Annotated in this window: 113 protein-coding genes and 3 pseudogenes (2 of these 116 only partly in view); 69 read left to right on the forward strand and 47 right to left on the reverse strand. The window is 71.7% G+C overall.

What is annotated here, in order from left to right; translation table 11 throughout:
• Nucleotides 1-4,567, forward strand: the 3' portion of a protein-coding gene (locus HC251_RS04700; RefSeq protein WP_219944152.1) for a DEAD/DEAH box helicase family protein. The gene continues 224 nt to the left of window position 1, outside the view; the window shows 4,567 of its 4,791 coding nt (coding positions 225-4,791); its start codon lies beyond the left edge, outside the window; the stop codon is at nucleotides 4,565-4,567.
• Nucleotides 4,568-4,821: 254 nt separating this feature from the next.
• Entirely contained in the window at nucleotides 4,822-5,295 is a 474-nt protein-coding gene (locus HC251_RS04705) for a hypothetical protein (RefSeq protein ID WP_219944153.1), read from the forward strand.
• Here HC251_RS04705 and HC251_RS04710 read toward each other — a convergent pair.
• Entirely contained in the window at nucleotides 5,253-5,600 is a 348-nt protein-coding gene (locus tag HC251_RS04710; RefSeq protein ID WP_219944154.1) for a hypothetical protein, read from the reverse strand. The genes HC251_RS04705 and HC251_RS04710 overlap by 43 nt on opposite strands.
• 174 nt (nucleotides 5,601-5,774) lie before the next feature.
• On the opposite strand from HC251_RS04710, the gene HC251_RS04715 reads away from it, so the two are divergent.
• The 8 genes from HC251_RS04715 (at nucleotide 5,775) to HC251_RS04750 (ending at nucleotide 21,238) form a co-directional block, all read left to right on the forward strand.
• Nucleotides 5,775-5,975 carry a hypothetical protein gene (locus HC251_RS04715; RefSeq protein WP_219944155.1) on the forward strand — a complete coding sequence of 67 codons (201 nt, stop codon included), beginning with the start codon at nucleotides 5,775-5,777 and terminating at the stop codon, nucleotides 5,973-5,975.
• Nucleotides 5,976-6,268: 293 nt separating this feature from the next.
• On the forward strand, nucleotides 6,269-9,715 hold the full coding sequence (locus HC251_RS04720; RefSeq protein ID WP_219944156.1) for a helicase-related protein: 3,447 nt from the start codon (nucleotides 6,269-6,271) through the stop codon (nucleotides 9,713-9,715).
• A gap of 5 nt (nucleotides 9,716-9,720) precedes the next feature.
• Nucleotides 9,721-12,387 carry a DUF1156 domain-containing protein gene (locus HC251_RS04725; RefSeq protein ID WP_219944157.1) on the forward strand — a complete coding sequence of 889 codons (2,667 nt, stop codon included), beginning with the start codon at nucleotides 9,721-9,723 and terminating at the stop codon, nucleotides 12,385-12,387.
• Nucleotides 12,384-15,161: a DUF1156 domain-containing protein gene (locus tag HC251_RS04730; RefSeq protein WP_255566597.1), complete on the forward strand. Its 2,778-nt coding sequence runs from the start codon at nucleotides 12,384-12,386 to the stop codon at nucleotides 15,159-15,161. The genes HC251_RS04725 and HC251_RS04730 overlap by 4 nt, the downstream gene beginning before the upstream one ends.
• Nucleotides 15,158-15,898, forward strand: coding sequence for a hypothetical protein (locus HC251_RS04735; protein ID WP_219944159.1), 741 nt, complete (start codon nucleotides 15,158-15,160; stop codon nucleotides 15,896-15,898). The genes HC251_RS04730 and HC251_RS04735 overlap by 4 nt, the downstream gene beginning before the upstream one ends.
• A gap of 9 nt (nucleotides 15,899-15,907) precedes the next feature.
• Complete coding sequence (locus HC251_RS04740) at nucleotides 15,908-19,198, forward strand: Swt1 family HEPN domain-containing protein (RefSeq protein WP_219944160.1); 3,291 nt, start codon at nucleotides 15,908-15,910, stop codon at nucleotides 19,196-19,198.
• Nucleotides 19,199-19,214: 16 nt separating this feature from the next.
• Nucleotides 19,215-19,826: a hypothetical protein gene (locus tag HC251_RS04745; protein WP_219944161.1), complete on the forward strand. Its 612-nt coding sequence runs from the start codon at nucleotides 19,215-19,217 to the stop codon at nucleotides 19,824-19,826.
• On the forward strand, nucleotides 19,823-21,238 hold the full coding sequence (locus HC251_RS04750; protein WP_219944162.1) for a hypothetical protein: 1,416 nt from the start codon (nucleotides 19,823-19,825) through the stop codon (nucleotides 21,236-21,238). The genes HC251_RS04745 and HC251_RS04750 overlap by 4 nt, the downstream gene beginning before the upstream one ends.
• Nucleotides 21,239-21,556: 318 nt before the next feature.
• Here HC251_RS04750 and HC251_RS04755 read toward each other — a convergent pair whose 3' ends face one another.
• The gene (locus tag HC251_RS04755) at nucleotides 21,557-22,696 is read right to left on the reverse strand and encodes a site-specific integrase (protein ID WP_219944163.1); all 1,140 of its coding nucleotides are present in this window, start codon (nucleotides 22,694-22,696) and stop codon (nucleotides 21,557-21,559) included.
• 175 nt (nucleotides 22,697-22,871) lie between these two features.
• The gene (locus HC251_RS04760) at nucleotides 22,872-23,285 is read right to left on the reverse strand and encodes a hypothetical protein (protein WP_219944164.1); all 414 of its coding nucleotides are present in this window, start codon (nucleotides 23,283-23,285) and stop codon (nucleotides 22,872-22,874) included.
• 123 nt (nucleotides 23,286-23,408) lie between these two features.
• Here HC251_RS04760 and HC251_RS04765 point away from each other — a divergent pair, with 123 nt between their 5' ends.
• The 5 genes from HC251_RS04765 (at nucleotide 23,409) to HC251_RS04785 (ending at nucleotide 25,714) form a co-directional block, all read left to right on the forward strand.
• Entirely contained in the window at nucleotides 23,409-23,789 is a 381-nt protein-coding gene (locus HC251_RS04765) for a heavy metal-responsive transcriptional regulator (RefSeq protein WP_219944165.1), read from the forward strand.
• Between the two features lie 78 nt (nucleotides 23,790-23,867).
• Nucleotides 23,868-24,188 carry a hypothetical protein gene (locus tag HC251_RS04770; protein ID WP_219944166.1) on the forward strand — a complete coding sequence of 107 codons (321 nt, stop codon included), beginning with the start codon at nucleotides 23,868-23,870 and terminating at the stop codon, nucleotides 24,186-24,188.
• A 56-nt stretch (nucleotides 24,189-24,244) separates the two neighbouring features.
• Complete coding sequence (locus tag HC251_RS04775) at nucleotides 24,245-24,997, forward strand: MerR family transcriptional regulator (RefSeq protein ID WP_219944167.1); 753 nt, start codon at nucleotides 24,245-24,247, stop codon at nucleotides 24,995-24,997.
• Nucleotides 24,994-25,266 (forward strand): hypothetical protein, encoded by a 273-nt coding sequence (locus HC251_RS04780; protein WP_219944168.1) that lies wholly within the window; start codon nucleotides 24,994-24,996, stop codon nucleotides 25,264-25,266. The genes HC251_RS04775 and HC251_RS04780 overlap by 4 nt, the downstream gene beginning before the upstream one ends.
• A gap of 109 nt (nucleotides 25,267-25,375) precedes the next feature.
• Entirely contained in the window at nucleotides 25,376-25,714 is a 339-nt protein-coding gene (locus HC251_RS04785; protein WP_219944169.1) for a YnfA family protein, read from the forward strand.
• A 199-nt stretch (nucleotides 25,715-25,913) separates the two neighbouring features.
• Here the strand turns inward: HC251_RS04785 and HC251_RS04790 are convergent, their stop codons facing one another.
• Together HC251_RS04790 and merB are read right to left on the reverse strand one after the other, a co-directional pair.
• Complete coding sequence (locus tag HC251_RS04790) at nucleotides 25,914-27,227, reverse strand: NAD(P)/FAD-dependent oxidoreductase (RefSeq protein ID WP_219945616.1); 1,314 nt, start codon at nucleotides 27,225-27,227, stop codon at nucleotides 25,914-25,916.
• 345 nt (nucleotides 27,228-27,572) lie between these two features.
• Nucleotides 27,573-28,178, reverse strand: a complete 606-nt coding sequence (gene merB / locus HC251_RS04795; protein ID WP_219944170.1) for an organomercurial lyase — start codon at nucleotides 28,176-28,178, stop codon at nucleotides 27,573-27,575.
• Nucleotides 28,179-28,285: 107 nt separating this feature from the next.
• On the opposite strand from merB, the gene HC251_RS04800 reads away from it, so the two are divergent.
• Nucleotides 28,286-29,626, forward strand: a complete 1,341-nt coding sequence (locus HC251_RS04800; RefSeq protein ID WP_219941247.1) for an IS256 family transposase — start codon at nucleotides 28,286-28,288, stop codon at nucleotides 29,624-29,626.
• A gap of 245 nt (nucleotides 29,627-29,871) precedes the next feature.
• Here the strand turns inward: HC251_RS04800 and HC251_RS04805 are convergent, their stop codons facing one another.
• On the reverse strand, nucleotides 29,872-30,168 hold the full coding sequence (locus HC251_RS04805) for a thioredoxin family protein (protein WP_219944171.1): 297 nt from the start codon (nucleotides 30,166-30,168) through the stop codon (nucleotides 29,872-29,874).
• Between the two features lie 56 nt (nucleotides 30,169-30,224).
• Between HC251_RS04805 and HC251_RS04810 the strand changes: the two genes are divergently transcribed.
• On the forward strand, nucleotides 30,225-30,623 hold the full coding sequence (locus HC251_RS04810) for a heavy metal-responsive transcriptional regulator (RefSeq protein ID WP_219944172.1): 399 nt from the start codon (nucleotides 30,225-30,227) through the stop codon (nucleotides 30,621-30,623).
• Between the two features lie 244 nt (nucleotides 30,624-30,867).
• Complete coding sequence (locus tag HC251_RS04815) at nucleotides 30,868-31,341, forward strand: YdeI/OmpD-associated family protein (RefSeq protein ID WP_219944173.1); 474 nt, start codon at nucleotides 30,868-30,870, stop codon at nucleotides 31,339-31,341.
• 336 nt (nucleotides 31,342-31,677) lie between these two features.
• On the opposite strand, the gene HC251_RS04820 is transcribed toward HC251_RS04815, so the two are convergent.
• The 3 genes from HC251_RS04820 to HC251_RS04830 form a co-directional block, all read right to left on the reverse strand.
• Nucleotides 31,678-32,817, reverse strand: coding sequence for a site-specific integrase (locus HC251_RS04820; protein WP_219944174.1), 1,140 nt, complete (start codon nucleotides 32,815-32,817; stop codon nucleotides 31,678-31,680).
• A gap of 112 nt (nucleotides 32,818-32,929) precedes the next feature.
• A complete protein-coding gene (locus HC251_RS04825) occupies nucleotides 32,930-33,829 on the reverse strand; it encodes a sterol desaturase family protein (RefSeq protein WP_219944175.1) in 900 nt (299 codons plus the stop codon).
• A gap of 41 nt (nucleotides 33,830-33,870) precedes the next feature.
• A complete protein-coding gene (locus HC251_RS04830; RefSeq protein WP_219944176.1) occupies nucleotides 33,871-34,608 on the reverse strand; it encodes a helix-turn-helix domain-containing protein in 738 nt (245 codons plus the stop codon).
• Between the two features lie 106 nt (nucleotides 34,609-34,714).
• Between HC251_RS04830 and HC251_RS04835 the strand changes: the two genes are divergently transcribed.
• The 13 genes from HC251_RS04835 to HC251_RS04895 all read left to right on the forward strand — a co-directional run bounded on the left by HC251_RS04835 (nucleotide 34,715) and on the right by HC251_RS04895 (nucleotide 45,371).
• The gene (locus HC251_RS04835; RefSeq protein ID WP_255566599.1) at nucleotides 34,715-35,101 is read left to right on the forward strand and encodes a helix-turn-helix transcriptional regulator; all 387 of its coding nucleotides are present in this window, start codon (nucleotides 34,715-34,717) and stop codon (nucleotides 35,099-35,101) included.
• Entirely contained in the window at nucleotides 35,098-37,041 is a 1,944-nt protein-coding gene (locus HC251_RS04840; protein WP_219944177.1) for a cation-translocating P-type ATPase, read from the forward strand. The genes HC251_RS04835 and HC251_RS04840 overlap by 4 nt, the downstream gene beginning before the upstream one ends.
• Nucleotides 37,038-37,520, forward strand: a complete 483-nt coding sequence (locus HC251_RS04845; RefSeq protein WP_219944178.1) for a signal peptidase II — start codon at nucleotides 37,038-37,040, stop codon at nucleotides 37,518-37,520. The genes HC251_RS04840 and HC251_RS04845 overlap by 4 nt, the downstream gene beginning before the upstream one ends.
• On the forward strand, nucleotides 37,517-38,176 hold the full coding sequence (locus tag HC251_RS04850; RefSeq protein ID WP_219944179.1) for an adenylate/guanylate cyclase domain-containing protein: 660 nt from the start codon (nucleotides 37,517-37,519) through the stop codon (nucleotides 38,174-38,176). Before HC251_RS04845 ends, HC251_RS04850 begins: the two co-directional genes overlap by 4 nt.
• 196 nt (nucleotides 38,177-38,372) lie before the next feature.
• Nucleotides 38,373-38,528 carry a hypothetical protein gene (locus HC251_RS04855; protein ID WP_219944180.1) on the forward strand — a complete coding sequence of 52 codons (156 nt, stop codon included), beginning with the start codon at nucleotides 38,373-38,375 and terminating at the stop codon, nucleotides 38,526-38,528.
• 84 nt (nucleotides 38,529-38,612) lie between these two features.
• A complete protein-coding gene (locus tag HC251_RS04860; protein WP_219942972.1) occupies nucleotides 38,613-39,845 on the forward strand; it encodes an IS256 family transposase in 1,233 nt (410 codons plus the stop codon).
• A 133-nt stretch (nucleotides 39,846-39,978) separates the two neighbouring features.
• Nucleotides 39,979-40,308 (forward strand): hypothetical protein, encoded by a 330-nt coding sequence (locus tag HC251_RS04865; protein WP_219944181.1) that lies wholly within the window; start codon nucleotides 39,979-39,981, stop codon nucleotides 40,306-40,308.
• Nucleotides 40,309-40,617: 309 nt separating this feature from the next.
• The gene (locus tag HC251_RS04870; protein ID WP_219944182.1) at nucleotides 40,618-40,956 is read left to right on the forward strand and encodes a YnfA family protein; all 339 of its coding nucleotides are present in this window, start codon (nucleotides 40,618-40,620) and stop codon (nucleotides 40,954-40,956) included.
• Nucleotides 40,957-41,175: 219 nt separating this feature from the next.
• Nucleotides 41,176-41,589 (forward strand): hypothetical protein, encoded by a 414-nt coding sequence (locus HC251_RS04875; protein WP_219944183.1) that lies wholly within the window; start codon nucleotides 41,176-41,178, stop codon nucleotides 41,587-41,589.
• Between the two features lie 74 nt (nucleotides 41,590-41,663).
• Nucleotides 41,664-42,116, forward strand: a complete 453-nt coding sequence (locus HC251_RS04880; protein ID WP_219944184.1) for a cupredoxin domain-containing protein — start codon at nucleotides 41,664-41,666, stop codon at nucleotides 42,114-42,116.
• Complete coding sequence (gene lgt / locus HC251_RS04885) at nucleotides 42,113-42,967, forward strand: prolipoprotein diacylglyceryl transferase (protein WP_219944185.1); 855 nt, start codon at nucleotides 42,113-42,115, stop codon at nucleotides 42,965-42,967. Before HC251_RS04880 ends, lgt begins: the two co-directional genes overlap by 4 nt.
• Before the next feature lie 23 nt (nucleotides 42,968-42,990).
• Nucleotides 42,991-45,138 (forward strand): copper-translocating P-type ATPase, encoded by a 2,148-nt coding sequence (locus HC251_RS04890; protein WP_255566601.1) that lies wholly within the window; start codon nucleotides 42,991-42,993, stop codon nucleotides 45,136-45,138.
• Nucleotides 45,135-45,371, forward strand: coding sequence for a hypothetical protein (locus tag HC251_RS04895; RefSeq protein WP_219944186.1), 237 nt, complete (start codon nucleotides 45,135-45,137; stop codon nucleotides 45,369-45,371). Before HC251_RS04890 ends, HC251_RS04895 begins: the two co-directional genes overlap by 4 nt.
• Here HC251_RS04895 and HC251_RS04900 read toward each other — a convergent pair.
• Both HC251_RS04900 and HC251_RS04905 read right to left on the reverse strand, forming a co-directional pair.
• Nucleotides 45,356-45,760 (reverse strand): cytochrome c, encoded by a 405-nt coding sequence (locus tag HC251_RS04900; protein WP_219944187.1) that lies wholly within the window; start codon nucleotides 45,758-45,760, stop codon nucleotides 45,356-45,358. The two genes, HC251_RS04895 and HC251_RS04900, sit on opposite strands and share 16 nt — an antisense overlap.
• Nucleotides 45,761-45,776: 16 nt before the next feature.
• Complete coding sequence (locus HC251_RS04905; protein ID WP_370651333.1) at nucleotides 45,777-46,283, reverse strand: DUF305 domain-containing protein; 507 nt, start codon at nucleotides 46,281-46,283, stop codon at nucleotides 45,777-45,779.
• Between the two features lie 344 nt (nucleotides 46,284-46,627).
• Here HC251_RS04905 and HC251_RS26170 point away from each other — a divergent pair.
• A pseudogene (locus HC251_RS26170) lies at nucleotides 46,628-46,867 on the forward strand (DUF1905 domain-containing protein); the annotation flags it as partial.
• An 11-nt stretch (nucleotides 46,868-46,878) separates the two neighbouring features.
• On the opposite strand, the gene HC251_RS04910 reads toward HC251_RS26170, so the two are convergent.
• On the reverse strand, nucleotides 46,879-47,490 hold the full coding sequence (locus HC251_RS04910; RefSeq protein WP_219944188.1) for a hypothetical protein: 612 nt from the start codon (nucleotides 47,488-47,490) through the stop codon (nucleotides 46,879-46,881).
• A gap of 562 nt (nucleotides 47,491-48,052) precedes the next feature.
• Nucleotides 48,053-48,754, reverse strand: coding sequence for a site-specific integrase (locus HC251_RS04915; protein WP_219944189.1), 702 nt, complete (start codon nucleotides 48,752-48,754; stop codon nucleotides 48,053-48,055).
• A 137-nt stretch (nucleotides 48,755-48,891) separates the two neighbouring features.
• Between HC251_RS04915 and HC251_RS04920 the strand changes: the two genes are divergently transcribed.
• From HC251_RS04920 to HC251_RS26180, 5 genes and pseudogenes are all read left to right on the forward strand, one after another.
• Nucleotides 48,892-49,173: a DUF1778 domain-containing protein gene (locus HC251_RS04920; protein WP_219944190.1), complete on the forward strand. Its 282-nt coding sequence runs from the start codon at nucleotides 48,892-48,894 to the stop codon at nucleotides 49,171-49,173.
• A 167-nt stretch (nucleotides 49,174-49,340) separates the two neighbouring features.
• Entirely contained in the window at nucleotides 49,341-49,685 is a 345-nt protein-coding gene (locus HC251_RS04925) for a GNAT family N-acetyltransferase (RefSeq protein ID WP_219944191.1), read from the forward strand.
• A 228-nt stretch (nucleotides 49,686-49,913) separates the two neighbouring features.
• A pseudogene (locus tag HC251_RS26175) lies at nucleotides 49,914-50,665 on the forward strand (VIT1/CCC1 transporter family protein).
• 101 nt (nucleotides 50,666-50,766) lie between these two features.
• Nucleotides 50,767-51,144 carry a patatin-like phospholipase family protein gene (locus HC251_RS04935; protein WP_219944193.1) on the forward strand — a complete coding sequence of 126 codons (378 nt, stop codon included), beginning with the start codon at nucleotides 50,767-50,769 and terminating at the stop codon, nucleotides 51,142-51,144.
• Nucleotides 51,141-51,344, forward strand: coding sequence for a hypothetical protein (locus tag HC251_RS26180; protein WP_370651274.1), 204 nt, complete (start codon nucleotides 51,141-51,143; stop codon nucleotides 51,342-51,344). The genes HC251_RS04935 and HC251_RS26180 overlap by 4 nt, the downstream gene beginning before the upstream one ends.
• Nucleotides 51,345-51,494: 150 nt before the next feature.
• On the opposite strand, the pseudogene HC251_RS04940 reads toward HC251_RS26180, so the two are convergent.
• A pseudogene (locus tag HC251_RS04940) lies at nucleotides 51,495-52,324 on the reverse strand (LLM class flavin-dependent oxidoreductase).
• A gap of 165 nt (nucleotides 52,325-52,489) precedes the next feature.
• Entirely contained in the window at nucleotides 52,490-52,864 is a 375-nt protein-coding gene (gene trxA, locus HC251_RS04945) for a thioredoxin (RefSeq protein ID WP_219944195.1), read from the reverse strand.
• Between the two features lie 219 nt (nucleotides 52,865-53,083).
• Here trxA and HC251_RS04950 point away from each other — a divergent pair, with 219 nt between their 5' ends.
• Together HC251_RS04950 and HC251_RS04955 are read left to right on the forward strand one after the other, a co-directional pair.
• Complete coding sequence (locus HC251_RS04950) at nucleotides 53,084-53,788, forward strand: DUF899 family protein (protein ID WP_219944196.1); 705 nt, start codon at nucleotides 53,084-53,086, stop codon at nucleotides 53,786-53,788.
• Between the two features lie 60 nt (nucleotides 53,789-53,848).
• Complete coding sequence (locus HC251_RS04955; protein ID WP_370651334.1) at nucleotides 53,849-54,430, forward strand: class I SAM-dependent methyltransferase; 582 nt, start codon at nucleotides 53,849-53,851, stop codon at nucleotides 54,428-54,430.
• Nucleotides 54,431-54,491: 61 nt separating this feature from the next.
• Here the strand turns inward: HC251_RS04955 and HC251_RS04960 are convergent, their stop codons facing one another.
• Entirely contained in the window at nucleotides 54,492-55,139 is a 648-nt protein-coding gene (locus HC251_RS04960; RefSeq protein ID WP_219944198.1) for a TetR/AcrR family transcriptional regulator, read from the reverse strand.
• Between the two features lie 87 nt (nucleotides 55,140-55,226).
• Here HC251_RS04960 and HC251_RS04965 point away from each other — a divergent pair, with 87 nt between their 5' ends.
• Both HC251_RS04965 and HC251_RS04970 read left to right on the forward strand, forming a co-directional pair.
• On the forward strand, nucleotides 55,227-55,475 hold the full coding sequence (locus tag HC251_RS04965; protein WP_219944199.1) for a hypothetical protein: 249 nt from the start codon (nucleotides 55,227-55,229) through the stop codon (nucleotides 55,473-55,475).
• Nucleotides 55,475-55,888: a DUF1801 domain-containing protein gene (locus tag HC251_RS04970; protein WP_219944200.1), complete on the forward strand. Its 414-nt coding sequence runs from the start codon at nucleotides 55,475-55,477 to the stop codon at nucleotides 55,886-55,888. The genes HC251_RS04965 and HC251_RS04970 overlap by 1 nt, the downstream gene beginning before the upstream one ends.
• 106 nt (nucleotides 55,889-55,994) lie before the next feature.
• Here the strand turns inward: HC251_RS04970 and HC251_RS04975 are convergent, their stop codons facing one another.
• From HC251_RS04975 to HC251_RS05000, 6 genes are all read right to left on the reverse strand, one after another.
• Entirely contained in the window at nucleotides 55,995-57,554 is a 1,560-nt protein-coding gene (locus tag HC251_RS04975; RefSeq protein WP_219944201.1) for an aspartate:alanine exchanger family transporter, read from the reverse strand.
• A gap of 51 nt (nucleotides 57,555-57,605) precedes the next feature.
• Nucleotides 57,606-58,751, reverse strand: a complete 1,146-nt coding sequence (locus tag HC251_RS04980) for a cytochrome P450 (protein WP_219944202.1) — start codon at nucleotides 58,749-58,751, stop codon at nucleotides 57,606-57,608.
• A gap of 160 nt (nucleotides 58,752-58,911) precedes the next feature.
• Nucleotides 58,912-59,340, reverse strand: a complete 429-nt coding sequence (locus tag HC251_RS04985; RefSeq protein ID WP_219944203.1) for a DUF1801 domain-containing protein — start codon at nucleotides 59,338-59,340, stop codon at nucleotides 58,912-58,914.
• 41 nt (nucleotides 59,341-59,381) lie between these two features.
• A complete protein-coding gene (locus HC251_RS04990; protein ID WP_219944204.1) occupies nucleotides 59,382-59,873 on the reverse strand; it encodes an SRPBCC domain-containing protein in 492 nt (163 codons plus the stop codon).
• Nucleotides 59,870-60,196 carry a helix-turn-helix transcriptional regulator gene (locus HC251_RS04995; RefSeq protein WP_219944205.1) on the reverse strand — a complete coding sequence of 109 codons (327 nt, stop codon included), beginning with the start codon at nucleotides 60,194-60,196 and terminating at the stop codon, nucleotides 59,870-59,872. The genes HC251_RS04990 and HC251_RS04995 overlap by 4 nt, the downstream gene beginning before the upstream one ends.
• 53 nt (nucleotides 60,197-60,249) lie before the next feature.
• Complete coding sequence (locus tag HC251_RS05000) at nucleotides 60,250-60,615, reverse strand: cytochrome c (protein WP_219944206.1); 366 nt, start codon at nucleotides 60,613-60,615, stop codon at nucleotides 60,250-60,252.
• Nucleotides 60,616-60,778: 163 nt separating this feature from the next.
• Between HC251_RS05000 and HC251_RS05010 the strand changes: the two genes are divergently transcribed.
• Both HC251_RS05010 and HC251_RS05015 read left to right on the forward strand, forming a co-directional pair.
• Nucleotides 60,779-61,432: a hypothetical protein gene (locus HC251_RS05010; RefSeq protein WP_219944208.1), complete on the forward strand. Its 654-nt coding sequence runs from the start codon at nucleotides 60,779-60,781 to the stop codon at nucleotides 61,430-61,432.
• Between the two features lie 106 nt (nucleotides 61,433-61,538).
• The gene (locus tag HC251_RS05015) at nucleotides 61,539-62,234 is read left to right on the forward strand and encodes a dihydrofolate reductase family protein (RefSeq protein WP_219944209.1); all 696 of its coding nucleotides are present in this window, start codon (nucleotides 61,539-61,541) and stop codon (nucleotides 62,232-62,234) included.
• A 23-nt stretch (nucleotides 62,235-62,257) separates the two neighbouring features.
• Here the strand turns inward: HC251_RS05015 and HC251_RS05020 are convergent, their stop codons facing one another.
• The 8 genes from HC251_RS05020 to HC251_RS05055 all read right to left on the reverse strand — a co-directional run bounded on the left by HC251_RS05020 (nucleotide 62,258) and on the right by HC251_RS05055 (nucleotide 78,067).
• Entirely contained in the window at nucleotides 62,258-64,864 is a 2,607-nt protein-coding gene (locus tag HC251_RS05020) for a bifunctional diguanylate cyclase/phosphodiesterase (RefSeq protein WP_219944210.1), read from the reverse strand.
• Between the two features lie 71 nt (nucleotides 64,865-64,935).
• Nucleotides 64,936-67,596 carry a bifunctional diguanylate cyclase/phosphodiesterase gene (locus HC251_RS05025; protein WP_219944211.1) on the reverse strand — a complete coding sequence of 887 codons (2,661 nt, stop codon included), beginning with the start codon at nucleotides 67,594-67,596 and terminating at the stop codon, nucleotides 64,936-64,938.
• A gap of 219 nt (nucleotides 67,597-67,815) precedes the next feature.
• Nucleotides 67,816-68,679 carry an alpha/beta fold hydrolase gene (locus HC251_RS05030; RefSeq protein WP_219944212.1) on the reverse strand — a complete coding sequence of 288 codons (864 nt, stop codon included), beginning with the start codon at nucleotides 68,677-68,679 and terminating at the stop codon, nucleotides 67,816-67,818.
• 255 nt (nucleotides 68,680-68,934) lie between these two features.
• Nucleotides 68,935-69,930 carry a GlxA family transcriptional regulator gene (locus tag HC251_RS05035; RefSeq protein ID WP_219944213.1) on the reverse strand — a complete coding sequence of 332 codons (996 nt, stop codon included), beginning with the start codon at nucleotides 69,928-69,930 and terminating at the stop codon, nucleotides 68,935-68,937.
• Nucleotides 69,931-70,034: 104 nt separating this feature from the next.
• On the reverse strand, nucleotides 70,035-70,412 hold the full coding sequence (locus tag HC251_RS05040) for a hypothetical protein (protein WP_219944214.1): 378 nt from the start codon (nucleotides 70,410-70,412) through the stop codon (nucleotides 70,035-70,037).
• 98 nt (nucleotides 70,413-70,510) lie between these two features.
• Nucleotides 70,511-71,044 (reverse strand): phosphoglycerate mutase family protein, encoded by a 534-nt coding sequence (locus HC251_RS05045; protein ID WP_219944215.1) that lies wholly within the window; start codon nucleotides 71,042-71,044, stop codon nucleotides 70,511-70,513.
• Between the two features lie 52 nt (nucleotides 71,045-71,096).
• A complete protein-coding gene (locus tag HC251_RS25920) occupies nucleotides 71,097-77,075 on the reverse strand; it encodes a PKD domain-containing protein (RefSeq protein ID WP_219944216.1) in 5,979 nt (1,992 codons plus the stop codon).
• A 113-nt stretch (nucleotides 77,076-77,188) separates the two neighbouring features.
• Nucleotides 77,189-78,067: a GNAT family N-acetyltransferase gene (locus HC251_RS05055; protein WP_219944217.1), complete on the reverse strand. Its 879-nt coding sequence runs from the start codon at nucleotides 78,065-78,067 to the stop codon at nucleotides 77,189-77,191.
• A gap of 24 nt (nucleotides 78,068-78,091) precedes the next feature.
• Here HC251_RS05055 and HC251_RS05060 point away from each other — a divergent pair, with 24 nt between their 5' ends.
• The 8 genes from HC251_RS05060 to HC251_RS05095 all read left to right on the forward strand — a co-directional run bounded on the left by HC251_RS05060 (nucleotide 78,092) and on the right by HC251_RS05095 (nucleotide 84,243).
• Entirely contained in the window at nucleotides 78,092-78,292 is a 201-nt protein-coding gene (locus HC251_RS05060; protein WP_219944218.1) for a Nif11-like leader peptide family natural product precursor, read from the forward strand.
• Nucleotides 78,292-79,302 (forward strand): hypothetical protein, encoded by a 1,011-nt coding sequence (locus HC251_RS05065; RefSeq protein ID WP_219944219.1) that lies wholly within the window; start codon nucleotides 78,292-78,294, stop codon nucleotides 79,300-79,302. Before HC251_RS05060 ends, HC251_RS05065 begins: the two co-directional genes overlap by 1 nt.
• Complete coding sequence (locus tag HC251_RS05070; protein ID WP_219944220.1) at nucleotides 79,299-79,868, forward strand: aspartyl/asparaginyl beta-hydroxylase domain-containing protein; 570 nt, start codon at nucleotides 79,299-79,301, stop codon at nucleotides 79,866-79,868. Before HC251_RS05065 ends, HC251_RS05070 begins: the two co-directional genes overlap by 4 nt.
• A gap of 51 nt (nucleotides 79,869-79,919) precedes the next feature.
• Nucleotides 79,920-80,363 carry a hypothetical protein gene (locus tag HC251_RS05075; protein WP_219944221.1) on the forward strand — a complete coding sequence of 148 codons (444 nt, stop codon included), beginning with the start codon at nucleotides 79,920-79,922 and terminating at the stop codon, nucleotides 80,361-80,363.
• A 31-nt stretch (nucleotides 80,364-80,394) separates the two neighbouring features.
• The gene (locus HC251_RS05080) at nucleotides 80,395-80,910 is read left to right on the forward strand and encodes a phage tail protein (RefSeq protein WP_219944222.1); all 516 of its coding nucleotides are present in this window, start codon (nucleotides 80,395-80,397) and stop codon (nucleotides 80,908-80,910) included.
• Nucleotides 80,911-81,026: 116 nt separating this feature from the next.
• Nucleotides 81,027-81,965 carry an RNA polymerase subunit sigma-70 gene (locus tag HC251_RS05085; protein ID WP_219944223.1) on the forward strand — a complete coding sequence of 313 codons (939 nt, stop codon included), beginning with the start codon at nucleotides 81,027-81,029 and terminating at the stop codon, nucleotides 81,963-81,965.
• A gap of 456 nt (nucleotides 81,966-82,421) precedes the next feature.
• Complete coding sequence (locus HC251_RS05090) at nucleotides 82,422-83,318, forward strand: sigma-70 family RNA polymerase sigma factor (RefSeq protein ID WP_219944224.1); 897 nt, start codon at nucleotides 82,422-82,424, stop codon at nucleotides 83,316-83,318.
• Between the two features lie 61 nt (nucleotides 83,319-83,379).
• Complete coding sequence (locus HC251_RS05095; RefSeq protein ID WP_219944225.1) at nucleotides 83,380-84,243, forward strand: SDR family oxidoreductase; 864 nt, start codon at nucleotides 83,380-83,382, stop codon at nucleotides 84,241-84,243.
• 16 nt (nucleotides 84,244-84,259) lie between these two features.
• On the opposite strand, the gene HC251_RS05100 is transcribed toward HC251_RS05095, so the two are convergent.
• On the reverse strand, nucleotides 84,260-84,748 hold the full coding sequence (locus tag HC251_RS05100) for a CinA family protein (protein ID WP_219944226.1): 489 nt from the start codon (nucleotides 84,746-84,748) through the stop codon (nucleotides 84,260-84,262).
• A 152-nt stretch (nucleotides 84,749-84,900) separates the two neighbouring features.
• Between HC251_RS05100 and HC251_RS05105 the strand changes: the two genes are divergently transcribed.
• On the forward strand, nucleotides 84,901-85,884 hold the full coding sequence (locus HC251_RS05105) for a TIGR04086 family membrane protein (RefSeq protein WP_219944227.1): 984 nt from the start codon (nucleotides 84,901-84,903) through the stop codon (nucleotides 85,882-85,884).
• A 196-nt stretch (nucleotides 85,885-86,080) separates the two neighbouring features.
• Complete coding sequence (locus HC251_RS05110) at nucleotides 86,081-86,329, forward strand: hypothetical protein (protein ID WP_219944228.1); 249 nt, start codon at nucleotides 86,081-86,083, stop codon at nucleotides 86,327-86,329.
• A 104-nt stretch (nucleotides 86,330-86,433) separates the two neighbouring features.
• Here the strand turns inward: HC251_RS05110 and HC251_RS05115 are convergent, their stop codons facing one another.
• The 3 genes from HC251_RS05115 to HC251_RS05125 form a co-directional block, all read right to left on the reverse strand.
• Nucleotides 86,434-86,766: a hypothetical protein gene (locus tag HC251_RS05115; protein WP_219944229.1), complete on the reverse strand. Its 333-nt coding sequence runs from the start codon at nucleotides 86,764-86,766 to the stop codon at nucleotides 86,434-86,436.
• Nucleotides 86,763-87,194: an Hsp20/alpha crystallin family protein gene (locus tag HC251_RS05120; protein ID WP_219944230.1), complete on the reverse strand. Its 432-nt coding sequence runs from the start codon at nucleotides 87,192-87,194 to the stop codon at nucleotides 86,763-86,765. Before HC251_RS05120 ends, HC251_RS05115 begins: the two co-directional genes overlap by 4 nt.
• A gap of 78 nt (nucleotides 87,195-87,272) precedes the next feature.
• Nucleotides 87,273-87,974, reverse strand: a complete 702-nt coding sequence (locus HC251_RS05125; protein ID WP_219944231.1) for a hypothetical protein — start codon at nucleotides 87,972-87,974, stop codon at nucleotides 87,273-87,275.
• Between the two features lie 85 nt (nucleotides 87,975-88,059).
• On the opposite strand from HC251_RS05125, the gene HC251_RS05130 reads away from it, so the two are divergent.
• Genes HC251_RS05130 through HC251_RS05150 form a run of 5 tightly spaced genes read left to right on the forward strand, consistent with a single transcriptional unit; the run spans nucleotide 88,060 to nucleotide 91,947 of the window.
• Nucleotides 88,060-88,761 carry a GAF and ANTAR domain-containing protein gene (locus HC251_RS05130; RefSeq protein ID WP_219944232.1) on the forward strand — a complete coding sequence of 234 codons (702 nt, stop codon included), beginning with the start codon at nucleotides 88,060-88,062 and terminating at the stop codon, nucleotides 88,759-88,761.
• A gap of 49 nt (nucleotides 88,762-88,810) precedes the next feature.
• A complete protein-coding gene (locus HC251_RS05135) occupies nucleotides 88,811-89,263 on the forward strand; it encodes an SRPBCC family protein (RefSeq protein WP_219944233.1) in 453 nt (150 codons plus the stop codon).
• Nucleotides 89,250-89,855 carry a phosphatase PAP2 family protein gene (locus HC251_RS05140; RefSeq protein ID WP_219944234.1) on the forward strand — a complete coding sequence of 202 codons (606 nt, stop codon included), beginning with the start codon at nucleotides 89,250-89,252 and terminating at the stop codon, nucleotides 89,853-89,855. Before HC251_RS05135 ends, HC251_RS05140 begins: the two co-directional genes overlap by 14 nt.
• Nucleotides 89,852-91,450, forward strand: coding sequence for an NAD(P)/FAD-dependent oxidoreductase (locus HC251_RS05145; RefSeq protein ID WP_219944235.1), 1,599 nt, complete (start codon nucleotides 89,852-89,854; stop codon nucleotides 91,448-91,450). Before HC251_RS05140 ends, HC251_RS05145 begins: the two co-directional genes overlap by 4 nt.
• A gap of 38 nt (nucleotides 91,451-91,488) precedes the next feature.
• On the forward strand, nucleotides 91,489-91,947 hold the full coding sequence (locus HC251_RS05150; protein ID WP_219944236.1) for a pyridoxamine 5'-phosphate oxidase family protein: 459 nt from the start codon (nucleotides 91,489-91,491) through the stop codon (nucleotides 91,945-91,947).
• Nucleotides 91,948-92,007: 60 nt separating this feature from the next.
• Here HC251_RS05150 and HC251_RS05155 read toward each other — a convergent pair whose 3' ends face one another.
• The 6 genes from HC251_RS05155 to HC251_RS05180 all read right to left on the reverse strand — a co-directional run bounded on the left by HC251_RS05155 (nucleotide 92,008) and on the right by HC251_RS05180 (nucleotide 96,790).
• Nucleotides 92,008-93,195: a zinc-dependent alcohol dehydrogenase gene (locus HC251_RS05155; protein WP_219944237.1), complete on the reverse strand. Its 1,188-nt coding sequence runs from the start codon at nucleotides 93,193-93,195 to the stop codon at nucleotides 92,008-92,010.
• Between the two features lie 83 nt (nucleotides 93,196-93,278).
• A complete protein-coding gene (locus tag HC251_RS05160; protein WP_219944238.1) occupies nucleotides 93,279-93,986 on the reverse strand; it encodes a glycosyltransferase family 2 protein in 708 nt (235 codons plus the stop codon).
• The gene (locus HC251_RS05165; RefSeq protein ID WP_219944239.1) at nucleotides 93,983-94,552 is read right to left on the reverse strand and encodes a class I SAM-dependent methyltransferase; all 570 of its coding nucleotides are present in this window, start codon (nucleotides 94,550-94,552) and stop codon (nucleotides 93,983-93,985) included. The genes HC251_RS05160 and HC251_RS05165 overlap by 4 nt, the downstream gene beginning before the upstream one ends.
• Before the next feature lies 1 nt (nucleotide 94,553).
• On the reverse strand, nucleotides 94,554-95,246 hold the full coding sequence (locus tag HC251_RS05170; RefSeq protein ID WP_219944240.1) for a PIG-L deacetylase family protein: 693 nt from the start codon (nucleotides 95,244-95,246) through the stop codon (nucleotides 94,554-94,556).
• Complete coding sequence (locus tag HC251_RS05175; protein ID WP_219944241.1) at nucleotides 95,243-96,181, reverse strand: hypothetical protein; 939 nt, start codon at nucleotides 96,179-96,181, stop codon at nucleotides 95,243-95,245. Before HC251_RS05175 ends, HC251_RS05170 begins: the two co-directional genes overlap by 4 nt.
• A gap of 75 nt (nucleotides 96,182-96,256) precedes the next feature.
• Nucleotides 96,257-96,790, reverse strand: a complete 534-nt coding sequence (locus HC251_RS05180; RefSeq protein WP_219944242.1) for a shikimate kinase — start codon at nucleotides 96,788-96,790, stop codon at nucleotides 96,257-96,259.
• A 51-nt stretch (nucleotides 96,791-96,841) separates the two neighbouring features.
• On the opposite strand from HC251_RS05180, the gene HC251_RS05185 reads away from it, so the two are divergent.
• Complete coding sequence (locus tag HC251_RS05185) at nucleotides 96,842-97,804, forward strand: TIGR03557 family F420-dependent LLM class oxidoreductase (protein WP_219944243.1); 963 nt, start codon at nucleotides 96,842-96,844, stop codon at nucleotides 97,802-97,804.
• A gap of 44 nt (nucleotides 97,805-97,848) precedes the next feature.
• Complete coding sequence (locus tag HC251_RS05190) at nucleotides 97,849-98,883, forward strand: DMT family transporter (RefSeq protein ID WP_219944244.1); 1,035 nt, start codon at nucleotides 97,849-97,851, stop codon at nucleotides 98,881-98,883.
• Nucleotides 98,884-98,898: 15 nt separating this feature from the next.
• On the opposite strand, the gene HC251_RS05195 is transcribed toward HC251_RS05190, so the two are convergent.
• On the reverse strand, nucleotides 98,899-99,861 hold the full coding sequence (locus HC251_RS05195; protein WP_219944245.1) for a zinc-binding alcohol dehydrogenase family protein: 963 nt from the start codon (nucleotides 99,859-99,861) through the stop codon (nucleotides 98,899-98,901).
• Between the two features lie 32 nt (nucleotides 99,862-99,893).
• Nucleotides 99,894-100,316, reverse strand: a complete 423-nt coding sequence (locus HC251_RS05200) for a PaaI family thioesterase (protein ID WP_219944246.1) — start codon at nucleotides 100,314-100,316, stop codon at nucleotides 99,894-99,896.
• A 59-nt stretch (nucleotides 100,317-100,375) separates the two neighbouring features.
• Here HC251_RS05200 and HC251_RS05205 point away from each other — a divergent pair, with 59 nt between their 5' ends.
• The 3 genes from HC251_RS05205 to HC251_RS05215 all read left to right on the forward strand — a co-directional run bounded on the left by HC251_RS05205 (nucleotide 100,376) and on the right by HC251_RS05215 (nucleotide 102,666).
• Entirely contained in the window at nucleotides 100,376-101,092 is a 717-nt protein-coding gene (locus HC251_RS05205) for a crotonase/enoyl-CoA hydratase family protein (RefSeq protein WP_219944247.1), read from the forward strand.
• Nucleotide 101,093: 1 nt separating this feature from the next.
• On the forward strand, nucleotides 101,094-101,690 hold the full coding sequence (locus HC251_RS05210; RefSeq protein WP_219944248.1) for a TetR/AcrR family transcriptional regulator: 597 nt from the start codon (nucleotides 101,094-101,096) through the stop codon (nucleotides 101,688-101,690).
• An 85-nt stretch (nucleotides 101,691-101,775) separates the two neighbouring features.
• Nucleotides 101,776-102,666 carry a sigma-70 family RNA polymerase sigma factor gene (locus tag HC251_RS05215; RefSeq protein ID WP_219944249.1) on the forward strand — a complete coding sequence of 297 codons (891 nt, stop codon included), beginning with the start codon at nucleotides 101,776-101,778 and terminating at the stop codon, nucleotides 102,664-102,666.
• Here the strand turns inward: HC251_RS05215 and ald are convergent.
• Together ald and HC251_RS05225 are read right to left on the reverse strand one after the other, a co-directional pair.
• Complete coding sequence (ald, locus tag HC251_RS05220) at nucleotides 102,663-103,799, reverse strand: alanine dehydrogenase (RefSeq protein ID WP_255566603.1); 1,137 nt, start codon at nucleotides 103,797-103,799, stop codon at nucleotides 102,663-102,665. The two genes, HC251_RS05215 and ald, sit on opposite strands and share 4 nt — an antisense overlap.
• Complete coding sequence (locus tag HC251_RS05225; RefSeq protein ID WP_255566792.1) at nucleotides 103,796-105,394, reverse strand: AMP-binding protein; 1,599 nt, start codon at nucleotides 105,392-105,394, stop codon at nucleotides 103,796-103,798. Before HC251_RS05225 ends, ald begins: the two co-directional genes overlap by 4 nt.
• 223 nt (nucleotides 105,395-105,617) lie before the next feature.
• On the opposite strand from HC251_RS05225, the gene HC251_RS05230 reads away from it, so the two are divergent.
• Nucleotides 105,618-105,968: a helix-turn-helix transcriptional regulator gene (locus HC251_RS05230; RefSeq protein ID WP_219944251.1), complete on the forward strand. Its 351-nt coding sequence runs from the start codon at nucleotides 105,618-105,620 to the stop codon at nucleotides 105,966-105,968.
• A 14-nt stretch (nucleotides 105,969-105,982) separates the two neighbouring features.
• On the forward strand, nucleotides 105,983-106,465 hold the full coding sequence (locus HC251_RS05235; protein ID WP_219944252.1) for an SRPBCC family protein: 483 nt from the start codon (nucleotides 105,983-105,985) through the stop codon (nucleotides 106,463-106,465).
• A 199-nt stretch (nucleotides 106,466-106,664) separates the two neighbouring features.
• On the opposite strand, the gene HC251_RS05240 is transcribed toward HC251_RS05235, so the two are convergent.
• A complete protein-coding gene (locus HC251_RS05240) occupies nucleotides 106,665-107,087 on the reverse strand; it encodes a pyridoxamine 5'-phosphate oxidase family protein (protein ID WP_219944253.1) in 423 nt (140 codons plus the stop codon).
• A 292-nt stretch (nucleotides 107,088-107,379) separates the two neighbouring features.
• Between HC251_RS05240 and HC251_RS05245 the strand changes: the two genes are divergently transcribed.
• Both HC251_RS05245 and HC251_RS05250 read left to right on the forward strand, forming a co-directional pair.
• Nucleotides 107,380-107,871, forward strand: coding sequence for a GNAT family N-acetyltransferase (locus HC251_RS05245; RefSeq protein WP_219944254.1), 492 nt, complete (start codon nucleotides 107,380-107,382; stop codon nucleotides 107,869-107,871).
• Between the two features lie 142 nt (nucleotides 107,872-108,013).
• Nucleotides 108,014-108,595: a carboxymuconolactone decarboxylase family protein gene (locus HC251_RS05250; RefSeq protein WP_219944255.1), complete on the forward strand. Its 582-nt coding sequence runs from the start codon at nucleotides 108,014-108,016 to the stop codon at nucleotides 108,593-108,595.
• Here HC251_RS05250 and HC251_RS05255 read toward each other — a convergent pair.
• Entirely contained in the window at nucleotides 108,592-109,815 is a 1,224-nt protein-coding gene (locus HC251_RS05255) for a serine hydrolase (RefSeq protein WP_219944256.1), read from the reverse strand. The genes HC251_RS05250 and HC251_RS05255 overlap by 4 nt on opposite strands.
• 52 nt (nucleotides 109,816-109,867) lie before the next feature.
• Complete coding sequence (locus HC251_RS05260) at nucleotides 109,868-110,287, reverse strand: nitroreductase family deazaflavin-dependent oxidoreductase (RefSeq protein WP_219944257.1); 420 nt, start codon at nucleotides 110,285-110,287, stop codon at nucleotides 109,868-109,870.
• A gap of 37 nt (nucleotides 110,288-110,324) precedes the next feature.
• Here HC251_RS05260 and HC251_RS05265 point away from each other — a divergent pair, with 37 nt between their 5' ends.
• The gene (locus HC251_RS05265; protein WP_219944258.1) at nucleotides 110,325-111,119 is read left to right on the forward strand and encodes a maleylpyruvate isomerase family mycothiol-dependent enzyme; all 795 of its coding nucleotides are present in this window, start codon (nucleotides 110,325-110,327) and stop codon (nucleotides 111,117-111,119) included.
• A gap of 129 nt (nucleotides 111,120-111,248) precedes the next feature.
• Nucleotides 111,249-111,980, forward strand: the 5' portion of a protein-coding gene (locus tag HC251_RS05270) for a hemerythrin domain-containing protein (protein WP_255566605.1). It continues 252 nt past the right edge of the window; only the first 732 of its 984 coding nucleotides appear in the window; the start codon lies at nucleotides 111,249-111,251; its stop codon lies off the right edge, out of view.

Raw genomic sequence — 111,980 nt, forward strand, 5'->3', positions numbered from 1 at the left:
GCTGGAGCCGGGGTGCGGCTCGGGGAACTTCCTCGGCCTCGCCCCCGAGGATGCGGTGCTCACCGGCGTCGAGCTCGACGCCACCACCGCCAAGATCGCCGACCACCTCTACGGCGCCCGGACCACCATCCACACCGGCGCGTTCGAGGAGCTGCGCGTCGAGGACGGCGCCTTCGACATGGTCATCGGCAACGTCCCCTTCGCCAAGGTCACCCCGCACGATCCTCGCCACAACCGGGGCCGCCACGCCCTGCACAACTACTTCCTCCTCAAGAGCCTCCACCTGACGCGGCCCGGCGGGATCGTGATGGCCCTCACGTCCCGCTACACCCTCGACGCCCACAACCCCTCGGCGCGCCGGGAGATGGCCGGTCTCGCCGACCTGGTCGGTGCCATCCGACTCCCCGAAGGGGCGTTCGCCAAGTCGTCCGGCACCGACGTCGTCGTCGACCTGCTCGTCCTGCGCCGCCGCCTACCCGGAGCGGAACAGACCGGCCCGTCCTGGGAGCACGCCGTCACCACCTCGGCCAACGGCACCGGCGACCGACCCGGCGGTGACGTCGAGGTCAACGAGTACCTCGTCGCGCACCCCGACCGTGTGCTCGGCGACCTCGTGACCACCCGAGGCATGTATCGAGACGACGAGCTGAGCGTCGCACCAACCGGGAACCTCGACGAGCAGCTTCCCGCCGCGCTCGACCGACTGGTCGCCGACGCCACGGCCACGGGTCTTCGCTACGTCGCCCGCTCACCGACCGAGGCGCACCGCACGCGAGCTCTGCCGCAGGCGACGGGCGACTTCGACCTCACCCACGCCCAGGACGGCAGCTTCGTCGTCACCAGCAAGGGAGAGGTCGCCGTCGTGCGCGGCGGAGTGCCCGTCGCCTACGAACCACGGTTCGCCAAAGACGGCCCTGAACTCGTCCGCCTCGTCGGACTGCGCGACGCCGCCCGCAGCGTGGTCGCCGTCCAACTCGACGGCGGCAGCGAGGATGACCTGCGCGCCGCTCAACAGGCGCTCGCCGACCGCTACGGCAGTTACCTACGGGTCTACGGACCGATCAATCGATCGACCCGAGCCCGCACCGGTCGCCGAGATCCCGAGACGGGCGAGGACATCCACCGCCGGATGCGGCCACGAATGGGCGGCTTCCGCGAGGACCCGGACTGGCCGCTCGTCGCCGCGCTGGAGCTGTTCGACGACGAGACCCAGCAGACCCGGCCGGCTGCGATCTTCCACGACAGGATCATCGACCCGCCCCACGAACGCCACGCCGTCGACACACCCGACGAAGCCGTCGCCGTCTGTCTCGACGAGACCGGCAAGGTCACCGCCGACCGCGTTGGAGAGCTCCTCGGCGTCGACCCGACCACGGCCCGCACGCGACTTGGGAACCTCGTCTACGACGAGCCCGACACGGGCCGGCTCATCCCGGCCGCCCAGTACCTGTCGGGCAACGTCCGCGACAAGCTCACCGCCGCCCGAACCGCGGCGACGACCGACGATCGCTACGGGTCGAACGTCACTGCCCTCGAGCGCGTGCTGCCACGCCAACTCGACCCCGTGGAGATCACCGCCCGGCTCGGCTCCCCGTGGATCCCCAGCCGAGACGTCGAACGCTTCACCGCCGAGGTCCTCGACGCCGCGGTCGATGTCGAACACCTTCCGCAGCTCGGCCACTGGTCCGCCCGGCTCCGCGGCGGGAGCCGCCGCAGCGTCGCCCTCACCTCCGAATGGGGTACTGCGCGCGCCGACGCCATCACCCTGCTCGACGCCGCGTTGAACCAGCGGCTCCACACCGTCACCGACGCCACCGACGACGGTCGCCGCGTCCGCAACGACGCCGAGACCCTCGCCGCACGCGACAAGCAGGAAGCACTCACCACCCGGTTCTCGGTCTGGGTGTGGGAGGACCCCGACCGATCCGAGCGTCTCGCCGGTCGCTACAACGAGCTGTTCTCGTCGACGGTGCTCCCGCACCACGACGGCAGCCACCTCACCCTCCCGGGCCTGGCAGCGAGCTTCGAGCCCCGTTCGCACCAGCGCGACGCGGTCGCCCGGATCCTGACCGACGGCCGCACACTGCTCGCCCACGCCGTCGGCGCCGGCAAGACCGCCACCATGGTCATGGCGGCCATGGAGCTGCGCCGACTCGGCTCGGCCTCGAAGCCCGCGGTGGTCGTCCCCAACCACATGCTCGAGCAGTTCTCCCGCGAGTGGCTCCAGCTCTACCCGACCGCCCGGATCCTCGTCGCCGACCGCGAGCGGCTCTCGAAGGACCGGCGCAAGGAGTTCGTCGCCCGTGCCGCCACCGGGGACTGGGACGGGATCGTGTTCACCCAATCCGGGTTCGCCCGCATCCCCCTCGGCGCCGATCTCATGCGCGACTACCTGGCCCAGGAGATCGAGACGGCCCGAGGTGCGCTCGCCGGGTCACGCGACGGCCAAGGGCTGTCGGTCAAGCGGCTCGAACGCCGCATCGCGCAGATGGAGGAGAACTACAAACGCCTGCTCGCCGAGCACACCAAGGACGACGGCGTGCGCTTCGAGGAGACCGGCGTCGACTTCCTCTTCGTCGACGAGAGTCACGCCTACAAGAACCGTCGGGTCGACTCCAGCATCGACGGCGCCGCCAACACCGGATCGCAGCGAGCCCAGGACCTCGACTCCAAGCTGTGGGCGCTGCGCCGCGCCCACGGCCCTCGGGTCGTCACCTTCGCTACCGCGACCCCGGTGGCGAACTCGATGGCCGAGCTGTGGGTCATGCAGACCTACCTCCAGCCCGACCACCTTGAAGCCGTCGGCCTGAAGCCGTTCGACGCGTGGGCCGCCACCTTCGGACGCACCCACACCGCCCTCGAGCTCGCCCCCGATGGCGCGTCATACCGGATGCAGACCCGTTTCGCTCGGTTCCAGAACGTCCCGGAGCTCCTGACCCTCTACCGGCGAGTCGCCGACGTTCGCACCTCGGACGACCTCGACCTCCCCACTCCCACTGTGGCCGGCGGCCAGCCCGAGACGGTGGTCGTCGAACCGAGCGACGATCTCGTTGACTACGTGGCCGACCTCGCGGCGCGCGCCGAACGCATCCGCAACCGCTCCGTCGACCCCGCCGAGGACAACATGCTCAAGGTCACCGGCGACGGACGACGCGCCGCGCTCGACCTCCGACTCGTCGGCCTCGACCCAGCCGCCGACCGAGCCAAGCTCGATGTCGCCGCCCAACACATCGCCGCGATCCACCACGCCACCCGCGACCACCGCTACGCCGACGAGCACGGCCAGCTCACCCTCCGCCCCGGTGCGCTGCAGCTCGTGTTCTGCGACGTCTCCACCCCTGCCGGCGACGGCTGGAACGCCTACGACGAACTGCGCACGCTCCTCGTGCGACGCGGCGTCGACCACGGTTCGATCCGCTACATGCAGTCCGCCCAGACCGACCAGGCCAAGGCCAACCTGTTCGCCGCCTGCCGCGACGGCAGCGTCGCCGTGCTCATCGGCTCGACCGAGACGATGGGTGTGGGCACCAACGTCCAGGCCCGCGCTGTCGCCATGCACCACCTCGATGCGCCGTGGCGCCCGGCGGACATCGAACAACGCGACGGCCGCATCCTCCGCCAGGGGAACCAGAACCCCGAAGTCCGCATCCTGCGTTACGTCAGGGAGGGCAGCTTCGACACCTACATGTGGCAGACCCTGGAGCGGAAGGCCGCGTTCATCGCCCAGGTGACTCGTGGCGACCTGCCCGACCGGGACGTCGATGACATCGGCGACCAAGCGCTCTCGTTCGCCGAGGTCAAGGCCCTCGCCACTGGTGACCCGCTCGTCCTCGAGAAGGCGGCGGTAGACGCCGATGTCGCCCGGCTCACCCGACTGGAACGCGCCCACCACGACGACCAGCACCGGCTCCGCCGCACGCACGAGACAGCACTCGCTCGATCCGATCGAGCGACCGAGCGCGCCGGTCAGCTCGAGTCCGTGCTCGATCGGGTCATCGACACCCGCGGCGACCGATTCACCATGACGGTCGACGGCCACCGGCACTCCAAGCGTGTCGAGGCCGGGGAGCACCTGCAACGGTTCATGGCCGAGCGCCTCGACCGGACGCCTCCGGAGACGAATGGAGCGATCCACGACATTGGCTCTCTCGGCGGCCTCACCATCACCGGCCAAGCCGTCACCACCATCGACGACGAGATCCGCCTCGCCGTCCCCGACGCCCACATCGAGGTGACCTGGCCCGCCCTCGACTGGAAGCGCAGCGACCCGAGCGGACTCATCACCCGCCTCGAACGCCAGATCCAACGACTGCCCGACACCCTCGCCTCACTCCAAGCCGAGGGCGACACCGCTCGAGCGGAGGCCGATCGGGCCGCCGCCCGCATCGGCGCACCGTGGGACCGAGCCGAGGAGCTGACTGCCCTCCGACGTCGCCAAGGCGAGATCAACGACACCCTCGCCGCGGCCACCGCCTCCGACGAACCGTCGAGCGGCGAGCCTCCGGCCGCGGCCGTGACGGTCGACCCGGTCGTCCCTCGATCGCCCGGCGGCGGCCTGTCCCTATGAGGAACCCCTGTCGCACATGGGCCGAACGGCCTACGCTTTCGGGATGGCATGGTTCGCCCCCGCTCCTCGACCCGGCACCGCCGGGTTCGACCGCGGGGACGCCAGCCGGCGGGGGAGCAGCGGGCAACGGACGTCAGTCCACCTTCCAAGCAGCGACACCCCGGCGGCAGACCATGGACCCGGAGACCAGCGGTAGCGGAAGCGAGCCGCCTGGCAAGGAACGGAGGCCCGTCACGGGCCTCCGACTTGAAGCGTTGCCTCCGTGCGCTGACCCCGCCTTCCCGGTCCTGCACGACTACTTCGAGATGGTCTACGGGCCGCTGATCGGTCCCGCCTCGACCCTGCTCGCACGGGCGCTCAATCGTCACCTCGCCGATGCCGGTGGCCCGGTCACCGTCTGCCCCATCGAGCTCTCTCTTGAGCTCGGCCTGCGCGCTAGTCATCGCGAGCCGGTGGGCAAGACCTCCCCACTGGCCAAGGCCATCGACCGCCTGGCCCAGCACCGACTCGTCACCCACCTCGGCGACGAGACCCTCGGAGTCGTGGTCAGCGTCCCGCCGATCACCGACCGCGGCGTCCCGAAGCTGCCGCGCTCGGCCCAGCGCGCCCACCGCCTGTTCGCCGCCACCTCCGAGCTGGCGCCGCAGAGCCCACGGGCAGCCCCCAGCGGACCGCCCGTGGGCGATCAGGAGCCGGGTGTCGGCTCGCCGTCGACAGAGGCCGAGTAGGTCCCGTCGGACTGGACGGCCCAGCGGACCACCTGTCGCCCGGACGCGTCGCACAGGACCAGCGCGACGGTGGACGTGCCGTCGTTGTGTGAGATCGACTCCAAGACCGCGACCTGGTCGCCGTGGAGGGCGAGAGCGAGTTGAGCGGCGCCGCACACGTCGACGAGCCACGCGCGGGCGCTTCCGTCTTCGTCTAGCAGTTCCAGCCCGACGGTCGTATCGCCCTCGTACGGGTCCCTGTCGGCCGCGATGCTCGCTCGGATCCGACCCTGGTCGTCGACGATCTCGAGCCGTCGGGCCCGCAAGACACCGGCCTCTGCCTCTGGTGTCATCGATGCACCCCCATGCGAATAGGAGGCGGGGGTCACCCATGTCGCCGGGCGAGAGCGCTGTCCGAAGCGGACCTCGGCAACGTACCTCTGCGTTAGAGGCAACGCAAACGCAGGCCCGAGGGGCGGGGCTTCCTACCCTGGCGGGTCGTGGGACGAATGGTGGATGCCGACGATCTGGTCAGCGCCAGCGAGATCGCGACCCGCCTCGGGGCGAAGCGCCCCGGCGTCGTCCACGACTGGCGCCGCCGGCACCCGGACTTCCCCGAGCCTATCGCCAGGCTCGCCCTCGGCTACGTCTGGTCTTGGCCCGATGTCGCCGCCTGGGCACGAGTCACTGGACGGCTGTGACCTGGGGTGCACGCGTGGAGCCGTTGCGTTCGCGCGACTGGTGATCGACGGACCGTCCGTCGCTGTCACGGTGGTGGCGTACCCTCTGATGGTCAGGTTGACGCGAGCCAAGAGGGGTCGGGGGGCCTGGCCACCGATCTCGAGATGCCCGAAATCCATCGATCTGTACGCAACCGATTCGCCACCCGTGCCGCACACCGCGGGTGTCCGGCGCGCCTGAAGAGGCTTCGTTGACGCGGCTTGAAGACCTTACGAAGGGGACACGCGTCCGCGGTATCTCGCCGTCGGGGCCTGTGACGGTCATCGACGCGGACTGGATCGGCTCCGACGTGCTCAACCTCACGTATGAGGACGCCAACGGGGCCATCGAGCGCGAGCTTGTCTATCGAACCAGCGAGCCGGACCTGAGCCTTGACGGCGATGGCCGGCCGTGGTCGCTCGATGCGGACCCACGGCTGTTCACCCTCGTTTCCGAAGCGAAGCGAATCCAGCTTGCGTACCTGTTCGATCCTTTCCTCGCCGCTGAGGTCTCCGATGTCGACCCGCTGCCTCACCAGATCGAGGCCGTCTACACCGAGATGCTCACCCGGCAGCCGTTGCGGTTCCTCCTCGCCGATGATCCCGGAGCGGGCAAGACGATCATGGCTGGGCTGCTGATCCGCGAGCTCATCGTGCGCGGTGACCTCGAGCGATGCTTGGTGGTAGCTCCGGGCGGCTTGGTCGAGCAGTGGCAGGACGAGCTGGGCGAGAAGTTCGGGCTGGAGTTCGACCTCCTCTCACGCGACCTCATCGAGACCTCTCGGACGGGCAACCCGTTCACACAGCGACCTTTGCTTATCGCTCGGCTCGACATGCTCTCGCGCAACGAGGAGCTGGTGGATCGGCTAGCTCAGACCGAGTGGGATCTGGTGGTTGTCGACGAGGCTCACAAGATGTCGGCGACCTTCTTCGGCCAGGAGGTCAAGGAGACCAAGCGGTACCGCCTGGGCAAGCGACTGGGATTGATCGCTCGGAATCTGCTCTTGATGACAGCGACCCCTCACAACGGCAGGCCCGAGGACTTCCAGCTCTTCATGGCGCTTGTTGACGGCGATCGCTTCGCGGGCAAGTTCCGAAAGGGCGACCACAGCGCCGATCCGCCCCGGGACCTCATGCGGAGGATGGTGAAGGAGGAGCTGCTCCGTTTCGATGGAACGAAGCTGTTCCCCGAGCGGGTCGCCTACACCGCGAAGTACCCACTCTCGCCTCTCGAATCAGCGCTCTACGAACGGGTGAGCGACTACGTGCGGGAGGGGATGAACCGGGCGGAACGGCTCGCCGACGGTGGCCGAAAGAACGTGGTCGGGTTCGCCCTGACGACGCTGCAACGGCGTCTCGCCTCTTCACCGCTTGCGATCCAACGCTCTCTTGAGCGGCGCCAGCGACGCCTTGCCGACAAGCTCGCTGAGGCACGTATCGGGCAACGTGCACTGAACGCGCCGATCGATGTCGTGTCCGCACCCTCCCGCTTCCGACTTGATGACTTCGACGACTTCGATCCGGATGAGCTCCTTGAGTCGGAGCTGGAAGATGTCGAGGAGGAGGTCGTCGACGCCGCGTCCGCAGCACGCACGATCGCTGAGCTCGAGGCTGAGCTGCTCGAGCTGCGGGACTTGGAGGACCTTGCCCGGAGGGTCTTGGCGTCAGGGGAAGATCGGAAGTGGGACGAGCTCGCCAAGCTGCTCGCCGACACGCCGGAGATGCTCGACGCGACCGGCTCGCTGCAGAAGCTGATCATCTTCACCGAGCATCGCGACACCCTCGACTACCTCGTAGCGAAGCTCTCGCGGCTTCTCGGCAGTGACGACGCGATCGTGTCGATCCACGGAGGGGTTCGTCGAGAGGATCGCCGGCGCGCCACGGAGCGGTTCACGCAGGACCGTGAGGTCCTGATCATGGTGGCGACCGACGCTGCCGGAGAAGGCCTCAACCTCCAACGCGCCCACTTGATGATCAACTACGACCTGCCGTGGAATCCCAACCGAATCGAACAGCGATTCGGGCGGATCCACCGCATCGGCCAGGAGGACGTGTGCCGCCTGTGGAACCTGGTTGCTGAGGACACGCGCGAGGGGCAGGTGTTCGAGCGTCTGCTCAGCAAGCTCGATGAGCAGAGGGCCGCTCTCGGCGGCAAGGTCTTCGATGTCCTTGGGGAGGCCTTCAGCGACAAGTCGCTTCGGGATCTGTTGATCGATGCGATCCGCGCAGAGGATCCGAAGCTCCAGCAGGCGCGCGCGGCGGCGGTCATTGATGTGACGATCGGTGATCGCATGCGCGAGCTGATCGATGCCCAGTCCCTCCTCACGGACCTGCTCTCCCCTGAGCACGTCAGCGAGATCCGCGACCAGATGCAGCGGGCGCAGGCGCGCAAGCTCCAGCCCTCCTACATCCGACGCTTCTTCCTCGAAGCGTTCGAGCAGCTCGGTGGCAGAGCGGTCCGCCGCGAAAGCGGTCGCTACGAGATCACGAGGGTTCCTGGCCGACTTCGCCAGTACGACAGCTCGGCAGGACTCGGGCGCCTCCTACCTACCTACGAACGCATCTGTTTCGAGCGAGAGCACGTGAGCGAGCCCGGCAAGCCGACGGCAGCGCTTCTCACGCCCGGCCATCCGCTGCTCGAAGCCACGATGGGCGTGTTGCTTGAGCGGCATGGCCCGGCACTGCAACAGGGCGCAGTCCTGGTCGATCCGAACGACTGGGGGTCGGAGCCGCGTGTTCTGGTGTACCTCGAGCACGAGATCGTCGATGGAACGCTCATCGAGGGAGGACAGCGCCGAGTCGTCTCCAAGCGGTTCGAGTACGTCGAGATCGACGAAGCAGGAACGGTTGCCGACGCTGGCTATCACCCCTACATCGACTACCGAGCCCCCACCACCGAGGAGTCCGCAGCCGTTGTTGACCTCCATGATTCAGCATGGACGCGGGCGAATTTGACCGAGGTTGCTCAGCGCCACGCCATTGAGCACAACGCACCGAAGCACCTCTCCGAGGTCGAGGCTCGGGTACACGCCCGTGTCGACGCCACCGTCGCCGCGGTCGAGAAGCGGCTGAGTGAGGAGATCCGATACTGGGACGCTCAGGCGCTCAAGCTCAAGGATGCCGAGCTGGCCGGCAAGCGGAACGCGAAACTCAACTCCGCCCGCGCCCGCCAGCGCGCTGATGAAGCAGCCGAGCGCCTCGAGCGCCGACTCGGTGAACTGGCCCTCGAGCGCAAGCTCTCAGCCCGCCAGCCGAGGGTCACGGGTGGCGCCCTCATCATCCCAGCGGGGCTGCTCGCGACTCGCCTGGGCTCTGCGCCTCCAGCTCACGCGAGGGACACGCTGCGCTCGGACCAGCTCGCCGTGGCGGCCGTACTCGCAGCAGAGCGACGCCTGGGCCGGAACCCTCGTGAGATGCCGCACAACAACAAGGGCTACGACATCGAGACGCGCAGACCAGATGGCGACCTGACCTTCATCGAGGTCAAGGGCAGGGTCGTCGGGGCTTCCGACTTCACGATCACCGCCTCGGAGATCCTCTGCGGCCTCAACAACGGCACTAATCACATCCTCGCCTTGGTGGAGGTCGCCGAGGACGACTCCACGACCGTCCGCTACGTCCGTGACCCGTTCACTGGCCGTGCCCCTGAGCCTGGCTTCGGTGAGAATGCCCGAACCCTGGCCTGGCGCGACTACTGGACCCTCGCCTCCGACCCCGCTTGAGAGCCATGTACAAGAAGAAGCTCATCGAAGTCGCGATCCCACTTGAGGCAATCAACGCTGCCTGCAAACTTGATAAGGACCGGAAGACCGGTACGATCCGCAACCTCCACAAGTGGTTCGCGCCCATGCCTACTCCGGCCCTCCGGGCGCTCATCTTCGCTTCGTTGGTGGATGATCCCGAAGATGACACGGAACGGCTTCGACTCATGGATCTTGTGAGCGCGCTGGTCGGATCTGTCGTTGATACTCCACCAGCCTCAGTGATGGCGGAGGTCACGGCATCCATCAACGATTCGGTGGGATCCGACCCTCCTACAGTGTTGGACCCCTTCTGCGGTGGTGGATCCACGCTTGTCGAAGCTCAGCGACTCGGGCTTCCGAGTCGAGGAAGCGACCTCAACCCCATTCCGGTCCTGATTTCGACGGTACTTACGTCGCTTCCGCCGAGTCTGGTCAATCGGCCTCCGGCCGCCGCGGATTTCCTTGACCCGCAGGCGCTGTGGTCCGGTCTATCGGGATACCTCGCTGACATCGACCACTACGGAAGGCGCGTCTACAACGAGGCCAAAGAACGAATTGGCAATCTCTACCCGCCAGCGCCGAACGGCGACACGACTGTTGCCTGGATCTGGGCGAGGACCGTGCCGAGTCCAGACCCGCGCTTGCAGGGGGCCAGTGTGCCTCTCGTATCCAATTGGTGGCTCTCGAAGAAGGACAGTGAACGAGCCTACGTCGAGCCAGTTATCAATGATGACAACTCGGTTGATTTCATAGTCCGGTCAATCGGAGAACCCCCATCGCCCAGCAAGTCGGCGTGCGTCGTCTCTGGTGCGCCGATCTCGTTCAAGTACCTACGGGAGCAGGGTTCAGCCGGAAACCTCGGAACGACGCTGATCGCGCTTGCTGCAAACGGTCTCGGTGGTCGCACCTACCACTCGCCGAATGATGTGCACCGAAACTCTGCGGCTGAGGCTAAGCCGCTTGATCCGCCGGAACTGATGCTTCCCGACCGAGCAATCGGCTTCAGGGTTCAAGGTTACGGCCTTCGCGAATGGTCAGAGCTCTTTACGAATCGTCAGCTAGTTGCACTTGAGACCTTCGCCGACCTGGTTGCTCAGGTACCCCAGTGGGTGAGGCATGACGGCGGAGACGAAGACCAGGCGCAGGGAATTGCAGCAATACTCGGACTGTGCGTAGGGAAGCTTGCACAGTTCTCCTCGAGCCAATGTCTCTGGAAGATCGATTCCCGAAACGGAACAGGCAAGGCGGAGAGCGCGAAGTTCGGGCGGAATGATGTGCCAATGTCTTGGGACTTCGTGGAGACCAACCCGTTTGGTGGCTCGGTAGGCGACTGGCTGCAGATCATTCAGACCTCCACGCGAGCCCTCGATTGTGTAGAACCGGCAGGGCCCGCATCGCAGGTGGTGCAAGGCGATGCTCGGACGGCGGGAGTGGATCTTGCCGGTCAGTGCCTTGTGGTGACCGATCCTCCCTACTTCTCTGCGATCGGTTACGCGAACCTCTCAGACTACTTCTATCCGTGGATTCGGCGAGCGCTCTCGCAGTGCTTTCCAGATCTGCTTGGAACGTTTGCCACGCCAAAGGGCGGTGAGCTGATCGCTGAGCCGGCACGCCATGAGTCTGAAGCAGATGCGAAGACCTACTTCATCACCGGCTTTACGGAGACCTTCAGAAGCCTGCAGAGCGCAAGCCGTCCTGACCTACCGCTGCTTGTCGTGTACGCATTCAAAGAGCAGGAAGGTAGCGGAGGAGCCAGCGGGGCCGGCGGCTGGGAGGCGATGTTGGAAGCGATCATGAGGTCCGATCTCATGGTCGTTGCCACTTGGCCGGTTCATGGAACTGGCTCCACTCGGATGAGGGGACTTGGAGCGAATGCGCTGGCGACGTACGTGGTGCTGGTCTGTCGGCCAAGACCCGCGGGATCAGGCCAGATCTCGCGCACCCAGTTCCTTTCCGAACTGCGTTCGGAGATCGGAGCATCAGTTAGGGTTCTCCAAGCAGCCGGCATCGCTCCGGTCGATCTTGCCCAAGCTGTGATCGGACCCGGTATGGGTGTCTTCACGCGGTATTCGGCCGTTGTCGCCGCCGATGGCAGCCGTCTGTCTGTCCGGGATGCGCAGATCATCGTGAACTCCGTGTTCGCCGAGGTGATGGGTGAGCAGGAGAGCGACTGGGATGGGGAGACGCGATGGGCTGTAACCTGGTATGAGCAATTCCAGTACACCGTCGGAACCTCCGGTGAGGCGGATGCGTTGGCGAGGGCCAAAGTCACCAGTCTCGATCGTCTCGATCGAGCCGGGATCGTTGAGACCGGGTCGAGCCGTACTCGATTGCTTACGCGCGACGAGTTGCCAGAAAGCTACGACGTAGCGACTGACGCTAATCCCACCTGCTGGGAGGCCGTGCAACACCTGATCAAGGCATTGGAGACTGGTGGTGAAGAGGCTGCTGCGAAGCTTCTCTCGAGTCTCTCAGACGCGGATGCCGCTCGCGAGCTTGCCTATGGCCTCTACCTGATAGCTAACGAGAAGGGAATGGCCAAGGAGGCGGCTGCGATGAACGCGCTCGTTGTCACGTGGCCCGAACTCGCGAGGTTGGCATCCTCGATGGGACTGCCTGAAGATCCTGAAGCTCAGGGGCGCCTACTTTGACCAGAACGGGGTCCCGCAAGCTCATCGAGGCGGCGCTCCCGGTCGAGGCGATGAACCTCGCCGGACGCGCGGAGAAGGCGGTCCCGAAGAAGGGCCTGCCGGCAACGATGCACCTCTGGTGGTCGCGCAAACCCACCGGCCTTGCTCGAGCTGTGCTCTTCGCGTCGGTTGTGGACGATCCGATGTCTCGTCCCGACCTGTGGTCGTCGGAGGAGGAGCGCCACGACCAGCGTCACGCACTCCTTGACCTTGTAGCGGACCTTTCTAGATGGGACTGCCCGGTACATCGGGTGGATGAAGCGCGTCGCCTGATCCGAGAGCAGTGCGGCCCTGAGCTCCCCCAGGTCATCGACCCGTTCTGCGGTGGCGGCGCAATCCCGCTTGAGGCAACCCGACTGGGCCTACCGGCACACGCGATCGACCTGAGTCCAGTGGCTGCGCTCATCACGAAGGGCCTCATCGAGGTGCCGTGTGTGGTCGGCGGTCTTGGCCCGGTCCACCCCAAGACCATCCAGAGACTCGGCAAGGTCGACGGCATGGAAGGGGTCGGAGCGGACATCCAGCGCTACGGCGAACAACTCATCGCGGAGACCGAGCGGCGCATCGGACCTTCGTACCCCGATGTAGCAGCACTCGATGGGTCAAGGACACGTGCGGTCTCGTACCTCTGGGCCCGGGCAGTGACCTGTTCGAACCCGCGGTGTCGAGCAGAACTGCCGCTGCTTTCGACGTGGTGGCTTTCAAAGCGGGCAAAGAACCACTGGCACGTGCGGCCGATCCTCGGCCAAGGACGGATCGACTTCGAGATACGAAAGGGCAGCCCGCCTGACGACCTCAAGGATCTGAAGGTCAGCAGGGGAGCCAACTTCCGTTGCGCTATCTGCGGTGAGGTCACCGAGGCCGACGAGATCCGCTCCCAAGGGCAGTCAGGTCGGTTCGGGCTACGGCTCGTCGCCATTCAGACCTTCGCCGATCCGTCGAAGCCTCGCGGCGGTCGAGCGTGGACCAGCGCAACGCGCGAGCAAGAGGCGGCCGCGCTGGCGGCGTGGCCCGAAGATCGCGAGTTCCCGCTCCCCGGCTTCGAGCTGCCTGCCGTGGCCGGGAACATCCAGAGCTTCGGTGTCCACACGATCGAGGATCTGCTCACTCCGCGCCAGCGGCTTCTCATGGTCACGATGTGCGACGCGCTGGCCGACCTTCGCTCGACAATCGAACTCGACGCGATCGCAGCCGGGATCGCCGCGGATGACACCCCGCTCCGCGATGGCGGACGTGGCGCCCGCGCATACGGCGAAGCGGTGTCGACCTACCTGGGATTGGCGATCTCGCGGATGGCAAACCGCGTATCGACGATGACGATCCACAACCGGGCCAACGGTTCGGTGGAGCAGTCCTTCGTGCAACCCGCGTACGCGTTCTACGGGGACTTCCCGGAGGCGAATCCGTTCTCAGGTTCGACTGGGTCCTGGGACAACTCTCTCGAGCACGTCGCCGCTGCTGCGGCTGCTCTTCCTGTGGGTCCGCGGTCGTCGGTCACCTGTGCGTCGGCGCTCGAGGCGTTACCGGGGATGAAGGGCATCGTCAGCACGGATCCGCCGTACTACGACATGTTCGACTACTCGGCGCTGTCGAACCTCTTCTACCCATGGCTTCGGCTCGCCCTGGGCTCGGTGTGGCCCGATGAGACGGCTTCTCTGCTTGCGCCGGAAGCAGATCAGATCGTGTCGAACGCGGCCCGGTTCGGTGGGGATCGAGTGCAGGCGCACGAGTACTTCGAGTCGCGACTGCGCGACGCGTTCAAGCTGTTCAAGGAAGTGCAGCTCGACGAGTACCCGCTGACGCTGTACTACGGCTACCAGCAAACCGAGCAGCGGCGGAACGGCCGTAGCTCGACCGCCTGGGAGGCTCTACTGGACTCGCTGATCGACAGCGGCTTCAGCATCGTCAGCACCTGGCCGTTGCGAACGGAACGTCCCGAGGGCGTGAAGACTGGTTCGAACGCGCTCGCCTCGTCCATCCTGCTGGTCTGTCGCGAGCGGCCCGCAGCCGCCCCGTCGGTCTCGCGAAAGGACTTCCTGGCGGCACTGCGCAGTTCGCTCCCCAGCGCCCTCGCCACGTTGCGCGAGAGCAACATCGCGCCGGTAGACCTGGCGCAGTCCGCAATTGGCCCTGGGATGGCTGTGTACTCAGCGTTCAGTCGGGTCCTCGAGGCCGATGGATCGACGATGACAGTGCGTACGGCGCTCGAGCATATCAACCGGGTTCTAGACGAGATCGTGTCAGGCACAGAGTCTGAGTTCGACGCAGATACGCGTTGGGCGATCACGTGGTTCGAAGAGGTCGGGCTGGGCGAGGGTGCCTACGGGCAAGCGGAGCAACTGTCCAAGTCCCGGAACACCTCGATCGCCGGTCTCGTGGAGGCGGGAGTCATCGCGCAACGATCTGGGAAGGTTCGGCTCAGCAGCCGGGAGGAGCTCCCCGACGACTGGTCACCGGATCGAGACAGCCGCTTGACGGTGTGGGAGACGGCCCAGCACCTCATCAAACGGCTCGAGTCGGACGGCGAGGAACGGGCCGCGCGCTTGGTCGCGGAGCTCGGTCCGGCAAAGAGCGAGGTTGCCAAGGACCTTGCCTACCGCCTCTTCCTGGTCTGCGACCGGAAGGGATGGGCGAAGGAGGCCGCCTCGTACAACGGGCTCGTCACCTCATGGCCCGAGCTCCAGCGGCTCGCACGCTCGGCCGATGCTCAAGACGAACAGGGTCGGCTGCTGTGACCCATCACTGGCCTGACTTCGCAACCGAAGCGGCGCGCTTCTACGGCGACCACATGAACCGACCGCGGAAGCTCTTCGAGGCGTTCACGGCTAAGGGCAAAGGATCAGGGCGCCGGCCCGGCCCGCGCACCCTGTACTGGCAGACGGTCGTCCTTTCGTCCCTCGCCTCGCTGGAATCCGGTCTCGAAGACTTGGTGTTCGCTGCGCATGGCGCGCGCCAAGCCGCAGCCGGGCATGTCATTGCGAAGGGCGTCAACGCCGTCGACTCGAACCCTCGCAAGTGGCTGGTCGAAGACCGACTGATGGCGCCCGATGCCCGCAAGATCGAAAGGGTGATCTTCACGGACTTCGGCCTCCTTCTGGACGTCCTCCCACCTTCCGCACTGTTCAAGGCCCGCAAGAAGGCCTGGTCGAAGGGCGGATCGGGTCGGGGCACGGAGGTCGCAGGCCCAGTTACATGGCGCGACTTGGCCGACTACCTCGAGACGATGCACTACATCCGAAACGCCGCCGCGCACGGTGATGCCGCGAAGCTCGGCAAGTGCCCGACTAAGGCCAAGGGACTCCTCTGGCTCGAGAAGGAGGACGGCGACTGGAGCGTGCAACAGCCCCACGCGTTGAACTCTCTGCGCGCCACGGTGTCAGCCTTCAACGCGGTGGCTGAAGGATTGTCCGCGAAACTCGGGTTGGCCGCGCCGAAGCTCACGGCCCCCAGCACGATCGACTACCCCGACTGACGAGGAAGCATGGCTCTCACCAACCATCAGCGCGTTGGTCTCGGACTTCAAGAGTTGGCAGCGGGGCTTCGTCCCTACGTCGAGCGAGAGCTCCGCGCAAAGTACGGCGAGGACTGGCTGGCGCGCGGACTCGGGGCTGGACCAGGTGCGGGCGTGAGCCGCGATACCAATCCGGACGACCCGTCGGTGCTGCTCAAGCTCTTGTGGGACAACTGGCGCAACGTCTTCGAGCTGAAGTTGTCGCGGGGAGATCGGAACTACGTCTCGGAGTCGCGAGACATACGGAACCGTTGGGCGCACAACGAGTCCTTCTCCACCGACGACGCACTGCGCGCGCTCGACACGGTTCACCGGGTGCTCCAGGCCGTGTCCGCTGGTGAGCAGGCGATCGAGGTCGATCGCGTGCGTCAGGACCTTCAGCGACTCAAGTTCGAGGAGCAGGCTCGATCGACCCGCCGCAAGGCGGCCTCGAAGTCGCCTACCGAGGGAACCGAGTCATCGACCGGCCTTCCCGGTTGGCGCCAGGTCGCCGAACCTCACGACGATGTCGCTACCGGGCGCTACGAACTGGCGCAGTTCGCCGCCGACCTCCATCAGGTCTGGCGGGGTGATGCTGCCGACGAGTACGGCGACCCTCAGGAGTTCTTCCGGCGGACCTACATCACCGATGGCCTTCGCGAGCTCCTGGTCACGGCGGTGCGCCGGTTCAACGGCGTCGGCGGTGACCCGATCATCAAGCTGCAGACCAATTTCGGCGGCGGGAAGACGCACTCCCTCATCGCCCTCTTCCACCTTGCGTCGGGCCGTCCTGCGACCGAACTCCCCGGGGTCGAGCAGATCCTCACTGCCGCGGAGTTGGGGCTGCCGACGGACCGCGTGAACCGGGCAGTTCTCGTCGGCCAGCAGCTCCAGCCGTCGAGCGTCTCCAAGAAGCCCGGCGGGATCGAGGTTCGTACGATCTGGGGCGAACTGGCCTGGCAGCTCGGCGGTGCCGATGGCTACGAGTTGGTCGCTGACGCTGACAAGGCCGGCGTCAGCCCCGGGGAGGCCCTCACCGACCTATTCCAGATGTTCTCGCCCTGTCTCGTCCTCATCGACGAATGGGTTGCGTATGCGCGCCAGCTCTACGGGGTCCCCGGGCTTCCGGCGGGTTCCTTCGACGCGCAGTTCAGCTTCGCTCAAGCCCTAACGGATGCTGCGCGCAGCGTCCCGTCGGCTTTGGTTGTCGCGACGATCCCCGCCTCGGACATCGAGGTGGGCGGCGAGGGCGGCCGGGCCGCGCTGGAGCGGCTCGAGAACGTCATCGGGCGCATGGAGGCCACCTGGAGGACCGCGTCCACCGAGGAGAGCTTCGAGATCGTCCGTCGCCGGCTGTTCAAGGACCTCTCCCCGGACCAGGCGCGTCAGCGGGATGCCGTGATCCAGGCCTTCATGGAGTTGTACCGAAGCCAGTCCAGCGAGTTCCCGTTCGAGGCGAAGGAAGCGGACTACGAGCGGCGCATGAAGGCCGCCTACCCAATCCACCCTGAGTTGTTCGACCGCCTCTTCGGCGACTGGTCCGAGCTCGAACGCTTCCAGCGAACCCGTGGCGTTCTCCGCCTGATGGCCAAGGTCATTCACACGCTCTTCATGCGCGAAGACTCGCGCCTGCTGATCATGCCGGGATCGATTCCGATCGACGAGGAGGAGGTCGCAAGCGAGCTCACTCGCTACCTCGACCCAGGCTGGACTCCCGTGATCGAGACCGACGTCGACGGGCCCAATTCCCTGCCCTTCAATCTCGACCGTGAGAACTCATCGAGCTTCGGCAAGCTGTCCGCCGCACGCCGAATCGCTCGAACCATCTACTTTGGCTCGGCGCCTTCCCAGCTGGCAGCCACCAAGGGACTCGACGATCGCCAGATCAAGCTCGGCTGCGTGCAACCGGGGGAGCGACCTCCCATCTTCGGTGATGCGCTTCGACGGCTGTCCGACCAAGCCATGTACCTCTACCGAGACGGTGCTCGGTACTGGTATGCCCTCAAGGCGACCGTCACCCGGTTGGCTCAGGATCGCGCGGCGTCGCACTTCGGGGCGGACGACGTCGACGAAGAGATCCGACGCCGTCTCGATGCCGCTCGGACATCAGTCGGTCAGTTCGGACGGGTCCACACGGCCCCCCGTTCGCCGGGCGACGTGCCTGACGAGGACACCGCCCGGTTGGTGATCCTCGGTCCAGAGCACACCTACGACCCCAAGACGGACGGCAGTAGTGCGGTGGGCTTCGCCGGGAAGGTGCTGGAAGACCGTGCAGGTGGCTCCCGGCGTTGTCGAAACATGTTGGTCTTCCTTGCCGCAGATCGGGCCGGCCTCGACGACCTGCGTCAGGCCGTCAAGCAGTGGCTGGCCTGGACCTCGATCGATCACGACCGCGACACCCTCGGTCTCGATGCATTCCAGATCCGCCAGGTCGACGCCAAGGTCAAGGAAACCGACGAGACGGTCAACCTTCGCCTCGCCGGCACCTACCACTGGGTCCTGAATCCAACCCAGGCCATCGACGACCCCACCGGACCTGTTCGCTGGGACATCGTGAAGGTCACCGGCTCGGACGCCCTCGCCGAACGCGTGTCGAAGAAGCTCGTCACCGAGGAGTCGCTCATCCCGGCCTACTCAGGAACTCGACTGCGTCTCGATGTCGACCGTGTGCCGCTGTGGCGTGGCGATCACGTCACGGTCAACCAGCTGTGGGACGACTATTGCCAGTACCTCTACCTGCCCAGGCTCACACGCCGCGAGGTGCTCGAGCGTGCGATCAGCGACGGCGCTGCCTCACTCTCGTGGACCACCGACACGTTCGCCTATGCCGAAACGCACGACGGGTCTCGATACGGCGGCCTGACGGCAGCAGCACAGGTCAGCGCCGTCGCTCCGTCCGGCATGATCGTCAAGCCCGAGTTCGCGCAGCAGCAGCTCGACGCCGAGCAGGGCGGCGGCAGGGGAATGCCGGTCACTGAGGCGGGTGGACCTGCTAACAGCAGAGGTGACAGTGAGTCATCGACCGCCGATGGCGACTCCCGTCCAGAGTTGCCGAGTCGCTACTACGGCCGGATCGCTCTCGACTCGATCCGATGGACACGCCAGGTCGCCGACATCGCGGAATCCATCGTGAATCAGCTGGCCAAGGCCCCGGACGCGAAGCTTCGCATCACCATCGAGGTAGAGGCCGAGTCTGAGATGGGGTTCGCTGAGGGCGCCCAGCGCACCGTGACCGAGAACGCTGCTGTGCTGAAATTCGATACCAGCGAGTTCGAGAGCTAGTAGGTCCAGGATGCCAATGACGGGGGAACAGATCCAGCAGCTTGGTGACCACGGAGCTCAGCGCGCCAAGCGCTGGCTTGAGTCGACATGCCGAGCCGAGGTGAAGTGGAACAACCCTACGAATGGCATCAAGAAGCTGCAGTTCATGAAGGCGGGCGCGCCACCTGGCTCGAATGCCCAGGGTGATCACTTCTCGTTTGACCTGGGAGGAAACTTCCTCGGGGGCGATGCGAATGGCCAGGTCTTCCTCGCGGAGAGCAAGAAGTACGCCGCACCCGCAGACCAGGGAACCGAGTACCGGAAGTTCCTCGCGAAGTGCTACCGGGTGGAGCAGGAGGCCGGGAACTTCTATGACCAGTACCTCTGGATTACCTGGTCACCCTTCCTTGTCAACTCGTGGGACCAGCTACTCACCTCAACGTACGTCCAGTCCTCGATCACTGGGGATGAAGCGTGCAAGTACATCGCTCTGGGTGAGACCGATTACAGCGCCGCGGTCGGCACCGCGGTCTCAGAGAAGTTGCTGATCGTCGTCCTCGCGGATGGCCAGGAGGTTGTCCTTTCGCTGCATGGTGACGAGCTTCTACACGTTCGTAAGGCACTGCTCGAGTTCAGGGGAACGGCGTGAGCCTCCAGTCAGAGATCCTCTCCGGCCTCGATGTCCCCAACTGGGACGAGAGCATCGCGACCGTGAAGCGGACAGTCGCGAACGCTCTGCAGGCGCTCGATCGTGGCATCGAGATCAAGGACACTCGCTACTTCAATCATTCGTTCGTCCCCGACTTCGTTCTCTCGTGGCCGCGTGACCCGGCGCGTCAACGGGATGTGTTCCTCCGGCTGGACAGCAGCACGGCGTTCCTCAATCGGGACCTCGACCTCCTCGGAAGACAAGCGCCGGTGCTGCTTTCGCTGACATCTGAGTGGGCCGACGAGTCCCCTGAACCTCCGGCGGCAGAACCAGCAACTTCAACTCTGGTCACGGAGCCCAGCGCCGTTGAGCGCTTCGGTGAGGCGTCAAAGTCCCCCGACTTCGGTCAGGTGGTGCCAGCCGCTCTCTTGAAGGGCGGCAAGGGGTGGATCGACGAACCAGTAGCCGGCACGGTCGCCTCTGCGGCAACTGCCTTCTTCTCCGGGGCCTCGAACCATGAGGCCGACACTGTCAACCAGGCGGCTCCACTTCTGGCCGAGCATCTCGACGCCGCACAGGCCGGACGGGTGCTCAACCTCGGCCGTGTCGTGTGGGAGGCAACGGGGGGTGAACCCACCCAGTACCCCGTCACCACCGACCTCTCCGGCCTCGACGACACGGCGCTTCGCTTTCTGCTCGAGGAAGGTCCGACTGACAATGCGGCGTTCTGGCGGTCGATCGGCCGGCTTGTTGGGCTCGAGCGACTTGTGAATGTCGGTGTCCGCGGTGGCCCGAACCTCGCGGCGCTCGTGCGATCGAACGCTGACCGGCTGCTTGCGCGGACGCTTCTCGTGAAGCAGACACAACGAACGCTCGAAGATGCCGGACCTGAGTGGGCTGTCGAGTCGGGCGCTCTCGTCCTTCGCGGTTCCGATTTCTTGGCCTACCTGGCGGCACGCCGGGACGACCTGACAGTGGCTGCTGACGAAGCACGCGCGCTGGACCTCGCGACCTTCCGTGACCGGACTGCAGACGAGCAGGTGGAGACCGTGACTGTGGTTGCGGGCGACGGGAAGCGGGTGACGATCGAATCGGAAGACATGTTCGATCCGTCGACCGACGCGGTCCTAGCCTCCGTCGGTGACCTGCCCGGAACGGCAGTCGCGTCGGTCGGGCTGATCGTGTCGGGGAAGCACGTGACTTGCGACTTCACCTCCAGGTCGGCATCCGGTCACACGAACGCTCAGTTCGACATCGTTTCGCTCATCGAACGTTCGCTTCCGATGCTGTGGCCGCTCACGGATGCGCGGGATGCCGCTGAGGTGCGCCTAGTCCGCGACACCGTTTCCCGAGTCGGTCGGACAGCAACCCTGTTCGACGCGCTGGAGCAGCAGGCTGTGACGGAGTCCTAGGAAGCGTGGTCCGATCGCGGCCGTCGACGCCGGGTCGCCGCGGGGGATCAACGACGCTCGGGCTTCTACACTGACATCTACACCGCGGGCTGGGATCCCCTGGTCCGCAGTGGTACGGACTGGCACGTCGAATGCCTCATAACCCGAAGGTCGCAGGTTCAAATCCTGCCCCCGCCACCAATCGAATGTGCTGGTCAGGCCCCACTTTTCGGAGTGGGGCCTGCTGCGTTTCGAGGAGTCGTCTACCGGGTGATCTACCGGCTCGGCGGCGCCCGGCGCTGTGACCTGCGCCTTTCGCTGGTGTGAGCCGGTAGACGTCTACCGGCTGTGGGCGGCGAGGAGGGCGGCGAACTGCCGGGCGGCGGCGGCGCTCATGCCGGGGAGCAGGTGTTGGTAGGTGTGGATGGTGAAGGCGACGTTGGCGTGGCCGAGCCGTTCGCTGACGACCTTGACCGGTACGCCGTCCATGATCAGCAGCGAGGCGTGGGTGTGGCGAAGGTCGTGGAACCTGATGCGGGTGAGGTCAGGCATTCCGCGCTGGAGGCGGTCGAAGAGCTGACTGAGGGACTCGGGGTTGAGGAACCGGCCAGCGGTGTTGAGGAACATCCAGTCGTCCGCGCCGTGCGGCAGGCCCTCGCGGGCGAGACGTCGCCGCCACCGAGCGAGGACGTCGATGGTGGCGTCGTCGAGGTCGATGCAACGTCTGCTGGTGCGGGTCTTGACCGGGAACTCGACGGGCCTACCGGCGATGCTCTGGAGGGTGCGGCTGATCGACAGGCGTTGGTTGGTCCGGTCGAGGTCGGACCACTTGAGCCCGGCGACTTCGCCGCGGCGCATGCCGGTGCAGGCGGTGAGGTGCAGTGCCGGGTGGAGGCGGTGTCGGCGAGCTGAACGCAGGAACGACGCCAGTTCTGCGGCGGTCCAGGACCGTGGGACGGTGCGGGTCGGGCGCTTGTGGCGGGCGTTGGTTGCGTGGGCGACGTTGCCGTCGATGAGCTGGCGGCGCATGGCCAGGTCGAGGGAGGACCGCACGATCACGTGGACCTCGTGCACCGTCTTGGGGGCGAGGCCGGTGCCGTGACGGCCGCCGCTGCTGGCGAGCTGGTCGTAGAGCCCGTCGAGGTGATCGGCGCGGAGGCGTCGGAGGGGGACGTCTCCGATCGAGGGGTTGATGTAGTTGTCGACCATCCACGTGTAGCGGTACGAGGTGGTCGCCCGGACGTGGCGGCGCTTGGTGGGCAGCCAGGTGTCGGTGAGGAACTCCCCGAGGTGGACCGGCCCACCTCGTAGCGGTGCGAAGCCGGCGGCGTCGCGTTCGATGCGGGCGGCCATCGCTTCGGCGTCGTGGCGGTCCCGGCCGGCGGGGTGCCATCGTCGCCGTTCTCTGCCGGTGAGCGGGTCGAGGCCGTCGTAGGCGACGACGTAGAAGCGGTCCTTGCGTTCGATGATGTAGGCCATCGTCGAAGGGTGGCCACTTCGGTGCCAACCCGACGAGCCAGAGGGATGCCCGGAGTGGAGGTCCGCGGCTGGCAGCCGCCGTCACGACACGATCCCGTCGAGCACGCCCACGCCCCACCCGCCGGATCTCTAACGTGCGGACTCCCGCTGCATCCAAGGGCCGTAGGTGCGGGGACTACCGGCCCTCGATGCCTAGTTCGGCGTTGGTGGCCGGGCGCATGACGCCGTCGTCGGCGATCACGATCTCGAGGCCCTTGTCGGCGAACCGGTCGAACAGGTCGGCTACCGATCCGGCGAGTGTGTCGGGGAGGGCGTAGTACTCGTCGAGGATCTGGCGGGCGATGGGGTCGTCGACGACCGAGGCGTCCCAGGTGATCTCGTTGTCGTGCTCGCGGATGTCGAAGTCGAAGAACGCGCAGCACGCCTTCTCGCGGGCGGCGAGGTCTCGGATCTCCGCGGCGAGGCCGTCGCGGAGACTGAACCGGAACCGGATGCCGTTCTCGGTCCGTTCGCGGCCGATCAGATCGTTGCCGAAGAGTCGGCGGTACTCGGCGAGTCGTTCCTCGGTTGTGTCGGGAGCGTCGGTCATGTCACAGACGATCGGGATGGGTTGGCTGGTCATGGTGGTTCCCTCGGGTCAGGTCGGCGTTGGTGCCGACCGGGTGACCGTAAGGTCTTGACTTAGGTCCAGAGTCAAGAGAATGTTCGGACCATGAAGATCGGACAGGTCGCAGCGTCGGCGGGTGTGAGCGTGGACACGGTGCGGTTCTACGAACGCCGCGGGGTCCTTCCCGCGCCGGAGCGGTTGCCGTCGGGGTATCGCACCTACACGCCAGCAACCGTCGAGCGGATACGACTGGCCCGCCGGCTACAGGCGCTCGGGCTCACCCTCGACGAGGTCGTCGACGCCTTGCACGCCACCGACCAGGGTGACGCCACGTGTGCATCGGAGCGGTGGCGACTCGAAGCGGTCCTCGAACGGATCGACGCCAAGATCGCCGAGCTGCGCGCCGTGCGGCGCGAGGTCACCAAGGTGATGGGCGCGTGCGATCGCGGCGCGTGCGTGTTCGCCGACGCCGAGATCGGTGCTTGACCTTCGACTCGGGTGCTGACCGTACGGTCCGGGCAACAGCCGCCAGCCCGGCGGCCAACCGCCACGGAGGCACCACACATGACCACCATCAACACGTCGCCCGACCAGACGAGCGAAGCCTGCGCCGTGGATCGCTCGTGCGCAGACTCGGGCTGTGGGTGCGCCACGCCCGCGGGATCCGAGCCGGCCGCGACGACATCCCGGAAGGGTCTCAAAGCCGGGTTGTTGGCCGCGGCATGCGTGATCGGATGCCTCGCCGGTCCGCTCGCGATCGGTGGCGTCGCCGCGATGTCCGGCGCCGTGGCCGGCGAGGCGTGGCTGCTGGTCGGCCTCGCAGTCGCGACGATCGTCGTCGGCTTCGGGGTGGTTCGTCGGCGCCGCACCGGCAGGATCTGCTGAGAATCTTCGCCGGGGACTTGACCTTCGAGTCGGGTCGAACCCTTACGGTGGTCGACATGGACGGCTATTCGATCTCCCAGGTCGCCGAACGCACCGGGTTCCCACCGACGACGCTGCGGTTCTACGAGCAGTCCGGCCTTGTGCGCCCCGCCCGCACCCCCGCCGGCTACCGCTCCTATGACGACACCCACATCGAGCTGCTGTCGTTCATCGGCCGGGCCAAGGGCTTCGGACTGTCGCTCGAAGAGATCACCGAGCTGCTCGGACTGCTCGGCGACGACGAGTGCGCACCGGTCCAGGGACGCCTCCGTGATCTGGTCGACACCAAGATCGCCGACGCCCAGGCAAAGATCGCCGAGCTCGAAGGGTTCACCGCTGAGCTCCGACGGGTCGCCGCGACACTCGGCACCCACACCCCGGCCGGACCGTGCGACGACTCGTGCGGCTGCACCACCGACGAACCCGTAGGAGTCGCTCGCCCCGTTGTGCTCGGCAGGCGAGACGATGACGGAGACGCCCCGGCGATCGCGTGCACGCTGTCGGCCAACGAGGTGGGCGACCGGCTCGCCCTTTGGGACGCGACTGTGGCCGACGCCACAGGACGCGAAGCGATCGATGGCGGTACCCGACTGAGCTTTGGGCGCGACGTCGACGTCGCTGGCATCGCAGCGCTCGTCGTAGCCGAGCAGGACTGCTGTCGGTTCTTCACCTTCACGCTCACCGTTGGAGTCGACAGCGTCCTTCTGGACGTTTGCGGGCCGGCCGATGCCCAGCCCGTAATCGACTCGCTGGTCGGGGCGGCGTCGTGAACGCCCGCCAAGCGTTCGGGCGAGGCGGGTTCGTTGCCGCTGCGTGCGTTGCTTGTTGTGCGCCGCCGATCATCGCCGCGCTCGGACTGACCGCCGGGCTTGCCGCCACTGCCGGCATCTTCCTCGGCCTCGCCGCGGCCATCGCCGTGGTGCTGATCGGCGGCGCGTGGATCCTCGCCCGGACTCGCCGACACGCGAGCACCGCCGAGTGCGAACCCTCCGATGCGCCAGTCCCGGTCGCAGCGCCGACCCGCGGCCGCGTGCCGTGAACAGCGGCATGCCTCCAGCGTCCCGGCACACGAGATCTTCCAGTTCCCATGCCCTGGTCGCCGAGAAGGCATCCCGCGGCACGTCGCCAGCACAGGACAACCTGTCGGGGTGAGCGTCGCCCGGGCCGTTGCCCTGTTCATCGTTGCCGCGGTCGCCGAGATCGGTGGCGCGTGGCTCATCTGGCAAGGCGTCCGTGAGCACCGTGGCGTGGCATGGATCGGCGCCGGGATCGCTGCGCTCGCCGCCTACGGGTTCGTCGCCACCCTCCAGGACGACAACAACTTCGGGCGCATCCTCGCCGCCTACGGAGGCATCTTCGTCGCCGGCTCCCTCGCTTGGGGTGTCGTCATGGACGGCTTCAAGCCCGACCGCTACGACTACGTCGGCGCCGCCGTCTGCCTCGTCGGCGTCGCCGTCATCATGTTCGCGCCGCGGGTAGCCGCCTGAGCGGCTGGTCCGTCCGAATCCGTCGCCAACCCGAAGGGCTGGGTGTCGTCGGCGTGCGGGCTCTCGACGTGGGTCCGTGATGGGTGCAGCCGTCGCTGTGATCGGGCATGCGGCCCGACAGTTGGCTGATGGCTGTCGAGCCCCACACCAAGCATCGGGTCGCTCCCGGAGCATGCGGGTGGTGCGGTGGAGGGTCAGGTCAGAGCATGGAGCCGAGGTCGCTGCCCATGGTGGGGTAGGCGGCGGTCATCGACTTGAGCTGTCGGGTGGTGAGCCCAAGCCTGATGGCGAGCGCGCAGATGTTGATCAGCTCGGCGTACTCGGGCCCGAGCATGTGGGCGCCGACGATGGTGTCGCTGGAGCGGTCGATCAGGATCTTGGCGGCCGCGGTGGTTTCGCCGATGCGGTAGTTGGAGTACCAGCCGCTGGTGTCGGTGTAGCGGACATCGAGGTCCATGCCGGACTCCAGGGCATCAGCCTCGAGTAGACCGACGCGTGCGAGTTCGGGGATGGTGAACACCGCGGTGGCGATGCCGGCGTAGTCGGGGGTGGTGGTGGTCGACTTGACCATGTTGGAGGCGGCGACCTTGGCCTCGAACACCGCCACGGGGGTGAGCCGGGCTCCGGGGGTGTCGGCGGCGTCCCCAGCGGCGTAGACGCGGGGGTTGGTGGTGCTCTGGAGGTGACCGGCGACCTGCACGCCGTCGGGGCCGTGGGCGGTGCTGGCGGCGTCGAGGTCGAGCCGGTCCAGGTCTGGTTGGCGGCCGGCGCCGTGGACGACGAGGTCGGTGCTGATCGTGCTGCGCCCGCCGCCGGTGTCGAGGGTGACCTCGAAGCCGTCGTCGGTTGGTTGGACCTCGATGATCTCGGTCTCCGGACGCACGTCGATACTGATTGATCTGCTTCGGTCCACCAGAAGGTCGACCAGGTCGGGGTCGAAGTGACGCAAGGGGCGGGGTCCGTGGTCGGCGATCACGGCGGTGGTGCCGGCGCGCGCTGCGATGTGGGCGAACTCGAAGGAGATGAACCCGCCGCCGACGAAGAGGACCCGGGGTGGCAGCTGTTCGAGGTAGAGGAAGCCGGTGGAGTCGAGGAGGTGCTCGGCGCCGGGGAAGTCGAGCGGTCGTGGGCGGGCGCCGGTGGCGATCAGGGCGTGACGGAACCGATAGCCGGCGCCGTCGATGTCGAGTCGGTCCACGCCGGTGAATCGGGCGGTGCCGTGGAGGGTGTCGACCCCTTGGTGGGTGAGGCTGGTTTCCACGTTGGCAGGCACGGGGTCGGTGAAGCCGTGCATGTGGGCGCTTAGTGCGGGCCAGTCGATCCGCAGCCCGGCCGGGTCGATGCCCTTGCCCGCGAAGAGCTGAGCCGCGTCGACGATCTCGGCGCCGCGGCGCAGGATCTTCTTCGGGTCGCATCCCCGCAGCGCGCACGTACCGCCGTAGGGGAGGTCGTCGACGATCCCGACCCGCCATCCCGCGCGGGCGCACTTCTCGGCCGCCGCACTGCCCGCCATCCCAGCGCCGATCACGATCAGGTCGTAGGGAGCCGCGGCGCTCACGTCGTGGCCGCCGGCTCGGTCCTCGAAGCGGACTCGAGGGTGCGGTGGACGTCTGCCAGGCAGCCCCTGGTCGACGGGTTGAGATGCTCGCAGGCGTAGTGCCCGTCGGTGACGGACGACGTCCTAGATGCTCTCATGCTGCGCTCGTCGATGTGGCAGTCGAAGAAGGCGCAGCACGCCTCCTAACGGACGGCGGGGCCCCGGATCTCCGCCGGTGGTCATGGTGGCCCGCGAGTCGACGCCGGACCATCCCCACGGCCGCGCTCCTCTGAGGAGTCATGAGGTGCGTCGGGCCCGTCTTCAACGACAGTGGCCCCATGTGGCGCGACCGATGTCGACAAGGTCGTCGAGCGGGTGGGGTTCGCCGGGTGGTGAACCAGCCGCCGAGTGCCACAGCTGGAGGTGGCCGCGGTTGCAGAAGAGATCGGCTCTGGAGCAGAACTCGTCGATGAGCTGGTTGCCGCAGGATTCGAGAGCGGGGAGCCATCCCCACGGTTCGGCGGCGGGGGCATGGCCGGCGATGAAGGTCACGACGATCGTTGCATGGCAGTACCCGCAGCGGGTGGCGGCGACGGCGTCGAGGCCGAGCGCGGCGGGGATGCCGACGGCGTCGAACGCGCACCAGGTGTGCCGATCATCGCCATCGATCGTGAGTGTGTGCTTCGTCGGACGAGTCGTGAGACCAGCGATCCCGTCGACACGGCCGTCGGTGACCGTGGCCGCTTGGCGGGCGAGAAGGCTGTCGATGACGACTTGCACGCGTTCCGGCGCGAGACCGGCGGCACTGCCGAGCTCGGTCGCTGTGAGACGTTGTCCGGCGCGGATCGCCGCGAGGCCCGCGCGTTGAACGGCGAGTTCGTCGCGGTGCCCGTCGAGCGGCAAAGTCCGGTCAGGCGCTGTGGTCACGATGTGGCTCTGTCTGTGGCGGCGCCCGGGAGGCCCTCAACGTCACAGCAGGGCCTGTCAGATGGTCTGTGTAGGAGCTCCTCTTCCATGAGGTAGTGAACGTGTCCATGACCGATGACGAGGTCGAGCGGTCGGCTGAGCGGGCTGCTGTGCAGCAGCTCGTCGATGCCGGACTGCTCGACGATCTGATGTCCCGGGTTGATGCCGGGGAGGTGCAGCTGACCGGCGAGGGCGGCTTCTTGCCCGAGATGATCAAGGCCGTCCTCGAACGGGGTCTGGCCGCTGAGCTGACCGGCCATCTCGGCTACGAGCGGGGCGACCCGGCCGGACGGGGGTCGGGGAACTCGCGCAACGGCTCCACGCCGAAGACGGTGGCGACCGAGGTCGGCGATGTCGATCTGGCCACGCCCCGGGACCGGCTCGGGACCTTCGAACCCCGGCTGGTCCCGAAGGGCGCCCGGCGGACCGGGGGCCTCGACGAGATGATCATCTCGCTCTACGCCGGCGGCATGACCATCCGCGACATCGGCGCTCACCTGGCCCGGACGCTGGGCACCGAGCTGAGCCACGAGACGATCTCGAAGATCACCGACGCCGTGCTCGAGGAGGTCAAGGCCTGGCAGAGCAGGCCGCTCGAGGAGCTCTACCCGGTGATCTACCTCGACGCTCTGGTGGTCAAGGTCCGAGACGGCCATCAGGTCCGCAACAAGGCCGCCCACATCGCCGTCGGCGTCGATCTCGACGGCATCAAGCACGTGCTGGGGATCTGGGTCCAGGCCAACGAAGGGGCCAAGTTCTGGGCGGCGGTCTGCGCCGAGCTGGCCAACAGGGGCGTCCGAGACGTCCTCATCGTCTGCTGCGACGGGCTCACCGGGTTCCCCGAGGCCATCGAGGCGACCTGGCCCCAGGCCACCGTGCAGACCTGCGTCGTGCACCTCATCCGGGCCTCGATGCGCTTCGTGTCCTACAAGGACCGCCGAGCCGTCGCCGCTGCGCTCAAGCTCGTCTACACCGCCCCCAACGCCGAGGTCGCCGAGGCCGCCTTGCTCGAGTTCGCCGAGTCAGACCTCGGTCAGCGCTACCCGGCCACGGTCTCGACCTGGACCGCCGCGTGGGAGCGGTTCATCCCGTTCCTCGAGTTCCCGCCGGCGCTGCGCAAGGTGATCTACACGACCAACACGATCGAGTCGCTGAACTACCAGCTCCGCAAGATCATCAAGAACCGCGGTCACTTCCCCAACGACGACGCCGTCGTGAAGCTCCTCTGGCTCGCCATCCGAGACATCGAAGACAAGCGGGCCCGCCAACGCGCCGCCGAAGCCGGCAAGGCCCGCAACAAGCGCACCGCCCCCGGCCACCTGGTCGAAGGCGCCGCCACCCACGGATGGCGACCCGCCCTCGGCGCCCTCACCATCGCCTACCCCGACCGCCTCGCCGGCCGGATCTGACCCCCCAACCACGAGCTGCTTACACAGAAGTCTTGACAGGCCCTCACAGCAGGCGTGAGCGTCGTGTCGCCGGGCGACGACGAGCGCGCCGACGAGAAGCCCCGCCACCACGCCGAGCCCGATCGATCCGCCCATCCATCTGACGGTGACCGGCAGGCTTCCGGCCGTGGCGAGGGCGGTCAACGAGCAACACAGCGCCATGCCCACTGCGGACACGGCACCGAACCGGACCGCGTCGGGCGCTCTCACAGGCCCATGGCCTCGCGAAGCTGTTCCGTGGACGGCGCGCCCTGGACGCCGTCGGCCGACACGAACACCCGACATGCCCACGACGTCTCGGTGCCCGGCTCGACGAACGGGTCGACACCGTCGATGAGAATCGTCGGCGAGCCGTGCAATCCTGCAGCTTCCGCTTCGCCCGGGTCGGCGACACGTTGGCTGACCACGCGGATCTCGGGATCACCGTCGCTGACCTCGCGCACGCGTTGCTCGGCGAGGCCGACGTTCGGGCAGTCCTCGAAATACAGGATGCGAACCTCCATGCGCCCACCCTAAACCTTCCCGTGCACTGGAAGGTCAAGGGGTCTAGGGTTCGCTCGTGCGCATCGGTGAGCTGAGCGAACGCAGTGGCGTGCCCACCAAGACCATCAGGTACTGGGAGCAATCCGGGCTCGTCGCCGAACCTGCTCGCACCGGTTCCGGCTACCGCGACTACCACGATGACACGCTCGCGGTGTTGCGCTTCGTGCGATCCGCGCAGGCGGCAGGCTTCACCGTCGCCGAGATCGCGCAGATCATCGACATCCGCTCCCGTGGCGAGGCGCCCTGCGAACACGTGACCACGTTGATCGACCGGCACCTCGCGGACATCGACCAGCGCTTGGCCGAGCTGCGCCAGGTCCGCACCCAACTGCGAGCACTCGCCGCCAACGCCAACGCGCTCGACCCGGCGCGCTGCACCGACTCCCCCGTCTGCCAGATCATCGACAGCACCTGACCAACCGCGCCTGCCACGCGAGTTCAATTTCCTCGACCCAAGCGGAAGCTGTGTGCGGATCGGGCGCAACAGCTGAACTGGGCCCGGAGGTCACCAGCGATCGGTCGCTGTACTCCCAGCAGCCGAAAGCAGACTCAGCTGGAGGCGCGCATCTGCCGGAAGCGGCGCCGCCAGGGGTGGCAGTCGAGTTGCTTGCTGCGTGACCGACGACCCGGCCCGAGTCCGCTCCGCGATGATGAGAACCATGGCCGACCCCTCCCGTCGCTTCACGGCGACCGTTGTCAGCAACGCAAAGCGGCGCGTCCTCGTACCGCTTCCCTTCGCGCCCGACGACGCCTGGGGCCACAAGCCCTCGCATCCCGTGGCCGGCTCCGTGAACGGCATGGGTGTCCGAGCCGTCGTCGAAGCGATCGACGACGGATGGGGGATCGTGCTCGGACCGGCGTGGCGACGCGACTGCGGAATCGCTCCCGGTGACGAGGTCGACGTCGTTCTCTACCCCGAAGGGCCCCAACGCGACGACCTTGCCGATGACATCGCCGCAGCGCTCGCGGCCGAACCCGACGCCGCTGCGTTCTTCGACGGGCTGGCCCAGTTCTACCGCCGCGCCTACCTCCGCTGGATCGACGCCACCAAGCGTCGACCAGACCTTCGCGCCGAACGCATCGTCGAAGTCGTCGACCTTCTCAAGGCGGGCATCAAGGAACGTCCCCGGTGAGAGGCAACTGCGACGGTGCTCAGCGAACGATGAGCGACCCGAAGTCCGGTCGCCGTGGGCAACTCAAGGCTTCTACACTCTCTTCTACACCGCGGGCTGGGATTCGCTGGTCCGCAGTGGTACGGACTGGCACGACGAATGCGCGAAAGCCCCTCATAACCCGAAGGTCGTGGGTTCAAATCCCACCCCCGCCACCATTTGAATGTGCTGGTCAGGCCCCACTTCTCGGAGTGGGGCCTGCTGCTTGTTCGGGGTGGGGTCTACCGGGTGATCTACCGGCTCGGGCGGGTGCGGCTCGCTGACCTGGGGCTTCGTTCGGATCGTGCCGGTAGACGTCTACCGGGCGTGGGCGGCGAGGAGGGCGGCGAACTGCTGGGCGGCCGCCGCGCTCATCCCGGGGAGCAGGTGCTGGTAGGTGTGGATGGTGAAGGCGACGTTGGCGTGGCCGAGCCGTTCGCTGACGACCTTGACGGGCACGCCGTCCATGATCAGCAGCGAGGCGTGGGTGTGGCGCAGGTCGTGGAAGCGGATCCGTGTCAGGTCGGGCATCGTCCGCTGGAGGCGGTCGAAGAGCTGGCTGAGGGACTCGGGGTTGAGGAACCGTCCGGCGGTGTTGAGGAACATCCAGTCATCCGCGCCGTGGGCCAGGCCTTCACGGCGCAGGTGTCGCCGCCACCGTGCAAGGACATCCATCGTCGCGTCGTCGAGGTCGATGCAGCGGCGGCTGGTGCGCGTCTTGACCGGGAACTCGACCGGGTGGCCGGCGATGCTCTGGAGGGTGCGGCTGATCGACAGGCGCTGGTTCGTCCGGTCGAGATCGGACCACCTCAACCCGGCGACTTCACCGCGGCGCATCCCGGTGCAGGCAGTGAGGTGCAGCGCCGGGTACAGCCGGTGTCGGCGCGCCGAACCCAGGAACGACGCCAGTTCGGCAGCGGTCCAGGACCGGGGGACGGTGCGGGTCTGGCGCTTGTGGCGGGCGTTGGTGGCATAGGCGACGTTGCCGTCGACGAGCTGGCGGCGGATGGCCAGATCGAGGCTCGACCGCACGATCACGTGGACCTCGTGGACGGTCTTGGGGGCGAGGCCGGTGCCGTGTCGGCCGCCGGTCGTGGCGAGTTGGTCGTAGAGGCCGTCGAGGTGGTCGGCGCGAAGCCGCCGGAGCGGCACGTGGCCGATGGCGGGGTTGATGTAGTTGTCGACCATCCACGTGTAGCGGTACGAGGTGGACGCTCGAACGTGGCGTCGCTTGGTGGGCAACCAGGTGTCGGTGAGGAACTCGCCGAGATGGACCGGTCCACCCCGCCGCGGTGCTGAGCCGGCGGCGTCGCGTTCGATGCGGGCGGCCATCGCTTCGGCGTCGTGACGGTCCCGGCCGGCGGGATGCCATCGTCGTCGTTCCCGGCCGGTGAGGGGGTCGAGGCCGTCGTAGGCGACGACGTAGAAGCGGTCCTTGCGTTCGATGATGTAGGCCATCGCCGAAGCGTGGAAGGGTGACCACTTCGGTACCAACCCCACGAGCCCCTCGGGAAGATGACCTCCGCCGGGGGAGGTGCCCACACGCCAGCCTGGGCGGCTCGTCTCGGGGTCAGCTGGCTTGCATTGCGGCGGCCGGGCGGAAGGGCTCGGCGAGCTGGCCAGTGAGCGTGGTGGGGTAGTCGGGTCGTCCGGCGATGCCGAGGTCGTCGGAGGTGACCACGGCCCGGGTGTTTGCCGGGGTGTAGGTGCCCATGGCTCGGTCCCACAGGAGGGTGAAGAGCCCGAAGTTGACGTCGCCCTGGCCGGGGTAGCGAAGGTGGTGGAGGCGGTGCCCGGCGTTGATGGCCAGCCAGCGTTCGAGCGGGCCACTGATGTAGTCGATGTTGGCGTGTTGCACGAGGAGCTGGATGGCGACGCAGCCGGCGACCGCGACGGCGACGGGTTGGGGGATGCCGATGAGGAGGAGCGGGGCGACGCCGGCGGTCATCTCGATGGCTTGGTGGATCGGGTGCTTCATGAGCCCGTTGAGTCCGTAGAAGCGCGTCACGCTGTGATGGACGGCATGGAAACGCCACAGTCCACCGAAGCGGTGGCTGGCGGCGTGGGCGAAGGTGATGCCGGCGTCGAGCACCAACACCGCACCGAGGACTTGAACGACGAAGGGCAGGTCGCTCGGCCACAGGTCGGCGAGCGTGAGCGTGCTGGCGAGCAGCGGGAGCAGCGCAACGCTGGCGACGTTGAGGGATTCGTTGAGAGCGGCGTAGAGGAAGTCGCGGCCAGTGTCGTCTCGGTCGACGTTCCAGTCTTGGTCGTACGGGGCGAGGCGCTCGGCGAGGAAGGTCCAAGCCAACGCCATGACGATCACGGCGATGACCGCCCAGTCGCGGCCGGTTGCGGCGGCCCAGAGCACGATCCCGTCCGCCCCGACCAGAAGCAGCGGGAGGTGGGTGTAGCGAATCACCGATCGCACCGTGCCGTCGGTCGTTGTAGGGGTCATGGTCTCGAGCATGGGGGAAGAGAGCCGTGCGGGCTTGTAGGCAGATGCCGCGTTCAATCGGGTGGCTGGAATCGGGTGGCGGCGAGCAGGTCGGTGGGGGCGAGCCCGAAGTGATCACGGAAGGTGTGGGTGAGATGCGCGCTGTCGGCGAACCCGGCGTCATGTGCGGCAGCGGTGAGCGACGTGCCCTGGGCGAGGGCTTCGACGGCGTGCAGCATCCGGACCCACCGCCGGTAGCTGCGCAGCGGGATGCCGACCTCTCGGGCGAAGCGCTGCGAGAAGCGGCTGGGGGACAGGCCGGTGCGGGCGGCGAGCTCGACCAGGGTGCCGGCGTCGGGGTCATCGGCGAGCTCTGCGAGCACGGCGGCGACCGCAGGCGTCACCGGCGCCGCGGTGACGGTGGTGTCGTCGACCAGTGCGAGGACCTCGCTGACGATCTGCCCGCCGTCGCCGACCGGTGCTGGGGTGAGGGTGTCGGCACCGACGGGCCGGCCGTCGCAACGCGCGGAGAGGCGGCGCCCAGCGGCGCTGTCGCCGTCGACGAAGACGATGGTCGCGGTCCCCGAGGAGGCGATCGCATGGGCGAGGTCGGACGGGATGGTGATCGTCGGGGCCCTCAGCACGGTCGAGGAGGCGTCGCGGCCGTGGGCGACGGTCACGTCGGTGGTCGAGGAGATGATCTGCACAGCGTGATGGGCGTGGCGACCGGTCGGTCCGTAGACACCGGTGTAGCGAAGCCACCACGGCCCGACCGCGACGAGTCCGCCCCAGCCGGCGCGGCGCTCAGCCACAGCCACGCTCCAGCGCACGATCCGAGACGACCGACTTCACAAACATTGACTCTACGGTATCTACCGTTATCATCGCCCTATGCCGTTGCTTCGTTCCCCTGAGGAGGTGCTGCCCGGGAAGGGCAGCCGACGGGCGGATCCGCCGGTGCGGGGCGCGTCGGGTGAGCGGATGTCGACTGATGTCCAGCTCGCAGCGCAGCTGTTCCGGGGGTTCGCTGATCCCATCCGCCTCGCCATCCTCGACCAGCTCAGCGGCGGCGAGCTACGAGTCACGGACCTGGCGAAGCGGTTGGAGGGATCCCAGAGCAACATCTCGGGGCACCTGCAGTGCTTGAAGGGGTGCGGGTTGGTGACCGACCGGCCCGACGGCCGTCAGGTCTTCTACCGGATCGCCCGCCCCGAGGTGGTGGCGGTGTTGCGCTCCGGCGCCCAGTTGCTGGCGTGTGACGGCGTGGAGATCTCCTTGTGCCCGAACTACCAGGCGGCCGAATGAACAGCCCCGATCCCCTCGGGTCCGCCGCCGACGTCGATCACGACGACGATGTCGACGACGATGATGACGTAGAGCACGTGTGGGAGAGCCGGGAGGTGCGCTGGTCGGCGCTCGCCGGGCTCTTGCTGGTCGTCGGATTCGTCGCCGGCCGCTTCGACGCCCCCGACATCGCGGTCACCGGTCTGTACGTGGCCTCGACGGTGGCGGGGTTGCGGTTCTTCGCGCTCGAGGCGGTCACCGAGCTGGTGCGCGATCGGGTGATCGGCATCGAGCTGTTGATGACCGTCGGCACTCTCGCCGCGGGCAGCCTCGGCGAGTGGGGCGAGGCCGCCACGCTCGCGTTCCTGTACTCAATCTCCGAAGCGCTCGAAGAGTTCACCGAGGACCGCACCCGCAACGCCATCCGCGCCCTGATGGACCTCGCCCCCAAACGCGTGAACCGACTGCGTGACGGCGTCGAGGAAGAGATCGACCTCGACGCGCTGGCGGTGGGGGACCGGTTCGTGGTGCGCCCCGGCGAAGGACTCGGCACCGACGGCGTCATCGTCGAGGGCCGCTCCGCGCTCAACGAGGCAGCCATCACCGGCGAATCGGCGCCGGTCGAGAAGCAGACCGGCGACAAGGTGTTCGCCGGCACCCTCAACACCACCGGCGCGCTGGTCGTGGAGGCAACCGCGACCTCGGCGGACAACACGCTGGCCAAGATCGTGCACCTCGTCAGCGAAGCCCAAGAACAAAAGGGCCGGGGCGAGAAGTTCATGGACCGCTTCGCCCGCCGGTACTCACCGGCCGTGCTCGCCGGCGGGTTCGCCGTCGCCGTCGGGGGCGGTGCCCTCACCGGCGAGTGGTCCGAATGGGTGGCCCGGGCGGCGACGGTGATCGTCGCCGCCGCCCCATGCGCGCTGGTGATCTCGATCCCGGTCAGCTACGTCGCCGCCATCGGCAACGCCAGCCGCAAAGGCATCCTCATCAAAGGCGGCATCTACCTCGAAGAGCTCGCCCGGCTCACCGTGCTGGCGCTCGACAAGACCGGAACTCTCACCCAGGGCCAGCCCCGAGTCGTCGACGTCATCCCCGCCCCCGGCGAGACCGAACACACAGTGCTGGCAGCTGCGTCGGTCGTCGAGCAGCGTTCCGAGCACCCCCTCGCCAAAGCCGTGATGATCCGCACCCGCGACCTCGGCATCGCCACCACATCGGCCGGCGACACCTTCGAGGCCCTCGTCGGCGCCGGCGCCCAAGCCTCCGCCGACGGCCACCGCTACCTGGTCGGATCGCCCGCCCTCATGGAAGACCGCGGGCTCGCACTGAACGGGCTGCGCGACCGCGTCGAGCAACTCGAGACCTCCGGCCAAACCGCGATCGTGACCGCCGTCGATGACCGGGTCCTCGGCGTGATCGGCATCGCCGACGTCATCCGCCCGCAAGCCGTCGACGCCATCGCCGAGCTCCGCCAGGAGGGGGTCGACCGGATCGTGATGCTCACCGGGGACAACGCCCGCACCGGCGCCGCGGTCGCGAGCCAGGTCGGCATCGACGAGGTGCACGCCCACCTCAAGCCCGAAGACAAGTCCCGACTCATCGCCGAACTCGCCCGCAGCGGACACGTCGGCATGGTCGGCGACGGCGTCAACGACGCGCCCGCCCTCGCCGCCGCGTCGGTCGGCATCGCGATGGGCACCGCCGGCAGCGATGTCGCCCTCGAAACCGCCGATGTCGCCCTGATGGCCGATGACCTGTCCAAGCTCACCGAGGCCCTGCGCATCGGGCGCCGCACCCGCCGAGTCGTGGCCCAGAACATCGCGCTCAGCCTCGTCATCCTCGCCGTGCTCGTCCCCGGCGCCCTCTTCGGGGTGTTCGGCCTGCCAGTCGCGGTGCTCGCCCACGAACTCTCCGAGCTCGCCGTGATCGCCAACGGACTCCGGCTCGCCCGCAAATGACCACCGACCTCTCCGGCCCGTCCCGACGCAAGCACTTCACCCTCGTGGCCACCGCGGCCGCCGTGTTCGCCATCGACCTCGCCACCAAGATCGCGGCGAGCGCCGCGCTCGCCGACCGCGACATCGACCTGCCGGGCCCGCTCGATCTCCGCCTCTCCCACAACCCCGGCGTCGCGTTCGGCATGGGCACCGACACCCCGACGTGGCTGGTCCTCACCCTCACCGGCGCCGTCGCCGCCGGCATCGCCGTCGCGGCGTGGCGAGGCCTGTTCGCCAGCTCCATCGCTGCGGGCGTCGTCGTCGGCGGCGCACTGGCCAACGTCGCCGACCGGTCGCAAGCCGGCACCGTCGTCGACATGCTCTACACCGGCTGGTGCCCGACCTTCAACGTCGCCGACATCGCCATCGTCTGTGGAGCGTTCGCGCTTGCGGCCACAGCCTGGCGCGCCCCACCCGACGAGCCAGCGACCGTGCCATGACCGACACCGACCCGACTGCCATCGAACGCACCGTGGTCTTCATCGACCTCGCCGGGTTCACCGTGGCCACCGCCGCCCACGGCGACGAGACGGCCGCCGACCTCGCCGAGCGGCTCGGCGAGCTCACCACCACCTCCCTCGGCGACGGCGACCAACTGGTGAAGGGCATCGGCGACGCCGTCATGCTGGTCTCCAACAGCTCGCATGAAGCTCTCGCTCTCGCCGGGCGGATCTGCCACCTCGCCGATCACGAGGCCGCCTTCCCGCTCCTGCGCATCGGACTCCACCACGGGCCGGTCGTGGAACGCGGCGGCGACTGGTTCGGAGCCACCGTCAACGTCGCGGCCCGCATCGCCGCCCTCGCGCAACCCGACCAAGTGGTCGCCACCGCTGCGGTCGCCGACGCCGCCGAGCACGCCGGCATGGCCGTCGCCGCCCTCGGACCGACCGCGCTTCGCGGTATCCCCGAACCGGTCGACCTCTACGCCATCACCTCATGTCCCGCTCTGCCCGACCGTTCCGTCGATCCCATCTGCCAGATGGCAGTCGCAAGATCCAGCGCCGCCGCCACCCGCACCGTCAACGGTGTCGAACACCTGTTCTGCTCGCCCGAATGCGTTAGGACCTTCGACCGCCTCCCCACCGGCGAGCAGTGACCGGCGCGCATAGCTGACAATCCCGCGCGTGCCTGTGTTCGGCTCGACATGGTGACCTGCGCGACCTCGCACGCATTCGGATGACTCTGCATCGCGGTGCAGAAGTGCGATCAGTCGGCGGACCAAGGTGCCCTCCGCCACCACATCGGGCCCAAGGTCCCTTCCGCCACGGAGGGATGTGGCGCACGATCACCTCATGGCAGCCGACGAAGTCACCACCGAACCCGCCGAGACCCCCGCCGCGGTCACCGTCCCGTCGAAGCGGAGCTGGCTGCTCGTCGGTGGGATCCTGATCGCGGTGCTGGTGCTCGCCGTCGGGGCGTGGGCGATCGTGTCCCCTGGGGTGGTGTAGGTCGGCGGGGTCCACCACTTGGGTGGGCCACCGGCGAGATCCTCGACGTGTCCTAGCCGGGATACGAACAAGGAGACACCGCCGGTGGCCCTCTCAGAGTCTGACCTGTCCGAGCTGCTCGACGCGTTGCGCGCCGGGGAGCTGACCGACACCATCCGCACGAGCCTGGAGTGGATCCTCCAGCAGTTGATCGAGGCCGAAGCGACCGCCGTGATAGGCGCCGCGCCCCATGAACGCACCGACGCCCGGACCGCGCAGCGCAACGGGCACCGCCCCCGGTTGTTGGCGACCCCGGCCGGTGACGTCGAGCTCAAGATCCCCAAGCTGCGGACTGGGTCGTTCTTCCCGTCGCTGCTCGAGCGGCGCCGCCGCATCGACCGGGCCCTGTTCGCAGTGGTCATGGAGGCCTGGGTCCACGGCGTCTCGACGCGCAAGGTCGACGACCTCGTCGCCGCCCTCGGTGTCAGCTCGGGGATCTCCAAGTCAGAGGTGTCGCGGATCTGCGCCGAGCTCGACCGGGACCTCGAGGCGTTCCGCACCCGCTCGCTGGGCCATGTCGAGTTCCCGTACGTGTTCGCCGATGCCACCTACGTCAAGGGTCGCATCAACGGCCGCGTCGTGTCCCGAGCCGTGGTGGTCGCCACCGGCGTGACCGCCAACGGCGACCGGGAGGTCCTTGGCGTCGAGGTCGGCGACAGTGAGTCCGGGGCCTTCTGGACCGCGTTCTTCAAGGGCCTCCGCGCCCGGGGCCTGGCCGGGGTGCAGCTGGTGATCTCCGATCACCACCTCGGCCTCAAGGCCGCGATCGAGTCGACCTTCGTGGGCTCGGCGTGGCAGCGCTGCCGGGTCCACTTCATGCGCAACGTCCTCGCTCGCGTGCCGAAGGCGTCGGTCGAGATGGTCGCCGCCGCCATCCGGACCGTGTTCGCCCAACCCGACGCCGCCCACGTCCGCGCCCAGCTCGACGAAGTCCAGGCCATGCTTGCCGCCCAGTTCCCCGACGTTGCGGCCCTCCTCGGCGACGCCGCCGAGGACCTGTTGGCCTTCACCGCCTTCCCCCAGGCGCACTGGCGCAAGATCTGGTCGACGAACCCGCTCGAGCGGCTCAACGGCGAGATCAAGCGTCGCACCAACGTCGTCGGGATCTTCCCCAACGACGCATCGGTCGCCCGGCTCATCACCGCCGTGGTCGTCGAGACCCACGACGAATGGGCCGTCGCCGAACGCCGCTACCTCTCAGAAGCCTCCATGGCCAAGCTCTACGCCACCGCCGACACGACCGATCCCGAGGAGCCGCCCCTGGCCATCACCGCCTGAGCCACACTGATAGCCAGCGTCGAGGACCAGACCGACGCCGACCTACACCACCTCGCGGGACGCCAACGCGTGGGCCGTCGTCGCGAGCCAGGACGACGACACCCCGTCCTACGACGCTGCCCCGATCGGGTGGATGCACCAGGGCTGCCAGCAGTGGGCCGACAGCTACCAGGGCACCGGCGGCCCCGACGGCGCGTGGTGCAGCTCGATGACCGACTGGATGAACCAGCGCATGGGCCCCAACGCATCCGGCCAGAACGGGATGATGTCGGGCTCGATGATGTGGCAGGACCCCGCCTCGATGCGCGCCACGTGTGCGCAGTGGATGGGCACCAACCCCAGCGGCGTCCCCACCGGAGCCGACACCACCGAATGGTGCGATCAGATGATCGACTGGATGGACCAGCACATGGGTGACTGGGACAACTGGATGATGAACGGGCCCATGATGGGCAATCCCTGACCTGCGGGCTCGGCGGCGCTGGCCTCGAGTTGCGCACCGCCGATCATCGCCGCACTCGGCGTGACCGCCGGGCTCGCGGCCACTGCCGGCATCTTCCTCGGTCTCGCCGCGGCCATCGCCGTCGTTCTGATCCGCGGCGCCTGGATCCTCGCCCGGACACAACCGGCCCACGGGTGCCACCGAGTGCGAACCCGTGGGCGAACCAGTGCCGGTCTCGGCGCCGACCCGTCACCGCGTGCCGTGAGCCCCGCCACGGTCACCTAGAGACCATCCCGCGCAACATCGTCGGAACCAGCGAGCCCTGTTGGGGTGAGTGTCGCCCGGGCCCTCGCCCTGTTCATCATCGCCGCAGTCGCCGAGATCGGCGGTGCGTGGCTCATCTGGCAGGGCGTCCGCGAGCACCGTGGCGTGGCATGGATCGGTGCCGGGATCGCTGCGCTCGCCGCCTTTGGCTTCGTCGCCACCCTCCAGGACGACAACAACTTCGGGCGCATCCTCGCCGCCTACGGCGGCATCTTCGTCGCCGGCTCCCTTGCCTGGGGCATCGTCATGGACGGCTTCAAGCCCGACCGCTACGACTACGTCGGCGCCACCATCTGTCTCGTCGGCGTCGCCGTCATCATGTTCGCTCCGCGGGCTGCCGTCTGAGTCCCTGGTCGGTCCGAACCGCGTCGGACGACGGCACCCAGCGGCACGACCTTGCGTTCGCCTTCTCTCGTAACCCGAAGGTCCCGGGTTCAAATCCTGCCCCCACCATGTGAAAGCCCAGGTCACAGACCTGGGCTTTCGTCATTCCCGGGACGGCGTCACCGGCGACGTCTAGCGGCACGGGACCGGAGGCCATCTCGGGCTGTACCGTCGATCGTGATGCCGACGCGCCTGCCCCGCTGGACCTGGCTGCTGGTCCTGCCGATGCTGGTCGGCGCGCTCCTGCTGATGCACGGCCTCGACGCCGGCGCCGGAGATCACCACAGCCCGGCCGCCGCGGCCGCGGCGCCCGTCGTCGACGCCCACGCCCACACCGAGCCCGGCGTGCACCTCGATGCCTCCGCGTCACCGTCCGAGCACGGTCACTGCCTCGACTGCCTGGCGGGGCACGTGATGGCCGCGTGCATGGCCATCATCACCACCATCGTCGGCATCGGCTTGGCCCGACGCCGCCTGGGCGGCGGGCTGATCACGGCCCTCGCCGCCACCCTCGAACGGGCCGCAAGTGGCCTGGTCGAGTCGCAACGGCCGCCAGACCCGGCGTGGGTCCGGCTGTCGGTCATGCGCTGTTGAAGCGCCCTTTCATCTGAACACCCCGGTGCGCGGCTGCGCACCGCCACATCCGTTCTCTCGAAAGGAGCGCGCTCATGCGCCGATCCCTCATTGCTGTTGTTCTGTCCCTGCTCACCCTCTCCCTGGTCCTCGCCGCTTGTGGCGACGACGAAGCGTCCACCGACGACCCGATGGGCTCCAGGTCCGATCAGATGGACGGCGACATGGGCGGCATGGACGGCCACGACGAGTCCACCCCCGTCGCGCCCGGCGCCCGACGCATCGAGGTCGAGGCCACGTCCTTCGAGTTCGACCCCGACGAGATCACCGTCACCGCCGGCGAAGACGTCGCCATCGTGCTGACCTCAGATGACCTGCTGCACGACTTCACCATCGACGACATCGACGTGCACGTCGCCGCCGACCGCGGCGAGACCGCCGAAGGCGGCCTGCGGGCCGACGAACCGGGCGAATACACCTTCTACTGCACCGTCGCCGGCCACCGCGAGGCCGGCATGGAAGGCACCCTGGTGGTGGAGGAGCCGTGAGCGTCGCCCTCCTGGTGGGGGCGATACCGAGCCCGCCGGAGAACGCCATCGGCATCGGGCCGCTGCAACTGCGGGCCTACGGGCTCGCCATCGCGTTCGGGGTGTTGGTGGGGGTGTGGGTCGCCCAGCGTCGCTGGGCGGCCCGCGGCGGCAACCCCGCCGACATCTCGTACCTGGCGACGTGGTCCGTGATCGCCGGCCTCCTTGGGGCGCGGGCCTACCACGTGCTCACCGACTACCACCGGTTCCAGGGCCGCTGGCTGCACGCCTTCGCGGTGTGGGAGGGCGGCCTCGGCATCCCCGGCGGGCTCCTCGCCGGGGTGGTCACCGGGGTGGTCCTGGCCCGGCGCCGAGGGCTGCCGGCCGCGCAACTGCTCGACGTGGTCGCCCCGGCCATCCCGCTCGCGCAGGCCATCGGCCGGCTGGGCAACTGGTTCAACCAGGAGCTCTTCGGCCGGCCCACCGACTTGCCCTGGGGGTTGCGGATCGACGTCGCCCACCGGCCCGACGGCTACGAGCGGTTCGCCACCTTCCATCCCACGTTCCTCTACGAGGCGCTGTGGAACCTCGCCCTCGCCGGGCTGCTGGTGCTCTACGAGCGCCGCCGTCCCGGCGCCGCGCCCGGGACCCTGTTCGCCCTCTACGTGGGCGGCTACGGCCTCGGTCGACTGTGGGTCGAGGCGTTGCGCATCGATGACGCCACCCGCATCGCCGGGCTGCGGGTGAACATCTGGGTCAGCCTCCTGGCGATCGCCGCCTCGATCGTGGCGCTGGCCGTGCTGCACCGCCGGCAACGACGACGAGCCGCTTCACCGACCAACGACGACGAGCCGCACCTCGCGGCATCATGAACCCGAGCAGCGGAGGCCCCGACATGGCACCCGAACAGCACCACACCCACAGCGACACCGCCGCCGATCACAGCAGCGGCGACGGTCACGGACCGGACCACCACGCCGGTCACGAAGTTCGACGTGGCGAGGGTGGTCACGGCGAGCACACCGCCGGCAAGCACGCCGGGCACCACACCGAGGCGTTCCGCCAGCGGTTCTGGTGGTGCCTGGCCATGACGATCCCGGTGGTCGCCACCAGCCACATGGTCATGGACTGGTTCGGCTACGGGCTCGACTTCCCCGGCATCGAGTGGGTCGGCCCGATCCTCGGGTCGGTGATTTTCTTCTGGGGCGGCTGGCCGTTCCTCGAGGGTGGCCGACGGGAGCTGAAGGACCGCCAGCCGGGGATGATGCTGCTGATCGCTATGGCGATCACCGTCGCCTACGTCGCGTCGATGGCCACCTCCCTTGACGCGTTCGACCTGGACTTCTGGTGGGAGCTGGCTGCCCTGGTGACGATCATGCTGCTGGGCCACTGGCAGGAGATGCGGGCCCTCGGCCAGGCCCAGGACGCCCTCGCCGCCCTCGCCGCGCTGCTCCCCGACGAAGCCGAACGGGTGGGGCCCGACGGCACGGTCGAGTCGGTCGCCGTCGACGAGCTTCAGCGTGGGGATGTGGTGCTGGTCCGCTCCGGTGCCCGCGTTCCGGCCGACGGCGAGATCATCGAGGGGTCCGCCGAGCTCGACGAGTCCATGATCACCGGCGAGTCCAAGCCCGTGACCAAGGAACGCGGTGACCGGGTCGTCGCCGGCACGGTGTCCACCGACTCGGCCATCCGGGTGCGGGTCGACGCAGTGGGGGAGGAGACGGCGCTGGCGGGCATCCAGCGGCTGGTCGCGGAGGCGCAGTCGTCACAGTCCCGGGCCCAGGTCCTGGCCGACCGGGCCGCCGCGCTGCTGTTCTACGTCGCCACCGGCGCTGCGGCGATCACCGCGGTGGTGTGGGTTGCCCTCGGTGACACCGACGAAGCGGTCACCCGCGTCGTCACCGTGCTCGTCATCTCCTGCCCCCACGCCCTCGGCCTTGCAATCCCGTTGACGACGTCGATCTCCTCGGCGCTCGCGGCGAGCAATGGGATCTTGGTGAAGGACCGCCTCGCGCTGGAGCAGAGCCGCACCGTCGACACGTTCCTTTTCGACAAGACCGGCACCCTCACCAAGGGTGCTCACACCGTCGTCGGCGTTGCCGGCGCTGGCATCGACGAGGACGAGGTCCTCCGTGTCGCAGGCGGCGTCGAATCCGACAGCGAACACCCCCTGGCCCGGGCCATCGTCGCCGCCGCACGAGACCGAGGACCCATCGCCCCCGCCTCGGAGTTCCGGTCCATCACCGGGCGCGGGGTGGAGGCCACGATCGACGGGACCGCGTACGCGGTCGGCGGGCCCGCCCTGCTGCGGGAACGCTCGCTCACCGAGCCCGACGCGCTGTCCGAGTGGTCATCGCGCTGGCGCGATCGCGGTGCCTCGGTCCTGTACCTCACCCGCGACGACGCGATCGTCGGTGGCATCGCACTCGAGGACGAGATCCGCCCCGAGGCCCGCCACGCCGTCGACGAGCTGCACACCATGGACCGCCGGGTCGTGATGATCACCGGCGACGCCCGACAGGTCGCCGACGCCGTCGGCGCCGACCTCGGCATCGACGAGGTCATGGCCGAGGTCCTCCCCGAGGACAAGGACGCCAAGGTCGCCGAGCTCCAGGCCCGCGACCTGAAGGTGGCGATGGTGGGCGACGGCGTCAACGACGCCCCGGCGCTGGCTCGCGCCGACGTCGGCATCGCCATCGGCGCAGGCACCGACGTCGCCATCGAGTCCGCCGGACTCATCCTCGCCAGCTCCGACCCACGCGCCGTGGTCAGCATCATCCGGCTCTCCAAGGCCGCCTACCGCAAGAGCCTCCAGAACCTGTGGTGGGCCGCCGGCTACAACGTGCTCGCCATCCCCATCGCCGCCGGCGCGTTGATCTGGGCCGGCATCACCATGCCCCCCGCGGTGGCCGCCATCCTGATGAGCGTCTCCACCATCGTCGTGGCCCTCAACGCCCAGCTCCTCCGCCGCGTCGAGCTCCGCCCTCCGGAGCTCGCCGACCAACCCGCCCCACAGCCCGTCGAGAAGGCGGTGGCGTCATGACCGACCCATCTGGTGCCGGGGCGGATCGATCCGATCACGTCCTGCTGGTCGCGTTGGCCGTCTGTTGTGCGGGGCCGATGCTGCTCATCATCGTGCTCACCACGGTGCTCGGCGTCGCTATCGGTCCTGCCGCAGCCATCGCCATCGGCACCGTCGCCGCCGGTGTCTGCGTCGCGGTCATGGCCCAACACCACCGGCGACACCGGATCCGATCGGATCAGCCAGGCGGGTAGGGGTCGAGTCCGTGGGTCTCCTGCTGCTCGCGCACGTAGGCGATGATCAGGTCGATCTCCTCGTCGCTGAGTCCCTCGACGGGCGGCATGTCCCCGAAGTCCCAGTGATGCGCCGCCGAGCCCTGGGTCACCGCAGCTCGAAAGGACGCGTCGGGGTGGTGGTCGGGTGCGTCGACCTGCGACAGGTGCGACGGGCCCTGGTCGGTGCCGCGGAGGTCGGCGCCGTGGCAGGACGCGCACGACTGTCCATACAGCTCTGCGCCACCGGAGGAATCACTGGCTCGGGCGGTCGAGTCGTCGCTGGAGCACGCTCCGGCGGCCAGCGCCACGAGCTCACACGCCGCGATGGTCAATGTCGTCGGACGTCGACGGATCGGTGCCGGGCCCATCCGTTCGACGGTAGCGTCAGCCGCCGTTGCACTCCCGTTCAGCGGCCACGTCGAAGTCCGGGACCGCTCGCTGCTGAGCCTCCTCCGGTGATGTGGCTGCCCCGTTCTGGTCGATGTCGTCGATCAGCCACTCCATCTCGAGGATCTCACGGCGCTGCGCCTCGCTGATCTCCACCGCCAGCTCGCAGACTCGGATGTCGTCGTTGTTGAACCGCTCCGAGCGGGTGATGGCCAGCGAGTGATGGGGGATCATCGCCCGCAGGAACGACACGTCACCGACGGTGGCCTGGCTGCGATCCAAGGCGATGCCGCCGCCGAGCAGCAGCAGGCTGACCACGACGATGGCGATGTTGCCCTTGACGTTGCTGTACATGTTCAACATCCAGGCCAGCATGACCAAGCCCATGGTGCCGCCCATGGTGATGGCCATGAAGACCCGGCTCTGGCTGAAACGGACGTGGCTCAACTCCCATGACCCGGTGAACATCACGAAGTACATGAGCACCATCGACGTCAGGATCATCGCCCCGTACCGCAGGTAGGTGCGCTGCTCGTCGGTCAGGCCACCCGATGTGGACTTCTCGTCGCGGTGATCGCCGGATCCGTCTGCCATCTGGTCGTGGCGGGCCGATGACTTCGTCGATGTGGGGGTGGCCATGGGTCAGCTCCTGTCGGATAGAGGGTCGATGGACCTCTACCCGCGATCGGTTCGCCGCAACGATGGGGCGACCGTGACGAGGCCAGGCAGCAGCCGAAAGCAGACTCAGACGGAGCGCATCTGCCGGTAGCGGCGTCGCCAGGGTGGCAGTCGAGGTGCTCGCCGCAGTCCGACGACCCGACCCGAGCCGCTCCGCGATGATGAGAACCATGGCCGGCCCCTCCCGTCGCTTCACGGCGACCGTTGTCAGCAACGCAAAGCGGCGCGTCCTCGTACCGCTTCCCTTCGCGCCCGACGACGCCTGGGGCCACAAGCCCTCGCATCCCGTGGCCGGCTCCGTGAACGGCATGGGTGTCCGAGCCGTCGTCGAAGCGATCGACGACGGATGGGGGATCGTGCTCGGACCGGCGTGGCGACGCGACTGCGGAATCGCTCCCGGTGACGAGGTCGACGTCGTTCTCTACCCCGAAGGGCCCCAAGGCGACGACCTTGCCGAGGACATCGCCGCAGCGCTCGCGGCCGAACCCGACGCCGCTGCGTTCACGACGTACGCCCCAATAAGCACCAGACCGCCGGCGCGGCTGATCGTCCCGTCCCACGACAGGTAGGCCGCGAGCGCGCCCGCGGCCAGTCCACCCAGCCCGTAGCGAAGGACGCCCGTGTCGAACGGAAGCGGCGCGATCAGCGCTCCGACGCCGAGCGCGACGAGACAGATCGCGACGTTGGCGCCGATCACATCACCGAACGCGATCGCCGGCGCGTCTCGCAGCGACGCCGTCACCGCAGTCGCCAGCTCCTCGGGCTCCGCTCCGGCGAGGAGGAGCGCCAGAGCGAACGCGCTCACCCCGAGCCGGGTCGACGCGACCGCGAGGTGCTCAGCGAAAGTCTCGGCGCCCCACACGATGGCCGCGACGCCCGCGAGCGCCACCACCAGCCAACCGACGGTTCCCACATTTCGAGTTTGGTCCACTTCGCAGGAGGTGGCGGTACGGTCGGCTGGGTGGAGATGAACTGTGCCGAGTGCGGCTGCCGCGTCGATCAAGGTGTGATCGTGCAACGGTGTGAGGGTCATCCGACCTGCTGCTGTCGCGACCTCCCGGTGCGGGACGACGAGCCGTCGTAGGCGTCGCTCCCGCCACGCCGAACCGCTGGCGATCAGTCTGGTGGACCCACTCGCCCGGTGGTGCAGATCGGGGAGAGGCTTCGTTGCGCGACCCAGCGGGAGTGGCTGCCAAGTCGGCGATCGCCGGCCGGAGGAGACCTGAGGAATGCACAACAAGATCAACACCCGCTCGCGCCTCGCGACCGTCGTCGATCGGACTCCGTCGCGGCCGTCTCGCAGACACCACCCGGGCCGCCGGTCGGGCGGGTGCCGGCCTCGCCGTTCTTCTACACTCTCTTCTACACCGCGGGCTGGGATTGGCTGGTCCGCAGTGGTACGGACTGGCACGTCGAATGCGCGAAACCCCACCTCAGAGGTACTGGAAGGCACAGGACAGGACGGGAATCGAGCCTGACCATCCGGCTCATAACCCGAAGGTCGCAGGTTCAAATCCTGCCCCCGCCACCATGTGAAGTGCGAAGGCCCAGGTCAGCGACCTGGGCCTTCGTCGTGGTGTGGGTGTTCCCCCGGATCAGGCGGTCTTCCTCCGGGGGTTCCCCCGGCCTTCCCCCATGCGGAGTTCAGGCGGGGGACCGGGCTTGGCGAGCCGCTCGGTCGCGGTGGCGGCGTCGGCTTGCATGCCGGGCAGCACGTGCTGGTAGGTCTGCATCGTGAAGGCGATGTTGGCGTGCCCGAGCCGCTCGCTCACGACCTTCACCGGGATCCCGTCCTTGATGAGCAAGCTTCCGTGCGTGTGCCGGAGGTCATGGAAGCGGATCGTGGGGATGCCGGCGTTGTGCACGACTCGCCGGAACGCCTCGTAGACGGCGTGGGGATGGACGGGGTTGCCGTCGCCGTCGGTGAACACCCATTGGTCGTGGTTGGTGATGCCGACGGCGGTGAACTCGGCGGCCTGAAACGCTCGCCACCCGGCGAGGATGGTGAGGGTGGTGTCGTCGAGGGCGATGGTCCGCCGAGCCGTCTTGGTCTTGCCGCGGGTCTGGTGGACTTCGTAGCCGACGGCGACCAGCCCGCGGTTGAGGTGCAGACGCTTCTTCTTGAAATCGATGTCGGGCCACTTCAGGCCGAGCACCTCGTTGCGGCGCATCCCGGTCATGGCGGTCAGCCAGTAGAGCGGGAAGAGCCGGTGGCCGGCGGCGGTGCGCATGAGCTGGCGAACTTCGTCCTCGGTGAGCGGCGTGCCCTCCGTCTTCTGGAGCGATCGCTGCTTCACCCCGAGCCGCACCCTCGGCGACGGCCGATCGAGGCGCTCGGAAGCGTGTGCCCTGCTCTGTCGGGTCACGAGCGGATCCAGGTTGTCCTGGCTGCGGGAATGGCCGTACAGTGGCCGGACATCGGAGGAGGTGGGTCATGGCAACCACTCGGACACGGAGTGAGCGGCTCGAGGTGCGCACGACCAAAGACGAGCGCACACTCATCGACCGCGCCGTGGCCGAGCAGGGCATCGATCTGACCGAGTTCGTCGTGTCGAACCTCACCATCGCCGCGCAGCGGGTGCTGGCAGACCGGACCGAGTTCGCTCTCGACGTCGAGGCCGCCGAGGCGTGGGATGCGGTGAACCGTCGTCGACCCCGGGAGCTGCCGGGTCTGCGTCGGCTGATGGAGCGTCCCTCGCCGTTCACCCCGGAGTGACCGGCACGTACCGCCCGCCTGAGCTGCTCGACGCGAGCCACGACCTGGATGGGTTCGGGTGCCGGTCGGTGGAGCAGACCGAGTGGCTCCTTCGCCACGCCCGAGCATCGGTCGGCACGGGGACCACTCGGGTCCTCGTGGTCACGCCCGCAGACTCCGATGTCGTCGTGGCCTACTACGCCTGGTGCATGGCCAGCGTCTCGCTCGCCGATGCACCACCGCGGATGCGCAAGGGGGCTGGCCGCTATCCGCAACCCGTCGCACTCCTCGCTCGCCTCGGCGTCGATCTCCAGCATGAGGGACGGGGGCTCGGTGCCGGGCTGTTGAAGGACGTGATCGCCCGGACGCTCGCGCTCGGGGAGGAGATCGGCTGTCGAGGACTACTCGTCCACGCCGTGACCACCGAAGCCCGCGAGTTCTATCGACATCTCGTGCCCGAGTTCGAAGCGTCACCCACCGACGAGCTGCACCTGTTCCTCCTGATGAAGGACATCCGGCGAACGCTGACGTGAGGGACTGTCAGATTTTCTGTGTATCCGGGCGTGATCGTCATCTGTGGTTGGTGTTCTCGAGCCGGTCGCCGTAGGGGACGCTGAGAGCGTTCAGGATGATCTTCCAGCCGTTGATCTTGCCGGTGAGGTCGTCACCTCGGGGCCGTCTCTGCATGGCCACGAGGTAGAGGACCTCGAGGCCAGCCTGTCGATCAGTTTGGACCCGGTGTCGAGGCACTCACCGCCGGGTTGGTCATCGGCGTCGCGGCCGCGACGACCGACACGTCGCAGATCGCAACGGCCGGAATCGCCGGATTGGTGGCCGGTGCGGTGTCGATGGCGCTCGGGGAATATGTCTCGGTCAGGACGCAGCGAGACAGCGAGCGGGCCCTGATCGCCAAGGAACGCAGCGAGCTCGCAGAGTTCCCCGATGCTGAGTACTCCGAGCTGATCGGGCTGCTGCGCCAACGTGGTCTCAGCGTCGAGTCGTCCGCCATCATCGCGGCAGAGCTGACACAGCGCGACGTGCTGCGTGCCCACCTCGACGTCGAGTTGGGGATCGATGCCGAGGAGCTCGCCAACCCGTGGACCGCAGCAGGTTCATCTGGAGCGCTTTCTGCATCGGGGCGATCCTCCCATTGCTGGCGATCCTGCTGCCGCCGGCGTCGATGAGGATCCCCGTTGCCTTCGTCGCGGTGCTGCTGGCTCATTTCGCGACCGGCGTTCTCAGCGCGAAGCTCGGTGGATCCCCGTGGGGCGCTGCGGCGGTGCGGCTCGTGGCGGGCGGGGCTCTGGCCATGGTCGTCACCGTCGGGATAGGGGGCGCTGCGGGGCACCGCCGTGGCGTGAGGTCGGTCGCGTCGTCGGCTTGGTCCCGCTCCAAGACTCGTGCAGGGGTTGGCGGGGATCAGCCCGTCCTCGACGGCGGTGGTGAGGATGGAGCGCAGCAACCGGTAGCACTTGGCGGCGGTGCTGGCGCCCGGACCGTCGGGTCCGCGTGAGCTGTTACCAACGACATTGAACGCATTGCGTCCGCGCTCGGCGCGCCACAAGAGATCCTCCCCGTTTGAGAGAATCGGTTGTCGCCAGTTGGAGGTCCGTCGTGGAGATCGCAGATCTGCCCCGTCCTGCTTGTTTCGTCCTCGGCGGTGGCGGCAGCTTGGGCGCCATCCAGGTCGGGATGCTCCAGGCGCTCAGCGAGCACGAGGTGTCGCCCGACATGGTGGCCGGCACGTCGGTCGGCTCGTTGAACGGGGCGGTCGTTGCACTCGACCCCCGCAGCGCAGCGAACCGGCTGTCCCACGTATGGGCGCGGGTCACGCGGGAGATGGTGTTCCCGGGCGGCCTGCTCGCGCAGGCGCACACGCTCCGGCACTCCAAGATCCACCTGTTCCCGAACACCGGGCTGGCGACCGTCATCGCGGACTTCTTGGGGGAGGCCGTCGACTTCGCTGATCTCGCGCTGCCCTCGCAGCGGTGACCATGGACGTCGCGACGGCCCGCCCTCACGTGGTGCGGGCGGGACCGCTCCTGCCTGCGCTTCTCGCGAGCGCCGCCACCACCACCGACGGGTGCACGGTCACCTGGGTGACGGACCTGCTCCCCGACGAGGCCGCGCCGGGGGTGGCCGAGCTCATGGCCGCGGGCGCCGCTGCGATGACGTCGACCCTGGAACGCTGACCGGAGCCGTCAGGGCGCGAGGCGCTTCGCCAGGTGGTCGGTCGTTGCCAAGGTGCGGTCTCCTTCGCGTCGGGCAGCCGGGTCGCTGCTCCGACCCAGGGGAGGAGCGGCGGCCGTGTCCTCGACGTCCGGGCCCACCACCTCGTCGGATCAGCGCCCGGCCAGTTCGGCGACGACCGGTGCGAGCGCGTCGGCGACGTCGGCACCGAAGACGAAGGTGGAGAAGCCGATCTCCTCCCGTCGCCGGTGGATCTCCTCGGCGGCCGCCGACGGGTCATCGGGCAGGATCGCCAGCGAGTCGGCGGCGCGCAGGGCGCGGGGTCGGTGTCCGGCGGCGCCATGAACGGCGCGACGGCATCGCCGATCACCGGCACGTGGAGCACCATCTCGAGGTCCCTGCGGGCGCGGAAGTCGCGTGCCAGCCGGGCCACGTCGGCCCGGGCCTCGCCCGGCACGAGGGCGAAGGTCACCGCGTCGGCCAGCTCGGCCGCCAGCGCCTGGGCCCTCGGGCCCCGGACGGCCATCACCACCGGGGTGTGGAGGTCGGACCCGTCGAGCTCGCGCAGCGCCGCCACCGTCTCCCGCACGTGGGCCAGCCGGTCGCTCGGGGCGACCACCGGCAGCCCCAGCAGACGGAGCTCCTCCTCGATCCCGGGGCGGCCCGTGCCGATGCCCATCTCGAAGCGACCGTCGGTGAGCACCGAGAGCGAGTGCGCCTCCCACGCCGTGATCCACGCCGGGCGCAGGGGGGAGGCGTACACCCAGGTGCCCACCCGCAGGTCGGCGAGGGTGGCGGCGACGGCCAGGGTGGGTCCGGGGGCGGGCTGCCAGCGGGGGACGTCGGGCACCAGGAGGGTCGAGTAGCCGCTGTCGGCGATGCCGCGCACCCGGTCTCGCCATGTCGACAGGTCGGTGGTGATCGGCGCGACCACACCGAACCGGAACGGCCTGGTCGCAGTGGCTGGCCTCGCATCGGTCATGGCTCGGCCCTCTCCCGTCGGCACGGTCGTCGGACCGGCATCCTGCACCGACGACGAACAGCCGGCGAGGGTCACGACACCGTGATCCCGCCACCCATCGCCAGGGACGGATCGGCGGTGCCCGGTCGGAGGGTGCGCCCTCCGCCGACCCGCCGGGCGAGGGTGTCAGGCCGAGCGCGGGGCCTGCTGCTCGTCGAGCTGGCGGCGCACCTCGTCCATGTCGAGGTCCCGCACGGCGGCGATGACCTGCTCGAGCGCCGCCGCCGGCAGGGCGCCGGGCTGGGAGAACACCAGCACGCCGTCCCGGAACGCCATCAGCGTCGGGATGGACATGATCTGGGCGGCGCTCGCCAGGTGCTGCTCGCCTTCGGTGTCGACCTTGGCGAAGACGATGTCGGGGTGCTTCTCGCTCGCCGCGTCGAAGACGGGGGCGAACGTGCGGCACGGGCCGCACCACGACGCCCACCAGTCGACGAGGGTGATGCCCTCGCCGCTCACGACGGCTTCGAACGTCTCGTCGGTCAGGTTCACGGTGGCCATGGGTCTGATCCTCTTCTCCTGCGGTGGATACCCTGGGGGGTATAACGCCGAGCGCGGCTCGGGCATTCCGCCCCGCGGGGTGTGCCGGCCCGACACCGGCTTTGTGCGCCCCGGCGGGCTGGCCGGGGCGGCCGGTCGGTCGCCCTCCCTGGGGCCTGGCGATGACTCCTGGCGCCCGCATCGGTCTGCACCCGTCGGACATCCGATCCGGGAGGAACCGTGACCGAGAAGACCACCCCCGCCCTGCCCCCCGTCGTCGACCGAGAGACGTGGCAGGCCGCCCTCGACGACCTCCGCGTGCGGGAGAAGGCCGCCACCCGCGAGCTCGACGCCATCGCCGCCCAGCGTCGCCGCCTGCCGATGGTCGAGCTCCCCGACTACACCCTGATCGGCCCCGACGGGCCGATCCGCCTGGTCGACGTCTTCGCCGGGCGCTCGCAGCTCATCGTCTACAACCACATGTGGTTCGACGACGAGGAGTGGCAGTGCGGCGGCTGCACCGGCTTCACGTCGCAGTTCGTCCGCCTGGGCGTCCTCGACGGCTACGACGCCCGCTTCGTGATCGTCACCAACGGCCCCATCGACGAGGCCCTGGCGTACCGGGCGAAGGTCGGCAACACGATGGAGTGGTACTCGTCGTCGGAGAGCTCGTTCGGGGCCGACGTCGGGGCGCCGCCCGGCGGCGGGTTCGCCGTCAACGTGTTCCTCCGCGACGGCGACACCGTGTACCGCACCTGGCACACCGACGGCCGCGGCACCGAGCAGCTCAGCTACACCTTCGCCCTGGTCGACATCTTGCCGTGGGGTCGCCAGGAGGAGTGGCAGGACTCGCCCGAGGGCTGGCCGCAGTCGCCCACCTACTCGAAGTGGCTCGACTCGCCCGACGTCGCCCGGCTGTACGGCCCGACCGGGGTCGCCTCCTGAGGCCGGCCCGGGCGGCGGGCTCGGTACGGTCACGGGGTGAGCGACAACGGCTGGCTGCGGATGATCGAGCAGAACCCGGGCCACTCGGCGTGGTACATCGAGCGGTTCCGGACGATGGCGGCCGAGGGCCAGGACCTCGACGGTGAGGCCCGGCTGGTCGACGCCATGGTGCCGCGCCGGGCGCGGATCCTCGACGCCGGCTGCGGACCGGGCCGGGTCGGCGGTCGCCTCGCCGCCCTCGGGCACGACGTGGTCGGCGTCGACCTCGACCCGGAGCTGATCGCCGCCGCCGAGGCCGACCATCCCGGGGTGGTGTGGCTCACCCGCGACCTGGCCGTGCTCGACCTCGTCGCCGAGGGCATGCCGGAGCCGTTCGATGTGGTCGTGTCGGCCGGCAACGTCATGACGTTCCTCGACCCGGCGACGCGCGTCGACGTCCTCCGCCGGCTGGCGGCCCACCTCGCCCCGGACGGCCGGCTGGTGGTCGGCTTCGGTGTCGGGCGGGGCTACGAGCCCGACGCGTTCCGCGCCGACGCCGCCTCGGTCGGGCTCGGCGAGGAGCTCCTCCTCTCGACCTGGGACCTGCGCCCCTTCGACCCGGCGTCGTCGACGTTCCTCGTGGCGGTCCTCGTCTCGCCCTGAGGGGCTCCGGGCGGGGCCGGACCGTCGCGGGGTGCGGGGCCCTCGGTGGTCGTCGCTCCGGTCAGGGCGGGGCGAGGAGCTGGTCGGCGAGGGTCTCTCGGAGCCAGCGCTCGTAGCGCTCGGGCGCCCAGCCCCGGTCGATCACGAGCAGCCGGTACATCTCTGGCGACAGCAGGGCGTGGACGAGGTCCGCGGCCTCTCCGGCGCGCCGGTCGGGTCGCAGCGCCCCGCGGCGGCCGAGCGCCCGCACGATCACCCGCTGTCCCTCCTGCCGCTGCCGGGTCAGGTCGGCGAGGAGGGCGGCGGCATCGGGGTCCGTCCCCGCCGCGCTCACGAGGACGCGGTAGAGCGGGGCGACCCGGGTGTTGATCTGCACCGTCAGGCCGACGAAGCCCGCCAGCTGCTCCCCGGGATCGTCGGCCTCGGTGAGGGCTCGGACCCTCGGTCGGGCGGCCACCGCGACGTCCTCGTCGTCGCCCCCGATGGAGACGTCGAGCAGGGCGCGCAGGATCCCGACCTTCGACGAGAACAGCCGGTACACGGTGGCGGCCGGGACGTCTGCGAGCGTGCTGATGGCGTCGACGGTCGTGGCCCCGTACCCCCGTTCGAGGAAGAGCTGCCGCGCCGCCTCGACGACGGCGGCGCGAGCCAGGCGCGTCCGCGCCTGTGGCCGCCGGGGCGGTGGCGGGGCGTCTCCTCGGGTCGGCACGAGAATGAGACTAGCGCTCTCGAAGTGAGAGTTGTACTCTCACTTCGGATCGGTCCGCAGAGAGCGGACGAGGATGGAGGAAGACCCATGAAGACCATGACGTGCCGGCAGCTCGGCGGGGCGTGCGACCTCGCCCACGGGGGCGACGACGCCAACGAGGTCATCAAGGCGCAGGACCGCCACCTCCGTGAGGTCGTGGCCGACGGCGACACGGCCCACGAGCCGGCCCTGCGGGACATGAAGGGACGGTGGCGGCGGCCGGTCTCGGGCCTGAAGTGGTACCGGCAGGTCCAGCGGGACTTCGCCGCCCTCCCCGGCAACGTGGGGGCCCACTGATGGCGGCACCCGGAGACGACGGCCGCACCGCAGGGGAGCGCATCGCCCGGATCATCGCCGACCTCGACGACTGGCGGGGTGCGACCCTGGCCGAGGTCCGAGCCCTCGTCGCCGAGGCCGTCCCCGACGTCGTCGAGGAGATCAAGTGGGTGAAGCCGTCGAACCCGGCGGGCGTGCCCACGTGGTCGCACCACGGGATCATCTGCACCGGCGAGGTCTACAAGGCCCGGGTGAAGGTCACCTTCATGGACGGTGCCGCCCTCGATGACCCGGGCGGGCTGTTCAACGCCAGCCTCGGCGGGGGCACCCGGCGCGCCATCGACGTCCACGAGGGGGACGCCATCGATGCCGGCGCCTTCAAGGCGCTCGTGTGGGCCGCAGCGGGGCTCGGCGAGGCCGAGCAGCGGGGCTAGGGCGTGGCCTCACGACGTGGGCGCGGGCGCGAACCCGTGGCGCTGGCGCGCCTTGCAGGACCCGGCCCAGCCGCGACCCGGCGGTGGCCCGGCGCGCCGTCGGGCCTCAGGCCCGGGCCAGGACCTGGGCGGCGACGATCTTCACGATCATGGCCACCGGGAAGACCATGGCGTAGCCGACGTTCACCCGGTCGTCCCCGTCGGTGCGCTGGTCGGCGAAGGCGAGCACCGCCGGCTGGGTCTGGAGCCCGGCGAGGAGACCGGCGACGGCGGGGTGCGCCATCGCCAGGGCCCGGCCCACGGCCACGCCCGCGCCGGCGACGGCGGCCGTCACCAGGGCGCCGGCGGCGACGGTCTCGAGACCGAGCAACGAGCCGACCTCGTCGGCGAAGGCGGCGCCGGACCGGGTCCCGACGGTGGCGAAGAACAGCAGGGCACCGAACTGGCGGAGGATGGCGTTCATGCCGTAGGGCAGCGTCCACGACAGCGGTCCGGTGCGCCCGATGGCCCCGAGGGCCAGGCCCACGACGAGCGGGCCGCCGGCGGCGCCGAGGTGGAAGGTGCCGCCGGGGATCGGGACCGGCACCAGCCCGAGCAGGAGGCCGGCAGCGATCCCGAGGCCGAGCGTGGCCCCGTCGAGCTCGGCGAGGCGACGCTCGCTGTCCCCGAAGAACGCCGCCACCTCGGCGAAGCGGTCCCGGCTGGCGACCACGCGGACCCGGTCGCCGGCGCGGACGACGACGTCGTCGGTGGCGACGACGTCGGCGTCGCCGCGCCGGACGCGGGTGACCGCAGCCCCGAACCGGTCCAGGAGGTCGAGGTCGCCGAGCCGTCGGCCGACGACGGCTCGATCGGAGACGACCATCCGCCGGAAGTCGAGAGTCCGACGGTCTAGCGGCAGGTGGATGTCCGCCCGGGACCCGATCGCGTCGGCGAAGGCGGCCACGTCGTGGCTGCGACCGATGACCACGAGCAGGTCACCGGGGTCGAGGCGGCTCTCGTCGTCGGGGAGGGCGATGCGCCCGGCGATCCGGGCCCGCCCGAAGGACAGGTCGCCGTCGTGCGGGAGCGCACCGAGGGCGGGGAGGTCGTCCCGCTCGACCCGGATGGTCCAGGCGACGAGCTCCCGGCCGGCGCTGTCGGGGACGGCTCGCCTCCGGAGCGCGAGCTGGGAGGCGACGAGCATCACGATGACCCCGAGCGGATAGGAGAGCGAGTAGCCGACCGCCGCCGACGCATCGCCGGCGTCGAGCTGCTCGGTCGCCGCCGCCAGCGCCGGGGTGTTCGTCAGCGCCCCGGCGAACAGGCCGGCGCGCCCGCCGGGCGACAGGTCGAGGACCGCCCCCGCCGCCCACACCGCCCCCGCGGCCCCGACGATCACTGCCGCCGCCCCGGCCCCGGCGGCGACGCTGCGTCGGCCGCCGGAGAGGCGCAGCGAGGGGCCGGCGTCGAGGCCGACGAGGTAGGCGAACAGGACCAGCCCGACGGTGAGGACGATGTCGGGGATGACGAGGCGCTCGTCCCACGCGGACACGGCCAGGCCGAGGAACAGGGCGGCGGCGGGGCCGAGGGAGAAGCCGGCGACGCGGACGGCGCCGACGATGCCGCCCACACCGACGATGAGCACCAGCAGCAGGGCGGGGTTCTCGACGAGGAGGTCGGCCATGCCCGCCATCATCCCCTGCCCGGCGGTGGGGCCGGGCCCACCTGACGCAGCTCAGCGCAGGTGGATCGGGACCCCCCGCCAGCCGCCGACCGGGTGGGTCTCGCGGACCGGCTGGGCATCGGGCGCCAGCTCGATGCCGGTCGTCGCCGCCAGCAACGAGCTCGTGGCGACCACGAGCTCCATCGTCGCCAGGGGCCGGCCGGGGCAGACGTGGACACCGGCGCCGTAGACGAGGTTGTGCGACGCGTTCTCCTCGGGCCGGTACGCGTCCGGATCTCCGAAGACGGCCTCGTCGCGGTTCGCGGACGTCCAGTTGAGGTACACCCGGGTGCCGGCGGGCACCTCGTGGTCGCCGATGCGGACCGCCTCGGTCGTGCGTCGGCGGTTGCCGAGGAACGGGTCGTCGATGCGGAGCATCTCGTCGACGGCCGGCGCCAGCGGCGCGGGGTCGCGGCGCAGGTCCCGCTGCACCTCGGGGTGCGTGGCGAGGAAGTGGACCACGACACCCAGCGCCGCCGCCACCGAGCCGAGGTCCCCGGCCGTCCAGTTGCGCAGGACCGAGGTGATCTCGTCGTCGGCGAGGGGCCGGCCGGCGTGGGTGGCGCCCACCAGCTCGGTCGTCGGGTCGTCGGGGGCCGCATCACCGAGCCGGCGACGGCGGTCCACCTGGGCGCGCACGACCTCGTCGAAGGCCGCCGCCACCGCGGCGGTCCACCCGCGGTCGCCGCTGCGGGTGGCGGCGTGGTTCTCGGCCATCCACGCCAGCAGCCGCTCCTCCGTCCCCTGCCAGCCCAGCCAGTCCGTCTGGGCCCGCACCGCCAGCGGCCGGCCGATGTCGGCGACGGCGTCGATCGTGGCCCGCCGGGGGAGCACCTCGACGATGCCCTCGGCGATCTCCCGCACCCGTGGTTCGAGCTGCGCCATCCGCTCCGCCGAGAAGAACGGGTCGATCAGGGCGCGCCACCCGGTGTGCTCGGGGGGATCGATCGAGTTGGGGACCGAGCGGCGCGGGGATGTGACCGACGAGAAGCGGACGGGGTCGTTCGCGGCGGCCACGACGTCGGCGTGGCGGAGCAACGACACCCCGCGAGGCGACGCCGCGACGGGGCACGCAGACCGCATGCGGTCGAACGTGCCGAGCTGGTCGGCCAGGGCAGCCTCGGACAGAGGGTCCCACGACGGGACGGGGGTGCTCACGAGGACGAGCGGCCCATCAGCTCGGCGTGGTGACGGGGACGGCCAGGTCCTCGTCGTCCCTGGTGAGGAGGGTGGCAGGGGGCGGGGAGCACGCGAGCAGGTTGCCAGGCGCCCCACCCCGGGGCGGCGATGGACGGCGCCCGCCCTGCCGCCGGGCCGATCACATGGTCTCACCCGGGAGGGCGCTGGCCTGCTCGATCCAGGACCGGAGCTGGTCCTCGTCGAGGTCGTCGTCCTCGCGGATGTCGAGGTAGCGCACCTCCGGGTGCTTCGAGCCCTTGGGCGGCACCGGATCGAGCGAGGTGCCGCGCAGGAACTGCACCTGCACGTAGTCCGTGTAGCACCGGAACGAGAGGAAGAAGCCGTCACCGTCGGCGCCGTAGAAGGGCTGGTTCCACTTCACCGCCTTGTGGACGTCGGGCACCGTGCGCCCGATGAGGTCGTCGAGGCGCCGACCGACGTCCTGCTTCCAGCCCGGCATGGCGGCGATGTAGTCCTGTGCCGGCCCGTCGCCCTCGCCCTTGGGGATCTGGGGGTTGCCGCCCGAGAGGAGCTTCGGGCCGGCGGTGGTCTCCTTGCGCTTGGTCATGGGTGCTCGCGATCCGTGTGGGGGTCGTCGGTGGTCGGGGGTCAGCTGGCGAGGTGCTCCTCGAGGGCGTCGAGCTGGGCCTTGTAGCCCCACTTCATGCCGAAGGCGGCCAGCTTCGCCTTGGGGCCGATCTCGGTGATGGTGACGTGGAGGGTCACCGTCGTGCTGTCGTCGTCGCCGGTGAGCGTGAGGTCGTTGGTGTGGCGGATCGTCGCCGTGTCCTCCTCGCCCTCGGTCCAGGACCGGGCCTCGTAGGTCAGCCCCCGGCGCTCGTCGATGCGCGTGAAGGTGCCCTCCATCGGCCATCGGGTGCCGGCGTACTTGCCCATCTCCTCGCTCGCCACGGTGACGACGGAGATGCGTCCGCCGACGCGCAGGTCGATCTCGCACTCTGCGATCGTCGTCTTGTCCGGACCCCACCACTGGCGCAGCCGGTCCGCCTCCGTCCACGCCCGCCACACGGCCTCCACCGGTGCGGGGTACGAGCGCTCGAAGTGCAGCTCCTTCTTCCGTCTCAGCATCTGCGTGATCACGACCGATCCTCCTCGGCGTCGTTGGTCTGCAGGTAGTCGCCCAGCGCGTCGAGCCGCACCTCCCAGAGGTGCTCGAACGAGTCGGCCCAGCGGGCGATCTCGTCGAACGGCTCGGCGCGCAGGTGGTAGACGCGCTGTCGGGAGCGGGGTTCGACGCGGACGATCCCCGACTCCGCCAACGCCTTCAGGTGCTTCGACACCTGGGGCTGGCGGATGCCCAACGTCTCGGCGATCTCGCCGACCGGGAACGAGCTCGTCTTGAGCAGCTCGACGATCCGGAGCCGGTTCGGCTCGCCCAGCGCGCTGAACACCGCTGCGTGCACGTCCTCACCGTACGGCGTCGACGTATTCCCGTCAAGGAATGGGTCGGAGGGCGTCAGCCCGGGGGGTAGGGCTCGAGCCCGTGGATCTCCTGCTGCTCGCGCACGTAGGCGATCACGAGGTCGATCTCGTCGTCGCTCAGGCCGCGGATCGGAGGCATGTCGCCGAAGTCCCAGTGGTGGGCGGTGGACCCCTCCTCGATGGCGGCGCGGAAGGACGCGTCCGGGTGGTGGTCCGGCGCGTACACCTGCGACAGGTGCGACGGCCCGAGGTCGGTGCCGCGCAGGTCGCGGCCGTGGCACGAGGCACACGACCGCTGGTAGAGCTCGGCGCCGGTGGTGGGCCCCGCCTCCGTCCGTCCCCCGTCGTCCCCGCAGGCGGCTCCGACCTGCGCCACGCCCGCGACGGCGAGCGCCGCCACCAGGCATCGTCCCGAGAGGGCCCTCGCACGCCGACGCATGCCGTCGACCGTAGCGACCCCCCGACGTCACCGGCCTCCGCCGGCCGGGGCGAGGCCTCCGCCCGGTGGGACGCGTGCACCACCGGAGGTGTTTGAGTCGCCTCCGTCGGCGGGAGCCAACAGCATGCAGAACGACAAGATCCCAGCCCAGGCCCTGCTCGCCGTCTTCCCCGACCGGGAGACCGCCCAGCAGGTCGCCGATCGCCTGGCCCGTGGCGGCGTCGACCGGTCGCGGCTGCGCCTGGACGCGGCGCGTGACGAGGTGACGTCGCTCGAGGCCGAGGTGCTCGAGGAGTCCCACCACAGCTCCAGCTCGCCGACCGTGGGCGTGGCCTACCCCAAGGAGACGGTCAAGGCAGGCGCGGTGTTCCTGCCGCCGGCGATCGTCATCGGCGCCGTGCTGGGGGCGGTGGCGGCGCTCCCGCTGGGCGGCGAGGGCTGGCCGCTCTGGCTCCGCGCCCTGGTCGGTGCCGTGGTGGGAGCGACGATGGGCGGCACCATCGCCGCGGTCGTGATCCCCGCCATGTCGGTGAAGAACCCGCACGATCCGTCGGCGGCCGAGACCGGGGTGACGCTCCGCGTCGGCGATGCCCGTCCGGCGACCATCGAGGCCCTCGTGGCCGCCCGCCCGCTCCGCCTCGACCGGCTCGGCGAGGGTGACGTCCCGCTCGGCACGGTCGCCACCGAGGAGGATCTCCACGGCGGGGGGATCGTCGAGGAGGTGGCCGACAACTTCGCCCGCGAGCGCCGGGCCGAGCCCCACGAGCGCACCCGCTGACCTCCGAGCGCACCCGCTGACCTTCGTGGCTGATGTCGAGGGGTGCCCCTCGGCTCCGACGTCGGTCAGGTGTGGCGAGCCGCCGCACCTGACCAAGGAGGAAGCCATGACGAAGGTGACGGCCCAGATGTCGGTCTCGTTGGACGGGTTCTACGCCGGTCCCCGGGCCCCCGACGACGACATGGACGGGTGGCTGGCGTGGGAGGCGCCCGGCTTCTTCCGGGTGACCCGTTGGGTCATCGACGCCATGTCGTGGCGAGAGCGGCAGGGCTTCGCCGGTGGCGAGCGGTCGGTGAGCTCCGAGATCATCGCCGAGACCTTCGCCGCCGCCGGGGCCTACGTGATGGGCCGGCGCATGTTCGACGGCGGGGAGGCGCCGTGGGGCGACGATCCGCCGTTCCGCGCTCCGGTCTTCGTCGTCACGAGCCGGCCCCGAGAGGTCCTCGAGCGAGAGGGCGGGACCTCGTTCACGTTCGTGCTCGACGGTCTCGAGCGCGCCATCGAGCAGGCGAAGGAGGCGGCCGGAGCCAAGGACGTCGCCGTCGCCGGTGGCGGCTCCCTCCTGCGGGCCGCCCTCGCCGCCGGCCTCGTGGACCAGCTCGAGCTCCACATCGTCCCGGTCCTGCTCGGCGACGGCCTGCGCCTCTTCGACGCCAGCCTCGACCTGGGGCCGGCCGAAGGGATCGAGCTGGTGCAGGACAGGGTGGTCGAGACGGCCGGGGTCACCCACGTCCGGTACACCGTCGCCGGGCGGGCGGCGCTCGAGCTGGACGCCCGGGGGAACGAGGCCGCAGCCGGCTGAGTCCCGGCGGTCCCCGCCGATCGCTAGGTGACGAGGCCGGGGCTCGCCGGGACCGGGCGGTCGGTCGGCGGCCCGAGGTGGCCCGCCCGCACCAGGCGGGCCGTGTCCTCGACGGCGACCGCGGAGGAGAACAGGGGGCCCTGGGCCATGGCGCACCCGGCGCGGCGCAGCCCGTCTCGCTGGGCGACGTGGGTCAGGCCCTCGGCGACGACGGCCAGGCCGAGTGTCGCCGCCAGGTCGAGCAGGGCACGGACGATCGGGGGCACGTCCTCGGAGCCCTCGTCGATCGTGTCGATGAACGCGTGGTCGACCTTCAAGATGTGCACGGCGAGCTGGCGGAGGTGGGCGAGCGACGAGGACCCGGCCCCGAAGTCGTCCACCGCCACGCGCACACCCAGGGCCGTCAGGGCGTCCAAGCGCTCGGCGGCGCGCCCGGCGTCGGACGTGAGGGCGCTCTCGGTCACCTCGAGGACGAGCGAGGGCGCGTGGAGGCCCGAGATGTCGAGGGCCCTCCGGACGTCGTCGGTGATGCCCTCGGAGAGCAGGTGCCGAGCGGGCAGGTGGACCCCGACGTCAGGGACCACCCCTCCGGGACCGCTGCTCGGCCACGCGGCGCCGGCGATGCACGCCGCGTCCAGCATCCAGCGGCCGATCGCCGGGGCCGTGTCGCTCTCCTCGAGGAGGGGGAGGAAGCGGTCCGCCGGGATCACACCGAGGTCGGGGTGGCGCCAGCGGGGGCGGGCCTCGAAGCCCATGACCGTCCCGTCGGCGAGGCGGACCACCGGCTCGTACAGCAGGTCGAGCTGGTCGCGGGCGACGGCGTGGGGGAGCGTGGCCCTGATCACGGTGCGCTCGGCGACCTCGGCGCCCATCGCCTCCTCGTACACGGCCACGCACGCCTCTCCGGCGCCCTTGGCCCGCTCCAGCGCGATGTCCGCGTTCCGCAGCAGGTCGTCGACGGTCGCCGCCACGTCGCCCACGGCGAGGCCGACGCTCGTCGTGACCGTCACCTCCCGCCCGTCGACCGCCAGCGGCGTGCTGAGGACCTGGATGATCCGCTCGGCGGTCGTGGCGGCCTGGTCGGTCCCGGCGTGGTTCTCCTCGATGAGGACGGCGAGCTCGTGGATGCCGACCCTGGCGATGGAGTCCTCGGACCGGACCGTGGTCCGGAGCCGGTCGGCGACCTGCCGGAGCAGGCGGTCGCCGGCCTCGTGGCCCTGCTGGTCGACCAGGGGCCGGAAGCCGTCGAGGTGGAGGTGGAGGACGGCCGGGCCCGTGCCCCGACGGGCGCCCCGGCGCAGCGCCTGCTCGACCCGGTCGCGCAGGAGCGCTCGGTTGGCGAGGCCGGTGGTGGCGTCGTGGAAGGCACGGTCGCGCAGCTCGTCCTCGATGCGGCGGCGCTCGGTGACGTCGCGCAGGTTGGCGACGACCCCGTCGACCACGACGTCGTCGAGCAGGCTGACGACGCTCGCCTCCCACCATCGGTGCGTGCCGTCGGGCCGTCGGACCTCGATCTCCTGCGAGAAGACGACCCCGGGGGCGTCGTTCGCCCGCCCGAGCAGCATCTGCACCGCCGGCGGGTCGACGAGGAGATCCTCGTCGGCGGCCGTGGCGCCCCTGACCTGCTCGGGCTCGACGCCGAGCAGGCGGGCCAGGTTGTCCTCGCCCCAGATGAGCTCACCTCGGGCGTTGGCGATGCAGACGGCGTCGGCGGCGTTGGCGGCCAGGGCCCGGAAGCGGTGCTCGCGCGCCTCGATGGCGGCGCGCGCCTCCTCCACGGCCCGCAGGAGCCGCTGGGCCCGGATCGCCGCCAGCCCGAGGAGGGCGACGACGCTGATCGGCGTGAGCCACGTGTTGGGGTGGTCGTGGGTCACCTGGCCCCACAGGAGAAAGCTCACCGGGACCCCGACGGGCGCGAGGACGAGCCACATGCGGACCCGCCCGCTCGGGTTCCCCTTGTACCGCCGGTCGCTCGGGAGGGTCGACGACGAGAGGAGGAGGAGCGCCGCCATCCACGCCAGGACGACGCGGGTGTCGGCCATGCCCTCGGCGGTGGCGGCGAAGGTCAGGTCGGCCACGAGGAGGACGAGGGTGCCGACCGAGGCGAGCACGACCGGCCGGGACCGGTCGCCCCGCAGCAGGAGGCGCACCGCGACGGCGAGCAGGACGACGTCGAGGAACGGGTAGACCGCCGCCACGATCTGGTCGAGCGGCTCACCCTCGGGGCGGGCGAGGAGGTCGGAGATGGCGATCTCCCAGGCCACGACGATGCCGACGATGAGCGCGACGAGGGAGTCGATCAGGGCGTCGGCGTCGGCCTCGTCCCACGGTGAGCGGAGCGGGACGGGCTGCAGCAGCCCGACGGTGAGCGTGCCGTAGGCGGCGATCCAGAGCGGGTCGGAGATCGTGGCCCCGGCGGGCGCGCCGAGGACGACCTCGTACACCAGGTCGCCGACCATGGTGATCGTGGCGGCGGCGGCGACGTAGGTCCAGGGCGATCGCCGTCCGGGCGGGTGCCGGGCCACGCCGACCCAGGCCAGGGCGGCGCCGGCGGCGTAGGTGAGGAGGTACCCGACCTCGCCGAGCGGCCCGTCGGCATCGACCGCGTACAGCAGGATCGCCGCCACCATGGTGGCGATCAGGGTCGCCGGGAGGCGCGGTGTCCGAAGCCGGCCGCGCGTCCGGGTGGGTGTCGTCGCGGTCACAGCGAGACGCGCTCGTCCGGTGCGAGGACGACGTCGAGGAGGTCCTCGGCCTCCGCCGCCGGGACCGGGCGGGAGAACAGGAACCCCTGGCCGAGGGGGCAGCGCTCGCGGCGGAGCCCGTCGCGCTGGACCTCGTGCTCGATCCCCTCGGCGATGATCTCCAGCTCGAGGGTGTGGCCCAGGTCGAGCAGCCCGCGCACGATCGGGGGCATGACGTCGGGGCGGTCGATCGTGTTCACGAAGGATCGGTCGATCTTCAAGATGTCGATGGGGAACTGCCGCAGGTAGGCGAGCGACGAGTAGCCCGTGCCGAAGTCGTCGATGGCGATCCGCACCCCGAGGGCGCTCAGCGCTCGGAGCCGGTCGGCGGCGGAGCGGGGGTCCGCCACCAGCGACGTCTCGGTGATCTCGAGCACCAGCGAGCCCGGGGGGAGGCCCGAGCCGGCCAGCGCCCTCCGGACGTCGTCGACGATCCCGTCCGACGCGAGCTGCCGCCCCGAGAGGTTGACCGCCATGCTGAGGCCTTGCCGCCCCTCGCCGCCGAGGTGCTGCCAGCGGGCGGCGTCGGCGCACGCCGTCGCCAGCACCCATCGCCCGATGGGGACGATCAGGCCGGTCTCCTCGGTGCGCGGGATGAAGCGATCGGGCGGGACCAGCCCCAGCCGCGGGTGCCTCCAGCGGAGCAGCGCCTCGAAGCCCACGACCGCGCCGGTGCCGAGGTGCACGACCGGCTGGTGGTGCACCTCCAGCTGCCCGCGGTCCATGGCCGTCGCCAGGTCGGCGTCGAGGACCAGGGCCTCGCCCGCCTCGGCCCCCATGGAGGCGTCGTACACCACGATGCGGGCCCGACCCGTGGCCTTGGCCCGGTACATCGCCAGGTCGGCGTCGTGCAGCAGGTCGTCGGCCGATCCGCCCACCTCGCCCACCGCCAAGCCCAGGCTGGCCGAGACGGTCACGCTCTGACCGTCGATGTCCACGGGCGCCTCCAGGGTCCGCAGGATCCGCTCGGCGGTCGCCATCGCCTCGCCGTCCTCCCCGCGGTTGTCCTCGACCAGGACGGCGAGCTCGTCACCCCCGAGGCGGGCGACGGTGTCCTCGGGGCGCACCGTCCGGCTGACCCGCCTGGCGATCTCGCAGAGCAGTCGGTCACCCCCGTCGTGGCCGAAGCGGTCGTTCACCGACTTGAACCCGTCGAGGTCGATGTAGATCACGGCCGGGTCGGTGCCGCGTCGGGCGGCCCGCCGGATGGCCTGGGCGGTGCGGTCGACGATGAGCCCGCGGTTCGGGAGCCCGGTGAGGCCGTCGTGGAAGGCCTGGTGGCGGAGGTCCTCCTCGACCCGCTTGCGGTCCGTGATGTCCTGGACGTTGGCCACGATGCCCTCGACGAGGGGATCGTCGAGCATGTTGACGACCCGGCCGTGCACCCACCGGGTGGCGCGGTCGGGGTCGCGGAGCGGGGTCTCCATCTCGAGCACCTCGCCGGGCCGGCTCAGGGTGCGCTCGAGCAGCTGCGCCAGCGCCTCGGTGTCGACGGTCAGCTGGCCGGCGACGGCGCTGGCACCGTCGAGCTCCTCGGGCGGCACGCCGAGGAGGCGGGCCAGGCTCTCCTGGCCCTCCTTCAGGACCCCGTCGGGGCCGGCGACGAACACGGCGTCGGAGGAGTTGGCGGCCAGTGTCCGGTAGAGGTGCTCCCTGTCCTGGACCTCCCGGCGTGCCGTCTCCACGGTGTGGAGCAGGCGGCCGGCCCGGGCTCCGGCGAGGGCGATCAGCGCCACGGCCCCCCCGGCCATCACGGCGGTGTTGGGGTGGTGGTGGTCCACCTGCCCCTGGATCATGAAGCCGACGGGCACCGTCAACGGGGCCAGCACGAACCACATGCGGCCCCGCTCGGCCAGGGCGGGCTGGCTGCGCCGGTCGGGACGGCCGCTCGACGGCAGGGTGCCGGCGCCGACGAGCAGGAGGGCGAGCATCCACAGGAGGTTCAGGCCGGTCGCGGCGGAGCCGTCGTCGTCGATCAGGTACCCGAGGTCGGCGACGAGCCAGGACATCGATCCGAGGGCGAGCAGGGTGAGCGGGAGCGATCGCGCCCGGGTCATCAGCAGCCGGACGACGAGGGCCACGAGGGCGACGTCGACGATCGGGTAGGCCGCCCAGACCGCCCGCACGAAGGCCGAGGTCGTGGCGTCCCCGACCACGTCGTCGAGGGCCAGCTCCCACACCACCACGAAGGCGATGACCACCGCCACGAGGGTGTCGATGACGGCCTCGACCTCGACGCCGCGACCGGGGCGGGTGGGGCTCAGGCGGAGCAGCCCGACGGCGAGGGCGACGTACGACGCGATCCACAGCGCGTCGGCGACTGACACGTCCGGCTCCCCGCCGGTCCACGCCAGGATCTGGAAGGTGAGGTCGGCGGCCATGGTGAGGCTGACGCCGCCGGCGATCCACAGCCAGGGGCCCCGCGCCGGACGGGGCTGGCGGGACACGCCGACCCAGGTCAGAGCGGTGGCGGTGGCGTACCCGGCCAGGTAGGCGAGCTCTCCCACCAGACCCGTGGGTCGGGCGAGGAGGACGGCCATGGCGGCGAGGGTCACCCCGATGAGCACGGCCGGCGCGACGGCGCGGCCGGTGGGTCGGCGCGCCGCCGTGGTGGTCATGGTGGGACCATCGGACGCGAGGAGGCTCGCATGAGCGTGATCACGGCCACGCCGGGGGCCCCGCCGGCGGCCCCGCCGGCGGCCCCGCCGCCCGCTCGTCGGTCGCCCGCGGTGGGGTCGGGCCAGGTGCGGTCGCCGTGGGCGCGGAGTCGGTCGTGCCTCCGGTAGGCGGGTCCCCCCGCCCGGCCCCGCACCCCACCGGGAACCCACCGGGGGCGGTCAGCCCGCCCAGGATCGGTCGAGGAAGTCGGCGATGAGCGGTGCCATGGCGGGCAGGTGGTCCTCGAGGGCGAAGTGGCCGGTCTCGAAGACGTGCACCTCGGCGTCGGGGACGTCGCGCCGGTAGGCGTGAGCTCCGGGCTCGGGGAAGAACGGATCGTTGCGGCCCCAGAGCACGAGGGTCGGGGGCTGGTGGTCGCGGAGCCAGCGCTGCCAGGTCGGGTAGCGCTCGACGTTGGTGTGGTAGTCGAGCGCGAGGGCGACCTGGGCGGCCTGGCGGCCGGGCCGGTCGAGGTGGTGCTGGTCGAGGGTCCAGCCGTCGGGGGAGATGAGGGCGGGGTCGACCGTGCCCCCCTCGTACTGGCTGCGGGTGACCGGCAGGGTCAGGAGCTCCCGCACCCGGTCCTCGGCCCCCGGGACGCCGGGACGGTTGGCGATGGTCTCGCGAGCGCTCTCCGAGAGGCCCTCGTCGTAGGCGTTGGCGTTCTGGATCACGAGCCCGGCGATGCGCTCCGGGTGCCGCTCGGCCACCCGCAGCCCGACGGGGCCGCCGAAGTCGAAGGCGTACAGCACGAAGCGGTCGAGCCCGATGGCGGCCACGAACCCGTCGACCACGGCGGCCAGGGCGTCGAAGGAGTAGGCGAAGTCGGCGGGGGCCTCGGTGTGGCCGAACCCGGGGTAGTCGGGGGCGACGAGGCGGTAGCGCCCGCCGAGGGCATCGATGAGCCGCCGGAACTGGTGGGACCCGGATGGGAAGCCGTGCAGCAGGAGCAGGACGGGAGCGTCGGGCGGGCCCGCCGTCCGGTGGAAGACGCGGACGCCGTCGACGTCCACGAACCCGTGGGTCACCTGGGGGATCTCCATGATGCGCTCCTCGGATCGAGCCCTCTAACCGACAAAAGTAACTACAAGGGTTACAAATCTCGGGGCCGGTCCGCAACCCGGGCGCGCCCCGCCGCAGCCCGCCGAGCGAGGACACGGACGGTGCCAGGCACCTTCCGTGGCATCCCGGCGGTGCCCCGCGTGTCTCCCCGGGGGCCGAGGAGGCCGTCGGTCCCTCGGGTCAGCGGTCGCTCGCGGCCTGGCGCGCCGACGGGAGATCGGGCTGCGGGCGGTTGGTCAGACCGCTCGTCCGGACCGGGGCAGGGGACGGCCGAAGTGCTGGCGGTAGCGCTCGGGCGTGGTGCCGACCCGGCGCCGGAACGCCCGGTGCAGCGTCTCGGCGTGGCGGATGCCGACCCGCCGGGCGATGGCCGCCACGCCGAGGTCGGTGGTCTCCAGCAGCCGTCGCGCCGCCTCCACCCGCACCTGCTCGACGTAGACGGCGGGCGTCGTGCCCGTCTCGGCCCGGAAGCGGCGGGCGAAGTTGCGGGGGCTCATCGCCGCTCGGGCGGCGAGGGCGTCGACGCCGAGGTCCTCGTCGAGGTGGTCGCTCAGCCAGCGCTGCACCTCGGCGATCGACGGCGTGCTCGCCGGCTGGGCGCGCAGCTGGGCGCTGAACTGGGCCTGACCGCCCGGCCGGCGCACGAACACCACCAGCATGGTGGCCACCTGGTGGGCGAGGGCCGGGCCGTGGTCCTCCTCGACGAGGGCGAGGAACAGGTCGATCCCGGCGGTGACGCCCGCCGCCGTCCACCGGTCGCGGTCGCGGACGTAGATCTGCTCGCTGCGGACGTCGACGCGCTCGTGGGCCGCGAGCTGGTCGGCGAAGGCCCAGTGGGTGGTGGCGGCGTGGTCGTCGAGCAGGCCGGCGTGGGCGAGCACGAGCGCTCCGGTGCAGACCGACGTCGTCCGCTCGGCCCGGTCGCTCAGCCGGGCCACGTCGGCGAGGAAGGCCTCGTCGTCGGCGACCGCCGGCGTCCCGAACCCCCCGACGACGGCGAGCGTCCCCACGGGCGAGCCGTCCTGGGCCACGTCCTCGAGGGCCACGTCGGCGCCGACCCGCACGCTGCTGTGCGACCGCACGTCGTCGCCCCCGGGGGTGGCCACGAGGGTCCGGTACAGGTCCGTCCCGGCGAAGTAGCCAGCCCCGTAGAGGACCTCGATGGGACCGGCGAGGTCGAGGAGCTGGAGCCCCTCCATGGCCACGACGACCACGGTGTGCGGATCACCCACGACAGCGCCTCCTCGAGCCGACGAGCCCAATGGTCCCCCGGTCGGGCGTTGGCAGCAACGACAGGTCGCTGACGATCACCGCCACCGGGGGCGGGGTGCCGGGGTCAGTGCTGGGCCCGGCGCGCCGCCAGCTGGGCCGGGTCGAAGGCGGGGGAGCGCACCCACTCGAGGAGGCGGGCCTCGCGGGCCACCACCGCGTCGGCGGCGGCGGGGAGGGCGGCGAGGGCCTCGGCCGGGATGACCAGGGCGCCGTGGCGGTCGGCGTGGACGACGTCACCGGGGGCGAAGCGCACGTCGCCGACCTCGACCGGGATGCCGGTCTCGACGATCTGGACGAAGGACCGGGCGACGCCGACGCCCCGGGCGAGGTAGCGGAAGCCGACGGCCTCCACGTCGGGCAGGTCGCGGACGAGGCCGTCGGTGACGACCCCCTCGCAGCCGAGCGCGGCGCAGATCGGGCCACGGATGGTGCCTGGCACCATCCGTGGGCACGGTGAACGGGCACGCCGACCTCCTGCGCGAGGCGGGGGACGGGGCGACGGGGGAGTAGCCGCCCTCCGACCCGCCCGGTCCCGCCTCGTCAGGTGGGGACGGCGTCCCCGTGGTGCGGGCAGGCCGGCACCGGGAGCGGGACCGACAGCTCCAGGCGCCAGGTGCCGCCTGCGCCGGGCTCCAGCCGCCAGGCGCCGCCCTTGAGGAGCAGCGCGTCGTCGTCCACGTCGGGCCGGACGTCGAGACCGTCGGCGCGGAGCGCGACGAGCGCCGGCCCCATGACCTCGCCGTGGGTGCAGATGACGGCGCCGGCCCAGGCGGCGTCGGCCAGCCGCGCCACCAGCGCCGAACCGGTGGCCTCCCGGAGGGTGGGGTCCAGCTCGACGATCACGCCGAGGCGCGCGCCCAGCGGGGCCAAGGTGTCGACGCAGCGCCGGGTCGGGCTGGCGACGAGGCGACGGGGGGTGTCGGGGGCCAGCGCGTCGGCCAGGGCGGCGGCCTGCTGACGCCCGGCGGGGTCGAGGGGGCGGGCGTCGTCGTCGCCGTGCCACTCCTCCTTGTGGCCGGCGCAGGCGTGGCGCACGACCCACCGGGCCTGGGCGCCGTCCCGCTCCGGGCTCATGGCGCCAGGCTAGGTCGGCGGCCCCGTCACCCGACGGGGCCGCCGTGACCGGTCAGACCGACGAGCCGGGCTGGTTGACCCAGGCGGCGGCGAGGCGGACCTCGACCCGGCGGAGGTCGCGGGTCTCGTCGAGGACGCCGGTCCAGAAGGTGAGGCCGCCCGGATCGGCGGGCCGGCCCAGCATCTCCTCGTAGGCGGTCGCGACCCGCCGCCTCTCGGACTCGTTCGACCCGAGGATCTCACCGGCGACGGACGTGCGGCCCCGGCTGGCGACCCGTGCCTCCCAGAACGCGAGGTCCGTGGCGCTGGGCGCCCGGCCGAGCAGGAGCTCGTACAGCACGCCCACGTAGCCGGCGTCGCTGCCGCCACCCCGCTGGTAGAGCTCGCCCGAGGCGAGGATCGACCGCTCGAGGTCGACGATGGGCTGACCGTCGCGGAGGCGGGGCGTCCAGAAGGCCCGGGCCGCGTCGTCGGCGGGTCGGCCCAGCCAGGCCTGGTACCGCTGGTCGAGGACCCGGCCCTGCGTCGCTTCGGTGGAGAAGCCGACGAGGCGGGCGACGGCGGTGCGGGTGGTGCCGTCGGCCAGCCGCGCGGCCCAGTAGGCCCGGCCCTCGGGGTCGGCGTCGCGGCCGAGCAGGACCCGGTAGGTGTGCTCGACGAAGGCCTCGTCGGGTGTGAAGCGGGGGAGCGAGGTGATGACGACCGTGTCGGTGTCGCTGCGCCCCAGCTCGTCGGTGACCGTCAGCTCGAAGGCGAGGCTCGCCGGGGCGTCGGGCACGGTGAAGGTGGCCGTGGCGGTCGCCGCCCCGTCGAGGGTGACCGTCGGGCCCGAGGTCTGGGTCCATGCGTAGCTCAGGTCATCGCCGTCGGGGTCGGTGCTGCCGGTCCCGTCGAGGGTCGCCTCGGTCCGCTCGACCACGTCCTCGTCGCCGCCGGCGTCGGCCGTGGGCGGGCCGTTGACCGTGATGGTGACCGTGTCGGTGTCGGTCCGGCCCTCGCCGTCGTCGATGGTCAGGGTGAAGACCAGGACGGCCGGTCCCTCCGGGGCGGTGAAGGTCGGGGTGGCGGTGGTCGGGCCGGTGAGCGTGACGTCCGGGCCGCTGTCCTGCACCCAGCTGGAGGTCAGGGTGTCGGCGTCGGGGTCCGTCGACCCGGTGCCGTCGAGGGTGACGGTGTCGCCCGCGTTGACGAGCTGGTCGGGGCCGGCGTCGGCCGTCGGGGGACCGTTGACCGTGACGGTCACGGTGTCGGTGCCGGTGAGGCCGTCCTCGTCGGTGACCGTGAGCTCGAAGGTCAGCGTGGCCGGTCCCTCCGGGGCGGTGAAGGTGGGCTCGGAGGTGGTCGGGTCGGTGAGCGTGACGGTCGGACCGTCCGTCTGCGTCCAGCTGTAGGTGAGGTCGTCGCCCTCGGGATCGCTGGAGCCGGTGCCGTCGAGGGTGACGGTGTCCCCGGCGTTGGCGGCCTGGTCCTCGCCGGCGTCGGCGATGGGGGCGCCGTTGAAGCTGACGCTCACCTCGTCGGTGTCGGTCCGGCCCTGGCCGTCGTCGACGGTGAGCACGAAGGTCGCGGTGGCCGGACCGGCCGGGGCGACGAAGGTCGGCTGGGACGTGGTCGCGCCGACCAGGATCACGGCCGGACCGGCGGTCTGGGCCCAGCTGTAGGTGAGGGTGTCGCCGTCGGGGTCGGTGGAGCCGGTTCCGTCGAGGGTCACGGTGTCACCCAGGCTGGCCGCCTGGTCGCTGCCGGCGTCGGCCGTCGGGGGGCCGTTGATCGTGATGATCACGGCGTCGGTGTCGGTCTCGCCGCCGGGATCGGTGACCGTGACGGCGAAGGCCAGCGTGTCCCGACCCTCGGGGGCGGTGAAGGTGGGCTGGGCGGTGTCGGCCCCGGTGAGCACGACGACGGTGCCTCCGCCGGTCTGCTCCCAGCTGTAGGTGAGGGTGTCGCCGTCGGGGTCGGTGGAGCCGGTGCCGTCGAGGGTGACGGTGTCACCGAGGTTGGCGTGCTGGTCGGGTCCGGCGTCGGCGGTGGGGATGCCGTTGACGGTGATGGTGACGGTGTCGGTGGCGGGGCCGGCCTCGCCGTCGTCGACGGTGAGCTCGAAGGTGAGCGTGGCGGGTCCGGCCGGTGCGGTGAAGGTGGGCTGGGCGGTGGTGGCGCCGGTGAGGGTCACGGCGGTGCCGGCGGTCTGGGCCCAGGAGTAGGTGAGGGTGTCGCCGTCGGGGTCGGTGGAGCCGGTGCCGTCGAGGGTGACGGTGTCACCGGCGTTGGCGTCCTGGTCGGGTCCGGCGTCGGCGGTGGGGATGCCGTTGACGGTGATGGTGACGGTGTCGGTGTCGGTCTCGCCGTTGCCGTCGTCGACGGTGAGCTCGAAGGTGAGCGTGGCGGGTCCGGCCGGTGCGGTGAAGGTGGGCTGGGCGGTGGTGGCGCCGGTGAGGGTCACGGCGGTGCCGCCGGTCTGGGCCCAGGAGTAGGTGAGGGTGTCGCCGTCGGGGTCGGTGGAGCCGGTGCCGTCGAGGGTGACGGTGTCACCGGCGTTGGCGTCCTGGTCCGGTCCGGCGTCGGCGGTGGGGATGCCGTTGACGACGACCGTCACCACGTCGAGGTCCACGCCGCCACGACCGTCGTCGACGACGAGGCGGAAGGTCAGGACCGCGGGACCTGTCGGGGCCGAGAAGGTCGGGCTGGCGGTGGTGGCGCCGGTGAGCGTCACCGCCGTCCCGGTGATCTGGTCCCAGGCGTAGGTGAGGGTGTCGCCGTCGGGGTCCGTCGAGCCGGTGCCGTCGAGGCTGACGGTGTCACCGCCGTTGACGTCCTGGTCCGGTCCGGCGTCGGCCGTCGGCGCCCGGTTGACGGCCACGTCGACGGTGTCGGTGTCGGTGAGGCCACCGTCGTCGGTGACGGTGAGCTCGAAGGTCAGGGTGCCCGACGCGGGGGCCGTGAAGGTGGGCGCAGAGGTGGTGGCGCCGGTGAGCGTGACGGCGGTGCCGGCGGTCTGGACCCAGGCGTAGGTCAGCGGGCCCGACTCGGGATCGGTCGAGCCGGTGCCGTCGAGGGTGACGGTGTCGCCCGCCTGCACCGTCTGGTCGGCACCGGCGTCGGCCGTGGGCGCGTCGTTGAGGCCGACGCTCACCTCGTCGGTGTCGGTCCGGCCCTGGCCGTCGTCGACGGTGAGCTCGAAGGTCACCGTCCCGGGACCGGCGGGCGCCGTGAAGGACGGCGTGGCCGTGTTGGCGCCCACGAGGGTGACGGCCGGACCCGCGGTCTGGACCCAGCTGTAGAGCAGCGTGTCGCCATCGGGGTCGGCGGAGCCGGTTCCGTCGAGGGTCACGGTGTCGCCCGGCTGGGCGTCCTGGTCGGCGCCGGCGTCGGCCGTCGGGGGGCCGTTGATCGTGATGATCACGGCGTCGGTGTCGGTCTCGCCGCCGGGATCGGTGACCGTGACGGCGAAGGCCAGCGTGTCCGGACCCTCGGGGGCGGTGAAGGTCGGCTGGGCGGTGTCGGCCCCGGTGAGCACGACGACGGTGCCTCCGCCGGTCTGCTCCCAGCTGTAGGTGAGGGTGTCGCCGTCGGGGTCGGTGGAGCCGGTGCCGTCGAGGGTGACGGTGTCACCGAGGTTGGCGTCCTGGTCGGGTCCGGCGTCGGCGGTGGGGATGCCGTTGACGGTGATGGTGACGGTGTCGGTGGCGGGGCCGGCCTCGCCGTCGTCGACGGTGAGCTCGAAGGTGAGCGTGGCGGGTCCGGCCGGAGCGGTGAAGGTGGGCTGGGCGGTGGTGGCGCCGGTGAGGGTCACGGCGGTGCCGCCGGTCTGGGCCCAGGAGTAGGTCAGCTCGTCGTCGTCGGCATCGGTGGAGCCGGTGCCGTCGAGGGTGACGGTGTCACCGCCGTTGACCTCCTGGTCCGGTCCGGCGTCGGCCTCGGGGAGGGCGTTGGGCGGGGCGGTGACCGTGATGGTGGTCGTGGAGTCGGTGAAGCCGCCGTCCTTGTCCATGATGCGGCCGTTGACGTCGAAGGTGCCGACGGCGTTCAGCACCGAGCTGGGCACGGTGGCCGAGGCCGACGTGCTGCCGCCGGCGTAGGTGCCGTCGCCGACCTCCCAGTCGCCGTCGTCGTCGAAGTCGTAGGAGTAGCGGAAGCCGGCGGTGGTGTCGGCCGAGGACGGGTCGGCCTGACCGGTGAAGGTGACCTCGGCGGTGCTGCCCAGGGCGACCGGCCCGTTGTTCCCGAACGTCGCGGTGGGGGCGGCGTTGGTGATCGTCAGCGTCGTGGCGGCCGACGTGATGACCGCCGAGCCGGACGTGACGCGGAGGCGGACGTTCGAGGAGTCGGGGCCGTCGCCCAGCCCGATGCCGGCGAGGGTGGCGGCGCTGACGGTCGGGTTCTGGCCGGTGGCGTCGTCGAACTGGCCGTCACCGTCGACGTCCCACTCGTAGGTCGCCCCGGTGAGGGCCGGCGTGGTCGCGCCGGAGAGGGTCACGGCCGCGCCCTCCGCGGAGGAGTACGGGCCGCCGGCGCTGGCGGTCGCCGTCTCGAGCGTGAGGCTCCAGCCGCCACCGATGTCGCCGACGTCGCCGCCGGCGTCGTCGTGGACGTACAGGCTCCACGTGCCGTTCGGGCTCGTGCCGTCGAGGGCGGCGAGGTCGGTGCCCCAGGGGCCGGCGGGCGCGGGCGCCGGGAGGGCCTCGGCGATCTCGTCGTCGAACTGCGAGGGCCGGTAGGTGCCGGAGGCGAGGCCGGCCTGGCCGATGCCCCCCGCCGCCTCGTCGCTGAAGGTCAGCTCGAGGGCGCTCACCGGCGTGTTGGGCCCCACGTCCTGCATCAGCATCGTGGTCGCGCCGTTGGGGGCGACGAGCAGCACGTCGAGGTCGCGGATGTGGGTGTGGGAGACGTCGTTGAGCTCGACGTCGACATCGGTCACGACGCCGCTGGCGCCGCCCACCACGATGTTGGACGGGTACGGGTCGGAGGCGCCGAGGGAGCCGCTGGCCGGGGTGGTGATCGTGAACGCGTTGCCCCGGGCGTCGTTGTCCTGGAGGCGGATCTGGCCGCTCGTCGGCGTGCCGAGGGTGGCCCCGCCGGTCGGCGCGCTGATCGAGATCGGGATGAGCTCGTCGATGCCCTCGACGGACGGGTCGTCGACGATGGGGACGTTCACCGTCTCGCTGGTGTCGCCGTCGGCGAAGGTGACCGTCTGGCTGACCGCGGTGTAGTCGAGGCCGGCGGTGGCGGTGCCGGTCCCGGTGGTGAAGGTGACCCCGACCTCGCCGTCGTCGCCGCTGACCCGGCTCAGGGTGACGGCGGCGGTGCCCCCGCCCTCGGTGCCGCGGTACTCGACGTTGCTCAGCTGGATCTGGCCGGGGAAGGTGGTCACGCCGGTCTCGACGGTGAGGCTCCACCCGCCCGACAGGCTGCCGGCATCGCCGTTGGCGTCGTCGGCGACGAAGAGGTTCCAGGTCCCGTTGGGGTTGATGCCGTTGAAGGCGGCGAAGGTGGTGCCGTAGGGCCCGGCCGGAGCCGGGCTGGGCCACTCGTCACCGGAGAACCCGTTGGTGTGGTTGGTGGGCTTGTAGGTGCCCGAGGTGATGGAGCCGGAGGCGGGGTGGGTGCTCGCGGCGGCGTCGTCGAAGGTGAGGGTGGCGCCGCTGACGGGTGCGTTCTCGCCGATGTCGGACATCACGACGGTCGACTGGCCGGTGGGAGCGACGAGCAGCACGTCGACGTCTCGGCCGAGGTCGTGGCTCAGACCGGTCAGCGTGACCGTGACCTTGGTGGTCGTGCCGGTGAGCCCGCTGACCGTGACCGGCGACGGGTAGAGGCTGGCGGCGCTGTGGTCGGGTGCCGCCGTGCCCCCTGCGGGGATGGTCATCGCCGTGGTGTTGCTCACCGTCTGGGTGGCGGCGCCGGCCGGGGCGGGCGCCGCGACCACCGCCAGCGTGCCGGTGAGTGCCACCAGCAGGGCCAGGGCCGTGCGGGACGCGCCGCGCGCCCGCCGTCGAGGGGCCCGAGCGTCCGAGCCTGCCGTCACCATCATCTTCGTCGCCCCCTGAGCGCAACGTGCACGCGCCAGGTTGCGTGTCACGACCGCACGAAACGTAGTGGGCGTCGCGCGCTTCGTCCATCCTATGGACGAGTGCCGACCGGTCGTCAGCCGACGATGAGCTCGTACACGGCGACGTCCGCCCGGGGCTCGAGGGGCACGAGGAAGAGCTCGACGGGCCCCGTCCCCGGCATGTCCAGGCGGTGGGTGCCCTGGGTCAACGGTCGGTCGCGCGGGCCGGTCAGGAGGGCGGAGTAGGGCACCGGCCCGGGCCACCCGGGGCGGGGTCGGGCGTCGACGGTGTCGACGGTCAGGGTCGGTCCGTCGGGCAGGCACGCCACGGCGGTGCCGAGGTGGCCCGCCAGGTCCTCGTAGCGGGGCATCGCCGGCGGGCTCGGCGTCACCTCGGTCGGCTCGTGGGCCGGATCACCCGCCGGATCACCCGCCGGATCGGCCGCCGCGACGGCGGGCGTCGCGGGCGCAGCGCCGGCGGGGCGCTCCATGCCGAGGTGCAGCCCCTGGACCTCGCGGCCCACGAAGCCGAGGCGCTCGTAGAGCCGGCGGGCCGGGTTGCCCGGCTCGACGTGGAGGTGGACGGCGAGCCCGTCGGCGTCGGCGGCGGCCAGCACCTGGGTGAGGACGGCGGTGCCCACGCCGTGGCCCCGGAGCCCGGGCACGATGGCGATCTCGAGGATCTCCAGCGCGGTGTCGGTGCGGTGGAGGTCGAGCTGGCCGACGGCGGTGCCGTCGAGGGTGAGGACGCCGAGCTCGGCCTCGGGACGGGTGGCCTCGCGGTGATGGTCCCGGGCCCGCAGCTGGAGGTCGACGAAGGCGCGCTGCTCCTCGGGGCCCCAGCCGGTCAGGGCCAGCTCGTCGCTCCGGCTGGCGGCGAACAGGGCCCGGACGAGGCCGGCATCGTCGTCGGTGCGGGGTCTGCGCTCCAGCACCCCGAGCGAGGTGGCGATCGGGGCGGGGCCGGTGGTCACCTCGCGGACCGTACCCTGGCGCCGGTGGACGACCTCGACCGCTTCCGCCTGCGCGTCCTCGGCGATGCCGACCTGCGTCGCCGCCTGCAGGAGGAGGCCGATCCCACCCGCTTCGCCGTCCGGGTCGTGGCCCTGGCCCACGTCGAGGGGTACGACGTCGACCTGGGGACGGTGCGGGCCGAGCTCGACGACGCCCGGCACCGGTGGCTCGCGCGGTGGATCTGATGACCCCCGCCCCGCCGGTGGGGGAGCGCCGTCCCGACCCCGCCGACGCGCCCTGGGACGACCCCGAGGACTGGACCCCGTGGCGGGTCGGCCCCGGGCCCGAGGGCCCGGTGGTCGAGTGGTTCCACAGCGCCGGGCTCGCCTTCGACGACCCCTTCTCCCAGCAGACGGTGCAGCGCGCCTTCGCTCACCCGTTCCGCCTCCTGTTCACCCACCGCACCGCTCTGGCCCGCATCGAGGCCGACGCCCACCGGGCCGCCAGCCTCCCGATCGCCGGCGTGGTGCTGCACATGTCGCGCTGCGGGTCGACGCTCGTCAGCCAGGTGCTGGGCAGCCTGTCATCGGTGCTCGCCGTGTCCGAGCCCGGCCCGGTCGACGACGTCCTCCGCCTGGCGCGGGCCGCCCACCGGCTCCCCGACGGCTCGGTGGTCGGCCCCGACCACGTCCGGGCGATGGTCGATGCCGTGGCCCGGCCCCGCGACCCGGGTCAGACGGCCTGCGTGGTCAAGCTCGACGCCTGGACCGTGGCGGACCTGCCCCTCCTCCGCGCCGCCCTGCCCGGCGTGCCGTGGGTGTTCGTCCACCGCGACGGGGCGGCCGTGCTGGCGTCGCACCGCCGGGTCCGCGGGGCCCACGTGCTGCCCGGCGTGCTGGCGGGGCCGTGGCCGGCATGGGACCCCGGGGTCGAGCCGGGTCTCGGCGTCGACGAGCACGCCGCCCGGGTGCTCGGGGCGCTGTGCGACGCCGCCGCCGACCACGCCGGGCCCGACGGTCGCTTCGTCGACCACGCCGACCTGCCCGGGGCCGTGGCCGAGGTCGTCGCCCCGCACTTCGGTCTCGACCTCGACGCCGCCGACCGCACCGCCATGGCCGCCGCCGGCGAGCGCGACGCCAAGAACCCGCGGCTCCTCCACGTCCGCCCCGAGCCACCGTCGGCGGACCTGGTCGCGCTGGCGGCCCGGTGGATCGAGCCGGCGCGACGCCGTCTGATCACCCACGCGCAGCGATGACGATGCCGGCCGCGGTCCGGCTGCCGTGGACGTTCGCGGTCGAGCCGATCGCCCGCGAGGTCGCGGCGATCGCCGACGACGAGTGGGAGCTCCACTTCAACACCGGGATCTACGCCGGGGACTGGAGCACGGCGGCGCTCCGGGCCCCCGTCGGGGGCGTGGGCGCCTTCGCCGGCTACCCGGACCCGACGGCGACCGGGTTCGCCCCGACCGACCTCCTCGACCGGTGCCCGGCGACCGCGGCGGTCCTCGCCGCCGTCCCGGCGGAGCTCCTGTCGGCCCGGTTCCTCCGACTCGGCCCCGGGGCCGAGATCCGCGAGCACCGCGACCACATGCTGGGCCACGCCCACGGCGAGGTGCGCCTCCACGTCGGCGTGACCTCGAACGCGGGAGCCGAGCTGGTGGTCGACGGCGGGGTGGTGCCCGTGGCGCCCGGCGAGTGCTGGTACGTCGACGCCAGCCGGCCCCACCGCGCCCGCAACGACGGTGCCGCCGATCGGGTCCACCTCGTCATCGACTGCGTCGTCGGAGCCGAGCTTGACAGCGCGCTGCGGTCGACCATGTAGGGTCGCCGACCGAACGCGCCGCGTAGGGCGCCACGGGCTGGGGAAAGCGCCATGGAGACGAGCACTGGTTGGTCCCGACGGCACGTGCTCGTCGCGTCCGGTTCCGCAGCCGCGGCGCTGGCCGTCGCCGGGCCCCTGAGCTCGGTGGCCGCAGGCGCCCGCCGGCCGGGCGGCGCCCCTCGAGCGGTCGTCGGCGCCACCACCGGCCTGCGGCGCGACCACTGGACGCCGCTCGTCGGCCAGACGGTCGCCGTCGGCGGGCCCGCCGGCTCGGTGCGCGCCACCGTGGTCGAGGTCGAGGACATCGTCGGGGCGCCGGCCGGGGCCTCTCAGCAGTTCGCCGTCGCCCTCGAGATCGGGCGCCGGGCCCGCGACATCAGCGGCCTCCGCCCGGTCACCATCGCCCGACGAGGCGTCGCCACCCTGCTGGTCTCCCCGGTCGAACGGGGCGCCCACCACCGCACCTACCAGATCGTCGTCAACACCCTGAGCTAGCGCCCGCCGTGCCGCGGGCCAAGGAGTCACCATGAGCGAACCGTTCCTCGGAGAGATCAAGATGGTGGGGTTCAACTTCGCCCCGCGCGGCTACGCCCTGTGCAACGGCCAGCTCCTGTCGATCGCCCAGAACAGCGCGCTCTTCGCGTTGCTGGGGACCACCTACGGCGGCAACGGGCAGACCACCTTCGCCCTCCCGAACCTGCAGAGCCGGGTCCCGATGCACTTCGGGCAGGGCCCCGGCCTGTCGTCCCGGGTCATGGGTGAGCAGGCCGGCACCGAGAACGTCACCCTGCTCTCGACCCAGATGCCGCAGCACAACCACCTCGTCAACGCCAGCACCGGTGACTCCTCCTCCAAGAACCCCTCGGGTGGCGTCATGGGCGGGACGGCGTCCCCGATCTACGCGACCGGGTCGCCCAACGCCCAGATGAACCCGGTGACGATCGGCTTCGCAGGGGGCAACCAGCCCCACGAGAACATGCCGCCCTTCCTCGTCGTCAACTTCATCATCGCCCTGCAGGGCATCTTCCCCTCCCGCAACTAGGTCGGCTCGACCTCGTCGGTGGTGGTCGGTCGCCCACCGCCCGGCGAGCGATGAGAACCTGGGGTGGTGTCGTCGGTACGGGTGTGGCTCCGCTCCGGACCGTCGACGGTCGCGCCGTGACGACGCCCGACGGCGCCTACGCCGCGGCCTTCGCGTCCCACCGGGCCGAGCTCGAGGTGCACTGCTACCGGATGACCGGGTCGGCCAGCGACGCCGAGGAGCTGGTGCAGGAGACGTTCCTGCGGGCGTGGCGGCACCGGGACCGGTACCAGGGAACCGCGTCCATGCGCACCTGGCTCTACCGCATCGCCACCAACGCCTGCCTCGACCGGCTCCGGGCCGCGTCGCGACGGACGCAGCCGGTCGGTCTCGGTGGTTCGCCCCTCGACGCCGTGCCGTGGCTCGAGCCCCTGCCCGACTCCGTCCTCGACCGGGCCGAGGCCGACGCCGGTCCGGAGGCGGTCGTGGTCGACCGGGAGACGATCACCCTCGGCTTCGTGGCCGTGCTCCAGCTGCTCCCGCCCCGCCAGCGCGCCGCCCTCGTCGCCCACGACCTCGTCGGGCTGTCCGGGGCCGAGACGGCCGCACTGCTCGACACCCCGGTGAGCGCGGTCAACAGCCTCCTCCAACGGGCCCGGGCGACGGTCAGGCGCGAGCCCCCGTCGGTCGGCGAGGACGCCGATCCCGACCTGGTCGCCCGCTACGTCGCCGCCCACGAGGCCGGCGACGTCGACGCCCTGCTCGCCCTGGTCGCCGACGACGTCCGCCTGGCCATGCCGCCCGAGCCCCCGACCTTCGGCCGCGACGCCTCGGCCGCCGCGCTGCGGGAGATCCTCGACCCCGACCGCAACGGGTCGTGGCGCCTCGTCCCGGTCGCGGCCAACCGCCAACCGGCCACCGCCGGCTACCTCCGGCGTCCCGGTGACGACCTCCACCGCGCCGCTTCCCTCGACCTGCTGACGGTCGTCGCCGGCCGCATCACCGCCATCGACACCTTCCTCGGCGAGCACTGGTTCCCCCGCTTCGCCCTCCCCCTGACGGTCCCCCCGCCCTGAGCCCGGCTCGACGCCGGCGAGTCGGTGTTCTGCTCGGCGGTCGGTGTCGTGGCCGCCGGCACCGTTCTGACACCGCTGCCGGACACCGATGTCGCCTGGCGCGAACAGAACGACGGTCGAGGCGGCCATCGCCGTTCTGGCACCGCTGCCGGATTCGGGGACGACCGACCCGCAACGACCGACGACCGGATGGCCTGCGACGGACCCGCGACGCCGCGCCGGCCGACCACCGTGCGGCCCGCGACCACGCCTCGGCCGCCCGCGCGCCGCCCGCCACGGATGGTGCCTGGCACCATCCGTGGCAGACCGCCGGATGGCCGCGAACGGCGGCAAACGTCGTTCACCCGATGGGGCGAACGTCACGCCGGGTCGTTGCCACGGCAACCGGCGGCGTGGTTTGGTGGTGGTCGACGTTCAAACCACGAGGGTCGTCCGACCACCTGAATGGGAGGGTCCATGACCCTCGTCCGTCCGTCCCCCCAGCTCTCGCCTCCCGGCGCCACCAGCCCGACCGATCAGGTCGTGGCCGAGGCCACGATCCCTCGCGGTGCCGACCGCGCCGACACCGGCACCGCCCCGGCCGTGGACGAGCCGACCTGGCTCCTCCACGTCCGCTACCGCCGCACCGGTGATCCCCACGTGCTCGAGGAGCTGGTCGAGGAGTACCACGCCTACGCCCTCGCCCTGGCCCGCCGGCTCCACCGCGACGGCGAGCCCATCGACGACCTGCGCCAGGTCGCCCTCGAGTCGCTGATCACCAGCCTCCAGCGGTTCGACCCCGAGCGGGGCGTCCCCTTCGTCGCCTACGCCACCCCGACGATCGTCGGTGCGATCAAGCGCTACTACCGCGACCAGGGCTGGGCCCTGCGGGTCCCCCGGGTCGCCCACGACCTCGCCGGACCGGCCCGTGACACCGCCGACCGCCTGGCCGGCGAGCTCGGCCGGGCCCCCACCGTCACCGAGGTGGCGCAGGCCCTCTCGGTGAGCGAGGAGGACCTCATCCTCGCCCAGTCCGCCACCCGGGCCCGGTCGATGGTGTCCCTCGACGCCCCCCGTCCGGGGTCCGACGGCGAGCGGACCGTCGAGGTCGGCGAGGTCGACACGAGCTTCGCCCTGACCGAGGGCCGCGTCGCCCTCGAGGCGGCCATGGGCGAGCTCGGGTCGCGGGACCGGACCGTGCTGGGCCTCTACTTCTTCGAGTCGCTCACCCAGGTGCAGATCGCCGAGCGCTACGGCGTCAGCCAGATGCAGGTGTCGCGGTGGATCTCGTCGTCGCTCGCCCGGTTGCGGGCCCGCATGGGGGCCGACGCCCCGGCTCCGTCGCCGACCGCTCGGCAGGCTCGCTCGGCCTAGCTCCCTCACGACCGGCCGGGAGACCGTTTGGTCTCCGTCGGCGGGGCGAGGGACGGAGGCCATGCCGCCATCGCCGTCGTCGCCCCCGGTCGTCATCGTCACCGGTGCGTCGAGCGGGATCGGCCGGGCCACGGCCCTCGCCTACGCCGCTCGCGGCGCCCACCTGGTCCTGGCCGCTCGGGGCGAGGAGCTGCTGCGGCGGGCGACGGTCGAGTGCCTCGAGGCCGGAGCGGCCACGGCCACCACGGTCCCGACCGACGTCCGGGACAGCGCCGCCGTCGATGCGCTCGTGTGCGGTGCCGTCGGCCGCCACGCGCGGGTCGACGTCGTCGTCCACGCCGCCATGGTGATGGCGTACGGCCGCCTCGAAGACGTCCCCCCGGCCGTCTACGAGCAGGTGGTGGACACCGCGCTGAAGGGCACGGCCAACGTGGCCCGCGCCTCCCTCCCCGTCCTCCGCGCCAGCGGCGGGGGAGCCCTGGTGGTGGTCACCTCCGTGGTCGGGTCGATCGCCATCCCGGGGATCGGGAGCTACGTGGCGGCCAAGTGGGGCCAGCTGGGCCTTGCCCGCGTCCTCCAGCTGGAGACGCGGGGCGAGGAGGGCATCGACGTCATCACGGTGGCGCCGGGCCCGATCGCCACACCGATCTGGGTGCGGGCCGCGAACTACGCGGGTCGCGCCGGCCGGCCGCCCCCGGGGGCGGGACCTCCCGAGAAGGTGACGGAGGCGATCCTCCGAGCGGTCGACGGCCGCCGGCGACGGGTGTCGGTCGGGCTCCTCAACCCCGTCATGGTCGCCGGGTTCCGCTTCGTCACCCCCGTGTACGAGCGCATCGTCGGGCCCCTCTACGCGCGCCTCGTCCACGGGCGGGAGCGCATCGCCCCGACGGAGGGCAACGTCACCACCGAGAGCCGCCCCGGTTGACGGGAACGGGCTGGGCTCACCCCGAGGTGAGCATCTCCAGGAGGTGGCCGAGGGCGGCATGGACGGTCGCGTCGCAGATGTCGGCCGGCTCCCCGGCGAAGCGGTGGAGGTGGGTGGTGGTCGGGCCGGGACGCAGGCTCACGGCCATCCAGACCGTGCCCGGGGGCTGGCCGTCCTGCTCGTCCGGGCCGCCGACCCCGGTGACGGCGACCCCGACGTCGGCCCCCAGGGTGGCGGCGACGTGGCGGGCCATCTCCGCGGCGGCGTCCTCGGCGACGACGGGCCCGGGCCGGACCCGCAGCACCTCGTGCTTGACCTCGGACGCGTAGGCGACGACCCCACCGCGGAACCAGCTGCCGGCCTCCTCGGCCCGGGCGAGGGCGTTCGCCAGTAGCCCGCCGGTGAGGGACTCGGCGACGGCGACGGTGAGGGTGCGATCTCGCACGGCATCGGCCACGTCCTGGGCCAGGTCGTCGACGTCGCGTTCGGTGGCTTCGATGGTCACGGCGCGCCGTCCTTCCCCGGCGGCGGCGAGCGAACCGGCTCGATCCCCACGACGGGGGAGCGGCCGGCCAACCTGCGTGACGGGCGCCACGACGGGCAGTCACCGGCCCGCTCGACGACCGCCGCGAGCACCGCTGACCAGGAGGCCGCACCATGGCCCGCACCCCCCGTCCCGCCCGGGAGCACAAGATCACCGCACGGGAGGCCGGCCTCGGTCGGGTCTCCCTGCTCAGCATCCTGGCCGGCACGCTCTGCGCCTACGGCGCCTTCGCCATCCTCGCCGCCGTCGCCGGCTCGATCATGGCCGCCCTCGACGTCGACACCGACTTCCGCACCAACGACTGGGCCAGCAGCGGGTTCGTCGCCGGCATCGTCACCGGCCTCGTGCTGCTGGTGGCGTACCTCTTCGGCGGCTACGTCGCCGGCCGCATGGCCCGCCGGTCCGGGCTGCTGCACGGTCTCGGCGTCGTCGTCCTGAGCCTGGTGCTCGGGGGCATCGTCGGCGCGCTGGCCGGCGCGGCCGACGACTCGGGGGTCGAGGACAACCTCCGCAGCGTCGGCGTCCCCACCTCGTGGGACCAGGTCGAGGGTGTCGCCATCGCCAGCCTGATCGTGTCGCTCGCCGGGCTGATCATCGGCGGTCTGCTCGGCGGCATGCTCGGTGAGCGCTGGCACAGCCGCCTCGCCCGGCGGGTCGCCGACCCCGAGCGGGGGCCGGCGGCCGACGCCCGGGCCGCGGCCGAGCGCGACCGGGAGCGGGCCCACCGCCTCGACGAGGAGCGCGACGAGCGCCTGGCCCCCGACGCCGTCCTCACCGCCGAGCGGCAGCGGGCCGACCGCCACCGGGACCGCGACCGCGACGGCGTCCCCGACCGCGACGAGGACCGGGACCACGACGGCGTGCGAGACGGTGACGAGCGGTTCGGCCACGACCGTGACGGCGACGGGCGCGACGACCGCACCGGGGGCGTCGCCGATCCCCGACTCCACCGCGAGGGCCCCTCGAACCACGACGTCCCCCCGCCTCCGCCCGTGGCCCCCTCCGGCCCCGCCGCCGCCCGCCCCGGGTTCCCCGGTGCGGGCCCGGCCCCGGCGCCACCCCAGGACGTCCCCCACGAGGCCGGCCGCCGCCGCTGACCTCACCCCTGACCGCCACCCCCGGCGATCGGACCGACGCCCCGGGCGTCGGCCCGGTCGCCGGGGGCGCGCCCGGGCACGCCCGCCCGCGTCCGGGTCACGACCACCGGCGGGCCGGCCCGCCGTGGTTTCGCCTGACCGCGGCGGGGGAGACGGGCGTCACCCCCAGACGACGAGGTCAGGAGCCCGAGGAACCGTGCCCGACGCAGCCACCGCCACCGCAGTCCGATCCGACGACGCCATCGAGACGGGGGTGAGCAACTCCACCTACGACCTCGTCGTCCTGCTGCAGCAGGCCCTCGAGGACTGCGAGCGGTACCAGCACTTCGCCCGTGACGCCCGCGCCGACGGCGACGAGGACCTGGCCTCGTTCTTCGACGAGCTCGCCCTCAACGACCACAGCGTCGCCGCCCGGGCCCGTCGCCTCCTGGCCGCTCGCCTGTAGCCCGCACGCGACGAGGGGCCGGTGCCGTCGGCACCGGCCCCTCGTCGTCGCCAGGGGCTCCGTCGTCGCCGCGTCGGCGCCGGCTGCGGCGTCCTCCGGCCCGACTACCCGCGTCGTCGCGCCGCACCGCGGTCGACCTGGCGCTCGAGCTCCATGATGCGGGGGATGCTGGCGGCGGCGTGGCCGTCGCCCTGGAGCTCGAGCGCCCGACTGAGGACCTCGAGGTCGTTGCGCGAGTAGCGGCGCTGGTTCCCCGACGGCCGCCGATCCTCGTGGTCGAGGGCCTCCCCGAGGCGCCGCAGCGGCTGGGGGCCGATGCCGAGCAGGTCGGCGGCCACGGCCACGGTGAAGAGCGGCTCGTCGGGATCTTCGAGCCGGGTGCGCCAGTCCGGTGGGGGGGCGTCCTCCGGGCGGGGCGCGGCCCGGCGGGGGCTCACGCGCTCGACCCGCTGATCGCCTTGGCGCCGCTGCCGACGGCCTTGCGCACGTCGATGCGCCGGGTCTTGGCCGCCTCGCGGAGCGGGACGCGGATGCTGAGGACGCCGTCGTGGTACTCGGCGTCCACGGCCTCGACGTCGAGGGCGTCCCCGAGCACGATGCGGCGGCCGAGGGTGGCCTCGGGTCGCTCGCGCACGAGGAAGCGGGCGCCCTCCGGCGCGGTGGTGCGCCGGGTGGCCTGGATGCGGAGCTCGCCCCGCTCCACCTGGACGTCGATCGAGTCCGGATCGACGCCGGGGAGGTCGAGGTCGACCGTCACCACGTCGCCGTGGCGGTAGGCGTCCATGGCCGTCGTCGGGGTGCCGGCCGCGTCGAACGCGCGGGCCATGGCCTGCAGGTCACGGAAGGGGTCGGTGCGCAGCAGCATGGTCGGTACCTCCTGACGCTGATCGGTTGTCTGCTGACCGCTGATAACTTACCTCTCGCAATCGCGAGAGACAACCCCTCAGGTGGTGCGATCTCCGAGAGCCGTGGCCTCGGATCGACGGACGGCGTCGGCATCGGTCGGGCGCCGGGCCTGGCTGGCCCGGTAGGCGGGCTGGCGGAGGTCGTTGACGAACCCGACCGGCTCCATCCACGGGGGGCACGTGAACGGGTCGAACCGGAGGGCCTCCCCGACGGCGGCGGGGAGCGGGTCGCCGACGGCGACGCGGCCCACGGTGCGCCACGGGGCTCCCGGGCGGGCGACGAGGAGGTCGAGGTCCTGGTCGCCGGCGAACCGGACGCCCACGACGAAGCGGCGGTCGTCGGCGCCGGCGTAGGGCGCGAGGGAGGAGTAGGTCGGGCCCTGCGGGGCGATGGCCGGGCGCAGCAGGTGCCGGGTGATCCGGCCCGCGGCCGACGAGGCCATGGGCACGTCGAGGGTGCTGGGATCGCCGGCCGCCTCGGCGTCGGCGCCGGGCGGGAGCAGCCGGAGGGCGACGCCGAGGACGTCCGGCAGCGGGGTGGGTAGGCCGATGCCGCGGGAGGTGCGCACGATGGCGTCGTGCCGGCCGGCCAGCCCGGCCAGCGGGTGGTCGCCGGTGTCGACGTCCACCACGGCACGGGCAGCCGTCCCGACGGGGTGGAAGGCACGGGCGCGGCGGGCGGCGGCGAGCAGCCCGAGGCCGGCGGCCAGGGGCCGCGAGAGGGTCGGAGCGAGGGCCATGTCTCGCCCTCCCCCCGGACCGGAGGCGCACGCCGGTCCGCCCCGGAGGTTGCGGGCGGCGGGGTCGGCGCGGTAGGTCCGGGGGATGGACGACCGGGAGCTGGTCCGCTACTTCGCCGACCTGGCCCGGCGGCTCATGGCCGAGGAGTCGGTCGAGGCCACCATGCGGGTGATCGTCGACGCCGCCGTCGAGGTCATCGACGGCTGCCACCACGCCTCGATCAGCCACATGCGGGGCCGCTCGCTGGTCAGCGCGTCGAGCAACGACGACATCGGCCACATCCTCGACGGCATCCAGACCGGTGCCGACGAGGGCCCGTGCCTCGACGCCATCCGCACGGGCGAGGCCATGGTGGCCGACGACCTGGCCGTCGACGAGCGGTGGCCGGTGTACGGGCCCCGCGCCGTCGAGTCCGTCGGCGTCATCAGCTCGCTGGGCCAGCCCCTGCACGACGGGCGTCGGATCGTCGGGGCCCTCAACCTGTTCTCCGAGGACCGGGGCACCTTCAGCGGTCACGTCGACGACGACGCCGCGGCCGCGATCCTGGCCGCCCACGCCACCCCGGCCCTGGTCGCCGCCCTCCACCGCGAGAACATGGTCGTCGCCCTCGAGTCCCGCGACGTGATCGGTCAGGCCAAGGGGATGCTCCGGGCCCGCGCCGGCATCGACGAACGGGAGGCGTTCGACCTCCTCGTCAAGGCGTCCCAGCGGATGCAGCTGAAGCTGGCCGAGGTCGCCCGCCGGCTCGTCGACGGTGACCTGGGCGACGACACCACCGGCCCCTGACCCGCGGAGCGGGGTTTCGACGGTCGTCGCCGAGGAGAGTGGGGCGGCCATGGCTCCACCCGGGATGCGCGAGGTCACGACCGATCTGCCCGTCGGTGCCGCGGTGGCGTGGGCGGTCCTCTCGGACCCCACGACCTACCCCCGCTGGCTGGTCGGGGCGGTGGAGATCCTCTCGGTCGACGAGGCGTGGCCCGAGCCGGGGACCTCGTTCCGCCACCGGGTCGGCCTCGGGGGTCCCATCACCACCCAGGACAGCACGACGGTGAAGGCGGTGGACGAGCCCCGGTCGCTCGTCCTCGAGGCCCGGGCCCGACCGTTCGGCCGGGCCCACGTCGAGATCGAGGTCCGACCCGCGGGGGCGGGGTGCGAGGTGGCCATGCGGGAGGGGATGCTGTCGCCGCTCACCCCGCTGACGCCGATGGCCCAGCCGCTGATCACCGCCCGCAACAAGGAGTCGCTGCGCCGCCTGAGCGAGATGCCCGAGCTCGGTGGCGGGAGCTGAGCGCCTGGCGGCCGGTCTGGCTGCCATCAGCGCCGCCGACCAGCGCCTGAGCACCCGCATCGCCGGAGGGCGGGTCCCCCGGTCCGCCGACCCCACCCACCTCCTCGGCCGGGCCAACGGGCTGCCCACCTGGTTCGGCACCGCCGCCCTCCTGGCCACCCGAGGGGGACGGGGCCGCCGGGTCGCCCTGCACGCCGGGGTGGCGGCGGGGACCGCCTCGTGGCTCAACCGTCACGCCCTCAAGCCGCGGTTCGGGCGGACGCGCCCGGACGCGGCCCGCCGCACGACCCCCTCGTTCCCCTCGGGGCACGCCAGCACCGGGTCGGCCTTCGCCACGACGGTCGCCCTCGAGTGGCCGGCGGTGGCGCCCGTGTGCGCCGTCCTCAGTGCGGCCATCTCCATCGGCCGCGTCCGCGACGAACAGCACCACCTCCTCGACGTGGTCGCGGGCACGGTCTTCGGGGTGGCGGTGGCCGTGGCCATCCACCCGGCCGTCGTCGCCGTCGACCGCCGCGTGCGCGCCGGGTTCTCCCCGGCCGTCCCGGGCAGCGAGACTGGCACCCTGCTCCCCACCTCCGAGGCCGCTGAGTGACGACCGTCGACGCCATCGTGATCGGGGCCGGGCCCAACGGCCTCACCGCCGCCAACCTCCTCGCCGACCGGGGCTGGGACGTCCTGGTCCTGGAGGCCAACGACGAGCCGGGTGGCGCGGTCCGGACGGGCGGGGTCACCGCGCCCGGCTTCCGCAACGACCTGTACTCGGCCTTCTACCCCCTGGGCGCGGCATCGCCGGTGATCACCGGGTTGCACCTCGAGGACCACGGGTTGCGCTGGGTGCACGCCCCCCACGTCCTGGCCCACCCCCGGCCGGACGCACCCGGCGCGCTGCTCGACCGGGATCCCGCCGTCACCGCCGCCTCCCTCGACGCCGACACCCCCGGCGACGGCGACGCCTACCTGGAGCTCCACGCGCGGTGGGAGCGGGTCGGGCCCGCCCTCATCGCCGGCCTGCTGAGCCCGTTCCCGCCGGTGCGGGGCGGCATCCGGCTGGCTGCGGCCACGCTGGGCCGCGACGCCCGCGACACGGCGCGCATGGCGATCATGCCCGTGCGCCGGATGGTCGAGGAGCGCTTCCGGGGCGAGGCGGCGCGCCTCCTCTTCGCCGGCAACGCCCTCCACGCCGACCTCACCCCCGAGAGCGCCGGCAGCTCGCTGTTCGGGTGGCTGCTCGTCGCCCTGGGGCAGACGGTCGGGTTCCCCGTGCCCGAGGGCGGGGCCGGGCAGATCATCGCCGCCATGGTGCGCCGGCTCGAGGCCGGGGGCGGTGCCCTGCGCACGGGGACTCGCGTCGAGACCGTGCGCGTCGAGCACGGGCGGGCCACGGGCGTGGTGATCGCCGGTGGGGAGGTGGTGCACGCCCGGCGGGCGGTGCTGGCCGACACCCACGTCGTCGCCCTCTACGAGCACCTGGTCGGCGTCGAGCACCTGCCGGCGAAGGTCGTCGCCGCCCTCGACCGGTTCCAGGCCGGCTCGGGCACCATCAAGGTGGACTGGGCCCTGTCCGGCCCCATCCCGTGGATCGACGAGGGCGCCCGGCGGGCCGGGACGGTGCACGTCGCCCACTCGCTCGACGAGCTGACCCGGTCGGCGACCGACCTGGCCGTCGACGCCATCCCCGCCGACCCCTTCCTGCTCATCGGGCAGATGACCACGACCGACCCGACCCGCTCGCCGGCGGGCACCGAGTCGGCCTGGGCCTACACCCACGTCCCGCAGCTGACGCGACGCGACTCCGGGCCCGACGGCCTCACCGGCCGGTGGGACGAGGCCGAGCTGGCGACCTTCGCGTCCCGCATGGAGGCGCGCATCGAGGAGCTGGCCCCCGGGTTCGGTGACCTGGTCCTGGCCCGGCACCTCGCCGGCCCCCACGAGCTGGAGGCCGCCAACGCCAACCTGCGCGGCGGGGACATCGGCGGCGGCACCTCGCAGCTCCACCAGCAGCTGCTGTTCCGGCCGCTCGGCGGCGCCGGCGCCGGCCGGGCCGAGACGCCGATCGCCGGGCTCTACCTGGCCTCGGCGTCGGCGCACCCCGGCGGTGCGGTCCACGGCGCGTGCGGCGCCAACGCCGCCCGCGCCGCGGTGGCCCACGACCGCCTCCAGCGCCTCCGCTCGCGCCTCCCCGTCTGAGGCCGCTTCACCCGGGGCCCGTCGGGGAGGGCCGCGCCATGACCGCAGACGGCACGAAGATCCAAGAGCTGGTGGACGGCATCCCGATCGCCATGGTGACGACCCGCGGGCCCGACGGCGAGCTGCGGGGCCGGCCGCTCGCCGCCCAGCGGGTCGACGCCGACGGGACCATCTGGTTCCTCGTCGACCGCCACGCCGAGTGGGTCCGGCCCGACCTCGGAGAGACCAGCGTCGCCTTCGTCGATGACACCACCTGGGTGTCGGCGACCGGGTGGTCGACGACCACCGCCGACCCGGCCGTGCTCGAGGACCTGGGCGACCCGGTCACCGACACCTGGTTCGAGGACGGGGCCGAGCCCATCGCCCTGCGGGTGGTCGTCGACCACGCCGACTGGTGGGACGCCCCGGGCCGCCTCCGCCAGATGTTCGCCCTGGCCGGCGCCAAGGTGGTCCGACACCAGCCGGACATGGGCGAGCGCGGCGTCGCCGAGCCCTGACCTCCCCGCCCCGAGATCGGATCGGCCGCCCGTGCGACCGATCCGATCACAGCCGGGCGGCTAGGGCTGGAGGACGACCTTGATGCAGCCGTCGTCCTTCTTCTGGAACGTCTCGTACATCTCCGGGGCCTGCTCCAGCGGGACGCGGTGCGTCGCCAGGTCGAGGGTGCCCAGCGGGTCGGTCTCGTCGTCGACGAGGGGCAGGATGTCGTCGACCCAGCGCCGGACGTTGGCCTGGCCCATGCGGATGGTCAGCTGCTTGTCGAACATCTGGAGCACGGGGAGCGGGTCGGCGGCCCCGCCGTAGACGCCGCTGATCGAGAGGGTGCCGCCCCGGCGCACGACGTCGATGGAGGCGAGCAGGGCGGCGAGGCGATCGATGCCGGCCTTCTGCATCAACGGGTCGGCGACCTTGTCGGGCAGCAGGCCGACGAGGGCGTGGGCCAGCTTCCCGGCCCCCGAGCCGTGGGCCTCCATGCCCACCGCATCGATCACCGCGTCCGGGCCTCGTCCGCCGGTGCGGTCGCGCAGGAACCCGGCGAGGTCGTCGCCCTGCTCCTGGAAGTCGACCGGCTCGATGCCGTGGCGCTCGGCCATGGCCAGGCGCTCGGGCACCAGGTCGATCCCGAAGACCTGCGACGCGCCCTGCAGGCGGGCGATCCGAGCGCTCATCTGCCCGATGGGCCCCAGGCCGAAGACGGCCACGGTGCCGCCCGGGGGGACGTCGGCGTAGGCCACCGCCTGCCAGGCGGTGGGCAGCACGTCGGACAGGAAGAGGTAGCGGTCGTCGGGCGGCCCGTCGGACACCTTGACCGGGCCGTAGTGCGCCTGCGGCACGCGGAGGTACTCGGCCTGGCCGCCGGGGACCTGCCCGTAGAGCTTGGTGTAGCCGAGGAGGGCGGCTCCCGTGCCGTGCTCGTGCACCTGGGTCGTCTCGCACTGGGACTGGAGGCCCTGGGAGCACATCCAGCAGCTGCCGCACGAGACGTTGAAGGGGATGACGACCCGGTCGCCCGGCGCGACGTGGGTCACCGCCGAGCCCACCTCCTCGACGATGCCCATCGGCTCGTGGCCGAGGATGTCGCCCTCCTCGAGGAAGGGCCCGAAGAGCTCGTACAGGTGCAGGTCGGAACCGCAGATCGCCGTCGAGGTCACCCGGATGACGGCATCGGTGTCCTCCTCGATCTTCGGGTCGGGGACGTCGTCCACCCGGACGTCACGCTTGCCGTGCCACGTCAGTGCCTTCATGCATCGATCTCCTGGTTCGGGGGTCCCGGGGACCTCCCCACCCGACCTCGGCTCACGCAGCGCTCCTCCGAACTGGTGACGCGTCAGCACAGGGCGCTGAGGTAGGAGGCGAAGCCGCCCTCGAGCCGGCTCGTCAGGCGCCCGCTGGTGGTGACCCGGAGGTCGTCGACCCCGATGGTGCGGGCCCCGGCCCGGGCCAGGCGGTCCCACAGCTCGCGGTCCTCGCCGCAGGCGGCGGGACCGCACCCGCCGACGGCGCGCCACCACGACGCCCGGACGCCGAGGTTGGCCCCGTGCACGTGCCCGTGCCCCAGACCGGTCCCGCCGGGGGCGAGGGAGGCGACGTAGCGACCGGGGAGGGCGGGGTCGGAACCGGACCAGTCGACCCCGACGAGGCCGGCCACCCCGTCGTAGCCCCGCCGGGCCCAGCGCAGCTGGGTGTGGAGCCACGTCGGGTCGACGTTGGTGTCGGCGTCGGTGGTGGCGAGCCAGGTGGCCTCGGGCGCCCCGCCGGCGTGGGCGAGGGCGGTCTCGAGGGCCAGCGCCCGGGCCCGGCCCACGCCCAACCCGGTCGTGGTGACCACGCTGCCGGTCACGCCGGCGTCGCGGAGGGCGGCGTGGGCCCGCTCGGCGGTGCGGTCCGTGCAGCCATCGGCGACCACGACGACCGACACCGGGACGGGGCTGCGGCGAGCCGCCCGTCCCAGGGCGACCAGGCAGGCCTCGATGGTCGTCTCCTCGTCACGGGCCGGGATGCCCACGGCGACGGCTGTCACGGCCTCGGGACTCATCGCTGCAGCACGTCCAGGACGAACCCCTCCTCGACCAGGCGGCTGAGGGACGTGAGCCCGGGGTGGGCGCGGAGGCGCTCGTGGACCTCGTCGCCGGTCCAGGTGTGCTCGTCGACCGAGGGACGGTGGTGGACGGCAACCAGGTCGCCGCCGGGGACCAGGGCCTCCACCGCCCGGTCGAGGACGGCGTCGAGCTCGGGCGAGGACAGGTAGTACAGGACCTCCGAGAGGACGACGAGGTCGAACGATCCGGCGGGCCAGTCGTCGGGGATGCGGCCCTCGACCACCGTCACCCCGGGCAGCCCTGCGCACCGCTCCCGCGTGGCGGCCACGCCGCGGGGGTGACGCTCCATTGCCAGGTGGTCCGGGGAGCGGGCGGCGAGCAGGGTCGTCAGCACCCCGATCCCGCAGCCCGGCTCGAAGCTGCGGTCGTAGCGGGGGCGCGGGAGGGCGGCAGCCGTGAGCCGGTACTTGCGGGCCTCGGACCAGCGGGTCGCGTGGGCCCAGGGGTCGTCGCTGCGACCCCACCACTCGTCGAAGTACGCGTCGGGCGTGGGCGGGCGCACGTCAGCCGACCCGCACCAGCTCGGGGCCGGCGAGCATCGCCGCCAGCTCGTGGGGGTGGACGACCGGCCCGTCCTCGGGGTGCGGGCCGAGCGGGTGCAGCTGCGAGCGGAAGCACGCCGCCGCCGCCTCCCGGGCCGCCTGCGTCTCCGGGTCGGGGTGCAGGGCCCGGGCGCCGTCCCGGGCCGCCCCGCCGTCGCGCACGGCCGCCCAGATGGCCACCTCCCAGAGCGCCGCCCCCCGGCGACGGGCGGCCCGCGCCGCGGCCCGGCCGGTGGCGTCGTGGTCGGGGTGGCCGTCGTGGCGCCACGGGGCGATGAGGGTGGTGGCGTCGTCGACGGCGGCCTCGATGACCCGGGCCAGCGCGTCCTCGTGCTCGACGACGGCGCCGTCGGGCAGACCCAGGCGCTCGATCGCCGGCGCCACACCGAGGACGGTGAGGGCCCGGCGCCGCTCGGCGGCCCGCACCGTTCGGAGCTCGTCCGGGGTGGTGCACCGGGACCAGCGGTGCGACGCCTCGCCGTCGGTGACGGCCAGCACGGTGGTCGCCACCCCCTCGGATCGGAGCCACCGGAGCAGCACGCCGGTGCCCAGCACCTCGTCGTCGGGGTGCGGCGCGACGACGACGGCCCGGCGCCCGACGGGTGGCGGAGCGCCGTCCCACGTCGGTGCGGCGAGGGTGGTCGGGGCGCTCACGGGAGGTCCCCGGCGGTGAGGTCGTGGCAGGCCAGCGCGACCGCGGCGGAGAAGGGCTTGAGCTGGCTCAGGTAGACGGTGAGGTCGGCGACCCGACCGGCGTGGTCGGGCCGGTGGCAGAGGGCCGATGCGCCGAGGGCCCGGGTGGTGAGGTCGAGGACGGCGCGGGCGGCGCGCTCGACGCCGAGGCGGACGACGAGCGCCCGCCGGTCGGAGGCGACCCGGTCGTCGGGCCGGGCGTCGATCTCCCCGGCCGCCCGCTCGAGCAGCGCCCACGCCCCTGCGAGGACGGCGGTGGCCTCGCCGAGGGCGGCGAGCACCTCGGGCGGAGGGTCCGGCTGCGCCGCCGCCGCGTCGCGGAGCCCGTCGGCCACGGCGTCTGCTCCACCCCACCACACGGCGGCGACGCCTCCGCCGCCGTGGCCGAAGCCGGGTCGGGTGACGTAGGCGTCGGGCCGGCCGACGGCGCCGCTCGCCGGGACGGGCACGTCGGTGAAGAGGAGGGTCTCGCTCCGGGTGGCCTCCATGCCCATCGGGGTCCACGACCCGGCGACCACCTCCAGGACGTCGGGGGGCAGCAGGAACAGGCGGGGGCCGTCGGGGGCGGTGGCGGTGACGAGGGCGGCGTCGAGGCCGAGCGACCCCGAGCACCAGCCCTTCTCGCCCTCGAGCCGCCAGCCGGGGCCGTCGGGCCGGGCCCGCAACCGGCCCGGCTCGGCCGCCCACACGCCGAGCAGCCCGTCGGGGGCGGGGTGGCCGAGCTCGGCCAGGATGGCGCGGGCGTCGAGGTGGCCCTCGACCAGGCGTGCGACCGACAGGTCCTCCCGGCCCCAGGCGGCCAACGCCTTCCAGCGATCGGGCGTGGCCCCCGACCCGGGGAGCGGGACCTGATCCAGCTCGGGTGTCGCGGCGCGAGCCTTCTCGATCGCGTGCACCGGCGCTCCTCGGGGGTCGGACGGACGGCTCCCCCTGCCCGATCGGGCCGCCGCCACGCAACGCGCCACGGCTCGTCAGGGCGGTGGCGCCCCCAGTCCGAGGGAGGCCAGCACGGCCGCGACGACCTCGTCCGGGGTGCGGCCGTCGACGTCGACGACGTGGTCGGCGAGGGCCTCGTAGCGGCCGGCCCGCTCGTCGAGCAGGCGGGCCAGGCCGGCCCGGGGATCGTCGCCCAGCAGGGGCCGGCGGTCGGCGCCGGCGGCGACGTTGCGGGCCAGGGTGTCGAGCCCGGCACGCAGGTACACGGTGGTGACCCCCGGGGAGCGGACGGCGGCGGCCATCGCCGCATCCACGGCCACCCCGCCCGGCGTGGCCAGCACGACCGGGTCCACGGCGGCCAGGGCGGCCTCGACGGCCGCCCGCTCGAGGGGCCGGTAGCCCTGCTCGCCCCCCTCGTCGGCCAGCTCACGGACGGTGCGCCCGGTCTGGGCCTCGATGACGTCGTCGACGTCGACGAAGCGGGCGCCGAGCTGCTCGGCCACGGCTCGGGCCGTCGTCGTCTTGCCGACCGCCATCATGCCGATCACCGCCACGTGCCGCCTGCGCATCGGGCCATGTTCGCCGGTTTCCCCCGCGCGGGCGAGGGGAGCCAGCCCGGCATGGCCACATCCTCACCCCGCATCGGCATCTTCCTCTGCGCCGAGGAGCACGGGCCCCGTGAGCTCGTGCGGTTCGGCGCCGCTGCCGTCGAGCACGGCTTCGCCGACGTCAGCGTGTCCGACCACTTCCACCCCTGGGTCGGCGAGCAGGGCCAGAGCCCGCTCGTGTGGAGCGTCCTCGGCGGCATCGCCACCGCCGCGCCCCACGCCCGCCTGGGCACGGGGGTGACGTGCCCGACGATCCGGGTCCACCCGGCCATCGTGGCCCAGGCCGCCGCCACCACCGCCTTGATGGCGGGGGGAGGCTTCTTCCTGGGCGTGGGCTCCGGCGAGAACCTCAACGAGCACGTCACCGGCCAGCGCTGGCCCCGGGCCGCCGTGCGCCTGGCGATGCTCGAGGAGGCCGTCGAGGTCATGCGGAAGCTGTGGTCCGGCGACGAGATCAGCCACGACGGCGAGCACTACGCCGTCGAGAACGCCCGGCTGTACTCCGTCCCCGACGAACCGCCGCCGGTGATCGTCTCGGCCTACGGGCCCAAGGCGGTCAAGGTGGCCGCCCGCATCGGCGACGGCCTGGCCACGACCTCGCCCGACGCCGAGGTCATCTCCACCTACCGGGACGAGGGCGGGACGGGTCCCGTGATCGCCTTCGCCAAGGCGTGCTGGGGCCCCGACGAGAAGGAGTGCCGGGAGCTGGTGCACCGCCTCTGGCCCAACACCGGGCTGCCGGGGGAGCTGGGCCAGGAGCTCAAGACGCCGGCCCACTTCGAGCAGGCCAGCGAGCTGGTCGACGAGGACGCGGCCGTGGGCTCGATGCCGGTCGGTCCCGACCCGGAACGCCACGTCGAGTCGCTGCGCACCTACCTCGAGGCCGGGGCCGACGAGATCCACGTCCACCAGGTCGGGGACGCCCAGACCGAGATGTACGCCTTCTACCGCGACGAGGTCCTGCCCCGGCTGTAGCCGCTGCCCCGGGGCGCCGGGTGCCGGCTCCCTACGCTGAGGGCATGGTCGGGACGATCGGGACGGGCGTGGCGCGCTGCGGCCTGGCCGCGGTGCTCTTCGGGGCCACGACGCCGCTCGCCGCCGAGCTGGCCGGGGAGACCTCGGCCCCCGTGCTGGCCGGCCTGCTCTACGTCGGCGCCGCCGTCGCCGTCGCCCCCGTCGTGGCCCGCCAGGGCCTGGACCCCCTCGCCATCCGACGCGGCGGCTCCCGGCTCCTCGCCGCCGTCGTCGCCGGTGGGCTCCTCGGGCCCGTGCTCCTGGTGGCCGGCCTGGACCGGACGCCGGCCGCCACCGCCTCCCTGCTCCTCAACCTCGAGCTGGTGGCCACCACCGTCCTGGCCGCCGTCTTCTTCCACGAGCACGTCGGCCGGCGGGTGGCGAGCGGGACGGCGCTCGTCGTCGTCGCCGGGGCCGCCCTGGCCTGGGTCGGAGCCCCCGAGCTGCGCGTCGGCGCCCTCCTCGTCGTCGCCGCCTGTGTGTGCTGGGGCGTCGACAACTGCGTCACCGCCGATCTCGACCAGATCAGCCCGGCCGCCATCACCCTGGTGAAGGGGGTCGTGGCCGGGGGGACCAACCTCGTCCTCGGCCTGGCCCTGGGCGGCTCGGTGCCGTCGGGGTGGGGCCTGCCCGCCGCCCTCGTGATCGGGATGCTGGGCTTCGGCGCGTCGATCACCCTGTGGGTGCGGGGGGCGCGGGACCTGGGGGCGGCGCGGGGCCAGCTGGTGTTCTCGACGGCGCCGTTCGTCGGCGTCGCCGTGGCCTGGGGTGTCCTCGGCGACCGGGTCCGCCCCGTCGAGGTGGTCGCCCTGGTGCTGGCGGCCGTGGGCGTGACCCGCGTGGTCGGGTCGGACCACGCCCACGACCACGTCCACCACCCGGTCGAGCACGACCACGAGCACCGCCACGACGACGGCCACCACGACCACGTCCACCCCGACCTCCCGCCGGACGTGACCCACGCCCACCGTCACGGCCACGGCGCCCTGGTGCACGCCCACCCCCACGTGCCCGACCTCCACCACCGTCACGAGCACTGAGCCCGCCGGGTCGGGCTAGGGGACGAGGACCACCCGTCCGAAGGCCTGGCGGGACTCGACGTGGGCGTGGGCCGCCGCCGCCTCCGCCAAGGGGAACGTGCTGTCGACGACGACGCGAACCTCACCGGCAGCGACGAGGTCGAGCAGGCGGGCGATGTTGTCGTGGGCGCGCCGGCCGGCGGCCAGCTCGGCGCCGAGGAACACGCCGTGGATCGACTGGTTCCCGGCCATGAGGGCGGAGACGTCGAGCGGGCGCGGGTCGCGACCGGCGTTGCCGACGTAGGAGATCCGGCCCCGGTAGGCGAGGGACCGCACGCTGTCGGCCAGCGTCGTGCCCACCGAGTCGACCACGAGGTCGACGCCGCGCCCGTCGGTCAGGCGGCGCACGGCGGCGACGAGGTCGTCGTCGCGGTAGTTGATGCCGTGGTCGACGCCGTAGTCGGCCAGGCGGGCCAGGCGGTCGTCGCTCGACGCCGTGGCCAGCACGGTCGCCCCGGCGCGGGCCGCCAGCTGGACGGCGGCCAGGCCGACCCCGCCGGCGCCCGCCTGCACCAGGACCGTCTCGCCCTCGCCCAGGTGGCCCATCTCGAAGAGGCAGTCGTCGGCCGTGCCGAAGGCGATGGGGACGCACGCCGCCTCGACGAGGGCGAGGCCGGCGGGCACGGGCCAGGTGGCGCGAGCCGGGACGGCGACCAGCTCGGCGTGGGAGCCGTGGGCCATGGTGGCCACGACCTGCTGGCCGACCTCGCGGTCGGTGACGGCGGCGCCGACGGCCTCGATCGTCCCGCCGCACTGGTAGCCCACGATGTGGGGGCGGGCCGGCATCTCCCCGCCCAGCCGGTTGAGCGTGTCGCCCCCTTCGATGCTGATGGCCTCGACCCGGATGAGCACGCCCTTCGGCGTGAGCACGGGGTCGGGGACCTCGGCCAGGTGGAGGACCTCGGGGGGTCCGGTCTCGTCGTAGACGGCGGCGCGCATGCGGGCGACGGTACGTCGTCGTCCTGCGGCCGTCAGACGGGGAGGAACAGGGCGCTCACCCGGGCCAGGTCCCGACCGCCCGCCGTCATCGTCGCCGTGCCCGACCCGAGGCGCCGCCCCAGCCGGGTGGCGCCGACGGTGACGTCGACCCAGTCGCCCTGGCGGGCCGAGCCGATCAGGTCGCACGACAGGTGGACCGTCACCAGCGGGGTCGGTGGGTCCGACACCCCGGCCACGGCGTGTCCGATCACCACGTCGGCGATGGTCGCCACGGTCCCGGCGTGGAGGAGACCACGGGCGTTCACCTTGGGCCCCTCGACCCGGAACCCGGCGCGATGAGGGTCGTCGGGGTGGAGCAGGAAGCCGCCGAGGGCGTCGACGAGCGGGCTGGGGTGGTCCCACGGCACCAGGCCGGCGGGCGGGAGGGGGGCCGGGGGAGCGGTGACGGGGTCCACCCTCGGACCGTACCTCTCGAAACGTTGTTACGGAACAACCGTCCGGTTAACGTCAGGGGATGAGCGACACCAGGCTGACCTATGCGGACGACGGGGCGGTGGCGACCATCGCGCTCGACGACGGGCGGGCCAACGTGCTCTCGCCGGCGATGCAGGCCGACATCGGCGCCGCCCTGGACCGGGCCGAGTCCGCCGGTGCCGCCGTCCTCCTCACCGGCCGCCCCGGGCGGTTCTCCGGCGGGTTCGACCTCGCCGTGATGGCCCAGGGCGGGACGGCGGCGGCCGACATGGTCATCGGCGGCTTCGAGCTGGCCCACCGGCTCCTGTCCTTCCCCCGGCCCGTGGTCGTCGCCTGCACCGGCCACGCCATCGCCATGGGGGCCTTCCTGCTGACCGCCGCCGATGTGCGCATCGGCATCGCGGAGGGGGCGCACCGCATCCAGGCCAACGAGGTGCAGATCGGCATGACCCTGCCCCGCGCCGCCATCGAGGTCTGCCGGGGCGTGCTCTCCCCCGCCGGGCTCCGCTCCGCCCTCGACCTGGCGACGCCGTTCGACCACGGGGCCGCCGTCGGCGTCGGGTTCCTCGACGAGGTCGTGCCCGAGCCCGACCTGGCGGCCCGGGCCCGCCAGGTCGCCGGGCGGGCGGCCGGGCTCGACGCCGTCGCCCACCGACGCACCAAGCTCCGGACCCGGGCCCCGCTCCTCGACGCCCTGCGCGCCGCCATCGACGCCGACCGGACCGAGCTCGCCGCCCTCCTCGCCGCGACCGGCTGACGTGCCCCCGGCCAAGCAGCGCACGCCCGCCCTGCGGGACCACCTCCTGCGCGTCGCCGTCGACGTGCTGGCCCGGGAGGGGGTCGCCGGGTTCACCACCCGGCGGGTCGCCCGCGCCGCGTCGACGTCCCCACCCGCCGTCTACGAGCTCTTCGGCGACAAGGCCGGGCTCGTCCGCGCCGTGTTCTTCGAGGGGTTCCGGGTCCTGCGCGCCCACCTCGAGGCGGTGCCCGCCACCGAGGACCCGGTCGCCGACCTCACCGCCCTGGCCCTCGCCCTCCGGCGGTTCGTCGCCGACAACCCGACGATCGCCGAGGTGATGTTCTCGCGGCCCTTCGCCGACTTCGACCCCACCCCCGACGAGAGCGAGGCCGGCGCCGGCGTCCGGCGCCTCGTCGTCAGCACCGTGCGCCGGGCCACGTCGACCGGTGCCCTCCGGGGCGACCCCACCGACATCGCCCACGGCCTCCTCGCCCTGGCCCTCGGGCTGGCGGCGGCGGAGCAGGCCGGCCGGCTCGGCACCTCGGCGGCCTCCCGGGACCGGAGGTGGGCCACCTCCCTGCGCGCCCTCCTCACCGGCTACGCCGCCCCCGCCTGATCCCCGACGTCCGGCCGTGCGGCCCGCCCGTCACATCGGCGGGTCGACATCCGTCGGAGGGGTACATCGACACCGAGGAGCCCCCATGGACGAGCAGGACCAGCTGGCCGCCCGCTTCGAGGCCGATCGGGCCCACCTGCGGGCCGTCGCCTACCGCATGCTCGGCTCGGTCACCGAGGCCGAGGACGCCGTGCAGGAGGCGTGGTTCCGGCTGAGCCGGAGCGACACGTCCGAGGTCACCAACCTCACCGGCTGGCTGACGACCGTCGTCAGCCGGGTCTGCCTCGACGCCCTGCGCGCCCGCCGGGCCCGGCCGGAGCAGGCCCTGACCGAGCGGATGCCCGACCCGGTCGTCAACCGGTTGGACCCCGACGACCAGGGTGACCCGGCCCACGAGGCGGTGCTCGCCGACGGGGTCGGGCTCGCCCTGCTGGTCGTGCTCGACTCCCTGGCGCCGCCCGAGCGGCTCGCCTACGTCCTGCACGACATGTTCGGCCTGCCCTTCGACGAGATCGCCCCGATGGTCGACCGGACACCGGCCGCGACCCGGCAGCTGGCCAGCCGGGCCCGACGCCGCATCCAGGGTCGACCGGTGGCGCCCGTGGGGGCGATCAGCGAGCAACGTGCGGTGGTCGAGGCCTTCCTCGCCGCCTCTCGCGACGGGGACTTCGACCGGCTCGTCGCCCTGCTGGACCCCGACGTGGTCCTGCGGGCCGATCGCGGTGCCGGTGCGCTGCACGTGGTGGAGGGGTCCGAGACGGTGGCGAGCGAGGCCCTGCTGTTCCGCAGGAGCGCGGGCCCCGAGGTGCGGGCCGAGACGGCGCTGGTCAACGGTGCCGTCGGGATCGTCGCCTCCCGGGACGGGGCGCCGCTCTCCGTGCTGTCCTTCCTCGTGGTGGACGGCCGCATCGCGTCGATCGACATCCTCGCCCACAGGGAGCGCCTGGCGACCCTGGACCTCGCCGGTCTGGCCTAGGCGCGGAGCGCCTCGGCGAGCGGGGCGTGCGGCTTGCCGAGCGCCTCGGCCACGGCCTCGTTGACCACCCGCCCGCCGAGCGTGTTCACGCCGAGGGCGAGGGCCGGGTCCTCGGTCACGGCGGCGGCGACGCCGTCGCGGGCCAGCTCGGCCAGGTAGGGGAGGGTGACGTTGGTGAGGGCGTAGGTCGACGTGTGGGGCACGGCCCCGGGCATGTTGCCGACGGCGTAGTGGATGACGCCGTGGACCTCGAAGGTCGGATCGTGGTGCGTCGTCTCGTGCGAGGTGGCGATGCACCCACCCTGGTCGATGGCGATGTCGACGATCACCGACCCGGGTCGCATGGCCCGGACCAGGTCCTCGTCGACGATGACGGGGGCCTTCCCGCCGGCGACGAGGACGGCGCCGATCACGAGGTCGGCCTCCTCGACCGCCCGCTCGACCTGGCCCCGGTTCGACGCCAGGGTGGTGATCCGGCCCATCTGGATCTGGTCGATGAACCGCAGGCGGTCGACGTTGCGGTCGAGCAGGTCGACCTCGGCCTCGAGGCCGGCCGCCATCCAGGCCGCGTTCCACCCCACGTTGCCGGCGCCGAGCACCACGACCCGGGCCGGCCGGACGCCCGGGGCGCCGCCCATGAGGACGCCCCGCCCGCCGTTGTGGCGCTCGAGGAAGTGGGCGCCGACCTGCACCGACATGCGCCCGGCGACCTCGCTCATGGGGGCGAGCAGCGGCAGGGCGCCGTCGGCGGTCTGGACCGTCTCGTAGGCGATGCCGGTCGTGCCGGCGGCGAGGAGGGCGTCGCCCACCTCCGGGTAGGCGGCCAGGTGCAGGTAGGTGAACAGCACCAGGTCGTCGCGGAGGAGGTCCAGCTCGGCGCCCTGGGGCTCCTTGACCTTGCACACCAGCCCGGCCCGCCCCCACACGTCCTCGGCCGTCGCGACCACCTCGGCCCCGACCCGCCGGTACGCCTCGTCGGCGATGCCCGCGCCCGCTCCCGCACCGGCCTGGACGAGCACGGTGACGCCGTGACCGTTCAGCTCCCGGACGCCGTCGGGGGTGAGGGCCACGCGGTGCTCGTCCGGCTTGACCTCGGTCGGCACGCCCACGACCAGCGGCTCCCGGTGCGTCACGGCGCCGCCTCGAAGAGGGTGCGGGCGGCGGGGTAGTCGGCCTTGCCCGACGGCATCCGGGGCACGGTCGCGACGGTGACGATGCGGCGCGGCAGCTTGTAGGAGGCCAGCTGGGAGCGGGCCGCGGCCACCAGCTCCTCGTCGGCGACGGAGTCGTCGGTCTTGGCGACCACGGCCGCCACCCGCTGGCCGAAGCGCTCGTCGGCGACGCCGAACACGAGGCAGTCCTCGACGGCGGGGAGGGCCTTGAAGACCTCCTCGACCTCCTCGGGGAAGACCTTCTCGCCGGCGGTGTTGATGCACTGCGAGCCCCGGCCGAGCAGGGTGAGCGAGCCGTCGGCGGCGACGGTGGCCCAGTCGCCCGGGAGCGTGTAGCGGACGCCGTCGATGACCCGGAACGTCGCCGCCGTCTTGGCCTCGTCCTTGAAGTAGCCGGCCGCCCCACCGGGGAGGGCCACGATGCCGGGCTCGTCGCTGCCGGGCTCGATGGCGCGGTCGTCCTCGGCGAAGACCTTGACCCCCGGCCCGGGCACGAAGGTGCCGGTCGGGGCGACGTTGCCGGCGACCGAGATCGACATGCCCATCGAGCCCTCGCTGGCGGCGATGAGGTCGAGGATGGCGGCGCCCGGCAGGTGGCGCAGGAGGCCCTCCTTCACCTCGGTCGAGAACATGGCGCCGGCCGAGGCCAGCATCGTCACCGAACCCAGGTCGCGCCCGTCGGGGCGCTCGTCGAGGGCGCGGAGCATGGGGCGGGCGAAGGCGTCGCCGACGACGATGATCGACGCCACCCGCTCCCGCTCGACCACGTCCCACAGCTCCTCGAGGTCGAGGCTCCGGCTCTCGAGCAGGGCCAGGCACCCGCCGAACAGGAGGGTGGGGAGGGCGGCCATGCCCATGGCGGTGTTGTGCATGAGCGGCGGGGCGGCGAGCGACACGAACGGGCGCCCCTCCTCCTGGGCACGCACGGCGAGGGCGACGGCGCCCCCCGGGGTCGTGCACGGCGCCTCGCCGATGAGCGGCGGGATGGTGGCGAGCAGGTTCTGCACGGTGTCGCCGATCGGGGCCATCACGCCCTTGGGCATGCCGGTGGTCCCCCCGGTGTAGATCAGGGTGATGTCGTCGGGGTCGCGCTCGATGCGCGCCGCCGGCTCGTGGGCGGCGATGGCGTCCTCGTACCCGACGGCGAGCGGGTGGTGCTCGCCGCCGTCGTCCACCTCGAGCACCAGCTTCAGCGCCGGCAGCTTCTCCAGCACGTCCCCGAGGTGGGGCCGCAGGCTGCGGTGCAGGACGAGCACCTCGGCGTCGGCGTCGTCGAGCAGGTAGGCGAGCTCGGTCTCGACGTAGCGGTAGTTCACGTTGAACGGGACGGCCCGGATCTTCAGCGCCGCGAAGTAGCCCTCCATGAACTCGGGGGCGTTGTAGAGCATGAGCCCGACCTTCGAGCCCGGCCCCAGCCCGGCGGCCAGGAACGCCGAGGCCAGCCGGCCGGCCCGGTCGTCGAAGTCCCGCCACGATCGCCGGACGTCCCCCTGGACCAGGGCGGTGGCGTCACCGGCGGCGTCGGCGACCGCCTCCCAGACGGTGGCGTGGTGCATCTCCACAGGGACGGCTCCGAGGGACGGCGGCGGGGGGACGGGCGCCAGCATGCCCTGGCCCCCGTGCCCTCGCTGGCCGGGTTCCCTCGCGGGCGGCCGGTGAGTTCAACCAGATGGTTGACAACGGCGGAGGCCCGGCGTACGGTGACCTGTGTTCAACCGAGCGGTTGAACACAGGAGGACGGTCCGTGCGACGAGCGGAGCATCGCCAGCAGGAGGAACGGTGAGCGCAGACCCGCTCGACCGGGTGTTCTCGGCCCTCGCCGATCCCACCCGACGCGACATCGTGGCCCGGCTCGCCGACGGCGACGCCACGGTCAACGAGCTGGCCGCCCCCTACGACGTGACCGTCCAGGCGGTGTCCAAGCACCTCAAGGTGCTCGAGGACGCCGGCCTGGTGAGCCGGACGCGGGAGGCCCAGCGCCGCCCCGTCCACCTCGAGGCGGAGGTGTTCGACCTGATGACCAAGTGGATCGAGCGCTACCGCCGCCAGGCCGAGGAGCGGTACCGCCGCCTCGACGACGTCCTCCGGTCCATGCCGGACGACGAGACATCCCCCGAGACAACCCACTGACCAGGAGCACCCCCGTGACCACCACCACCCACGAGACCACCATCGAGTCCGACCCCACCGTCCCGCTCGTGCGCATCGTGCGCGAGTTCGACGCCCCCGTGGCCAAGGTCTTCAAGGCCCACGCCGACCCCGACCTGTTCGCCCGCTGGATCGGCCCCGACGACGGCCGCATGACCATCGACCACCACGACTTCCGCACCGGCGGCTCGTACCGGTACGTCCACGCCGGCGAGGACGACGAGGCCGCCTTCCGCGGCACGTTCCACGAGGTCCGGCCCGACGAGCTCATCGTCCAGACGTTCACCTACGAGGGGATGCCCGACGGCGTGGCCCTCGAGAAGATCTGGTTCGAGGACATCGGCGACGGCCGGACCCGCCTGACGTCGACGTCGCTGGTCGACTCCTTCGAGGGGCGCGACGCCTTCGTGGCCAGCGGCATGGAGGCGGGCGTGGTCCAGGGCTTCGCCCGGCTCGACGCGATCCTCGCCGAGGCCTGAGCGTGCCGCCCCGCCCCCTCGGCGGTCGCCCCCCGTCGCCTCGTCGAGTGGTTGGGTGGGCCGATGGGGTGGCCCGAGCGCAGCGAGGTCCCGCCGGGGACGCCCGAGAGGCAGCGGGGCACCCGCACGGCGCGGCCGGAGACGGTCGAGGAGCAGGCGGGGCTGACGACGCGACGGAAGGGGTCAGACCCCTTCCGTCTCACAGCTTGGAGTAGTCGACCGTGCGCCAGGTCTCGGGCGTGAGGACCAGGGCGGTGTCGTCGCCCCCGTCACCGGTGGAGGCGACGTACGCCTCGCCCCCCTCGGGGCCGAGGTACCGCGAGGCGATGGCCACCCGCTGCTCGTGGGTCGCCTCGGTGAAGGCGACCGGGCCCTCGACGGTGACGTAGGCGTAGGGGTACTCCTCCCGCTGGACGCAGAGCGAGGCCCGACCGGCGGACCGGAGAGCCTTGGCCTTCAGGCTGTCGGTCTCGGTCGTGAGCTCGACCACCCCGTCCCGGAACCGGTACCAGACCGGTGCCGTCAACGGGGGGCCGTCGGGGCGTTCGACGGCGAGCACCCCCACGTGCAGGTCGGCGAGGAAGGCCTCGCGCTCGGACGGGGACATCGACAGCTGGCCCATGTGTTGCTCCTCTGTCAGGCGACCACGGCGCGCACGTGCGCCGCGGTCGTGGGGGTGGTGGGTTCGGCGGCGTCATCCGCGGTTTCCGTTCGCGCCAGGCGACACGCCTGGCCGGGAGCGGTGTCAGAACGGCGTCGGCCGCATCGACCGCCGTTCTGGTCGCGCCAGGCGACATCGGTGTCCGGTCGCGGTGTCAGAACGGTGCTGATGGTCGGAGCCAAGCCCCCGGACGACGACCAGTGTGACACTGACGTCCACGGTACCGAAGGTCCCGTCGCTACCGTTCGCGCCCGTGACGACGATCCGTCGGGCGGCACCGGGAGACGCCGAGCCCATCGCCCGCGTCTGGTACGAGGCGTGGAGCGACGGCCACACCGGGCACGTCCCCGACGGACTGCTGGCGCACCGTCGGCCCGAGCACTTCGCCCGGCGGGCCGTCGACCGGGTGGAGCAGAGCTGGGTCGCCGAGATCGACGGCGAGGTCGTCGGGTTCGTGACGGTCGAGGGCGACGAGCTCGAGCAGATCTTCGTCCTGCGCCGGGCCCGCGGCACCGGCGTGGCCACCGACCTCCTCCGCGTCGGGGAGGACGCCATCCACGCCGCCGGCCACGAGGTCGCATGGCTGGCCGTGGTGGCCGGGAACGCCCGGGCCCGGGCCTTCTACGAGCGCCAGGGCTGGGTCGACGCCGGCGAGGTGGCCTACGAGGCCGGGACCGACGACGGCACCTTCATCGTGCCCTGCCGCCGCTACGAGTCGCGTCAGCCCGGAGCGCCCCGGAGGTAGGCGAGCACGGCGCGGACCCGGCGGTTGTCGTCGTCGTCGTCGGGGAGCAGGTCGAGCTTGCTGAAGATCCCGGCCCCGGTGTCGACCCGGTCTGAGGCGGCGGCCAGCCGGCCAGGGGCGGCAGACGTGCGAGGCTCGACGCATGACGAGCTTCGTGGGCACGGCGTCGGACAGCGAGGGCGCGCGGCGCCTCTACGAGGAGGACCTCGCGGGCGACGGGTACGTGATGAACCTCACCCGGGTGTGGGCCCATGCCCCCGACCTGCTGGACGGCGTGGGTGCCGCCCTCGCCCGGGCGGCGGAGGTCGGCGGGCTGACCTTCCGCCAGCGCGGCGTGCTGGTGTCGGCCGCGGCGTCGACGCTGGGCGACGCGTACTGCGCCCTCGCCTGGGGCACGCGGCTCGCCGGCGAGGTGGGCCCGGACGCGGCGGCAGGGGTGCTCGCCGGCGACGACACCGGTCTCGACGCGAGCGACGCGGCGCTGGCCCGTTGGGCCCGTCGCGTCGCCCGCGACCCGAACGGCGCCACCGTCGCCGACGTCGCGGAGCTCCGGGAGGCCGGCTTCGACGAGACCCAGATCGTCGCCATCACCGTCTTCGTCGCCCTGCGGCTGGCCTTCTCGACGGTCAACGACGCCCTGGGCGCCCAGCCCGACGCCGAGCTGGTCGCTGCCGCCCCCGCCGAGGTCCGGGCCGCGGTGTCGTTCGGTCGCAGCCCGGACTAGTCGACCAGGGCCTGGTACACGCCCGCCTGGAGGTGCCGGCGGAGCGGGTAGGTGGTCGACGGCAGCAGCTGGGTCATGAACACGACCGCCAGCTCCTCGACCGGGTCGATCCAGAACGCGGTGCTGGCGGCGCCGCCCCAGCCGTACAGGCCGGCCGAGCCGAGGGTCTTGGTCGCGGGCGGGTCCACCAGCACGGAGAAGCCCAGCCCGAAGCCGGTCCCGTCCATGGCCACCTCCGAGAACGTGGTCTGGCCCATCTGGTTGAGGGTCCGGCCGTCGACGAGGTGGTTGCTGGCCATCAGGCGCAGGGTGCGGGGTGACAGGAGCCGGACCCCGTCGAGGGTGCCGCCGCCGACGAGGAGGTGGCAGAAGCGCAGGTAGTCGTCGGCGGTGCTGACGAGCCCGCCCCCGCCCGAGAGGAACGTCGGGGGCTGGGCCATGGCCGCGGCCGGGGCGATCGGGACCATCGCGGTGGTGGGGGTGCAGGCGTACAGGACCGAGCACCGGTCGACGTCGGCCTCGGGCGCCGCGAACCCGGTGTCGACCATGCCCAGGGGCTCGAGGATCCGGGTGCGGAGGAACTCGTCCAGGGCGACGCCGCTGATCCGCTCGACCAGGGCGCCGCACACGTCGGTCGACATCGAGTAGTTCCAGCGCGTCCCGGGCTCGAACAGCAGCGGCTGCTGGCCCAGGCGGGCGAGGCCCTCGTCGAGGTCGTAGTCGGGCACGCCGAAGGTGCCGAGCTCGGCCCGCCGGTACAGCTCGTCGACCGGGTGGGCCATCTGGAACCCGTAGGTCAGGCCCGAGGTGTGGGTGAGCATGTGGTGGACGGTGAGGGGCGTCTCGAGCGGGCGGGTCTCGGGGGCGTCGGCGGTGCCCCCGACCCAGACGCGCAGGTCGGCCAGCTCCGGCAACCAGCGGGTCACCGGGTTCTCCAGGAGGAAGGCCCCCTCCTCGAACAGCATCATCAGGGCGACCGACGTCAGCGGCTTCGTCATCGAGTAGATGCGGTACAGGGTGTCGGCGGCGACCGGGGCGCCGGTCTCGACGTCGGTGCAGCCGTAGAGGTCGCGGTGCACCAGCTCCCCCCGTCGGCTCACGAGGGTCTGGACGCCCGGGATCTTCCCGTCGTCGACGTAGCGGTGGAGGACGGCGTCGAGGCGGCCGAGGCGGTCGCGGTCGAAGCCGTGGTCGGTGAGGGTGGTCGGCACGGCGGGCATCGTCCCAGACGGGGCCGGGCCGTGCGGGGACGTCCCGCCGCGCCCGGCGGGGTCAGCGGCGGGTGAGCACGACCACGGGGATGCGCCGGGTGGTCTTGGCCTCGTAGTCGGCGAAGCCGGGCATGTCCTGCTTCTGGGCCTCCCAGAGCCGGTCGTGCTCCTCGCCCTCGGCCACCGTCGCCGTCACCGGAACCGTCTCGGTCCCGACCTCGATGCTCGCCTCCGGGTGGGCCCTCAGGTTGTGGAACCAGTCCGGGTTGTCGGGCGCCCCGGCCTTGGAGGCGAAGATCACCCACCGGTCACCGTCGGCCCGGTACACGACCGGCGTCACCCGCTCGGCGCCGGAGCGGGCCCCGGTGCTGTGGAGGAGGAGCAGGGGGGCGCCCTCGAACGGGCCGCCGACCACTCCGTCGTTGGCCCGGAACTCCTCGATGATCCTCTGGTTGAAGTCGCCGGGACCGCTGTCGCTCATGGTGGCGAGCGTACGGGCCGGCGGGGAGGATGGGGCCGTGCCCGGTCCGTCCTCGTCCTCGTCCTCGCCGGCTCCCCGCCAGGTGCCGGACGTGCTCTCCGCCCTGGCGGCCCAGCAGGAGGAGCTCGCCGGCCTCGTCGACGGGCTCGACGCCGCCGGGCTGACCACCCCGTCGCGCTGCCCGGGCTGGTCGGTGGCCGACGTCCTCCTCCACCTGGCCCAGACCAACGAGGTGGCCGTGGCCTCGGTCACCGGCGACTTCGGCCCCTTCCTCGGCCGGACGACGGCGGACCTCGTGGTCAAGGGGACGGTCGACGACTGGGCCGGTGCCTTCGTCGCCGCCGAGCGGGACGACCCGCTGGTCGTGCGGGCCCGCTGGGCCTCCAGCGTCGACGCCCAGGCGGCCGCCTTCGCCGCCGCCGACCTCGATGCCCGGGTGCCGTGGGTCGTCGGCGACATGGCGGCCCGCAGCCTGGCCACGACCCGGCTGTCGGAGTCGTGGATCCACACCGTCGACGTCGGTGTGGGCCTCGGCGTCGAGGTTCCCCCGACCGACCGCCTGTGGCACGTCGCCCGCCTGGTCTGGCGCACCGTCCCCTACGCGCTCGCCCAGGGCGGGCACCGCCCGGCCGGCGACGTCCGGTTCGTCCTCGACGCGCCCGACGGCGACCGGTGGACGTTCGGCGAGGAGGGGGCATCGACGACGATCACCGGCGCGGCGGTCGACCTCTGCACCGTGGCCGGGCAGCGGGCCCCGGCGGCCGCCACCGGGCTCCGAGGGGTCGGACCGGACGCCGACGCGGTCCTCCGGCTGGCGCGGACCTTCGCCTGAGCCCGGGCCGTGTCAGTCGCTGCCGCGACGCCGGTGCTCTGACCTGCACCGGCGCGATCGGCCCGTCGGGACGGGAGCGACATGGGGCACATGCTGTGGATGTCGGGATCTGACGGGCAGGGACCGGTCATGGATGCCATCACCATGCTCAAGGACGACCACCATGCCGTGGAGCAGCTCTTCAAGCGCTTCGAGAAGGCGGGTGACCGGGCCTACGTCGAGAAGCGTGACCTGGTCGATCGCATCATCGAGGCCCTGTCGACGCACGCCGCGATCGAGGAGCAGCTCTTCTACCCGGTGACCCGGGCGACCGTGGAGGGCACCGACGACATCGTGCTGGAGAGCATCGAGGAGCACCAGATCGTCAAGTGGCTGCTCCACGACCTGGAGCGCATGGACCCCCACGACGAGCGCTTCGACGCCAAGGTCACCGTGCTCATCGAGAACGTGCGCCACCACGTCGAGGAGGAGGAGCAGGACTACTTCCCCAAGGTGCGCGAGGCCCTGGGTCGCAAGGACCTCGCCGACCTGGGCGAGTCCATGGCCGCCGCCCGGGAGATCGCCCCGACCCACCCGCACCCGCGCTCGCCGTCCACCCCTCCGGGGAACCTCGTGGTCGGCACCGTCGCCGGCGCCGCCGACCGCATCGGTGACACCGTGAGCGGCGTGGCCCAGGGCAGCGTCGCCGCCGCCCAGGACCTCGTGAACCTGGTCCTCCGTCGGCCCCGCACGGCCGCCTCGCCCAAGGGCAGCAGCGTCACCCGCACCACCGCCCGCCGGATCCGGGGCGACGTGAGCGTCGCCGCCGACGACGTGATCGACGCCATCAAGGAGGCTCGCAAGGTCGGCGAGGACACCCTC

It is taken from the genome of Iamia sp. SCSIO 61187 (genome assembly GCF_019443745.1).
Classification (GTDB): Bacteria; Actinomycetota; Acidimicrobiia; order Acidimicrobiales; family Iamiaceae; genus Iamia.

Bases quoted from the DNA above. Each gene is read 5' to 3' on its own strand.
- HC251_RS04825 (WP_219944175.1), bottom strand. From the start codon at position 33,829: ATGCTCGAGACCATGACCCCTACAACGACCGACGGCACGGTGCGATCG.
- HC251_RS04820 (WP_219944174.1), bottom strand. From the start codon at position 32,817: ATGGCCTACATCATCGAACGCAAGGACCGCTTCTACGTCGTCGCCTAC.
- HC251_RS05045 (WP_219944215.1), bottom strand. From the start codon at position 71,044: ATGAGCCCGGAGCGGGACGGCGCCCAGGCCCGGTGGGTCGTGCGCCAC.
- HC251_RS05025 (WP_219944211.1), bottom strand. From the start codon at position 67,596: ATGACCACCACGGCGGCGCGCCGACCCACCGGCCGCGCCGTCGCGCCG.
- HC251_RS05015 (WP_219944209.1), top strand. From the start codon at position 61,539: ATGACGAAGGTGACGGCCCAGATGTCGGTCTCGTTGGACGGGTTCTAC.
- HC251_RS05030 (WP_219944212.1), bottom strand. From the start codon at position 68,679: ATGGAGATCCCCCAGGTGACCCACGGGTTCGTGGACGTCGACGGCGTC.
- HC251_RS05010 (WP_219944208.1), top strand. From the start codon at position 60,779: ATGCAGAACGACAAGATCCCAGCCCAGGCCCTGCTCGCCGTCTTCCCC.
- HC251_RS05160 (WP_219944238.1), bottom strand. From the start codon at position 93,986: ATGAGTCCCGAGGCCGTGACAGCCGTCGCCGTGGGCATCCCGGCCCGT.
- HC251_RS04855 (WP_219944180.1), top strand. From the start codon at position 38,373: ATGGCAGCCGACGAAGTCACCACCGAACCCGCCGAGACCCCCGCCGCG.
- HC251_RS04965 (WP_219944199.1), top strand. From the start codon at position 55,227: ATGAAGACCATGACGTGCCGGCAGCTCGGCGGGGCGTGCGACCTCGCC.
- HC251_RS05150 (WP_219944236.1), top strand. From the start codon at position 91,489: ATGACCGCAGACGGCACGAAGATCCAAGAGCTGGTGGACGGCATCCCG.
- HC251_RS05120 (WP_219944230.1), bottom strand. From the start codon at position 87,194: ATGCTGCTGCGCACCGACCCCTTCCGTGACCTGCAGGCCATGGCCCGC.
- HC251_RS04770 (WP_219944166.1), top strand. From the start codon at position 23,868: ATGACCACCATCAACACGTCGCCCGACCAGACGAGCGAAGCCTGCGCC.
- HC251_RS04955 (WP_370651334.1), top strand. From the start codon at position 53,849: ATGATCGAGCAGAACCCGGGCCACTCGGCGTGGTACATCGAGCGGTTC.
- HC251_RS05240 (WP_219944253.1), bottom strand. From the start codon at position 107,087: ATGGGCCAGCTGTCGATGTCCCCGTCCGAGCGCGAGGCCTTCCTCGCC.
- HC251_RS04775 (WP_219944167.1), top strand. From the start codon at position 24,245: ATGGACGGCTATTCGATCTCCCAGGTCGCCGAACGCACCGGGTTCCCA.
- HC251_RS05215 (WP_219944249.1), top strand. From the start codon at position 101,776: ATGGACGAGCAGGACCAGCTGGCCGCCCGCTTCGAGGCCGATCGGGCC.
- HC251_RS05040 (WP_219944214.1), bottom strand. From the start codon at position 70,412: ATGGTGCCAGGCACCATCCGTGGCCCGATCTGCGCCGCGCTCGGCTGC.
- HC251_RS04985 (WP_219944203.1), bottom strand. From the start codon at position 59,340: ATGACCAAGCGCAAGGAGACCACCGCCGGCCCGAAGCTCCTCTCGGGC.
- HC251_RS05225 (WP_255566792.1), bottom strand. From the start codon at position 105,394: ATGCACCACGCCACCGTCTGGGAGGCGGTCGCCGACGCCGCCGGTGAC.
- HC251_RS05075 (WP_219944221.1), top strand. From the start codon at position 79,920: ATGGAGACGAGCACTGGTTGGTCCCGACGGCACGTGCTCGTCGCGTCC.
- HC251_RS04790 (WP_219945616.1), bottom strand. From the start codon at position 27,227: ATGGCGGGCAGTGCGGCGGCCGAGAAGTGCGCCCGCGCGGGATGGCGG.
- HC251_RS05205 (WP_219944247.1), top strand. From the start codon at position 100,376: ATGAGCGACACCAGGCTGACCTATGCGGACGACGGGGCGGTGGCGACC.
- HC251_RS05255 (WP_219944256.1), bottom strand. From the start codon at position 109,815: ATGCCCGCCGTGCCGACCACCCTCACCGACCACGGCTTCGACCGCGAC.
- HC251_RS04755 (WP_219944163.1), bottom strand. From the start codon at position 22,696: ATGGCCTACATCATCGAACGCAAGGACCGCTTCTACGTCGTCGCCTAC.
- HC251_RS04805 (WP_219944171.1), bottom strand. From the start codon at position 30,168: ATGGAGGTTCGCATCCTGTATTTCGAGGACTGCCCGAACGTCGGCCTC.
- HC251_RS04745 (WP_219944161.1), top strand. From the start codon at position 19,215: ATGACGGGGGAACAGATCCAGCAGCTTGGTGACCACGGAGCTCAGCGC.
- HC251_RS04975 (WP_219944201.1), bottom strand. From the start codon at position 57,554: ATGGCCGACCTCCTCGTCGAGAACCCCGCCCTGCTGCTGGTGCTCATC.
- HC251_RS05195 (WP_219944245.1), bottom strand. From the start codon at position 99,861: ATGCGCGCCGCCGTCTACGACGAGACCGGACCCCCCGAGGTCCTCCAC.
- HC251_RS05155 (WP_219944237.1), bottom strand. From the start codon at position 93,195: ATGAAGGCACTGACGTGGCACGGCAAGCGTGACGTCCGGGTGGACGAC.
- HC251_RS04800 (WP_219941247.1), top strand. From the start codon at position 28,286: ATGACCGATGACGAGGTCGAGCGGTCGGCTGAGCGGGCTGCTGTGCAG.
- HC251_RS05185 (WP_219944243.1), top strand. From the start codon at position 96,842: ATGGCCACATCCTCACCCCGCATCGGCATCTTCCTCTGCGCCGAGGAG.
- HC251_RS05250 (WP_219944255.1), top strand. From the start codon at position 108,014: ATGACGAGCTTCGTGGGCACGGCGTCGGACAGCGAGGGCGCGCGGCGC.
- HC251_RS04920 (WP_219944190.1), top strand. From the start codon at position 48,892: ATGGCAACCACTCGGACACGGAGTGAGCGGCTCGAGGTGCGCACGACC.
- HC251_RS05090 (WP_219944224.1), top strand. From the start codon at position 82,422: ATGACCCTCGTCCGTCCGTCCCCCCAGCTCTCGCCTCCCGGCGCCACC.
- HC251_RS04910 (WP_219944188.1), bottom strand. From the start codon at position 47,490: ATGACCCTCACACCGTTGCACGATCACACCTTGATCGACGCGGCAGCC.
- HC251_RS05105 (WP_219944227.1), top strand. From the start codon at position 84,901: ATGGCCCGCACCCCCCGTCCCGCCCGGGAGCACAAGATCACCGCACGG.
- HC251_RS04765 (WP_219944165.1), top strand. From the start codon at position 23,409: ATGAAGATCGGACAGGTCGCAGCGTCGGCGGGTGTGAGCGTGGACACG.
- HC251_RS05135 (WP_219944233.1), top strand. From the start codon at position 88,811: ATGGCTCCACCCGGGATGCGCGAGGTCACGACCGATCTGCCCGTCGGT.
- HC251_RS04895 (WP_219944186.1), top strand. From the start codon at position 45,135: ATGACCGACCCATCTGGTGCCGGGGCGGATCGATCCGATCACGTCCTG.
- HC251_RS04845 (WP_219944178.1), top strand. From the start codon at position 37,038: ATGACCACCGACCTCTCCGGCCCGTCCCGACGCAAGCACTTCACCCTC.
- HC251_RS04875 (WP_219944183.1), top strand. From the start codon at position 41,176: ATGCCGACGCGCCTGCCCCGCTGGACCTGGCTGCTGGTCCTGCCGATG.
- HC251_RS05095 (WP_219944225.1), top strand. From the start codon at position 83,380: ATGCCGCCATCGCCGTCGTCGCCCCCGGTCGTCATCGTCACCGGTGCG.
- HC251_RS04840 (WP_219944177.1), top strand. From the start codon at position 35,098: ATGAACAGCCCCGATCCCCTCGGGTCCGCCGCCGACGTCGATCACGAC.
- HC251_RS04900 (WP_219944187.1), bottom strand. From the start codon at position 45,760: ATGGGCCCGGCACCGATCCGTCGACGTCCGACGACATTGACCATCGCG.
- HC251_RS04760 (WP_219944164.1), bottom strand. From the start codon at position 23,285: ATGACCGACGCTCCCGACACAACCGAGGAACGACTCGCCGAGTACCGC.
- HC251_RS04725 (WP_219944157.1), top strand. From the start codon at position 9,721: ATGTACAAGAAGAAGCTCATCGAAGTCGCGATCCCACTTGAGGCAATC.
- HC251_RS25920 (WP_219944216.1), bottom strand. From the start codon at position 77,075: ATGATGGTGACGGCAGGCTCGGACGCTCGGGCCCCTCGACGGCGGGCG.
- HC251_RS04850 (WP_219944179.1), top strand. From the start codon at position 37,517: ATGACCGACACCGACCCGACTGCCATCGAACGCACCGTGGTCTTCATC.
- HC251_RS04970 (WP_219944200.1), top strand. From the start codon at position 55,475: ATGGCGGCACCCGGAGACGACGGCCGCACCGCAGGGGAGCGCATCGCC.
- HC251_RS05125 (WP_219944231.1), bottom strand. From the start codon at position 87,974: ATGGCCCTCGCTCCGACCCTCTCGCGGCCCCTGGCCGCCGGCCTCGGG.
- HC251_RS04815 (WP_219944173.1), top strand. From the start codon at position 30,868: ATGGCCGACCCCTCCCGTCGCTTCACGGCGACCGTTGTCAGCAACGCA.
- HC251_RS04905 (WP_370651333.1), bottom strand. From the start codon at position 46,283: ATGATCCTGACGTCGATGGTGCTCATGTACTTCGTGATGTTCACCGGG.
- HC251_RS04890 (WP_255566601.1), top strand. From the start codon at position 42,991: ATGGCACCCGAACAGCACCACACCCACAGCGACACCGCCGCCGATCAC.
- HC251_RS05065 (WP_219944219.1), top strand. From the start codon at position 78,292: ATGACCCCCGCCCCGCCGGTGGGGGAGCGCCGTCCCGACCCCGCCGAC.
- trxA (WP_219944195.1), bottom strand. From the start codon at position 52,864: ATGGCCACCGTGAACCTGACCGACGAGACGTTCGAAGCCGTCGTGAGC.
- HC251_RS05130 (WP_219944232.1), top strand. From the start codon at position 88,060: ATGGACGACCGGGAGCTGGTCCGCTACTTCGCCGACCTGGCCCGGCGG.
- HC251_RS04740 (WP_219944160.1), top strand. From the start codon at position 15,908: ATGGCTCTCACCAACCATCAGCGCGTTGGTCTCGGACTTCAAGAGTTG.
- HC251_RS04880 (WP_219944184.1), top strand. From the start codon at position 41,664: ATGCGCCGATCCCTCATTGCTGTTGTTCTGTCCCTGCTCACCCTCTCC.
- HC251_RS05260 (WP_219944257.1), bottom strand. From the start codon at position 110,287: ATGAGCGACAGCGGTCCCGGCGACTTCAACCAGAGGATCATCGAGGAG.
- HC251_RS05180 (WP_219944242.1), bottom strand. From the start codon at position 96,790: ATGCGCAGGCGGCACGTGGCGGTGATCGGCATGATGGCGGTCGGCAAG.
- HC251_RS04865 (WP_219944181.1), top strand. From the start codon at position 39,979: ATGCACCAGGGCTGCCAGCAGTGGGCCGACAGCTACCAGGGCACCGGC.
- HC251_RS05080 (WP_219944222.1), top strand. From the start codon at position 80,395: ATGAGCGAACCGTTCCTCGGAGAGATCAAGATGGTGGGGTTCAACTTC.
- HC251_RS05190 (WP_219944244.1), top strand. From the start codon at position 97,849: ATGGTCGGGACGATCGGGACGGGCGTGGCGCGCTGCGGCCTGGCCGCG.
- HC251_RS05020 (WP_219944210.1), bottom strand. From the start codon at position 64,864: ATGGTGGCGGCGATCCTGCTGTACGCGGTCGATGCCGACGGGCCGCTC.
- HC251_RS05070 (WP_219944220.1), top strand. From the start codon at position 79,299: ATGACGATGCCGGCCGCGGTCCGGCTGCCGTGGACGTTCGCGGTCGAG.